Source organism: Agrococcus sp. SGAir0287, assembly GCF_005484985.1.
Classification (GTDB): domain Bacteria; phylum Actinomycetota; class Actinomycetes; order Actinomycetales; family Microbacteriaceae; genus Agrococcus.
This window is the reverse complement of sequence record NZ_CP027942.1, coordinates 1908857-2021162: the sequence shown is the minus strand read 5'-3', so window position 1 is coordinate 2021162 and position 112306 is coordinate 1908857. Positions and strand designations below refer to the sequence as shown.

At 72.0% G+C, this 112306-nt stretch carries 113 protein-coding genes and 3 rRNA genes (2 of these 116 cut by a window edge); 93 read left to right on the top strand and 23 right to left on the bottom strand.

The window, feature by feature from the left end; genetic code table 11:
• Positions 1-561, bottom strand: the 5' portion of a protein-coding gene (locus tag C1N71_RS09630; RefSeq protein ID WP_137756194.1) for an A/G-specific adenine glycosylase. 312 nt of this gene lie to the left of the window's left edge; 561 of the gene's 873 nt are visible here — the first part of the coding sequence; the start codon lies at positions 559-561; its stop codon lies off the left edge, out of view.
• An 87-nt stretch (positions 562-648) separates the two neighbouring features.
• On the opposite strand from C1N71_RS09630, the gene C1N71_RS09625 reads away from it, so the two are divergent.
• Genes C1N71_RS09625 through C1N71_RS09615 form a run of 3 tightly spaced genes read left to right on the top strand, consistent with a single transcriptional unit; the run spans position 649 to position 3486 of the window.
• Entirely contained in the window at positions 649-1959 is a 1311-nt protein-coding gene (locus C1N71_RS09625) for a DUF418 domain-containing protein (protein WP_254677970.1), read from the top strand.
• Between the two features lie 9 nt (positions 1960-1968).
• The gene (locus tag C1N71_RS09620) at positions 1969-2670 is read left to right on the top strand and encodes a uridine kinase (protein WP_137756192.1); all 702 of its coding nucleotides are present in this window, start codon (positions 1969-1971) and stop codon (positions 2668-2670) included.
• Between the two features lie 3 nt (positions 2671-2673).
• The gene (locus tag C1N71_RS09615) at positions 2674-3486 is read left to right on the top strand and encodes an alpha/beta hydrolase (RefSeq protein WP_137756191.1); all 813 of its coding nucleotides are present in this window, start codon (positions 2674-2676) and stop codon (positions 3484-3486) included.
• A gap of 9 nt (positions 3487-3495) precedes the next feature.
• Here C1N71_RS09615 and C1N71_RS09610 read toward each other — a convergent pair whose 3' ends face one another.
• Entirely contained in the window at positions 3496-4473 is a 978-nt protein-coding gene (locus C1N71_RS09610; protein WP_137756190.1) for a ketopantoate reductase family protein, read from the bottom strand.
• A gap of 31 nt (positions 4474-4504) precedes the next feature.
• Between C1N71_RS09610 and truB the strand changes: the two genes are divergently transcribed.
• The 5 genes from truB to deoC are packed head-to-tail and all read left to right on the top strand — an operon-like array spanning position 4505 to position 7856.
• The gene (truB, locus tag C1N71_RS09605; protein WP_137756189.1) at positions 4505-5419 is read left to right on the top strand and encodes a tRNA pseudouridine(55) synthase TruB; all 915 of its coding nucleotides are present in this window, start codon (positions 4505-4507) and stop codon (positions 5417-5419) included.
• Positions 5416-5784 (top strand): hypothetical protein, encoded by a 369-nt coding sequence (locus C1N71_RS09600; protein ID WP_137756188.1) that lies wholly within the window; start codon positions 5416-5418, stop codon positions 5782-5784. Before truB ends, C1N71_RS09600 begins: the two co-directional genes overlap by 4 nt.
• 52 nt (positions 5785-5836) lie before the next feature.
• On the top strand, positions 5837-6253 hold the full coding sequence (locus C1N71_RS09595; RefSeq protein ID WP_137756187.1) for a hypothetical protein: 417 nt from the start codon (positions 5837-5839) through the stop codon (positions 6251-6253).
• Positions 6250-7200: a bifunctional riboflavin kinase/FAD synthetase gene (locus C1N71_RS09590; RefSeq protein ID WP_137756186.1), complete on the top strand. Its 951-nt coding sequence runs from the start codon at positions 6250-6252 to the stop codon at positions 7198-7200. Before C1N71_RS09595 ends, C1N71_RS09590 begins: the two co-directional genes overlap by 4 nt.
• On the top strand, positions 7197-7856 hold the full coding sequence (deoC, locus tag C1N71_RS09585) for a deoxyribose-phosphate aldolase (RefSeq protein ID WP_137756185.1): 660 nt from the start codon (positions 7197-7199) through the stop codon (positions 7854-7856). The genes C1N71_RS09590 and deoC overlap by 4 nt, the downstream gene beginning before the upstream one ends.
• A gap of 9 nt (positions 7857-7865) precedes the next feature.
• Here the strand turns inward: deoC and C1N71_RS09580 are convergent, their stop codons facing one another.
• Complete coding sequence (locus C1N71_RS09580) at positions 7866-9173, bottom strand: M20/M25/M40 family metallo-hydrolase (protein WP_175414175.1); 1308 nt, start codon at positions 9171-9173, stop codon at positions 7866-7868.
• An 84-nt stretch (positions 9174-9257) separates the two neighbouring features.
• Here C1N71_RS09580 and C1N71_RS15000 point away from each other — a divergent pair, with 84 nt between their 5' ends.
• Both C1N71_RS15000 and C1N71_RS09575 read left to right on the top strand, forming a co-directional pair.
• The gene (locus C1N71_RS15000; protein ID WP_175414174.1) at positions 9258-9764 is read left to right on the top strand and encodes a hypothetical protein; all 507 of its coding nucleotides are present in this window, start codon (positions 9258-9260) and stop codon (positions 9762-9764) included.
• Complete coding sequence (locus C1N71_RS09575; RefSeq protein ID WP_175414173.1) at positions 9761-10315, top strand: hypothetical protein; 555 nt, start codon at positions 9761-9763, stop codon at positions 10313-10315. The genes C1N71_RS15000 and C1N71_RS09575 overlap by 4 nt, the downstream gene beginning before the upstream one ends.
• 370 nt (positions 10316-10685) lie before the next feature.
• Here C1N71_RS09575 and C1N71_RS09570 read toward each other — a convergent pair whose 3' ends face one another.
• A complete protein-coding gene (locus C1N71_RS09570) occupies positions 10686-12113 on the bottom strand; it encodes a hypothetical protein (protein ID WP_137756182.1) in 1428 nt (475 codons plus the stop codon).
• A 104-nt stretch (positions 12114-12217) separates the two neighbouring features.
• Between C1N71_RS09570 and C1N71_RS09565 the strand changes: the two genes are divergently transcribed.
• From C1N71_RS09565 to rpsO, 3 genes are all read left to right on the top strand, one after another.
• Positions 12218-13729, top strand: a complete 1512-nt coding sequence (locus C1N71_RS09565; RefSeq protein ID WP_441297047.1) for an aspartate ammonia-lyase — start codon at positions 12218-12220, stop codon at positions 13727-13729.
• 85 nt (positions 13730-13814) lie between these two features.
• Positions 13815-15356, top strand: coding sequence for a PrsW family intramembrane metalloprotease (locus tag C1N71_RS09560; RefSeq protein ID WP_137756181.1), 1542 nt, complete (start codon positions 13815-13817; stop codon positions 15354-15356).
• A gap of 137 nt (positions 15357-15493) precedes the next feature.
• Positions 15494-15763 (top strand): 30S ribosomal protein S15, encoded by a 270-nt coding sequence (rpsO, locus tag C1N71_RS09555; RefSeq protein WP_137756180.1) that lies wholly within the window; start codon positions 15494-15496, stop codon positions 15761-15763.
• 76 nt (positions 15764-15839) lie between these two features.
• Here the strand turns inward: rpsO and C1N71_RS09550 are convergent, their stop codons facing one another.
• Positions 15840-16865: a hypothetical protein gene (locus C1N71_RS09550; protein WP_137756179.1), complete on the bottom strand. Its 1026-nt coding sequence runs from the start codon at positions 16863-16865 to the stop codon at positions 15840-15842.
• 239 nt (positions 16866-17104) lie between these two features.
• On the opposite strand from C1N71_RS09550, the gene C1N71_RS09545 reads away from it, so the two are divergent.
• The 4 genes from C1N71_RS09545 (at position 17105) to C1N71_RS09530 (ending at position 22713) form a co-directional block, all read left to right on the top strand.
• Positions 17105-19351, top strand: a complete 2247-nt coding sequence (locus C1N71_RS09545; RefSeq protein WP_137756178.1) for a polyribonucleotide nucleotidyltransferase — start codon at positions 17105-17107, stop codon at positions 19349-19351.
• Between the two features lie 361 nt (positions 19352-19712).
• Positions 19713-20618: a ribokinase gene (locus tag C1N71_RS09540; RefSeq protein WP_137756177.1), complete on the top strand. Its 906-nt coding sequence runs from the start codon at positions 19713-19715 to the stop codon at positions 20616-20618.
• A 57-nt stretch (positions 20619-20675) separates the two neighbouring features.
• Positions 20676-22007 carry a M16 family metallopeptidase gene (locus C1N71_RS09535; protein ID WP_137756176.1) on the top strand — a complete coding sequence of 444 codons (1332 nt, stop codon included), beginning with the start codon at positions 20676-20678 and terminating at the stop codon, positions 22005-22007.
• Positions 22008-22110: 103 nt separating this feature from the next.
• A complete protein-coding gene (locus C1N71_RS09530; protein ID WP_137756175.1) occupies positions 22111-22713 on the top strand; it encodes a histidine phosphatase family protein in 603 nt (200 codons plus the stop codon).
• 13 nt (positions 22714-22726) lie between these two features.
• Here the strand turns inward: C1N71_RS09530 and C1N71_RS09525 are convergent, their stop codons facing one another.
• The gene (locus C1N71_RS09525) at positions 22727-23200 is read right to left on the bottom strand and encodes a GNAT family N-acetyltransferase (protein WP_254677969.1); all 474 of its coding nucleotides are present in this window, start codon (positions 23198-23200) and stop codon (positions 22727-22729) included.
• 55 nt (positions 23201-23255) lie between these two features.
• Between C1N71_RS09525 and dapB the strand changes: the two genes are divergently transcribed.
• The 21 genes from dapB to dapF all read left to right on the top strand — a co-directional run bounded on the left by dapB (position 23256) and on the right by dapF (position 42677).
• Positions 23256-23951 (top strand): 4-hydroxy-tetrahydrodipicolinate reductase, encoded by a 696-nt coding sequence (gene dapB, locus C1N71_RS09520; RefSeq protein WP_137756174.1) that lies wholly within the window; start codon positions 23256-23258, stop codon positions 23949-23951.
• Positions 23948-24379 carry a hypothetical protein gene (locus C1N71_RS09515; protein WP_137756173.1) on the top strand — a complete coding sequence of 144 codons (432 nt, stop codon included), beginning with the start codon at positions 23948-23950 and terminating at the stop codon, positions 24377-24379. The genes dapB and C1N71_RS09515 overlap by 4 nt, the downstream gene beginning before the upstream one ends.
• A gap of 64 nt (positions 24380-24443) precedes the next feature.
• A complete protein-coding gene (locus tag C1N71_RS09510) occupies positions 24444-25241 on the top strand; it encodes a thymidylate synthase (protein ID WP_137756172.1) in 798 nt (265 codons plus the stop codon).
• A gap of 11 nt (positions 25242-25252) precedes the next feature.
• A complete protein-coding gene (locus tag C1N71_RS09505) occupies positions 25253-25810 on the top strand; it encodes a dihydrofolate reductase (RefSeq protein WP_137756171.1) in 558 nt (185 codons plus the stop codon).
• Between the two features lie 10 nt (positions 25811-25820).
• Positions 25821-26792, top strand: coding sequence for a 4-hydroxy-tetrahydrodipicolinate synthase (dapA, locus tag C1N71_RS09500; protein ID WP_137756170.1), 972 nt, complete (start codon positions 25821-25823; stop codon positions 26790-26792).
• Positions 26793-26807: 15 nt separating this feature from the next.
• Positions 26808-28481, top strand: coding sequence for a ribonuclease J (locus C1N71_RS09495; protein ID WP_137756169.1), 1674 nt, complete (start codon positions 26808-26810; stop codon positions 28479-28481).
• Between the two features lie 123 nt (positions 28482-28604).
• Positions 28605-29792 carry a hypothetical protein gene (locus C1N71_RS09490; RefSeq protein WP_175414172.1) on the top strand — a complete coding sequence of 396 codons (1188 nt, stop codon included), beginning with the start codon at positions 28605-28607 and terminating at the stop codon, positions 29790-29792.
• Positions 29789-30520, top strand: coding sequence for an ABC transporter ATP-binding protein (locus tag C1N71_RS09485; RefSeq protein ID WP_137756168.1), 732 nt, complete (start codon positions 29789-29791; stop codon positions 30518-30520). Before C1N71_RS09490 ends, C1N71_RS09485 begins: the two co-directional genes overlap by 4 nt.
• Positions 30517-31722: an ABC transporter permease gene (locus C1N71_RS09480; RefSeq protein ID WP_137756167.1), complete on the top strand. Its 1206-nt coding sequence runs from the start codon at positions 30517-30519 to the stop codon at positions 31720-31722. The genes C1N71_RS09485 and C1N71_RS09480 overlap by 4 nt, the downstream gene beginning before the upstream one ends.
• A gap of 96 nt (positions 31723-31818) precedes the next feature.
• On the top strand, positions 31819-34524 hold the full coding sequence (locus tag C1N71_RS09475) for a DNA translocase FtsK (protein ID WP_137756166.1): 2706 nt from the start codon (positions 31819-31821) through the stop codon (positions 34522-34524).
• A gap of 50 nt (positions 34525-34574) precedes the next feature.
• A complete protein-coding gene (pgsA, locus tag C1N71_RS09470) occupies positions 34575-35183 on the top strand; it encodes a CDP-diacylglycerol--glycerol-3-phosphate 3-phosphatidyltransferase (RefSeq protein WP_137756165.1) in 609 nt (202 codons plus the stop codon).
• Entirely contained in the window at positions 35180-35683 is a 504-nt protein-coding gene (locus tag C1N71_RS09465) for a CinA family protein (protein ID WP_137756164.1), read from the top strand. The genes pgsA and C1N71_RS09465 overlap by 4 nt, the downstream gene beginning before the upstream one ends.
• Before the next feature lie 105 nt (positions 35684-35788).
• The gene (locus tag C1N71_RS09460) at positions 35789-36118 is read left to right on the top strand and encodes a helix-turn-helix domain-containing protein (RefSeq protein WP_137756163.1); all 330 of its coding nucleotides are present in this window, start codon (positions 35789-35791) and stop codon (positions 36116-36118) included.
• Between the two features lie 72 nt (positions 36119-36190).
• A complete protein-coding gene (locus C1N71_RS09455) occupies positions 36191-36412 on the top strand; it encodes a DUF3046 domain-containing protein (protein ID WP_137756162.1) in 222 nt (73 codons plus the stop codon).
• Positions 36413-36681: 269 nt separating this feature from the next.
• A complete protein-coding gene (recA, locus tag C1N71_RS09450; RefSeq protein WP_137756161.1) occupies positions 36682-37737 on the top strand; it encodes a recombinase RecA in 1056 nt (351 codons plus the stop codon).
• Positions 37738-37747: 10 nt separating this feature from the next.
• Positions 37748-38251: a regulatory protein RecX gene (locus tag C1N71_RS09445; RefSeq protein WP_137756160.1), complete on the top strand. Its 504-nt coding sequence runs from the start codon at positions 37748-37750 to the stop codon at positions 38249-38251.
• A gap of 57 nt (positions 38252-38308) precedes the next feature.
• A complete protein-coding gene (locus C1N71_RS09440; protein ID WP_137756159.1) occupies positions 38309-38773 on the top strand; it encodes a hypothetical protein in 465 nt (154 codons plus the stop codon).
• A gap of 137 nt (positions 38774-38910) precedes the next feature.
• Positions 38911-39393, top strand: coding sequence for a hypothetical protein (locus C1N71_RS09435; RefSeq protein WP_137756158.1), 483 nt, complete (start codon positions 38911-38913; stop codon positions 39391-39393).
• Positions 39394-39461: 68 nt separating this feature from the next.
• Positions 39462-40922, top strand: a complete 1461-nt coding sequence (gene miaB / locus C1N71_RS09430; RefSeq protein WP_137756157.1) for a tRNA (N6-isopentenyl adenosine(37)-C2)-methylthiotransferase MiaB — start codon at positions 39462-39464, stop codon at positions 40920-40922.
• A complete protein-coding gene (miaA, locus tag C1N71_RS09425; protein ID WP_137756156.1) occupies positions 40922-41815 on the top strand; it encodes a tRNA (adenosine(37)-N6)-dimethylallyltransferase MiaA in 894 nt (297 codons plus the stop codon). Before miaB ends, miaA begins: the two co-directional genes overlap by 1 nt.
• A gap of 13 nt (positions 41816-41828) precedes the next feature.
• The gene (dapF, locus tag C1N71_RS09420) at positions 41829-42677 is read left to right on the top strand and encodes a diaminopimelate epimerase (RefSeq protein WP_137756155.1); all 849 of its coding nucleotides are present in this window, start codon (positions 41829-41831) and stop codon (positions 42675-42677) included.
• A 13-nt stretch (positions 42678-42690) separates the two neighbouring features.
• On the opposite strand, the gene C1N71_RS09415 is transcribed toward dapF, so the two are convergent.
• On the bottom strand, positions 42691-43332 hold the full coding sequence (locus C1N71_RS09415) for a class I SAM-dependent methyltransferase (RefSeq protein ID WP_137756154.1): 642 nt from the start codon (positions 43330-43332) through the stop codon (positions 42691-42693).
• Here C1N71_RS09415 and hflX point away from each other — a divergent pair.
• Positions 43317-44807 carry a GTPase HflX gene (gene hflX / locus C1N71_RS09410; RefSeq protein ID WP_137756153.1) on the top strand — a complete coding sequence of 497 codons (1491 nt, stop codon included), beginning with the start codon at positions 43317-43319 and terminating at the stop codon, positions 44805-44807. The genes C1N71_RS09415 and hflX overlap by 16 nt on opposite strands.
• 57 nt (positions 44808-44864) lie before the next feature.
• Here hflX and lexA read toward each other — a convergent pair whose 3' ends face one another.
• Positions 44865-45494 (bottom strand): transcriptional repressor LexA, encoded by a 630-nt coding sequence (lexA, locus tag C1N71_RS09405; RefSeq protein WP_137756152.1) that lies wholly within the window; start codon positions 45492-45494, stop codon positions 44865-44867.
• A 242-nt stretch (positions 45495-45736) separates the two neighbouring features.
• On the opposite strand from lexA, the gene C1N71_RS09400 reads away from it, so the two are divergent.
• The 6 genes from C1N71_RS09400 to C1N71_RS09375 all read left to right on the top strand — a co-directional run bounded on the left by C1N71_RS09400 (position 45737) and on the right by C1N71_RS09375 (position 50085).
• Positions 45737-46066, top strand: a complete 330-nt coding sequence (locus C1N71_RS09400; RefSeq protein WP_137756151.1) for a LysM peptidoglycan-binding domain-containing protein — start codon at positions 45737-45739, stop codon at positions 46064-46066.
• Positions 46067-46161: 95 nt separating this feature from the next.
• Entirely contained in the window at positions 46162-47250 is a 1089-nt protein-coding gene (locus tag C1N71_RS09395; protein ID WP_137756150.1) for a histidinol-phosphate transaminase, read from the top strand.
• 10 nt (positions 47251-47260) lie between these two features.
• A complete protein-coding gene (gene hisB / locus C1N71_RS09390) occupies positions 47261-47857 on the top strand; it encodes an imidazoleglycerol-phosphate dehydratase HisB (RefSeq protein WP_137756149.1) in 597 nt (198 codons plus the stop codon).
• Between the two features lie 29 nt (positions 47858-47886).
• On the top strand, positions 47887-48492 hold the full coding sequence (gene hisH / locus C1N71_RS09385) for an imidazole glycerol phosphate synthase subunit HisH (protein ID WP_137757290.1): 606 nt from the start codon (positions 47887-47889) through the stop codon (positions 48490-48492).
• Positions 48493-48526: 34 nt separating this feature from the next.
• Positions 48527-49276 (top strand): bifunctional 1-(5-phosphoribosyl)-5-((5-phosphoribosylamino)methylideneamino)imidazole-4-carboxamide isomerase/phosphoribosylanthranilate isomerase PriA, encoded by a 750-nt coding sequence (gene priA, locus C1N71_RS09380; protein ID WP_137756148.1) that lies wholly within the window; start codon positions 48527-48529, stop codon positions 49274-49276.
• Complete coding sequence (locus C1N71_RS09375; protein WP_137756147.1) at positions 49273-50085, top strand: SseB family protein; 813 nt, start codon at positions 49273-49275, stop codon at positions 50083-50085. Before priA ends, C1N71_RS09375 begins: the two co-directional genes overlap by 4 nt.
• A gap of 13 nt (positions 50086-50098) precedes the next feature.
• Here C1N71_RS09375 and C1N71_RS09370 read toward each other — a convergent pair whose 3' ends face one another.
• Positions 50099-50434, bottom strand: a complete 336-nt coding sequence (locus tag C1N71_RS09370) for a DUF1844 domain-containing protein (RefSeq protein WP_137756146.1) — start codon at positions 50432-50434, stop codon at positions 50099-50101.
• A gap of 157 nt (positions 50435-50591) precedes the next feature.
• Here C1N71_RS09370 and infC point away from each other — a divergent pair, with 157 nt between their 5' ends.
• The 17 genes from infC to argH all read left to right on the top strand — a co-directional run bounded on the left by infC (position 50592) and on the right by argH (position 67651).
• Positions 50592-51761, top strand: a complete 1170-nt coding sequence (gene infC / locus C1N71_RS09365) for a translation initiation factor IF-3 (protein WP_254677967.1) — start codon at positions 50592-50594, stop codon at positions 51759-51761.
• Positions 51762-51769: 8 nt separating this feature from the next.
• The gene (rpmI, locus tag C1N71_RS09360) at positions 51770-51964 is read left to right on the top strand and encodes a 50S ribosomal protein L35 (protein ID WP_137756145.1); all 195 of its coding nucleotides are present in this window, start codon (positions 51770-51772) and stop codon (positions 51962-51964) included.
• Positions 51965-51990: 26 nt separating this feature from the next.
• The gene (rplT, locus tag C1N71_RS09355; protein ID WP_137756144.1) at positions 51991-52377 is read left to right on the top strand and encodes a 50S ribosomal protein L20; all 387 of its coding nucleotides are present in this window, start codon (positions 51991-51993) and stop codon (positions 52375-52377) included.
• Between the two features lie 8 nt (positions 52378-52385).
• Positions 52386-53171, top strand: a complete 786-nt coding sequence (locus C1N71_RS09350) for a TrmH family RNA methyltransferase (RefSeq protein WP_137756143.1) — start codon at positions 52386-52388, stop codon at positions 53169-53171.
• A 115-nt stretch (positions 53172-53286) separates the two neighbouring features.
• Entirely contained in the window at positions 53287-54024 is a 738-nt protein-coding gene (locus tag C1N71_RS09345) for an amino acid ABC transporter ATP-binding protein (protein ID WP_137756142.1), read from the top strand.
• Positions 54025-54053: 29 nt separating this feature from the next.
• Positions 54054-54950 carry a glutamate ABC transporter substrate-binding protein gene (locus C1N71_RS09340; RefSeq protein ID WP_137756141.1) on the top strand — a complete coding sequence of 299 codons (897 nt, stop codon included), beginning with the start codon at positions 54054-54056 and terminating at the stop codon, positions 54948-54950.
• Between the two features lie 67 nt (positions 54951-55017).
• Positions 55018-55671, top strand: coding sequence for an amino acid ABC transporter permease (locus tag C1N71_RS09335; protein WP_137756140.1), 654 nt, complete (start codon positions 55018-55020; stop codon positions 55669-55671).
• Entirely contained in the window at positions 55668-56579 is a 912-nt protein-coding gene (locus C1N71_RS09330) for an amino acid ABC transporter permease (RefSeq protein WP_175414171.1), read from the top strand. The genes C1N71_RS09335 and C1N71_RS09330 overlap by 4 nt, the downstream gene beginning before the upstream one ends.
• 21 nt (positions 56580-56600) lie before the next feature.
• Positions 56601-57635: a phenylalanine--tRNA ligase subunit alpha gene (gene pheS, locus C1N71_RS09325; protein ID WP_137756139.1), complete on the top strand. Its 1035-nt coding sequence runs from the start codon at positions 56601-56603 to the stop codon at positions 57633-57635.
• Positions 57635-60103, top strand: a complete 2469-nt coding sequence (pheT, locus tag C1N71_RS09320; RefSeq protein ID WP_137756138.1) for a phenylalanine--tRNA ligase subunit beta — start codon at positions 57635-57637, stop codon at positions 60101-60103. Before pheS ends, pheT begins: the two co-directional genes overlap by 1 nt.
• Positions 60104-60338: 235 nt before the next feature.
• Complete coding sequence (locus C1N71_RS09315; protein WP_137756137.1) at positions 60339-60983, top strand: SIMPL domain-containing protein; 645 nt, start codon at positions 60339-60341, stop codon at positions 60981-60983.
• A gap of 36 nt (positions 60984-61019) precedes the next feature.
• The gene (argC, locus tag C1N71_RS09310) at positions 61020-62063 is read left to right on the top strand and encodes an N-acetyl-gamma-glutamyl-phosphate reductase (RefSeq protein WP_137756136.1); all 1044 of its coding nucleotides are present in this window, start codon (positions 61020-61022) and stop codon (positions 62061-62063) included.
• On the top strand, positions 62060-63217 hold the full coding sequence (gene argJ / locus C1N71_RS09305) for a bifunctional glutamate N-acetyltransferase/amino-acid acetyltransferase ArgJ (RefSeq protein WP_137756135.1): 1158 nt from the start codon (positions 62060-62062) through the stop codon (positions 63215-63217). Before argC ends, argJ begins: the two co-directional genes overlap by 4 nt.
• Positions 63218-63224: 7 nt before the next feature.
• A complete protein-coding gene (gene argB / locus C1N71_RS09300; RefSeq protein WP_137756134.1) occupies positions 63225-64139 on the top strand; it encodes an acetylglutamate kinase in 915 nt (304 codons plus the stop codon).
• Positions 64136-65059, top strand: a complete 924-nt coding sequence (argF, locus tag C1N71_RS09295) for an ornithine carbamoyltransferase (RefSeq protein ID WP_137756133.1) — start codon at positions 64136-64138, stop codon at positions 65057-65059. The genes argB and argF overlap by 4 nt, the downstream gene beginning before the upstream one ends.
• Positions 65060-65121: 62 nt before the next feature.
• Positions 65122-66240: a heparan-alpha-glucosaminide N-acetyltransferase domain-containing protein gene (locus C1N71_RS09290; RefSeq protein ID WP_137756132.1), complete on the top strand. Its 1119-nt coding sequence runs from the start codon at positions 65122-65124 to the stop codon at positions 66238-66240.
• A gap of 10 nt (positions 66241-66250) precedes the next feature.
• Positions 66251-67651 carry an argininosuccinate lyase gene (gene argH, locus C1N71_RS09285; RefSeq protein ID WP_137756131.1) on the top strand — a complete coding sequence of 467 codons (1401 nt, stop codon included), beginning with the start codon at positions 66251-66253 and terminating at the stop codon, positions 67649-67651.
• 43 nt (positions 67652-67694) lie between these two features.
• Here the strand turns inward: argH and C1N71_RS09280 are convergent, their stop codons facing one another.
• Complete coding sequence (locus C1N71_RS09280; RefSeq protein WP_137756130.1) at positions 67695-68210, bottom strand: hypothetical protein; 516 nt, start codon at positions 68208-68210, stop codon at positions 67695-67697.
• The gene (locus C1N71_RS09275; protein ID WP_137756129.1) at positions 68203-68814 is read right to left on the bottom strand and encodes a hypothetical protein; all 612 of its coding nucleotides are present in this window, start codon (positions 68812-68814) and stop codon (positions 68203-68205) included. Before C1N71_RS09275 ends, C1N71_RS09280 begins: the two co-directional genes overlap by 8 nt.
• Positions 68815-68939: 125 nt before the next feature.
• Here C1N71_RS09275 and tyrS point away from each other — a divergent pair, with 125 nt between their 5' ends.
• From tyrS to C1N71_RS09240, 7 genes are all read left to right on the top strand, one after another.
• Entirely contained in the window at positions 68940-70229 is a 1290-nt protein-coding gene (gene tyrS, locus C1N71_RS09270; RefSeq protein WP_254677966.1) for a tyrosine--tRNA ligase, read from the top strand.
• An 870-nt stretch (positions 70230-71099) separates the two neighbouring features.
• Positions 71100-72623 (top strand): 16S ribosomal RNA (locus C1N71_RS09265).
• A 398-nt stretch (positions 72624-73021) separates the two neighbouring features.
• A 23S ribosomal RNA gene (locus C1N71_RS09260) occupies positions 73022-76141 on the top strand.
• A 100-nt stretch (positions 76142-76241) separates the two neighbouring features.
• Positions 76242-76358 (top strand): 5S ribosomal RNA (gene rrf, locus C1N71_RS09255).
• The 16S, 23S and 5S rRNA genes sit together here, the layout of an rRNA operon.
• 219 nt (positions 76359-76577) lie before the next feature.
• Complete coding sequence (locus C1N71_RS09250) at positions 76578-77591, top strand: hypothetical protein (protein WP_137756128.1); 1014 nt, start codon at positions 76578-76580, stop codon at positions 77589-77591.
• Complete coding sequence (locus tag C1N71_RS09245) at positions 77510-78673, top strand: hypothetical protein (protein ID WP_137756127.1); 1164 nt, start codon at positions 77510-77512, stop codon at positions 78671-78673. The genes C1N71_RS09250 and C1N71_RS09245 overlap by 82 nt, the downstream gene beginning before the upstream one ends.
• Positions 78670-79656 (top strand): HAD-IIA family hydrolase, encoded by a 987-nt coding sequence (locus tag C1N71_RS09240; protein WP_137756126.1) that lies wholly within the window; start codon positions 78670-78672, stop codon positions 79654-79656. Before C1N71_RS09245 ends, C1N71_RS09240 begins: the two co-directional genes overlap by 4 nt.
• A 7-nt stretch (positions 79657-79663) precedes the next feature.
• Here C1N71_RS09240 and C1N71_RS09235 read toward each other — a convergent pair whose 3' ends face one another.
• Positions 79664-80401 (bottom strand): phosphotransferase, encoded by a 738-nt coding sequence (locus tag C1N71_RS09235; RefSeq protein WP_137756125.1) that lies wholly within the window; start codon positions 80399-80401, stop codon positions 79664-79666.
• Between the two features lie 95 nt (positions 80402-80496).
• Here C1N71_RS09235 and C1N71_RS09230 point away from each other — a divergent pair, with 95 nt between their 5' ends.
• The 9 genes from C1N71_RS09230 to xerD all read left to right on the top strand — a co-directional run bounded on the left by C1N71_RS09230 (position 80497) and on the right by xerD (position 89198).
• Complete coding sequence (locus C1N71_RS09230; protein WP_368074094.1) at positions 80497-81486, top strand: NAD-dependent epimerase/dehydratase family protein; 990 nt, start codon at positions 80497-80499, stop codon at positions 81484-81486.
• A gap of 65 nt (positions 81487-81551) precedes the next feature.
• Complete coding sequence (locus C1N71_RS09225) at positions 81552-82328, top strand: isocitrate lyase/PEP mutase family protein (RefSeq protein WP_137756123.1); 777 nt, start codon at positions 81552-81554, stop codon at positions 82326-82328.
• Between the two features lie 48 nt (positions 82329-82376).
• Complete coding sequence (locus C1N71_RS15455; RefSeq protein ID WP_302630599.1) at positions 82377-82505, top strand: hypothetical protein; 129 nt, start codon at positions 82377-82379, stop codon at positions 82503-82505.
• Positions 82502-83311, top strand: coding sequence for a TlyA family RNA methyltransferase (locus C1N71_RS09220; RefSeq protein ID WP_137756122.1), 810 nt, complete (start codon positions 82502-82504; stop codon positions 83309-83311). Before C1N71_RS15455 ends, C1N71_RS09220 begins: the two co-directional genes overlap by 4 nt.
• A gap of 29 nt (positions 83312-83340) precedes the next feature.
• Positions 83341-84252, top strand: coding sequence for an NAD kinase (locus C1N71_RS09215; RefSeq protein ID WP_137756121.1), 912 nt, complete (start codon positions 83341-83343; stop codon positions 84250-84252).
• Positions 84249-85943, top strand: a complete 1695-nt coding sequence (recN, locus tag C1N71_RS09210) for a DNA repair protein RecN (RefSeq protein WP_137756120.1) — start codon at positions 84249-84251, stop codon at positions 85941-85943. The genes C1N71_RS09215 and recN overlap by 4 nt, the downstream gene beginning before the upstream one ends.
• Positions 85944-85955: 12 nt before the next feature.
• The gene (locus tag C1N71_RS09205) at positions 85956-87674 is read left to right on the top strand and encodes a CTP synthase (protein ID WP_137756119.1); all 1719 of its coding nucleotides are present in this window, start codon (positions 85956-85958) and stop codon (positions 87672-87674) included.
• Positions 87671-88294, top strand: coding sequence for an NUDIX domain-containing protein (locus C1N71_RS09200; RefSeq protein ID WP_137756118.1), 624 nt, complete (start codon positions 87671-87673; stop codon positions 88292-88294). Before C1N71_RS09205 ends, C1N71_RS09200 begins: the two co-directional genes overlap by 4 nt.
• Before the next feature lie 10 nt (positions 88295-88304).
• Entirely contained in the window at positions 88305-89198 is an 894-nt protein-coding gene (xerD, locus tag C1N71_RS09195) for a site-specific tyrosine recombinase XerD (protein WP_137756117.1), read from the top strand.
• Positions 89199-89277: 79 nt separating this feature from the next.
• On the opposite strand, the gene C1N71_RS09190 is transcribed toward xerD, so the two are convergent.
• On the bottom strand, positions 89278-89886 hold the full coding sequence (locus C1N71_RS09190; RefSeq protein ID WP_137756116.1) for a DedA family protein: 609 nt from the start codon (positions 89884-89886) through the stop codon (positions 89278-89280).
• 18 nt (positions 89887-89904) lie between these two features.
• Positions 89905-90225, bottom strand: a complete 321-nt coding sequence (locus C1N71_RS09185) for a GNAT family N-acetyltransferase (protein ID WP_254677965.1) — start codon at positions 90223-90225, stop codon at positions 89905-89907.
• Positions 90226-90477: 252 nt separating this feature from the next.
• Between C1N71_RS09185 and C1N71_RS09180 the strand changes: the two genes are divergently transcribed.
• On the top strand, positions 90478-93945 hold the full coding sequence (locus tag C1N71_RS09180) for a TM0106 family RecB-like putative nuclease (RefSeq protein WP_137756114.1): 3468 nt from the start codon (positions 90478-90480) through the stop codon (positions 93943-93945).
• Positions 93946-94210: 265 nt separating this feature from the next.
• Here the strand turns inward: C1N71_RS09180 and C1N71_RS09175 are convergent, their stop codons facing one another.
• Entirely contained in the window at positions 94211-94462 is a 252-nt protein-coding gene (locus tag C1N71_RS09175; RefSeq protein ID WP_137756113.1) for a DUF3253 domain-containing protein, read from the bottom strand.
• 134 nt (positions 94463-94596) lie between these two features.
• Between C1N71_RS09175 and C1N71_RS09170 the strand changes: the two genes are divergently transcribed.
• The 7 genes from C1N71_RS09170 (at position 94597) to der (ending at position 101243) form a co-directional block, all read left to right on the top strand.
• Positions 94597-95484, top strand: coding sequence for a ParA family protein (locus tag C1N71_RS09170; protein WP_137756112.1), 888 nt, complete (start codon positions 94597-94599; stop codon positions 95482-95484).
• Positions 95485-95560: 76 nt separating this feature from the next.
• Complete coding sequence (locus C1N71_RS09165) at positions 95561-96409, top strand: segregation and condensation protein A (protein WP_441297178.1); 849 nt, start codon at positions 95561-95563, stop codon at positions 96407-96409.
• On the top strand, positions 96399-97031 hold the full coding sequence (gene scpB / locus C1N71_RS09160) for an SMC-Scp complex subunit ScpB (protein WP_137756111.1): 633 nt from the start codon (positions 96399-96401) through the stop codon (positions 97029-97031). Before C1N71_RS09165 ends, scpB begins: the two co-directional genes overlap by 11 nt.
• A complete protein-coding gene (locus C1N71_RS09155; protein ID WP_137756110.1) occupies positions 97028-97771 on the top strand; it encodes a pseudouridine synthase in 744 nt (247 codons plus the stop codon). The genes scpB and C1N71_RS09155 overlap by 4 nt, the downstream gene beginning before the upstream one ends.
• Positions 97772-97921: 150 nt before the next feature.
• Positions 97922-99046 carry a prephenate dehydrogenase gene (locus C1N71_RS09150; protein WP_137756109.1) on the top strand — a complete coding sequence of 375 codons (1125 nt, stop codon included), beginning with the start codon at positions 97922-97924 and terminating at the stop codon, positions 99044-99046.
• The gene (gene cmk, locus C1N71_RS09145) at positions 99043-99696 is read left to right on the top strand and encodes a (d)CMP kinase (RefSeq protein WP_368074093.1); all 654 of its coding nucleotides are present in this window, start codon (positions 99043-99045) and stop codon (positions 99694-99696) included. The genes C1N71_RS09150 and cmk overlap by 4 nt, the downstream gene beginning before the upstream one ends.
• A 77-nt stretch (positions 99697-99773) precedes the next feature.
• Positions 99774-101243 (top strand): ribosome biogenesis GTPase Der, encoded by a 1470-nt coding sequence (gene der / locus C1N71_RS09140; RefSeq protein ID WP_137757285.1) that lies wholly within the window; start codon positions 99774-99776, stop codon positions 101241-101243.
• 3 nt (positions 101244-101246) lie between these two features.
• Here der and C1N71_RS09135 read toward each other — a convergent pair whose 3' ends face one another.
• From C1N71_RS09135 to C1N71_RS09120, 4 genes are all read right to left on the bottom strand, one after another.
• Entirely contained in the window at positions 101247-102050 is an 804-nt protein-coding gene (locus C1N71_RS09135) for a DNA/RNA non-specific endonuclease (protein WP_137756107.1), read from the bottom strand.
• A gap of 276 nt (positions 102051-102326) precedes the next feature.
• Positions 102327-103256, bottom strand: coding sequence for a GTP pyrophosphokinase (locus C1N71_RS09130; protein WP_137756106.1), 930 nt, complete (start codon positions 103254-103256; stop codon positions 102327-102329).
• A 10-nt stretch (positions 103257-103266) separates the two neighbouring features.
• Positions 103267-104118, bottom strand: a complete 852-nt coding sequence (pdxY, locus tag C1N71_RS09125; protein ID WP_137756105.1) for a pyridoxal kinase PdxY — start codon at positions 104116-104118, stop codon at positions 103267-103269.
• Between the two features lie 63 nt (positions 104119-104181).
• Entirely contained in the window at positions 104182-105501 is a 1320-nt protein-coding gene (locus C1N71_RS09120) for a hypothetical protein (protein WP_137756104.1), read from the bottom strand.
• A gap of 67 nt (positions 105502-105568) precedes the next feature.
• On the opposite strand from C1N71_RS09120, the gene C1N71_RS09115 reads away from it, so the two are divergent.
• The 7 genes from C1N71_RS09115 to C1N71_RS15450 all read left to right on the top strand — a co-directional run bounded on the left by C1N71_RS09115 (position 105569) and on the right by C1N71_RS15450 (position 110067).
• Positions 105569-106027, top strand: a complete 459-nt coding sequence (locus C1N71_RS09115; protein ID WP_137756103.1) for a VOC family protein — start codon at positions 105569-105571, stop codon at positions 106025-106027.
• 91 nt (positions 106028-106118) lie between these two features.
• Complete coding sequence (locus tag C1N71_RS09110; RefSeq protein ID WP_137756102.1) at positions 106119-107093, top strand: bile acid:sodium symporter; 975 nt, start codon at positions 106119-106121, stop codon at positions 107091-107093.
• A gap of 218 nt (positions 107094-107311) precedes the next feature.
• Complete coding sequence (locus tag C1N71_RS09105) at positions 107312-108061, top strand: nucleotidyltransferase domain-containing protein (protein ID WP_137756101.1); 750 nt, start codon at positions 107312-107314, stop codon at positions 108059-108061.
• A 9-nt stretch (positions 108062-108070) separates the two neighbouring features.
• The gene (locus C1N71_RS15505) at positions 108071-108283 is read left to right on the top strand and encodes a metallophosphoesterase (RefSeq protein ID WP_137756100.1); all 213 of its coding nucleotides are present in this window, start codon (positions 108071-108073) and stop codon (positions 108281-108283) included.
• A 4-nt stretch (positions 108284-108287) separates the two neighbouring features.
• Positions 108288-108728, top strand: coding sequence for a hypothetical protein (locus tag C1N71_RS09095; protein ID WP_137756099.1), 441 nt, complete (start codon positions 108288-108290; stop codon positions 108726-108728).
• 9 nt (positions 108729-108737) lie between these two features.
• Positions 108738-109865, top strand: coding sequence for a hypothetical protein (locus C1N71_RS09090; RefSeq protein WP_137756098.1), 1128 nt, complete (start codon positions 108738-108740; stop codon positions 109863-109865).
• A 70-nt stretch (positions 109866-109935) separates the two neighbouring features.
• Positions 109936-110067 (top strand): hypothetical protein, encoded by a 132-nt coding sequence (locus C1N71_RS15450; RefSeq protein ID WP_302630598.1) that lies wholly within the window; start codon positions 109936-109938, stop codon positions 110065-110067.
• Here the strand turns inward: C1N71_RS15450 and C1N71_RS09085 are convergent.
• The 4 genes from C1N71_RS09085 to C1N71_RS09070 form a co-directional block, all read right to left on the bottom strand.
• On the bottom strand, positions 110064-110447 hold the full coding sequence (locus C1N71_RS09085; RefSeq protein WP_137756097.1) for a nuclear transport factor 2 family protein: 384 nt from the start codon (positions 110445-110447) through the stop codon (positions 110064-110066). The genes C1N71_RS15450 and C1N71_RS09085 overlap by 4 nt on opposite strands.
• Positions 110448-110451: 4 nt before the next feature.
• Positions 110452-110952, bottom strand: a complete 501-nt coding sequence (locus C1N71_RS09080) for a DUF2017 family protein (protein WP_137756096.1) — start codon at positions 110950-110952, stop codon at positions 110452-110454.
• On the bottom strand, positions 110949-111242 hold the full coding sequence (gene clpS / locus C1N71_RS09075) for an ATP-dependent Clp protease adapter ClpS (protein ID WP_137756095.1): 294 nt from the start codon (positions 111240-111242) through the stop codon (positions 110949-110951). Before clpS ends, C1N71_RS09080 begins: the two co-directional genes overlap by 4 nt.
• A 90-nt stretch (positions 111243-111332) precedes the next feature.
• Positions 111333-112306 carry the 3' portion of an MFS transporter gene (locus tag C1N71_RS09070; RefSeq protein ID WP_137756094.1) on the bottom strand. The gene runs 271 nt beyond the window's last position, so only the last 974 of its 1245 coding nucleotides appear in the window; its start codon lies off the right edge, out of view; its stop codon occupies positions 111333-111335.

Sequence of the window (112306 nt, the reverse complement as noted above, 5' to 3'; positions counted from 1 at the left end):
GAGCTCCATGAGCGCGATCGACACGACGCCCGCCTCGGCGTCGTCGGCGGGCAGCAGCGCCTCGACGCGAGCGAGATCGGCGCGCGCGGCGGGACCCGCGTCGCCCTGCCCGAGCACGGCGCGCGCGACGACGCGGCGCACGTTCGTGTCGACGACGGGATGCCGCTGCCCGAAGTGGAAGACAGCGACGGCGCGCGCCGTGTAGTCGCCGATGCCGGGCAGCGCGAGCAGCGCGGCCACGTCGTCCGGCACGACGCCGCCGTGGCGCTCGACGATCGCGCGCGCGGCGTCCTGCAGGCGCAGCGCGCGGCGCGGGTAGCCGAGCGATCCCCACGCGCGCAGCACCTCGTGCGTCGGCGCGTCGGCGAGATCCGCCGGCGTCGGCCAGCGCGCGAGCCACTCGACGATCGCGGTGCGCACGCGCGCGACCTGCGTCTGCTGCAGCATGATCTCGCTGACGAGCGTGCCCCACGCGCTGAAGCCGGGCTCGCGCCACGGCAGGTCGCGGCGGTGGCGGGCGTACCAAGGCGCGAGGCGCGCGTGCAGGAGGTCCGCGTCCATCCGATCAGGCTACGGCGACGGATGCGCACTCGGATCTCCGACGAAGGGTGGATGCGGGCGCGGACGAGCATCCCTAGCGTCGATGCCGTGACGACCTCACCAGCCGCCACCGGCCCCGACGACCGCCCGACCGCCACCGCGCAGGGACGGGCGCGGGTGCGCGCCATCGCGCCCGACCTCGCACGCGGCCTCATGCTGCTGCTCATCGCCCTCGCGAACATGCCGTGGCACCTCTTCGGGCGCGAGACGGCGCTCACGTCGATGCACCACGTCGACGGCTCGCTCGGGGACCATGCGTGGCAGGCGATCGCGATCGTCGCGGTCGACGGCCGCTCGTACCCGCTCTTCGCGTTCCTCTTCGGCTACGGCATCTGGCAGCTGTACCGCCGGCAGCTCGCCGCCGGCGCGACGTCGCGCGAGGCACGCCGCCTGCTGCGGCGCCGGCACTGGTGGATGCTCGCGTTCGGCGCCGTGCACGCCGCGCTGCTGTGGGTGGGCGACATCATCGGCGCGTACGGCCTCGTCGGCCTGCTCGTCGGCTGGATCTTCCTCGAGCGCCGCGACCGCACGATCGTGGTCTGGGCGTGGATCCTCGGTGCGCTCCTCGTCCTCGGCGCGGCCGCGACCGCCGTCATGGGCGTCCTCGCGGGGGCGCTCGGCATCGACGTCGAGGGCGACGACGCGGCGATCCCGTCGATCGCGGGCATCGACTCCTACACCGCCTCGATCCTCGCGCGGCTGGGGATGTGGGCGATCGTCGCGCCGACGCAGGGCGTCCTCGGCCTCGTCGTGCCGATCGCGATCCTGCTCGCGATCCTCGCCGCCCGCCACGGCATCCTCGAGGAGCCCGAGCGGCACCGCACGCTCCTGACGCGCGTCGCCGTCGCCGGCGTCGCGATCGGCTGGGCCGGCGGACTGCTCGCGCTCGCAGAGCACCTCGGATCCTTCGACGCGCTGCCGTCGTGGACGTTCTCGCTCATGCACGTCGCGACGGGCCTGCCCGCCGGCGTCGGCTACGCCGCGGTCTTCGCGCTCGTCGCGGCGCGCATGGCTCGGCGGCCGCTCGGCGTCGTCGGTCGCTCGCTCACCGCGGTCGGCAAGCGCTCGATGACGAGCTACCTCGTGCAGTCGGTGCTCTTCGCCCCCGTGCTGTCCGCGTGGGGCCTCGGCATCGGCGGCGTGCTCACCGAGTGGCAGGGGGCGCTGTACGCCGTCGGCGTGTGGCTCGTGACGGTCGCGGTCGCCGTCGCCCTCGAGCGGGCGGGTCGGCCGGGGCCCGCCGAGACGCTGCTGCGGCGCCTCGCCTATCCCGCGGACGCGAGAGCGCGGCCCACCCCGGTGGCGGCGGGCGCTGCGCCCGCGGCGAGCGCCGGTGCCGCCGCGGACGCGCGCGGCTAGCCTGGCTGCATGGCAGACCAGCAGCTCCTCATGCAGGCGGCGTCGTGGACGCCCGAGCAGAAGGCGCTGTACACGGAGGTCGCACGCGTCGTCGTGGCCCGCAGCCCGCGCGGTCGCCGCATCGTCGCGGTCGACGGCCGCGACGGCGTCGGCAAGACGCACTTCGCCGACGCACTGCACGTGGCGTTCGCCCGCGCGGGCGTGCAGTCGTTCCGAGCGAGCCTCGACGACTTCCACCAGCCGCGCGAGCGCCGATACCGGCAGGGCCGCGACTCGTGGAAGGGCTACTACGAGGACGCCTTCGACCTCGAGCTCGTCGACCGGGTGCTGCTGCAGCCCTTCCGGATGGGCGGCTCGACCGGATTCATGACGCGCGCCTTCGACCTCGAGACGGATCAGAGCGTCGAGATGGACTGGAAGACCGCTGGGCCCGACGCCGTGCTGGTCGTCGACGGCGTCTTCCTGCTCCGTCCCGCGTTCAAGGGGCGGTGGCACGTCGTCGTGCGCCTCGAGGCGTCGGATGCCGAGCGCGGCGCGCGCCTGCAGCGCCGCGACGGGGCGCATCCGCTCGTCACCGATCCCTCGCACGACCGCTACCGACTCGCCCACGAGCACTACGAGCGGCTCGCGGATCCCGTGCGCGCCGCCGACATGGTGATCGACACCACCGACTGGCGCGCGCCGCGGCAGGTCTTCCAGGATCGCTGCTGACCGATGCCGGCCGACGACCGCGCCGACGCCTCGCCGTCCGCCGATGGGCGGCCCCGGCGCAGGCGGCGCCGAGCCGTCCGCATCCTCCGCATCGCGGCGCTCGTGCTCGTCGGCGTGGTCGTGCTGGGCGTCGGCGGCGGGCTCTGGTGGGCGCTCACGCCCTACCAGGCAGACCCCGACGGGCTCGCGGCCGTCGCGGACGATCCGCGGCTGACGGTGGCCGACGTCGACGACCTCGTGGTGCTGCGGCCCACCGACGAGGCGGCGACGAGCCTCGCGGGGCAGGGCATCGTCGTGCTCGCGGGCGCCCGCGTGGACCCGCACGCCTACGTGGCGACGTTCGCCGACGTCGCGGCAGCCGGTGCGACGGTCGTGCTCGTGCGGTCGCCGCTCAACCTCGCGATCCTCGAGCAGCGACCGCTGTCCGAGCTCACGAGCGTCGCACCCCAGGTCGAGTCGTGGTCGGTCGCGGGGCACAGCATGGGCGGCGTGCGCGCGTGCTCGTACGCCGAGGATGAGGAGGTCGTCGGGCTCGTGCTGCTCGCGTCGTACTGCTCGGGCACGGACCTGTCGGTTCGCGACGACCTCGTGGCGCTGTCGGTCACCGGCTCCCGCGACGGCGTGCTGAACCGGGATGCGTGGCTCGAGGCGCGCGACCTGCTGCCGGACGACGCCCTGCTCGTCGAGCTGCCCGGCGTGAACCACGCGGAGTTCGGCGACTACGGCGCGCAGCCGGGCGACGACGAGGCCACCGTGCCCGCAGGCGAGGCCCACGCCGAGATCGCCGCCGCGATCGTCGACGCGCTCGCTGGCTGACGCGCGCCGTCAGGGCAGCGGCGCGAGGGCGGCGATCCGCTCGGGCGCGACGAAGGCGCCCGTGCGCTCGACCTCGTGCACGAGCGTCACGAGGGCCGCGTTGACCGGCGCCGCGAGGCCGAGGCGCGTCGCCTCGCGCGCGATGGCCCCGGCGAGGTCGTCGACCTCCGTCGGCTGCCCCTTGCGGATGCTCTGCTGCGTCGAGCCGAGGTTCGGCACGTCGCCGAAGCCCGCGATCATCGCAGCCGCCACCGCGCCGGCGTCGTCGATCGACGCTGCGAGCGTGCCGATCGTCTCAGGCCCGACGGCGCCGACGCGCTCGATCTCGACGCCCGTCGCGAGCGCGACCGCGGCCGCCTCGTGCATCGCCGCCGCGGTGACGCGCAGCAACGCCGGCGATGCGCCGACCTCCTGCATCGACAGCCCCGCCGCGGCCGGCACGGCGTTCGCGGCGTTGACGCAGAGCTTCGCCCACTGCGCGCCCTCGATGCTCGCCGCGCGACGCACGTGCGGCAGCGCTCCGTCGAGCAGCGCCGCGAACCGCTCGGCCTCCGGGCCGCCCACGACCGTCTCGCCGCTCGCCGTCACGCGCACGACGCCGGGCTCGAGCGCGTTCGCCGCCCAGGTCCCGAGTCCCGCGGCGACGCGCGCGTGCCCGAGGATGCGCGCGACGCGCCCGTGCGCGTCGAGCCCGTTCTGCACGGCGATCGTCGGCACGTCTCTCAGCGCCGCCGTCGAGGGCGAGAGCGCGGCCGCGGCGTCGATCGTCTTCGTCGCGAGGATCGCGGCATCGGGCGCCGTCGAGAGCGCATCCACGACCTGCGGATGCGCCAGATGGTCGCCGAAGGCGCCCTCCAACCGGACGCCGCGCTCCCGCAGCACGGGCGCCGACGAGCGGGCGACGACCGTCACCTCGTGGCCGACCGAGTCGAGCCGCGCGGCGAGGCATCCGCCGATCGCCCCAGCCCCGAGCACCGCGATCCGCACCCCCTCAGGCTACGGCTACGCTCGATGGACGATGACTGCTCCGAACGGCGTGCTGCTCGTCGACAAGCCCGCTGGCGTCACGAGCCACACCATCGTCGCCATGGCCAGGCGTCAGCTCGGCACGCGCAAGGTCGGCCACGCCGGCACGCTCGACCCCATGGCGACGGGCCTGCTGGTGCTGGGCGTCGGCCCCGCGACACGGCTGCTGACGTTCCTCGTGGGCCTCGACAAGACGTACGAGGCGACGATCGCGCTCGGCGCGACGACGATCACCGACGACGCCGAGGGCGACGTGGTCGAGACGACGGATGCGTCTGGCCTGACGCAGGAGGCGGTCGCGGCCGCCGTCGGGCCGCTCACGGGCGACATCGAGCAGGTGCCGAGCGCCGTCTCGGCCATCAAGGTCGACGGCAAGCGCTCGTACGCCCGCGTGCGAGCAGGGGAGGACGTGGCCCTCAAGGCTCGTCCCGTCACGGTCTCGCGCTTCGACCTCGGTGCGCTGCGACCCGGCGCGCTCGCCGCGGTCGACGCCGTCGTCGACTGCTCGTCGGGCACGTACGTCCGCGCCCTCGCCCGAGACCTCGGCGCCGCGCTCGGCGTCGGGGGTCACCTCACGGCCCTGCGGCGCACGAGGGTCGGACCGTTCGGGCTCGAGGATGCCGTCGCCGCCGACGCGATCGTGCCCGCAGGCCTGCTGCGCCCCGTCGACGTCGCCTCGCGGGTCCTGCCCGTCGTGACGCTCGACGACGACGACGCGCGGCTGCTCGCGAACGGCCGACGCCCCCGCACGGATGCCGAGGGCATCGTCGCCGCCGTGCACGACGGCGAGCTCGTCGGCGTCGCGCGCGGCGAGGGCGGTCGGCTGCACGCCGTCGCGAACCTGGGCGTCGCCGCCGCCGAGCAGGCGCCGGCCGCGCGACCCGGCGAGGGGGAGGAGCGGGCGTGATCGACTGGCTCATGATCGTGCAGGCGGCGGTCATCGCGGTGCTCGGCGCGGCCGTCGCGGTCGCGGGCATCGTCAGGGTGCGCATGAACGACCTCGTGCTGGCAGCCGCGGCGCTCACGATGCTGAGCCTCGTCGTGCAGGTCGTCGCGTCGATCGTCGCGCCCATCGTCGGAGCCGGCCCGACCGGTGACCTCCTCGAGTACTGGGTGTACCTCGTCTCGGCCCTGCTCATCCCTCCCGCCGCGACCCTATGGGCGTTCGCCGAGAAGGGCCGCTGGGGCGTGCTCGTCGTCGGCGTAGGGCTCCTCGCCGTCGCCGTCATGGTCTACCGGATGCATCAGATCTGGTTCGTGCAGGTCGTCTAGGAGCGACCCTCGTCCGTCCGCCAGGGCGCGGGCTCGGGCGTAGGATCGTCCGGTGCCCTCCTCGCGTCGATCCGGCTTCGGCCGCGTGCTCATCGCGGTCTACGCGGTGCTCGCGCTCGCCGCGACGGGGCGCTCCGCGTACCAGATCCTCAGCCGCTTCGACGAGGCGCCGCTCGCGTACTCGTTGAGCGCCGTCGCCGCCGTCGTCTACGTGGTCGCGACGATCGCGCTCGCGATGCGGGGCGAGGCGTGGACGCGCGTCGCCGTCGCCACGATCGGCTTCGAGCTGCTCGGCGTCCTCGTCGTCGGCACGCTCTCGCTCACGCACCCGGAGCTCTTCGGCCACGCGAGCGTGTGGAGCTGGTACGGCATGGGCTACCTCTTCATCCCGGCGGTCCTGCCCATCGTCGGCCTGTGGTGGATCCGTCGCACGGCGCGGGCCGACGCCGCTCGGAGCGTCGCGGCGTGAGCTGGATCGACGATCTCGTCGCGCGCCCGTCGGCCGTCACGATCGGCAAGTTCGACGGCGTGCACCGCGGCCATCGCGAGCTGCTCGAGGGGGCGCTGCGCATGGCCGAGCGGCGCGGGCTCGCGCCCGTCGTCGTCACCTTCGACCGCCATCCGCTCGCCACGCTGCGGCCCGAGCGCGCGCCGCGCCTCATCTTGTCGCCCGCGCAGCAGCGCGAGGCGCTCGAGGCGCTCGGCTGCGAGGTCGTCACGATCCCCTTCGACGCCGAGACCGCGGCGATGGATCCGTCGGAGTTCGTCGAGCGCGTGCTGCTCGACGGGCTCGGCGCCCGCTTCGTCGTCGTCGGCAGCGACTTCCGCTACGGCCGCGGCGGCGCCGGCGATCCGGCGCTGCTGACGCGGCTCGCGGCGGCGCGCGGCGTCGAGGTGCTCGTCGTCGACGACGTCGTCGACGACGGCGGCACGCGCGTGTCGTCGACGGAGATCCGTCGTGCCCTCGAGGCGGGCGACATCCCGCACGCCGCGTCGCTGCTCGGACGGAACCCGCGGCTGCGCGGCACGGTCGTGCGCGGCTTCCAGCGCGGTCGCGAGCTCGGCTTCCCGACCGCCAACCTCGGCCCCGACTTGGAGGGGTTCGTGCCGGCGCACGGCGTGTACGCCGCGTGGGCGACCGTCGACGCCGGGCGCTTCCCCGCGGCGGTGTCGATCGGCGACAACCCCACGTTCGACGGCGTGCGCACGACGGTCGAGGCGTACCTGCTCGACGTCGACCTCGACCTGTACCACCGACCCATCGAGCTCGAGCTCGTCGACCACGTGCGCGACATGTGGCGCTTCGACGGGATCGAGCCGCTCATCGCCCAGATGCACGCCGACGTCGAGCGCGTGCGCGAGATCCTGGGCACACCCGAGGGGCGCGCGGATGCGCCCGAGGAGGACACGCCATGACCGACTCGCTCGCGAGCATCGTCGACCACACGCTGCTGAAGCCCGAGGCCACCGCCGCCGACGTCGCCGCCACGATCGCCGAGGCGGCGGAGCTCGGCGCCTACAGCGTCTGCCTGTCGCCGAACGTGCTGCCCGTCGAGGTGCCCGAGGGCCTGAGGACCGCGGTCGTCGTCGGCTTCCCCAGCGGACGGCACCACTCGGACGTCAAGGCCGCCGAGGCGCGCCTCGCCGCCTCGCAGGGCGCCGACGAGCTGGACATGGTCATCGACGTCGGCGCCGCGATCGACGGCCGCTTCGACGCCGTGGAGGCCGACGTGCGCGCCGTGCGCGAGGCTGCTGAGGGCGTCGTGCTCAAGGTGATCATCGAGTCGGCGGCGCTCGACGACGACCAGATCGTCGCCGTCTGCCGGGCGGCCGAGGCTGCGGGGGCCGACTTCGTGAAGACGTCGACGGGCTTCCACCCCGCCGGCGGCGCGAGCGAGCACGCCGTCGCGCTCATGCGCAGGACCGTCGGCGACCGACTGGGCGTGAAGGCGTCCGGCGGCATCCGCACGCGCGAGGCCGCCGAGGCCATGGTCCGCGCCGGCGCCTCGCGCCTCGGGCTCTCGTCGACGCGCGCGATCGTCGAGGGCGCGCCGACGACCTCCGGCTACTGACGTCGGTCGTCAGCACGCCTCGAGCAGCCGCCGGTACCACCGGACGCCCCGCTCGAACGCCTCGACCGGGATGCGCTCGTCGCGCGCGTGCAGGCACGCGCGCAGCTCGCTCGTGAGCACGAACGGCGTGAACCGGTACACCCGGTCGGTGACGCGATGCGCATGGCGCCCGTCCGACGCGCCGAGCATGACGTAGGGCGAGAGCACCGCACCAGGGTGCTCGCGGGCGGTGGCGGCGACGATCGCATCCCAGCCGCGTCCGTCGGTGGGCGACGTCGGCGACGCCTCGTGGCCGTGCACGACGTCGATGGCGACGCGCTCGTCGCGGATGGCGCGGCGCAGGATGCGCACGACGTCGGCGATGCTCGTGCCCTGCGCGAGCCGCACGTTGACGGTCGCCTCCGCGCGCTCCGCGATCGCGTTCGCCGCGGTGCCGGCCCGCAGCCGGGTGACGCTGGCGGTCGTCGTGATCGTCGCGCGCGTCTCGGGGTTCGCCGCCATGATGCGTCGCAGCACGGGGGAGAGGACGTCCGCGCGCGTCAGCAGCGCACGGTACGGCTCGCGCGCGTGGGCGCCGAGCGTGCGCAGCATCCGCACCGTCGTGGGGGTGAGGCGCTCGGGGAATCGGGCACGGGATGCGCGCACGACGGCGCGTGCGAGGATCGCCGTCGCCGGCATGCGCGGCGGCGTCGACGCGTGCCCGCCGTGCTCGTCGACGGCGAGGCGCAGCATCGCGACGCCGCGCTCGCTCGTGCCGACCATCGCCGCGGGCACGGCGACGCCGGGCACCGGCGGGTCGACGACCGCTCCGCCCTCGTCGAGCGCGAAGGCGAACGCCACGCCGCGGGTCGCGAGCGCCTCGACCGCGGCGCGCGCACCGCCTCCGAGCGTCTCCTCGTCGTGGCCGAGCACGAGCCACACGTCACGCGCGGGCGCGAAGCCCTCGCCGACGAGCGCCTCGATCGCCTCGAGGATGCCGACGAGCGATCCCTTGTCGTCGATGGCGCCGCGTCCCCACACGACGCCGTCGACGATCGCGCCGTCGAACGGGCCGTGCGTCCAGCCGTCGCCGGGCGGCACGACGTCCTGGTGCGCCATGAGCAGCGCCGGCTCGTCGCGCGAGGCGCCCGGCCAGCGCGCGAGGATCGTGTGCTCGGCCACGAGCTCGACCTCGAGCGCCGCGAACGCGCCGGGGTAGAGCTCGACGAGCAGGTCGCGCAGCGTGCGCAGGCCGGCGGCGTCGGGCACGCCGTCCGTCGCGGCGGTCGGCACGCGCAGCACGCGCGCGAGGCGGTCGGCGGGGGATTCGGTGGCCATCGCTCGCGATGCTAGCGATGGGACCCGAGCGCGACGCGAGTCGACCGCAGCCATCGCGCGAGCGCGCGGGATACCCTGCTGGGCGTGCAGCATCCTCGCCTCGTCCGCGCGCTCGTCGCGGTGGCGGCAGCCGGCGTCGTCGCGATCGCGCTCGTCGCGACGGGGGCGCTGGGCGCGCGCGACGACGCGCCGGTGCCCGAGATCGGGCTCGGCGAGCCGCTCTCGACGTCCCGGGCGGACGTCGTCGTGCTGGGCATCGAGCCCGGCGAGGAGGGCGGCATCGCGGTGACGCTGGCCGTCGAGAGCCATCTGCCCGTCTCGCTGCAGATCGACGACCTCCTGACGCTCGTCGACGACCAGGGCGAGCTCGCGCGCTTCGGGCACACGACGGTCGGGGACGTCGCGGCGTCGGCCGCGCAGCCCGGCGTCGAGGACGTCTTCACGATCCTGTACGAGCCCGAGCGCGCCGCCGACGGCCGGGTGCGCGTGGAGCTCGTCGACGCCACGTGGACGCCGCGCGACGAGACGGCGTTCGGGCTCGGCTCCAACATGTACGACGAGCGCGTCGTCGCGACCGTGGCGATGCCGTGAGCCGCGTGGTCGCGCGACGCGCATGGACCGCGATCGTGGTCGTCGCGCTGGCCGCGCTCGCGGTCGGCGTCGACGCGATCACGCCCGGCGCCACGCTGCGCTCCTCGCCGTTCCCCGGGCTCGGGAGCGGCAGCGCGAGCTCAGGACCCCTGACCGTCGAGGTCCACGGCGCCGAGCTCGCCTCCTCGATCGAGGTCGACGGCGAGCGCCGCGAGACGACGGGCGCGTTCGTCGTGCTCGACGTGACGATCGCGTCCAGGGAGGACGTCGACCTGCTCGATCGCGACCTCGTGCTCGACGGGCGCGTGTACGACGCGTCGACCAAGGGGCCGACGGCCTGGCAGGAGAGCCATCCGGCGCCCGGCATCCCCGTGCGGGGCGATCTCGTCTTCGAGGTGGACCGCGACCTCGTCGTCGGGGGTGCGCCGGTCGACCTGCTCGTCGCGCCCGGCTTCGACGCTGCGGGCGACCTCCAGCCCCAGGTCGTGGTGCGCTGGGACGTCGACGGCGCGATCGTCGACGTCGTCGCGGTGGAGGCGCTGGCACGATGAGGCGCTCGAGGCTCGTCGCGGCCGTCGCCATCGGCCCGCTCGCCATCGCGCTCGCCTGGCTCGTCGCGCACGAGCGGGTCGAGACGTGGATGGAGACCGAGCCGGTCCTGGTGCAGACGGGGCAGCAGGGTGCGCCGCACGACGTCGGCGGGCTCGTCGTCTCGGTCGGCGAGGCGCGCCTCGTCGCTCCCGACTCCGACGCGGCGGGCTACGCCGACGCGCCCGAGGGAGGGCAGGTCGTGGTCGTCGACGTGACGCTCGACGACGCGGACGACGTGGCGCGATGGTGCACGTTCCGCCTCGAGGCGACGGTCGACGGGCAGCGGGCGACGTGGGCGCAGGACGCCGGTGCCAGCGAGGTGACGACGTGCTACGCCGAGGAGGGCTCGCTCGCCGGGCCCGTCGGCTTCGTGGTGCCTGCGGGCGCGGTCGAGGACGCGCGGCTGCTCGTCGGCGGCGAGATGGTCTGGCTCGGCGTGCCGCTGTCCCTCTGAGCAGCAGGAGGCCGCGGCGGGACGGATGCGCGCTCGCGGGGCCGTCGCTGCGCGCCGAGCCGCAGGGCGTCGAGCGCAGCGACGGCGACGAGCAGGCCGAGGATCGTCGTGATCGCGTCGCCCAGCGCGATGCCGACGTTCGCGACCGCCTCGGCGAGCGGTACGGCCTGCGTGCCGAGCGCGTGCGCGAGCGCGACGGTCAGCCATCCGGACGCCGCCTGCACGACGTACCAGGCGAGCGCCGCTGCCGCGAGCGGCACGAGGCCGGCGCCCCAGACCTGGCGCAGCGTGGCGACGACGGGCACCCATCGGTCGTGGAGGTCGTCGGTGAGCTCCTCGAGCGCGTCGTCGAGCGGCGACGGCAGCGCGTCCACGAGCCGCGTCCACCAGCGGGCGGGCCGCGGCGGGTCCGCGGGCTCGGGCGCGAGCTCCGGGCGAGCGCCCAGCAGGACGATGCCGACGAGCGTGAGCCAGACGAGCGGCAGCGAGACGACGTGCCACAGCTCGCCGGCGGCCTCCCACGCGGCGAGCAGCCACCCGCCGACGACGCCGTCGATCGCGGCCCGCGCCGCGTCGACGGCGCTCGCGAGCCGCGTCGTCGCGAACCACTCGCCGGCCATGCCGAGCAGGCGTCCGAGGATCGACACCGCGAGGAAGGTCCACAGGCCCTCGAGCACGACGGCGGCGGCCGAGACGCCGCGGCCGAGGCCGCGCCGCTCGAACCGGCGCAGCACACCGCGCAGCACGAGGCATCCGACGAGCAGCGAGATGGTCAGCACGTCCACCGGCACGTCGAGCACGGCGCCGACGCCCGCGCCCTCCTCGAACCAGTCGATGGCGCCGAGCGCCGTGAGCGAGTACTCGCGCAGATCGTCGGCGAAGAGGCCCCACGCGGTCAGCAGCACGAACGCGGGGAGGACGGATGCGGACAGGCCCGACAGCGCCGAGCGCACGCGCGCCGACCCCTCGGGCGGTGGCGGCGTCGACCGCATGGCCCGCACGAGGACGAGCACCTGCAGCAGCATCGCCACCATGCGCACGAGCGCCGTCACGGCCGTGAGCGCGAGGCCGCCGACGGCGCTCGTCGCACCGACGGCGCCCGCGACGGCGACGAGCAGCGTGCCGACGATGCGCGCGGCGAGCTCGATCGCGAGCACCTCGGGGAGGCCGCGTGCGGCGACGCGGCGCATGGACGCTCCGAGGTCGCCGGCGAACCGGCCGAGGCCGCCGAGCACCTCGCGCGCCGCACCGCCGTCGGTCGCGCGTCGAGCGCGCTGCGAGCGCGGTGCGGGAGGGCGCGGCATGCAGCGAGCATACGAGGCGGGGCACGGCGCGACGGTAGGCTCGGCTGCGTCCAGCGGGCGCGACGGAGCGCTCGCGGAGCCGACCTCGAGGAACGCTGGAGCCGATGACCGACACGCCCGCATACAAGCTCGACCCCGCTCCGATGGGGGAGCACGTCGTCGACGGACCCGTGCGCATGGAGCGCGACTCGCTGGGCGAGAAGGCCGTGCCGATCGACGCCTACTGGGGCATCCACACCGAGCGGGCGCTCGAGAACTTCCCGATCACCGGTCGCTCGATCTCGGTCTACTCCGACCTCGTCGACGCGCTCGCCGTCGTGAAGCAGGCCGCCGCGCGCGCGAACCGCGAGATCGGCGCGCTCGACCCCGAGAAGGCCGACCTCATCGAGCACGTCTGCCGCCGCATCCGCGCGGGCGAGCTGCACGACCAGTTCAAGGTCGGCGTCATCCAGGGCGGCGCGGGCACGTCGACGAACATGAACACGAACGAGGTCATCGCCAACGCGTGCCTCGTCGAGATGGGCCACGCGAAGGGCGACTACCAGCACCTGCACCCCATCGACGACGTCAACCGCTCGCAGTCGACGAACGACACGTACCCGACGTCGATCAAGGTCGCGATGGCATTCACGCTGCGCCGCATGCTCGCCGAGCTGCGGCTGCTCATCGCGGCCTTCGACGCGAAGGGCGTCGAGTTCCAGGACGTCCTGAAGGTCGGTCGCACGCAGCTGCAGGATGCGGTGCCCATGACGCTCGGCCAGGAGTTCCGGGGCTTCGCCGTCACGCTGCAGGAGGATCACGACCGCCTCGAGGAGACCATCCGCCTCCTCTCCGAGGTCAACCTCGGCGCGACGGCTATCGGCACGGGCATCACGGCCGACCCGCGGTACGCGGAGGCAGCCGGCCGCCACCTCGCGGAGCTCACGGGCCTGCCGATCGTGACGGCCGCCGACCTCATCGAGGCCACGAGCGACACGGGCGTCTTCATGAGCGTCTCGGGCGCCCTCAAGCGCTGCGCCGTGAAGCTCTCGAAGATCTGCAACGACCTGCGCCTGCTCTCGTCGGGGCCGCAGGCCGGCTTCGGCGAGATCCTGCTGCCGCCCAAGCAGGCGGGATCGTCGATCATGCCCGGCAAGGTGAACCCCGTCATCCCCGAGGTCGTGAACCAGGTCGCCTTCGCCGTCATCGGATCCGACGCCACCGTCACGGCCGCCTCCGAGGGCGGGCAGCTGCAGCTCAACGCCTTCGAGCCCGTCATCGCCCACTCGATCCTGCAGAGCCTCCACTGGATGACGCAGGCGTGCCTCACGCTGCGCGTCAACTGCATCGACGGCATCCAGCCGAACCGCGAGCGGCTCGACGCCATGGTCGGCTCGTCGGTCGGCGTCGTCACCGCGCTCACGCCGTACATCGGCTACACGGCGTCGGCGTCGCTCGCGCACGAGGCGCTCACGTCGCACAAGTCGATCGCGGACCTCGTCGTGGAGGCGGGCCTCATGGAGCGCGAGCGCGTCACGAAGCTCCTCGAGCCTGCGCGGCTGTCGGGACTGCATCCGGCCACGCAGGCGATGCCGATCATCACGCCGGAGATGCTCGCCGAGCACGACCGCTCGTGACGCCGTCCGGCACGCGTCGACGCACGAGCGCGACGCGCGCCGGACTCCCGGCCAACCAGCGGGGAGTTCGCCCTAGCATGGCCGCATGACGCTCGCGCAGCCGCCGCAGACCCCGCAGCAGCCGGGGTACCAGCCCCCCGTGCAGCAGGGTGCGCCCCAGCAGCAGATCCCGCCGATGCCGGCGCTGTCGAAGCCGCCGGCGACGGGGCTCGTGCTCGGCATCGTCGGCGTCGCGGCGCTCGCGATCATGAGCGTCGTCACGCTGCTCATGCTCGCCGTCGTCTTCGGGCTCGGCGCCGCCGTGCCGATCGCGGGCTTCCTCGGCCTCTTCCCGCTCGGCTTCGTCGTCTGGGCGCTCCTCGGCCTCGACCGCTGGGAACCCGAGCCGCGCATCGCGCTGTGGCTGTCGGTCCTGTGGGGCGGCACGATGGCGGTGCTGCTCACGCTCGCGCTCAACGAGCTCGTGCTGCAGCCGCTGTTCGCCTTCCCCATCCTCTCGACCCCCGTGCTCGCGGACGCGATCTACGGCATCCTGGCGCCGGCGTTCCCCGCGCTCCGCGACCTCGTCGAGCTCGGCGGCTACTCCACGGCCGACGCGGTCTACCAGTTCTACGGCCCCGTCATCCAGGCGCCCTTCACCGAGGAGCTGTGGAAGGCGATCCCGGTCGTCGTCATGTTCCTCTTCGTGCGCCGCCACTTCGACGGCCCCATCGACGGCTTCGTCATCGCCGGCTTCTCGGCGGCGGGCTTCGCCTTCACCGAGAACATCCTCTACTTCGGCCGCGAGCTGTCCGAGGCGGGCGACGCGTCGTTCATCTTCTTCCTCCGCGGCATCATGAGCCCGCTCGCGCACGTGATCTTCACGGCGGTGGGCGTCGGGCTCGCACTCGGGTTCGCGGCGCGACGATCCTCGCGCCTGTGGATCCTCGTGGCGCTGCCCGTGGGCCTCGGCGTGTCGATGTTCCTGCACGCGCTGTGGAACAGCGCCTCCTTCTGGGTGCCCGCCGGCATGCTCGGCTTCTTCATCTACTACGGCCTCGTGCAGGTGCCGATCTGCATCGGCGCGCTGCTGCTCGTCGTCATGCTGCGCCGCTTCGAGGCGCGACTCACGCGCCTGCGCCTCGACGAGTACGCCCAGGCGGGATGGTTCAGCCACGAGGAGGCGCGACTGCTCTCGTCCTCGGACGGCCGACTGAGCCTCACCCAGTGGGCGAGGCGGAAGGGCATCGGCAAGGCCATGCAGGCGTACATCCGCATCGCGACGCGGCTCGCGGCGAACCGGCAGCGCGCGATCATCGGCCGCGAGAAGCTGCGGCCCGTCGCCGACGAGGCGCGCCTGCTCGGCGACGTCTCGGCGCTGCGCTCGTACATGGCGACCGTCGGCAGCGGCGCCGCCGTGCAGGTCGGGGCCGGACAGCGGCTGCCGGAGCCCATGCAGGGCTCGACGCCGCAGACGCAGCGCTTCGCGCCGGCGCCGGGCGCGCAGGCGCAGCCGTGGCAGCAGGGCTGGCAGTACGCCATGGCGGTCGGGGGGTCGTCGCCCGCGCAGCCGGGCGCTGCTGCGCCGGGGGCGCAGCGTCCGCCAGCCCAGCCGCCGCAGCAGCCGGGCGGCCAGCAGGGCTGGTGATCGCCCGGCTCGCCTCGCGCCGCCTGCGCATCCGCATCGCTGCTACACTCGACAGGTTGCCGTCGATCGGCCGCGGAACCAGAGAGCTCGCGCATCCCGCGCAGGGCGCCGCGCTGCGACAGGAGAGAGGAGACCGCATGAGCCTGAACTCTGAGGTCAAGCAGGCGATCATCGCCGAGTACGCCACCCACGAGGGTGACACGGGCAGCCCCGAGGTGCAGGTCGCGATCCTCTCGCGCCGCATCAAGGACCTGACCGAGCACCTCAAGGAGCACAAGCACGACCACCACTCGCGTCGTGGCCTGCTGCTCCTCGTCGGCCAGCGCCGTCGTCTCCTGGGATACCTCCAGGACATCGACATCGCGCGCTACCGCTCGCTGATCGAGCGTCTCGGCCTGCGTCGCTAGCGACCAGAGCAGGACGTATCTGCGCGAGGCCCCGCATCCGTCGAGGATGCGGGGCCTCGTCGCGTCCGGGGCGGGGTCACGAGCCCGCGGTCCCGACGACCTCGACGACCGCGTCGCGCCAGGCCGCGGTCCGTGCACGAGCCGCCAGCCGCACGACGAGGGACCGCGCGAGCGGATCGTGCGCCTGCGGCGCCCATCCCTCACGCCGACGCGCTCGCGCGGCGGCTGCCCGCAGCACGGGCGCGAGTCCGATGCGGATCCCATCGACGAGCGCGTGCCAGGCGGCACCGTCGGGCCGCCAGCGCACGTCGACCACTCGCGTGAGGAACGCGGTGCCGTCGACGAGCTCGACGTCGAGGCCGGGTGCCCATCGCTCGAGCGCCGCGAGCAGCTCGGCGTCGACGATCGTGGCGGCCGAGGCGGCGTCCGGCTCGGTCGTCCACACGCGCCACGGCTGCAGCGTCGCGGGGACGAGCTCGAGCGCGCCGATCGCGTCCGGCGCGATGGACGGTGCGGCGCCGGCTCGGCGATCGGCGAGGAGCATGTGCGGCACGTCGCCGCCGAGCGGCACCGCGACGAAGGCGACGGCGACCGTGGTCCGCGAACGCAGGGCGGAGCCGTCGCCGGCGACGATCGTCGTCCGTCCCCACCGCACGCCGTCGGCGTCGCGCAGCACGTCGTCGTCGTGCTGCCGCACCGGCGCGACCCAGGTGCCCGAGTCGGCGACGTCGCGCAGCCGGACGGGCTCGAGCGTCAGGTCGTTCGCCTCGGCGAGGGCCACGAGCGCAGGCCCGGCAGGCGCGCGGAGACGCGCCGCCGCGACCACGACGATCGCGAGCAGGACGACGCCGACGACGACGGCGACCGTCGTCGCGCTCGTGCGGCGCTCGGCATCGTCGGTCGTGAGGGCCAGCGCCACGGCGACGACGGGCACGGCCGTGACGGCGAGCGCGATCGCGCCGACGACGACGAGGGCGACGAGCCGCATCGGCGTCCGCGTGCGCCGCGCCGCCTGCCGCAGCAGTCGTCGGTGCTCCGTCGCGTGCGCGCGCGTGGGGCGCCGGGCGAGCGGGGAGAGGTCGAGCGGTCGTGGCGCAGCCATGCGACGATCCTCGGCCACGACGCCTGGGATCACGGCGTGGGGAGAGGCCTGGCTGCTAGGCTCGGGATGGCCGCAGGACTGCGGCCGCCGTGCGTCGTCGCGACCCGAAGGCTGGTCGTTGGTGGCGGATGCCGAGGCCGCATCGTCTCGACCTCCACCACTGATGACCACTCCGACGGACGCCGTCGCGCACGGACTGTCTGTCGTGCCCGCGGATCGGGCACAGGAGGAGAGAGACCTTGGAAGGTCCTGAGATCACGTTCGCCGAGACGGTCATCGACAATGGCCGCTTCGGCACCCGCACCATCCGCTTCGAGACCGGCCGCCTCGCCCAGCAGGCGCAGGGCTCGGCCGCCGCGTACATCGACGGCGAGACGATGCTGCTGAGCGCGACGAGCGTCAGCAAGCACCCGAAGGACAACTTCGACTTCTTCCCGCTCACGATCGACGTCGAGGAGCGGATGTACGCCGCGGGCCGCATCCCCGGCTCGTTCTTCCGTCGCGAGGGCCGCCCCTCGACCGACGCGATCCTCACGTGCCGTCTCATCGACCGCCCGCTGCGCCCGACCTTCGTCGAGGGCCTCCGCAACGAGGTGCAGGTCGTCATCACGGTGCTCGCGATCGAGCCCGACGAGCTCTACGACGTGCTGGCGATCAACGCGGCCTCCATGTCGACGCAGCTCTCGGGCCTGCCGTTCTCCGGCCCGATCGGCGGCGTGCGCGTCGCGCTCATCGACGGCCAGTGGGTCGCGTTCCCGAAGCACTCGCAGCTCGAGCAGGCCGTGTTCAACATGGTCGTCGCCGGCCGCGTGACCGACGACGGCGACGTCGCGATCATGATGGTCGAGGCCGAGGCGACCGACGAGTCGTGGCACCTCATCCAGGGCGGCCAGCAGGCGCCCACCGAGGAGGTCGTGGCCGAGGGTCTCGAGGCGTCGAAGCCCTTCATCAAGCAGCTCGTCGAGGCGCAGCAGGAGGTCGCGAAGACCGCCGCCAAGCCGACGCGCGAGTACCCGCTGTTCCCGCCCTACTCGCCCGAGGCGCTCGAGGCCGTCGCCGCGATCGCCGAGGCGGACGTCGCCGCGGTCTACCAGATCGCCGACAAGATCGAGCGGCAGGACGCCGACGACGCCCTCAAGGAGCGCGTCAAGGAGCAGGTCAACGCGAAGATCGAGGCGGGCGAGCTCGACCCGTCGATCGCCCCGCAGGTCTCGGCCGCCTACAAGGCCGTGTCGAAGAAGGCCATGCGCGGTCGCGTCCTCACCGAGGGCGTCCGCATCGACGGCCGTGGGCTCGCGGACATCCGCGCGCTCGACGCCGAGGTCGCGGTCATCCCGCGCGTGCACGGCTCCGCCATCTTCCAGCGCGGCGAGACCCAGATCATGGGCGTCACGACGCTGAACATGCTGAAGCTCGAGCAGCAGATCGACTCGCTGAGCCCGGTGACGTCGAAGCGCTACATGCACAACTACAACTTCCCGCCGTACTCGACGGGCGAGACGGGCCGCGTCGGCAGCCCGAAGCGTCGCGAGATCGGTCACGGAGCGCTCGCCGAGCGGGCGCTCGTGCCCGTGCTGCCGAGCCGCGAGGAGTTCCCGTACGCCATCCGCCAGGTCTCCGAGGCCCTCGGGTCGAACGGCTCGACCTCGATGGGCTCGGTGTGCGCCTCGACGCTCTCGCTGCTCAACGCGGGCGTGCCGCTGCGCGCACCCGTCGCGGGCATCGCGATGGGCCTCATCTCCGACGTCGTCGACGGCGAGACCCGCTACGCGGCGCTCACCGACATCCTCGGCGCCGAGGACGCCCTGGGCGACATGGACTTCAAGGTCGCGGGCACGCCCGAGTTCGTCACGGCGATCCAGCTCGACACGAAGCTCGACGGCATCCCCGCCTCGGTCCTCGCCGGCGCGCTGACGCAGGCGAAGGAGGCGCGCACGAAGATCCTCGACGTCCTGAACCAGGCGATCGACGAGCCCGACGAGATGGCGCCGACGGCGCCGCGCGTCATCAGCGTGAACATCCCGGTCGACAAGATCGGCGAGGTCATCGGCCCCAAGGGCAAGGTCATCAACCAGATCCAGGACGACACGGGCGCCCAGATCTCGATCGAGGACAACGGCACCGTCTACATCGGCGCCGTCGATGGACCCTCGGCCGAGGCTGCTCGGGCCGCGATCAACGCGATCGCGAACCCGACGAACCCCGAGGTCGGCGAGCGCTACCTCGGCACGGTCGTGAAGATCGCGTCGTTCGGCGCGTTCGTCTCGCTGCTGCCGGGACGCGACGGCCTGCTGCACGTCACCGCGATGCGCCCGCTGAACGACGGCAAGCGCATCGAGGCCGTGGAGGACGTCCTCTCGGTCGGCCAGAAGCTGCAGGTCACGATCACGAAGGTCGACGACCGGGGCAAGCTCTCGCTCGAGCTCGTCGGCGACGACTCGGACGCCGCCGAGGCGCCGGCCGAGGCCGCTCCCGCCGCGGAGTAGCCCGAGCCTGACCACGATGGGGGCGCACCTGCGGGTGCGTCCCCATCGTCGTGCCCGGGCGGCGGGTCCGTCATCGACGCGGGAGGCGTCCACCACCAGCTGGTCGAGGAGGCCCCGAGCGCAGCGAGGAGCCGTCACGAGACCCTCGGTCCCTGTGGGGCGGTGGGATGCGGTCCCCGCGCGCGCGAGCATGCGAAGAGACGCAGGGATGATGCTGCGGCCCGGCGACCTCGCGACCGTGCACGACGTGACGCTGAGAGCGGGCAAGCGTGCGACATGCACTCGAAGGTGCTCCGAGCATCGCTTCGTGCCCCGCCGTGCGCGTGCCGCTCCTCGCGACGTGCGCCGTAGGCTCGAGCGCATGAGCGTCATCGTGGTCGGCAGCATCAACGTGGACGTGACGGTCGTCGCGGATCGCATGGCGCAGGCGGGGGAGACGATCACCGGCACGGCGCTGGAGACCGGCCTCGGCGGCAAGGGTGCGAACCAGGCCGTCGCCGCAGCCCGCGCCGGCGCGCCGACCGCGATGGTCGGATGCGTGGGATCGGATGCGTTCGCGGACGTCGCCCTCGGCGGCCTGCGGGACTCGGACGTCGACACGGACGCCGTGCGGGTCGTGGACGGCGGCACGGGCATCGCCCACATCCGCGTCGCCGGCGGCGACAACTCCATCGTGGTCGTGCCGCTCGCCAACGCCCGCCTCGCGGTCGCGCAGGCTCGCGAGGCGCTCGCCGCGACCGAGGCGTCCGTGCTGCTGCTGCAGCTCGAGGTCGAGCAGGAGGTCGTCGTCGCCGCCGCCGAGGCGGCGCACGCCCGCGGCATCCGCGTCGTCCTCGATCCCGCGCCGGCTGCGCCGCTGCCCGAGTCGATCTGGCGGCACGTGAGCCTCGTGAAGCCCAACGAGCACGAGGCGGCGCTGCTCACGGGCGTCGAGGTGACGGATGCGGCGAGCGCCGAGCGCGCGGCGCAGTGGTTCCTCGAGCGCGGCGTCGAGGCCGCGATCGTCACCCTCGGCAAGGCGGGCGCCGTGCTCGTGGACGGCGCGGGCGCGCGCACCCTCGCAGGGCACGTCGTCGACGCCGTCGACTCGACCGCCGCGGGCGACACGTTCTCGGGCTTCCTGGCGGCCGCGCTCGCGGACGGCGCGAGCCTCGACGACGCCGCGCGCCGTGCGATGGCGGCGGCGGCGATCTCGGTCACGCGCGTCGGCGCCACGGCGTCCATCCCGTCCGGCGCGGAGGTCGACGCGTTCCTGGCCGGCGCCTGATCCGCGGAGGGCGGACGACGTCCGGTGGGCGCCCGTCGCCGACGTAGGCTGGCAGGCATGTCTGCCCCCGTGCCGCTGCCGCTCGAGTCCCCGGACACCACGATCGCCGCGTCGGGCGGCGCGCTCGTCCGGCGCACGGTGCTGCCCACGGGCCTGCGGGTGCTCAGCGAGCACGTCCCCGGCGCCTCGAGCGTCACGGTCGGCTTCTGGGTGCCGGTCGGCTCCCGCGACGAGCAGCCCATCACGTACGGCTCGACGCACTTCCTCGAGCACCTGCTGTTCAAGGGCACGCAGCGCCGATCCGCGTTCGACATCGCCGTCGCGTTCGACGCCGTCGGCGGCGAGCACAACGCGCTCACGGCGAAGGAGCACACCTGCTACTACGCCAAGGTGCGCGACCGCGACCTGCCGATGGCCGTCGAGGTGCTCACCGACATGGTCACGTCCTCGCTGCTCGACGCGGACGAGTTCGAGAGCGAGCGCGGCGTCATCCTCGAGGAGCTCGCGATGGCGGACGACGACCCGGGCGACGTCGCCGGCGAGCTGCTCGCGCGCCTCGTCTACGGCGAGCATCCGCTGGGCCGTCCCATCGGCGGCACGAAGGAGACCATCCGCGCCGTCTCCCGCGACGACGTCGCCGCGCACTACCGCGAGCACTACCGTGCTCGCGACCTCGTCGTGACCGTCGCCGGCGCCGTCGACCACGACGCGCTCGTCGGGCTCGTGGAGCGCGCCCTGGCCGACAGCGGCTGGGACGACGCGCCCTCGGCGCCGCACGCGCGCCGCGCGACGGATCCCGCCGCGATCGCAGGCGGCGCGATCGAGGCGATCGAGCGACCCCTCGAGCAGGTGAACCTCATGATCGGCATGCCGGGCCTGCTCGCCGCCGACCGTCGCCGCGCCCACCTGTCGGTCATGAACACCCTGCTCGGCGCCGGCATGTCGTCGCGCCTCTTCCAGGAGGTGCGCGAGCGTCGCGGCCTCGCATACTCGGTCTACTCGTACTCGTCGCTCTACTCCGACGCCGGCTCGTTCGGCATGTACGCCGGCTGCACGCCCGCGAAGGCGGGCGAGGTCGCGCGCATCATGCTCGGCGAGCTCGACCGCCTCGCGAGCGACGGCGTGAGCGAGGAGGAGCTCGTGCGTGCGAAGGGGCAGATCGCGGGCGCGAGCGCCCTGGCGCTCGAGGACTCCGACTCGCGCATGTCGCGCCTCGGCCGCGCCGAGCTCACGATGGGGGAGTTCTCGGACCTCGACGCCGTGCTCGCCGCCGTCGACCGGGTCACGGGCGACGACGTGCGCGCGATCGCCGCCGAGGTCGCGGGCGGTCGTCGCTCGATCGCCGCCGTCGGCCCCGTGCGCGCCGACGTCTTCGCAGGGCTCGCCTGACCGCATCCGACGTCACCGTGGGCGAGTCGCTCGGGCGGCGCGGGTAGGGTGTGTCGGGCCCATCGCGCGACGCCGCGCGACCTCGACGGAAGGACTGCACGCCGTGGCGCATCACCTGTACCTCGTCCGTCACGGCGAGCAGCAGGATGCCGAGCACGGCGTCGAGGACGGCCCGCTGTCGGCGCGCGGCGTGCGCCAGTCGCACCTCATCGCCGATCGGCTGAGCGGCGTCGCCTTCACCGAGGCCTACCACTCGCCGCTCGTCCGGGCGGAGCACACGGCGCGCGTGATGCACGAGCGACTGCCGGCGACCGAGTTCCAGCCGCATGCGCTGCTCATGGACTGCATCCCGTCCGGCCCCGAGCCCGAGATGCCGCACGCGTACCAGGCCTTCTTCACCGGCGTCACGGATGCGGAGGTCGACGCGGGTCGCGCGCAGATGGCGGACGCGGTCGAGCAGTGGCTCATGCCCCGCGGCGAGCGCAGCGACGTGCTGCTCGTGACGCACAACTTCGTCATCGGCTGGTTCGTGCGGCACGTGCTCGACGCGCCGGACTGGAAGTGGATGACGCTCAACCAGGCCAACGGCGGCCTCACGGTCATCCACATGCGCCCGGGTCGCCCGCCGCAGCTGCTGTGCCACAACGACCTCGGCCACCTGCCCGTCGAGCTGCGCACGGGCATGCCGACGGCGCTGCCGGTCTGAGCCCCCGTTCGCGTCAGCGCGCGACGCGCTTGCGGAACCAGGCGTTCGCGTTGGGGTTGTCGTTGAACGGGTCGACCCGCTCGAAGCCCGCTGCGAGGTAGAGGCCGCCAGCCGCGGCGAGCGAGTCGTTCGTGTCGAGCACGACGTCGGTCGCGCCGAGCGCGGTCGCCCGCTCCTCGAGGGCGGCGAGCAGCGCCTTGCCGACGCCGTGGCCCCGTGCCGCGGGCGAGGCGAAGAGGTGCTTGACCTCGAACCAGACGCCCTCGTCGGAGGGGATGCGGCGCACGCCGCCGACGCCGACGGGCGTGCCGTCGAGCCGCGCGACGAGCAGGGCGCCGTTCGGGGGCGTCAGCTGCTCGGCCGGCGCCGTCTTCGGCTGGTACGGCCGCGTGTCGTCGGCCCAGGTCGCGACCCGGTCGGCGACGTAGGCGTCGAGCAGCGTGCGGGCGTCGGGGTCGTCGGGGGAGGCGTCGTGGAGCGTGAGCACGTGGCCACGCTAGCGCCGCGCCGACGGGCCACCGTGCGCCGGTAGGCTCGGGACCATGCTGCGCGTGGGCGTCCTCGGTGCGAGCGGACGGCTCGGCGCCGCCGCCGTCGCCGCGATCGACTCGGCCGACGACCTCGAGGCCGTCGTGCTCGACCCGCGCGGCGAGCTCGACCTCGCAGGCGTCGACGTCGCGTTCGACGCCACGATCCTCGCCGCCTCCCAGCGGATCGTCGACGCGGCCGTCGCGCAGGGCGTGGCGATCGTCGTGGGGACGAGCGGCTGGGGCGCCGCGCGCGTCGACGCGCTCCGCGAGCGGGGTGCCACCGGCGTCCGCATCGTGCCGAACTTCTCGATCGGCTCCGTCGTCGGCACGCATCTCGCGACGATCGCAGCGAGGCACCTCGGCGCCGTCGAGATCGTCGAGACGCATCACGCGCGCAAGGTCGATGCGCCCAGCGGCACCGCCGTGCGCACCGCCGAGGCCATCGCCGCCGTCCGCGCCGTCGAGGCGCCGACGCCGCACGAGCCCGGCCGCGGCACGCTCGTCGCGGGCATCCCCGTGCATGCGCTGCGGCTGCCGGGCGTGAGCGCGCGGCAGGAGGTCGTGCTGGGCGGCACGGGGGAGACGCTCACGATCCGTCACGACACGCTCGGGCACGACGCCTACGCCGCCGGCATCCTGCTCGCGCTGCGCGCGACGCCGCCGGCCGGCGTCGTCGTGGGGCTCGACGACCTGCTCGGGCTCGCATGAGCAAGGCGGGCGCGTGGCTCATGGCGGCCGTGCTCGCGCTGTACGTCGTGCTCGCGGGGTCGTGGGCGGTCCGGCTGATGGCGAGCGGCGAGGTCGCGGGCATCGTGCTCGGCGCCGCGCTCGTGCTCTTCGCCGGGGTCGGCGCCTGGGCGCTCGTCGCCGAGCTCGTCTTCGGCGTGCGGCTCGACCGGCTCGTGCGCCGACTCGACGCCGCGGGCGGCATGCCGACGCCGCTGCCGAAGGCGCCGAGCGGCCGCGCCGACAAGGCGGCCGCCGACCGCGCCTTCCCGGTCGCGAAGGCCGACGTCGAGGCGCACCCCGAGTCGTGGGAGGCGTGGCTGCGGCTGTCGATGGCCTACGACGCCGCGCGCGACCGGAGGCGGGCACGGCGCGCCGCGCGCGAGGCCATCCGTCTCAGTCGCGCCTGACGCCATCCGTCCGCCGCGTCGATCCGCGCCGCGACGCCACCGCGGTGCCAGACTGGGAGCCACCATGAGCCAGCCCTACGAGACCCTCCTCGCCGATGTCCTCGCCCACGGCGTCGCGAAGGGCGACCGCACCGGCACCGGCACGCGCAGCGTGTTCGGCAGGCAGCTCCGCTACGACCTGTCCGAGGGCTTCCCGCTCGTGACGACCAAGCGCGTGCACTTCAAGTCGGTGGCGCTCGAGCTGCTGTGGTTCCTGCGCGGCGACTCGAACGTGCGCTGGCTGCAGGAGCGCGGCGTGACGATCTGGGACGAGTGGGCCGACGCCGAGGGCGACCTCGGACCCGTCTACGGCGTGCAGTGGCGCTCGTGGCCGACGCCGTCGGGGGAGTCGATCGACCAGCTCTCGCAGCTCGTCGAGCAGATCCGCTCGAACCCGGACTCGCGCAGGCTCATCGTGTCGGCGTGGAACCCCGCCGACATCCCCGACATGGCGCTCGCGCCATGCCACGCGTTCTTCCAGGTGTTCGTCGCGGACGGCCGGCTCTCGCTGCAGATCTACCAGCGCTCGGCCGACATGTTCCTCGGCGTGCCGTTCAACATCGCCTCCTACGCCCTGCTGACGCACATGCTCGCGCAGCAGACGGACCTCGAGGTCGGCGACCTCGTGTGGACGGGCGGCGACTGCCACATCTACGACAACCACGTCGAGCAGGTCGAGCGGCAGCTGTCGCGCGAGCCGTTCGCGCTGCCGACCCTGCGGCTCACGAGGAAGCCGGCGAGCATCCTCGACTACGAGTACGACGACTTCGAGGTCGTCGGCTACGAGCACCACCCGGGCATCAAGGCGCCCGTCGCCGTCTGAGCGATGCACGCATGACGCAGCGGATCGGGCTCATCTGGGCCGAGGCCCACGGCCACGTCATCGGCGCGGGTGGCGACATGCCGTGGCGGCTGCCTGAGGACATGCGGCGCTTCCGACGCATCACGCTCGGCTCGCCCGTCGTCATGGGGCGTCGCACGTGGGAGTCGTTCGGCACGCCGCCGAGGCCGCTGCCGGGCCGCACGAACGTCGTGATCTCGCGTGACCCCTCGTACGAGGCGCCGGGCGCGACGGTCGTGTCGACCCTCGAGACCGCCCTCGACGTCGCGCGCATCGTGGCGGAGGAGGACGAGGCCGAGACCATCTGGGTCATCGGTGGCGGCCAGGTCTACCGGCAGGCGCTCGCGATCGCCGACACGATCGAGGTCACCGAGATCGACGCCGAGCTCGACGGCGACACGACGGCGCCGGAGCTCAGCCCGGAGTGGGCGACGCTCGTGCTCGACCCCGCCGAGGGGTGGCACGAGTCGAAGGGCGGCCTGCGCTACCGCTTCCGCACGCTCACGCGCGTGGGCATCCAGCCGCATCCGGCGCCCTCCGACCCGCGATAGCCTGGGGGACGTGACCCACAACCCCTTCGGCCAGGTCCTGGTCGCCCTCGTGACGCCGCTGCAGGCGGACGGAGAGGTCGACTGGCCCGGCGTCGAGCGGCTCATCGACGACGTCGTGACGCACGGTGCCGATGGCATCGTCGTCTCCGGCACGACGGGCGAGACCTCGACGCTCACCGACCCGGAGAAGATCCGGCTCGTCGAGGTCGCGAAGGACGTCGCGGGCAGCCGGGCGAAGGTCATCCAGGGCGGCGGCTCGAACGAGACCGCGCATGCCATCGACCTGTACCGGCAGGCCGAGAAGGCCGGAGCCGACGGCGTCATGATCGTGACGCCGTACTACAACAAGCCGACGCAGGCGGGGCTGCTCACGCACTTCCGCATGATCGCCGATGCGACCGACCTGCCCGTCATCCTGTACGACATCCCCGGCCGCACGGGCGTGCCCATCCGGTACGAGACGATCGTGCGCGCCGCGAAGCACCCGAACATCCTCGCGGTGAAGGACGCCAAGGGCGACCTCGCCGAGGTGAGCCGCGTGCTGAACCAGACCGACCTGCTCTACTTCTCCGGCGACGACGCCATGGTGCTGCCGCACCTGGCGGTGGGTGCCGTGGGACTCATCGGCGTGACGGCGAACATCGCCCCGCGCCCCTACCGCACGATCGTCGACGCCGTGAACGCCGGGGACCTGCACGCAGCGCAGGCCCAGCACAAGGCGCTCGAGCCGCTCGTGCGAGCGACCATGACGCACGTGCCGGGCACGGTCGCGACCAAGTACATCCTGCACGCGCTGGGCCGCATCTCCAGCCCGCGCGTGCGCCTGCCGCTCGTCGGTCCCGAGGACTCCGAGGCAGCGCTCATCGAGGACGAGATCGCGCTCGTGCGCGACATCGACGGCCTTGACCTCTCCCGCTTCCGGCCCGACCGGAACGCAGCGGCCGGTGGAGCGCTCCCGAAGGTCCACGGCACGACGCGCTGACTCACGAGGAGGCCCATGACGGCCATCGCACAGCCGGCTCCGCTCGAGCCCGGCACCCTTCGCATCATCCCGCTCGGCGGCCTCGGCGAGGTCGGCCGCAACATGACGGTCTTCGAGATCGACGGCCGACTGCTCATCGTCGACTGCGGCGTGCTCTTCCCCGAGGAGCACCAGCCGGGCGTCGACCTGATCCTGCCCGACTTCGGTCCCATCCGCGATCGGCTCGACGACGTCGAGGCCGTCGTGCTCACGCACGGCCACGAGGACCACATCGGTGCCGTGCCGTACCTGCTGAAGCTCCGTCAGGACATCCCGCTCATCGGCTCGCAGCTCACGCTCGCGCTCGTCGAGGCGAAGCTCAAGGAGCACCGCATCAAGCCCTACACGCACACGGTGCGCGAGGGCGGCACCGAGCAGCTCGGTCCCTTCGGCCTCGAGTTCGTCGCGGTGAACCACTCGATCCCGGATGCGCTGGCCGTCGCGATCCGCACGAAGGCCGGCATGGCGCTCGTGACCGGCGACTTCAAGATGGACCAGCTGCCGCTCGACGACCGCATCACCGACCTGCGCGCCTTCGCGCGGCTCGGCGAGGAGGGCGTCGACGCGTTCCTCGTGGACTCGACGAACGCCGACGTCCCCGGCTTCACGGCACCCGAGCGCGGCATCGGCCCCGTGCTCGAGCAGGTCATCGCCGCCACGCAGGGCAAGGTCGTCGTCGCGTCGTTCTCGAGCCACGTGCACCGCGTGCAGCAGGTGCTCGACGCCGCCCACGCGCACGGTCGCCGCGTCGCCTTCATGGGCCGCTCGATGGTGCGGAACATGGGCATCGCCGCCGACCTCGGGTACCTCACGGTGCCGGAGGGCGTGCTCATCGACGCGAAGAAGGCGCACGACCTGCCCGAGTCGAAGATCGTGTTCATGTCGACCGGCTCGCAGGGCGAGCCGATGGCGGTGCTCTCGCGCATCGCGAACGGCGAGCACCAGATCTCGGTCGGGGAGCGCGACACCGTCATCCTCGCCTCGAGCCTCATCCCCGGCAACGAGAACGCCGTCTACCGCGTCATCAACGGCCTCATGAAGCTCGGCGCCAACGTCGTGCACAAGGGCAACGCCAAGGTGCACGTCTCGGGGCACGCCTCCGCCGGCGAGCTCCTGTACTGCTACAACATCCTCGGCCCGCGCAACGTCATCCCCGTGCACGGCGAGTTCCGCCACCTGCACGCCGCCGCGTCGCTCGCGCGCCAGACGGGCGTCGAGCACGACCGTGCGTTCGTGGGCGAGAACGGCACCGTGTGGGACCTCACGGACGGCGACGTGCGCGTCGCCGGCCAGATCGAGATCGGCTTCGTCTACGTCGACGGCTCGTCGGTCGGGCGCATCGACGACGCCGACCTCAAGGATCGCCGCATCCTCGCCGAGGAGGGCTTCATCTCGATCTTCCTCGCGATCGAGGCGCAGACCGGCAAGTGCGTCGTCGGGCCCGAGATCCACGCGCGAGGCTTCGCGGAGGACGACTCGATCTTCGACGAGATCCGCCCGAAGATCCTCAAGGCGCTCGAGGAGGCGGCAGCCCAGGGCGTGCGCGACACGCACCAGTTCTCGCAGACCGTGCGCCGCACGGTCGGTCGCTGGGTGGGCACGCGCATCCGCCGCCGCCCGATGATCGTGCCCGTCGTCATCGAGGCCTGACCCCTCGCGACATCGTGACCGAAGCGTGACCCCGTCTCATCCGCGCGGATGAGGCGGGGTCGCGTCGTCCGCCCATAGCCTCGCTGCGGGCCGCCGCACGAGCGAGCCCGGGACGAGGCGGGCATGAGCGCGGACGACGGTCGGATCGACGAGGCGGATGCGCCGACGAGCCCCGGAGAGGTGCCGCGGCACGCCGTCGACGACCGCCGCGCGGCCGCCGCCCAGCGCCGGCTCGAGGCGGCGGAGCGGAAGGCGGCGCGCCGCGCCGAGCGGCAGTCGCGCGGGCCGGGCGTGTGGCGCTCGGTCGTGTGGCCCGTCCTGCGGCTCGCGGTCTTCGCCGTCATCGCCGTCGCGCTCGTGAAGGTCGCCTTCTTCCCCGACGCCGCAGCGACGCAGGCGAGCGGCGACCTGCCGCCGACGGCGTCGATGGAGGAGCCGCTCGTCGCGGCCACCGTCGGCACCGTGCGCAACGACCTCGCCCTGACCGGCCAGGTGCTGCCCGACGACGCCGTCGCGGTGCGATCGACGCAGACGGGCACGATCTCCCGCATCCTCGCCACGAACGGGCAGGGCGTCTCCGCGGGCAGCGAGCTCTACGTCGTGCGCGTCGAGACGCCGGCGACGCAGCCGAACGAGGACGGGTCGCTGCCCGCGCCGACCGTCCGGCTCTTCACGATCGCGTCGCCCGCTGCGGGCGTGCTCACCGGCTTCGAGGTGCTGCTGAACCAGGAGGTGCAGGTCGGCACGGAGACCGGCTCCGTGCAGCCCGCGACCTTCCACGTCGACGCACCGCTCACGGCGCAGGAGCAGTACCGGCTCACGACGCAGCCGACCGAGGCGCAGGTGCAGATCCCCGGCGGGCCCGCGCCGTTCACGTGCACGGGCCTGCAGGTGCTGCAGCCGTCGACGGGCGCGTCGAGCGGTGCTCCAGGCGGCGACGGGGCGACGGGCGTCTCGACGGCGACCGCGCGCTGCCAGGTGCCCGCCGAGGTGCGCGTGTTCTCGGGCCTCGCGGCCGACGTGACGATCGGCGGCGGCGTCGCGGAGGGCGTGCTGACGCTCCCGACGACGGCGGTGCTCGGCAGCGCCGACACGGGTCGCGTCGTCCGCATGGGCGCCGACGGCACCCAGGAGGAGGTGCAGGTCGAGCTCGGCCTCACCGACGGTCAGACGATCGAGATCCGCGGCGGCCTCGCGGAGGGCGACCAGGTGCTGCAGTTCGTGCCGGGCGGCGAGCCGCTCGACGACCCCTGCGCCGACCCGACGTCCGCGTCGTACGACCCGTTGCTGTGCGGCGAGGTCGGCCCGTGACCCTGCTGTCGCTCGAGGCGGTGACGCGCCACGTCGCGCTGCCGGACGCGCCGCCGCTGCAGATCCTCCGCGGCATCGACCTCGTCGTCGACGTCGGCGATCGCGTCTCGATCGTCGGCCGCTCCGGCTCTGGCAAGTCGACGCTCCTCAACATCCTCGGCCTGCTCGACCAGCCCACGACCGGCAGGATGCGCTTCGACGACGAGCCCGTGCTGCTCATGTCCGCGAGGCGACGGGATCGGCTGCGGGCGCTCGCCGTCGGATTCGTGTTCCAGCAGTTCCACCTCATCGAGGGCCTCACGGCGCTCGAGAACGTGCAGATGCCCCTGCTGTACGGCTCGGGCGCGCACTTCTGGCGCAGGGACCGCCTCGCGCGCGAGATGCTCGAGCGGGTGTCGCTGGGCCATCGCGCGGACTCGCAGGTGACGACGCTCTCGGGCGGCGAGCAGCAGCGCGTCGCCATCGCGCGCGCCCTCGTGCGTTCGCCGCGGCTCATCCTCGCCGACGAGCCCACCGGCGCGCTCGACCTCGAGACGGGTGCGCAGATCATGGGCCTGCTCGAGGACGTCGCGCGCGACTCGCGGGCGGCGCTCGTGACGATCACGCACGACGTGAACGTGGCCGCGCGCGCCGAGCGCATGCACCGGCTCGAGGCGGGCGTGCTCGCGCCGGCCGAGCGGCTCGTGCACCCCGAGGGGGTCGCGCGCCCCGCGCAGGTGCCCGCATGAGGGTCGTCGCGGCGACGTTCGTCGAGGCGGTCGCGCAGCTCCGCATCCATCGCGTCCGCGTCATGCTCAGCCTCGTCGGCGTCGCCGTCGCGGTCGCGGCCCTCACGGCCTCCGTCGCCATGGGCGACATCGTGCGGCAGACGTCGATCGAGTCGATGGAGCAGTCCTCCGGCCGGCCCGCGACCTTCGGCTTCTCCGCGTACTCGATGGAGGGCGACGCGATCGACGGCGAGGCGCTCGTCGCCGAGGCCGAGGCGATCGCCGAGCGCTACGACATCCGCTACATGAGCCCCGTCATGTGGCTCGGCGGCTCCGTGCAGCTCGGCGACGTGCGCACCGACGCGCAGGTCATGGGCGTCGGCGTCGACTACCGGGCGATGCACCGCGTCGACGTCGTCGACGGTCGGTGGTTCGTCGACGAGGACGCCGAGCGGCTCGCACCGCCGGTCGTCGTGAACCGGTATGTCATGGACATGCTCGGCGCCGCCTCCGTCGCGCAGCATCCCACGCTCCCGATGCCCGACGGGTCGACGGCCGTCGTCGTCGGCGTCGTCGACGGGGGCATGTACGCCGGCTACCCGTACGTGTTCGCGCTGCCGGGGACGGCGGCGATGCTCTCGGGCGCCGACCCCGCCTTCATCCAGCCGACGATCGAGATGTGGGTGCCGGAGGAGTCGGCGGATGCCGTGCAGGCGATGGTGACGCGCGATCTGCGCGGCGCGTTCCCCGACGCGCAGATCGACGCGTACCGGCAGGACTACGCCGCGTACTTCGACGCGTCGACGGATCCGACCGCGCTCGTGCAGCAGGTGCTGCTGGGCATCTCGGGCGTCGTGCTGCTGCTCGGTGCGCTGAGCCTCGTGAACATCGCCGTCATCACCGTGCGGCATCGCGTCCGCGAGCTCGGCATCCGGCGCGCGTTCGGCGCGAGCCTGTCGCGCGTGTTCGTCGGCGTCATGCTCGAGTCCGTCGTCGGCACCGTCGTCGCCGGCGTCGTCGGCATCATGGTCGTCGTCCTCGCGTACCGGCTCCTGCTCGTCGAGCAGGTGCTCCCGCTCGGGCTGCCCGGCGACCTGCCCGCGTTCCCGGTCTGGGCGGCCATCGTGGGGCTCGTGGTCGCGACCGCGGTGGGTGCGCTCGCCGGCATCATCCCCGCGCTCGTCGCCGTGCGGTCGAAGGTGATCGACGCCATCCGGTTCTGACCGCGGCGCGACCGGTGCGCGTCCGTGACCGGCGCGTCGTGGCGCGGCGCGGTGCGCCTCCCGGGTGCGCGCGCCGGTGGCGGCTACCGTGACGGCATGGCCACCACGAAGCCGACGCGCACGCCTGCCTCCAAGCGCGCGACCTCGACGCGGTCGCGGTCGTCGACGCGCGCGCAGACGAAGGTCCTGCCCGCGAGCGAGGAGCGCCAGCATCCGCTCGTGCGCGCGTGGATGGGCCTCGCGCACCTCGCGGGTGGCGCGGCGCGAGTCTTCGGTCGCGAGTCGCTCGCGAAGGACGAGCGCCGTGACGGCGTGCCCTTCCTGCTCACGCTGCTCGCGATCGCGGGCGCGGTGGTCGAGTGGATCCTGCCGTCGAGCCCCGTGAGCCGCGTGCTGAGCGACGTGACGTTCGGCGGCCTCATGGGGCAGGTCGCGCTCGCGCTGCCCGTCGTGCTGGCGCTGCTCGCGCTGTGGATGTTCCGCCACCCGGCGTCGGTCGCCGACAACGGCCGCGTCGGCGTCGGGCTCGCGATGCTCGTCGTCTCCGTCGCCGCGCTGTGCCACGTGATGCTCGGCCGACCGGCCGCCTCCGACGGCCTGCCGGCGGTCGCGCAGGCGGGCGGCATCCTCGGCTGGGTGCTCGGCGCGCCGCTGTCAGCCCTCATCACGCCCGTCGGCGCCGGCATCGTGGCGGCGCTGCTCGTCGTCGTCGGCATCCTCGTCCTCACCGCGACGCCGCCGAACCGCATCGGCCGCCGCGTCGGCGACCTCTACCGCTACCTCTTCGGCATGGATCCGGAGACGGAGGAGGAGCGCGAGCGTCGCCGCGTCGAGCGGCAGGCCGCACGCGCCGAGCGCGACGGCGACCAGGAGGACGGCGGCGACGAGTCGCTGCCGTTCTGGCGCCGCAACGCCACGGGCCGCGAGGTCGATCCCGCCTACGACTCGCCGGTCATGATCGACCACGGCACGAGCGAGCTCGGCATCGACGACGGCACGGGCCCCGCGCCGATCGCCGCGTCCGACGACGCGACGAGCGTGCTCGAGCAGTGGGCCGACCAGGACGCGTACGAGACGGAGGTGCTCGGCCACCTCGAGCACGCCGAGGAGATCGTGCGCCGCATCACGGGGGAGGCGCCCGCGCTCGACCCCGAGCCGGTCGAGCCCGAGGGGCTGCAGCCGCTCGCGGGCCCGCCGGCCGACCGCCCGTACCGCCTGCCGAGCATCCAGTCGCTCTCGCAGGGCGAGCCTGGGAAGGCGCGCTCGCAGGCGAACGACGACATGGTGGCCGCCATCACGGGCGTGCTCGACAACTTCAAGGTCGACGCTCGGGTGACGGGCTTCTCGCGCGGCCCGACCGTCACGCGCTACGAGATCGAGGTCGGCCAGGGCGTCAAGGTCGAGCGGGTCACGGCGCTGTCGAACAACCTCGCGTACGCCGTCGCGTCGAACGAGGTGCGCATCCTGGCGCCCATCCCGGGCAAGTCGGCGATCGGCGTCGAGATCCCGAACCCCGACCGCGAGACCGTGAAGCTCGGCGACGTCCTGCGCTCCAAGCGCGCGCTGGCGTCGACGCATCCGATGACGATCGGCATCGGCAAGGACGTCGAGGGCGGCTTCGTCGTCGCGAACCTGGCGAAGATGCCCCACCTGCTCGTCGCGGGCTCCACGGGCTCGGGCAAGTCGTCCTTCGTGAACTCGATGATCACGTCGATCCTCATGCGCGCGAAGCCCTCCGAGGTGCGCATGGTGCTCGTCGACCCGAAGCGCGTCGAGCTCACCGCGTACCAGGGCGTGCCGCACCTCATCACGCCCATCATCACGAACCCGAAGAAGGCGGCCGAGGCGCTGCAGTGGGTCGTGAAGGAGATGGACATGCGGTACGACGACCTCGCGTCGTTCGGGTTCCGCCACATCGACGACTTCAACTCCGCCGTGCGCGAGGGATCGCTCGCGCTGCCGCCGGGCAGCGAGCGCGTGCTGAAGCCGTACCCGTACCTCCTCGTCGTCGTCGACGAGCTCGCCGACCTCATGATGGTCGCGCCGCGCGACGTCGAGGACTCGATCGTGCGCATCACGCAGCTCGCCCGCGCCGCGGGCATCCACCTCGTGCTCGCGACGCAGCGGCCCTCGGTCGACGTCGTCACGGGCCTCATCAAGGCCAACGTGCCCTCGCGGTTCGCGTTCGCGGTGTCGAGCGTCACCGACTCCCGCGTCATCCTCGACCAGCCGGGCGCCGACAAGCTCATCGGCCAGGGCGACGGCCTCTTCCTTCCCATGGGCGCCTCGAAGGCGATGCGCGTGCAGGGCGCGTGGGTCGACGAGGCCGAGATCGCGCGCGTCGTGCAGCACGTCACGGGCCAGGCGCAGCCGGAGTACCGCAAGGACGTCGAGGAGGTGGCGGCGAAGAAGGAGATCGACGCCGACATCGGCGACGACCTCGAGGACCTGTGCGCCGCCGCGGAGCTCGTCATCACGACCCAGTTCGGGTCGACGTCGATGCTGCAGCGCAAGCTGCGCGTCGGCTTCGCGAAGGCGGGCCGCCTCATGGACCTCATGGAGAGCCGCGACATCGTGGGGCCCTCGGAGGGGTCGAAGGCGCGCGACGTGCTCGTGCCGCCGGACGGCCTCGCTGCCGTGCTCGCATCCCTGCGCGGCGACGCGCCGCCCGCGGGAGCCGCTGCGCCCGCGCCGCAGCGCGACCTCGTCGCGGAGGCGGAGGAGGAGGCGAACCGCGGCCTCGAGGTCGTGGACGGCGACGCGGGCTCCGAGGACGCCTGGGGGCTCACGGGGCGCGACTGACGCGCCGCGCTCCGGCGCGGACGACGCGAGCGCGCGAGTAGCCTGAGGGCATGAGCATCCTGAGCCCGTGGCGCGGCCGCGTCTGGGCTCGCGGCGAGAGCCCGGCGTCGGTCGCGAGCGTGCCGAACCTCATCTCGGTCGTGCGCGTCGTGCTCACGCCCGTCTTCGTGTGGCTCGCGCTCCACGACGCCGGCGCGATGGGTGCCGAGCGCCTGGGCGCCGCCGTGCTCTTCGTCGTCCTCATCGCCACCGACTTCGTCGACGGCTGGATCGCGCGCAGCCGCAACCTCGTCACCGACCTCGGCAAGCTCTTCGACCCCATCGCCGACAAGGCGATCACGGGCGCGGCGTTCGTCGTAATCTCGATCCTGGGCGAGCTGCCGTGGTGGATCACGATCCTCGTGCTCGTGCGCGAGATCGGCATCACGGTGCACCGGCTCGCGATCGCGAAGGACGTCGTGATCCCCGCGACGTGGCCGGGGAAGGCGAAGACGTGGGCGCAGGCCGTCGCGCTCGCCGCGGCGCTGCTGCCGCTGTCGGCCTGGATCGGCGACGGCGCGGCCGTCGTCGTGCACGTCGTGACGATGACGGTCGCGGTGCTCCTCACGATCGTCTCGGGCCTCGAGTACGTCTGGCACGTGCGGCGCGCGCGCCGATGACCGCAGCGGACGTCGTGCGTGCGGCGCGCGCCGCCGGCGCGACGGTCGCCGTCGCGGAGTCGCTGACGGGCGGCGCGGTGGCGAGCGCCATCGTCGACGTGCCCGGCGCCTCCGCCGTGCTGCGCCTGGGCGTCGTCGCCTACGACACGGCGATGAAGGCCTCGGTGCTCGGCGTCGACGCCGCGCTGCTCGCCGAGCGCGGCGCGGTCGACGGCGACGTCGCGGCCCAGATGGCCAGCGGCGCGCGGCTGCTTGCCGACGTCGACGGCCCGGCCACGATCGGCGTCGCGACGACGGGCGTCGCAGGGCCCGAGCCGCAGGACGGGCATCCCGTGGGCGAGGTGCACGTCGGCCTCGCGACGGCCGCGGGCGCCCGCTCGATCCGGCTCCGGCTCGCAGGGGACAGGGCCGCGATCCGAGCGGCCGCCGTGGCCGCGGCCCTCGACGCGCTGCTCGAGGCGCTCGGCACGATCGGGGCGCCACCCACAGCGCATCCATAGGCGCGCGGGGGTCCGCGGCGGAATAGCACCTGCCAGGCTGACGTTGTCAAGTCTCGGTGGGCGCAGCGCTAGGCTGGGGGCCCGCCGAGGGTGAAGGGGGATCCCATGGTGTTGCTGAGACAGGAGCTGGGCGACGTCCTGCGCGACGTCCGTCTGCAGCAGGGGCGCACGCTGCGCCAGGTCGCGTCGCGCGCGTCCGTCGCGCTCGGCTACCTCTCGGAGGTGGAGCGCGGCCAGAAGGAGGCGTCGAGCGAGATCCTCGCCGCCGTCGCCGACGCGCTCGAGGTACCGCTGTCGAGCATCCTGCGAGAGGTGGGGGACCGTCTCGCCGTGCTCGAGGGCATCGACGTGCCCGCGCTCGACCCCGCGCTGCAGCGCATCCCGGACGCGGTGCCCGACGAGCTCGTGCGCGAGCTGTCGTCGTACGCCGGCTGACGGGGACGATCAGGATCAGACCATCGAGGAGGGGCCGCGGATGCGGCCCCTCCTCGCATATCGTGGAGGACCATGCGCGGAAGCGAGCTCCAGCGGGCCGTCGACGAGGAGTTCGGCCGGCTCGGCGCCGTGCTGCTCGCGGACCAGGTGCTGCCCGGCCTCGACGGCCGCACGGGCGAGCAGGCGCTCGCCGACGGCGTCGCGCCGCGCACGGTGTGGCTCGCGCTCTGCGAGGCGCAGGACGTGCCCGAGGCACGTCGGCACGGCGCCGGTCGCCGCGCGCCGCAGCGCTGAGCGCGCCCTCGCCGCCGCGTCGACGACGCATCCTGCGTCGCGCGCGACACGCCGCGGCGACGTTCGAAGATTCGTTCGAACGCGGCGTACGCTGATCCCGCAGCGCTCCACAGCCCGGCGCACTGCACAGGAGGGGTCCGCCGCCGACGCGTGTCGGCGGTCCCGCCTAGCGTGAGCCGGGTCAAGGAACGCCGCCGGTCACACGGTGGCTGCGCCCGGCCGAGCATCGGCTGCCTGTGGGCGAGCGGACACGACAGAGAGGGCGAAGGATGCCTACGCAAGCAGATCGCGAGAAGTCGCTGGAGGCGGCGCTCGCGCAGATCGACAAGCAGTTCGGCAAGGGCACGGTCATGCGCCTCGGCAGCGACGAGCGCGCACCCGTCGAGGTCATCCAGACGGGATCCATCGCGCTCGACGTCGCGCTCGGCATCGGCGGCCTCCCGCGCGGCCGCATCATCGAGATCTACGGCCCGGAGTCGTCGGGCAAGACCACGCTCACGCTCCACGCGATCGCCAACGCGCAGCGCAACGGTGGCATCGCGGCCTTCATCGACGCCGAGCACGCGCTCGACCCCGAGTACGCCAAGAAGCTCGGCGTCGACATCGACGCGCTGCTCGTGTCGCAGCCCGACACGGGCGAGCAGGCGCTCGAGATCGCCGACATGCTCGTGCGCTCGGGATCGATCGACCTCGTGGTCGTCGACTCCGTCGCGGCGCTCGTGCCGCGCGCCGAGATCGAGGGCGAGATGGGCGACAGCCACGTCGGCCTCCAGGCGCGCCTCATGTCGCAGGCGCTGCGCAAGCTCACCGGTGGGCTCAACCAGACGCAGACGACGATGATCTTCATCAACCAGCTGCGCGAGAAGATCGGCGTCTTCTTCGGCAGCCCCGAGACGACGGCCGGTGGCAAGGCGCTGAAGTTCTACGCCTCGGTGCGCCTCGACATCCGTCGCATCGAGACCCTGAAGGACGGCACGGACGCCGTCGGCAACCGCACGCGCGTCAAGGTCGTGAAGAACAAGATGGCGCCGCCCTTCAAGCAGGCGGAGTTCGACATCCTCTACGGCGTCGGCATCTCGCGCGAGGGCAGCCTCATCGACTTCGGCGTCGAGCACGGCATCGTCAAGAAGTCGGGCGCCTGGTACACCTACGACGGCGACCAGCTCGGCCAGGGCAAGGAGAAGGCGCGCGAGTTCCTGCGCACGAACGCCGACGTCGCCGCCGAGATCGAGTCGAAGATCCTGACGAAGCTGGGCGTCGGCAAGGCCGCCGCGGCACCCGTCGAGTCGCTCGACGAGCGCCGCGCGGAGCGCCTGGGCGCGTAGGGGCCCCGGCATGAGGGTCGTCGACCTCGCCGAGGTGCGCGCCGAGAAGGCGCGCGCCTCGGCGGAGGCGCTCGACGTCGCCCGGCGCGCCCTCGGTCGTCGAGCCCTGAGCCGTGCCGAGGTGGCGGCTCGCCTCGACGAGCACGGCGTCGAGCCGGAGGATCGTGACGCCGCGCTCGACCGGCTCGAGCACGAGGGGGCCATCGACGACGCGGGGCTCGCGGAGTCGATCGCCGAGCGCGTGCGGAGCCGCCGCAAGGCCGGTGCACGCGTCGTCGAGCAGGAGCTGGCGCGGCGCGGCATCGCCCAGGAGCATCGCGTCGCACCCCCATCCGACGACGACGAGCTCGAGCGCGCCGTCGCCCTCGCGCAGCAGCGCCTGCGTCGCGGTCCTGTCGACGAGCAGGCCGAACGGCGCGTCGCCGGCATGCTCGTGAGACGCGGCTTCTCGTCCGGCGTCAGCCGTCGTGCGATCGAGGCTGCCCGTGTGCATCTCGCTGACGATGAGCGCTGAGGCGACGTCCAGCGAACGTTCATGATCGTCGCCCGTCACGAGGTCTATGGTGGCGGCATGAAGACCACGCGCATCCTTGCGCTGCCTGCGATCGCCGCGGCAGCAGTGCTCACGATGACCGGCTGCTTCCAGCTGCCCGGTGCACCCACCACCCCCAACCCCACGACGCCCGCCGAGACCGGCGGCACGAGCGGTGGCGGCGGCGGCACGGAGTCGGCGGGCGACCTCGCCGGCACGAGCTGGACCGGCAGCACCGAGGTGCAGCCCGACGTCGCGTTCACGCTGAACGCCGACGGCACGGTCGACTTCTCGTCGTGGGGCGGCGACTCCTTCGACTCGCCCGCCGACGTCTGGTCCGGCGACGCGGCCTCCGTCACGATCACGGTCACGCAGATCGTCGACCAGTCGAGCGGCGAGTCCATCGACATCACCTACTCGGGTCCCGCCGAGAACGGGTCGATGAACCTCCAGGGCGAGGGCACCGACGGCAACTCGTACACCCTCACGGCGACGCAGAGCTGACGCCGACGAACGCCACGACGCCGCCGATCCTCAGGGTCGGCGGCGTCGTGGCGTTCGGGGGACGCATGCTGCCACGGTCCAGGCGACGTTCACAAGGCATTCAGGAGAGCGGGTGGGGTCGGGCGTACGCTCGAGGCATGAACCTCTCCCGCATCGCAGGTGCCGCAGCACTCGGCGCGGCCGCGATCCTCACGCTCGCCGGCTGCATCCAGCTCCCGTCGCCCCAGGCTCCCACCACCACGACCCCGACGACGACGGAGCCCGGCACGACGACGCCGACGACCTCCGAGCCGGTCGAGACGCCGTCGAACGCGCTGGTCGACACGCAGTGGTCCGGCACGGCAACGGGTCCCGAGAGCTCCATCGACGTCACGTTCACCTTCCAGGAGGACGGCACGCTCTACATCACCGCGTGGAGCGGCCAGGACGACACCCCCTACGACGACCCGACCGACACGTGGTCGCTGGACGGCGACACGCTCGAGCTCACGCTGTCGAACATCCAGGAGATCCAGCGCATCGATCTCACGGGCACGTACACCGGCTCCTCGCCCATCCAGATGACGGGTACGGACGGCGTCGGCGGCACGGGCTACACGATGACGCTCACGCAGGGCTGACGCGAGCGCACGCGGACGACGAGGGGGACGGCAGCGATGCCGTCCCCCTCGCACGTACCCTGGAGGACATGACCAGGACGTTCGAGGTTCGCACCTTCGGCTGCCAGATGAACGTGCACGACTCGGAGCGCCTGCGCGGCTCGCTGCTCGAGGCCGGCTACGCCGAGGCGACGGACGACGAGCCCGACCTCATCGTCATCAACACGTGCGCGGTGCGCGAGAACGCCGACTCACGGCTCTACGGCACGCTGGGGCAGCTCGCGAGGACGAAGCGCGAGCGCGACGGCTTCCAGATCGCCGTCGGCGGCTGCCTCGCGCAGAAGGACCGCGGCGTCATCGTCGAGCGCGCCCCGTGGGTGGACGTCGTGTTCGGCACCCACAACCTCGGCGCGCTGCCGACGCTCCTCGAGCGCGCGCGGCACAACGACGCCGCGCAGGTCGAGATCCTCGAGTCGCTCGAGACGTTCCCCTCGACGCTGCCGACGAAGCGCGAGTCGACCTACTCGGGCTGGGTGTCGATCTCGGTCGGCTGCAACAACACCTGCACGTTCTGCATCGTGCCGGCGCTGCGCGGCAAGGAGCGCGACCGCAGGCCCGGCGAGATCCTCGCCGAGCTCGAGGCGCTCGCCGCCGAGGGCGTCGTCGAGGTGACGCTGCTGGGGCAGAACGTGAACTCCTACGGCGTCGAGTTCGGCGACCGGCTCGCATTCGGCAGGCTCCTGCGCGCGGCGGGCGAGATCGACGGCATCGAGCGCATCCGCTTCACGAGCCCGCACCCGGCCGCGTTCACCGACGACGTCATCGACGCGATGGCCGAGACCGAGGCAGTCATGCCCCAGCTGCACATGCCGCTGCAGTCCGGCTCCGACCGCATCCTCAAGGCCATGCGCCGGTCGTACCGCTCCGCGCGCTTCCTCGGCATCCTCGACCGCGTGCGGGCGCGCATCCCGGACGCGGCGATCACGACCGACATCATCGTCGGCTTCCCGGGCGAGACCGACGAGGACTTCGAGGACACGCTGCGCGTCGTCGAGCAGTCGCGCTTCGCCTCCGCCTTCACGTTCCAGTACTCGATCCGGCCGGGCACGCCTGCCGCGACGATGCCGGACCAGGTGCCGAAGGCCGTCGTGCAGGAGCGCTTCGAGCGCCTCGTCGCGCTGCAGGACCGCATCTCCTACGAGGAGAACCAGCGGCAGGTCGGGCGCACGGTCGACGTGCTCGTGTCGGCGGGCGAGGGCAAGAAGGACGCCGAGACCCATCGCATCTCCGGTCGCGCCCCCGACCACCGGCTCGTGCACCTCGCGCCCGGGGCGCACGACCTGCGGCCCGGTGACGTCGCCACCGTCGAGATCACGCGCGCCGCACCCTTCCACCTCGAGGCCGACGCCGGCCCGATCGCCGTGCGCCGGACGCGCGCCGGCGACGCCTGGGATCTCGCGCAGGCCGACTCGTGCGGCGTCCCCGTGCGCCCCGGCACGCCGCGCGAGGCGGTGCCGGTGCGCCTCGGCATGCCGTCGCTGCGCGTCTGATGCTCGCGATCGTCGGCGCGACGGGCACCGGCAAGTCGCAGCTCGCCCTCGACGTCGCCGACGCGCTCGCGCAGCGCGGCCGTACGGCGGAGGTCGTGAACGCCGACGCCATGCAGCTCTACCGGGGCATGGACGTCGGGACGGCGAAGCTCCCCTTCGGCGAGCGCCGCGGAGTGCCGCATCACCTCATGGACGAGCTCCGCGTCACCGACGAGGCGAGCGTCGCGTGGTACCAGCCGCGCGCTCGAGCGGCGGTCTCCGCGATCGAGGCGCGCGGCGCCGTCCCGATCCTCGTCGGCGGCAGCGGGCTCTACGCCTCGAGCGTGCTCGGTCCGCTCGACTTCCCCGGGACGGACGAGGTGCTGCGGCAGGCGCTCGAGGCGGACCTCGAGCGCGACGGCACGGCCGCGATGCATGCGCGCCTCGCCGCGGTGGACGCTCGGGCGGCCGCGGCGATCGGGCCGCACAACGGGCGTCGGCTCGTGCGTGCGCTCGAGGTCGTGACGTCGACGGGGGAGCCGTTCCCCGTCGGCCTGCCCGACGTGACGCCCGGCACGACCATCGTGCACGTGCGACGCGAGCGCGCGGCGCTCGTCGCCGCCCTCGACGCGCGCGTCGAGCGGATGTGGGCGCAGGGCATGCTCGACGAGGTGCGCGCGCTCGTCGACGAGGGTCTCGAGCGCGGCACGACGGCGCAGGCGGCCATCGGCTACCGGCAGGCTCTCGACCAGCTGCACGGCCGCATCGACGAGGCCGAGGCGATCGCACGGACGCAGCACCTCACCCGGCGCTACGCGCGCAGGCAGGTGTCGTGGTTCCAGCGGTATCCCGCGCTCGACGTCGAGGGCCCCGTCGGAGCCGACCGCATCGCCGAGTCGCTGGCGACGACGTAGGTAGGCTCGAGCGATGGTCGCATTCGCGAAGGGTCAGGGCACGGGCAACGACTTCGTGCTGATCGTCGACCCCGACGGCGAGCTCGCGCCCACCGCCGAGCAGGTGGCCGCGCTGTGCGATCGCCGCTTCGGCGTCGGCGCCGACGGGCTCATCCTCGCGACGCGCACGGCGGCGATGCCCGAGGCCGAGCGCGCCCTCGGCGGCGGCGCCGAGTGGTTCATGGACTACCGCAACGCCGATGGCAGCGTCGCGGAGATGTGCGGCAACGGCATCCGCGTCTTCGCTCGGCTGCTCGAGCAGGAGGGTCTCGCCGACGTGCGCGAGCTCGTCGTGGGCACGCGCGCGGGCATCAAGCACGTGCGCGCCGTCGACGACGGCTTCTCCGCCGACCTCGGCGTCGTGCGCCTGGAGGACGGCGAGCCGCTCGTGCGCGTGGACGGCCTCCCGGTCGCGCGGCCGGGGCAGCGCGTCGACGTCGGCAACCCGCACGTCGTCGTCGCCATCGCCGACGACGCGGAGCTCGCAGCGCTCGACCTCCACGCCGCTCCCGAGGTCGAGCCGGCGACGCCCGGCGGCGTCAACGTCGAGCTCGTCGTGCCGCAGGGCATCGCCGACGACGAGGGGCGCATCCGCATGCGGGTCCACGAGCGCGGCTCCGGCGAGACGCTCTCGTGCGGCACCGGCGCCGTGGCGGCGGCGTTCGCGACGCGGCATTGGGCGGGCGGCGCGCCGGATCGCTGGCGCGTCGAGGTGCCCGGCGGCGTCGTGCGCGTCGACGTCGAGCAGCGGCCCGACGGCGAGCACGCCTGGCTCACCGGCCCTGCGGCGATCGTCTTCCGCGGCGCGACCGACCTGGTCTGACGCAGCGCGCCGATCAGCCCTCGGTGCGCTCGATGCGCAGGATGCGGAAGGTCTTCTTCGACGTCCAGCGCTCGGCGGCGAGGCCCTCCTGCTCGTCGAGCCAGCGCAGCAACGAGTCGGATCCCAGGTGCTTCTGCACCACGAGCCACGCCTCGGCGCCGACCTCGAGCCGGGGCAGCCACGTCAGCAGCAGCTCGTGGAGCTGCTGCTTGCCAATGCGGATCGGGGGATTCGACCAGATCCCCTGGAAGCGAACATCGGGCACGTCGGCAGGCAGCGCGGGAGCGACGTTTGCTACGCTGACACGCTCGGCATTGCGCCGGACGAGGTCGACCGCCCTCGGATTCACATCCACCGCCCACACCCGCGCCTCAGGGGCGCGAAGCGCGAGCGAGAGGGCGATCGGCCCCCAGCCGGCGCCGAGGTCGAGCAGGTCGCCCGACTGCGGCGGCTGCGGGGTCTCGTCGAGCAGCACGGCCGTGCCGACGTCGAGGCCGTCGCCCGAGAACACCCCGGGCGCCGTGAGCAGGGAGTGCTCGCGCCCCGCGAGGGTCGCGCGCACCTCGCGCGTGGGGGCGTCGCCGGAGGCGGCGGAGAAGTAGTGGTCGGTCACCCAGCCGACCGTAGTGGAGGAAGAGCATGGCGGAGGGCACATCGCGCGTCGACCGGATCCTCGAGTGGGCGGATCCCGGCGATGAGCGCCTGCTCGACCGCGCTGCGCAGGCGCTCGGCGCGGACGCGGCCGACGGCGACTTCGACGGCGACCAGCTCGAGCGCGCGGACCGCGCCGCGCTGCGCCGCGTCTCGGGCCTGCGCACGGAGCTCGAGGACGTCACCGAGGTCGAGTACCGGCAGCTGCGCCTCGAGAACGTGGTGCTCGTGGGCGTGCACGCCGGCGGCGTCGACGATGCCGAGAACTCGATGCGGGAGCTCGCAGCGCTCGCCGAGACCGCCGGCGCGGTCGTGCTCGACGGCGTGCTGCAGCGTCGTCCGACGCCGGACCCCGCGACCTACGTGGGGCGCGGCAAGGCGCAGGAGCTCGCCGAGCTCGTCCGCGAGACCGGCGCCGACACCGTCATCGCCGACACGGAGCTCGCGCCGAGCCAGCGCCGCGCGCTCGAGGACGTCGTGAAGGTGAAGGTCATCGACCGCACCGCCGTCATCCTCGACATCTTCAGCCAACACGCGAAGAGCCGCGAGGGCAAGGCGCAGGTCGAGCTCGCGCAGCTCGAGTACCTCCTGCCGCGCCTGCGCGGCTGGGGCGAGTCGATGTCGCGCCAGGCCGGTGGTCAGGTCGGCGGGCAGGGCGCCGGCATGGGCTCGCGCGGACCCGGCGAGACGAAGATCGAGCTCGATCGCCGTCGCATCCGCAACCGCATGGCGCGGCTGCGCACCCAGATCAAGGGCTTCGCTCCCGCTCGTCAGGCGAAGCGCGCGAACCGCGACCGCTTCGAGGTGCCGTCGGTCGCGATCGCCGGCTACACGAACGCGGGCAAGTCGAGCCTCCTCAACCGGCTCACGAACGCGGGCGTCCTCGTCGAGAACGCGCTGTTCGCGACGCTCGACGCGACGGTGCGCCGCACCGAGACGCCCGACGGACGCCTCTACACGCTCGCCGACACCGTCGGCTTCGTGCGCAACCTGCCGCACCAGCTGGTCGAGGCGTTCCGCTCGACGCTCGAGGAGGTCGCCGACGCCGACGTCATCGTGCACGTCGTGGACGCGAGCCATCCGGACCCTGCCGCGCAGCTCGCCACGGTGCGCGACGTCATCGGCGAGACGGGCGCGCGCGACATCCCGGAGGTCGTCGCCTTCAACAAGGCCGACCTCGTGGGCGACGACGAGCTCCTGGTGCTGCGCGGGCTCGTGCCGTCGGCGATCTTCGTGTCCGCTCGCACGGGCAGGGGCATCGACGAGCTGCGCGAGCGGATCGCCGAGCTGCTGCCGCGGCCCACGATCGCGATGTCGCTCCTCGTGCCGTTCGACCGCGGCGAGGTCGTCTCGCGCCTTCACGAGCGCGCCACGATCGAGCGCGAGACCTACGAGGAGACGGGCACGCGGCTCGACGTCCTCGTGACCGAGGACGCCGTCGACGGCCTCGAGGAGTTCCGCGTCCTGCCGGCGCGCTGACGAGACGCGAGGAGGCCGGTCGGGATCGATCCCGACCGGCCTCCTCGCACGTGGGCGTCAGACGGAGCGCAGCACCGCGACGACGCGACCGAGCACGACGGCCTCGTCGCCGAGGATGGGCTCGAACGCCGAGTTGCGCGGCAGCAGCCACGTGTGGCCGTCGCGCTGACGGAACACCTTGACCGTCGCCTCCTCGTCGAGCATCGCCGCGACGATGTCGCCGTTCTCGGCGGTCGACTGCTGCGCAACGACGACCCAGTCGCCGTCGCAGATCGCGGCGTCGATCATCGAGTCGCCGACGACCTTGAGCATGAAGAGGTCCTGGCTCGAGCCGACGAGGGAGCGCGGCAGGGGGAAGATCTCCTCGACCTGCTGCTCGGCGGTGATCGGCACGCCGGCGGCGATGCGGCCGACGAGCGGCACGTAGGCCGTCGGATCCGTGCCCGCCGCGTCCGCCGGGTCGTCGGCCTCGACGAGCACCTCGATGGCGCGCGGCCGCGCCGGGTCGCGGCGGATGGCGCCGGCGAGCTCGAGCTGCCCGAGCTGGTGCGTGACGCTCGAGAGCGAGGAGAGGCCCACGGCGTCGCCGATCTCGCGATAGCTCGGCGGGTAGCCCCGCTGTCGCACGGATTCCTGGATGCAGCGCAGGATCGCCGTCTGCTTCTCGGTCAGCTGCCGCTGTGCCATGGCCCGTCGTCCTCTCGCCGACGACCGTGTCGGTGGTCGCCGATTGACTCTGTCTCGTTCGAAAGCGTATCCGACGGCATGGTCCGAAGGGTACGGGTGTTCGAGCGTGTCGTCCGGGAATCCAGGGCAATCGGGCTCTTGACGAACGGATGATCCGAATGTACGTTCGAATCATGGAACGCGGGTGCGACGCTCCCGGCCGAGCGCCGCACCCGCGATCCGACGCAGACGAGGAGCAGACCATGACCGCGATCGCCACCCAGGCCCCGGCACTGCGCATCACGGCGCGCGGACGACGTGCGCTCGCCATCGTCGTCGCCGCGCCCGTGCTCGCCCTCGGCGGGCTCGGCGTCCTGCAGGCGACGACCGCCATCGCCGGCCAGACGGCCGTCGAGGTGTCGCACGAGACGGTCGTCGTGCAGCCGGGTGAGACGCTCTGGTCGATCGCCGAGGTCGTCGCCCCCGACGTCGACCCGCGCGAGGTCATCGCCGACATCCAGCGCATCAACGGCATCGGCGGCGCGATCCAGCCCGGTCAGGAGCTCGCGATCCCCGCCGAGTACACCCGCTGAGCAGGCCATCGCACGCGCCCCGTCCCGATCCGGGACGGGGCGCGGTCGCGTCAGGGCCGCGCGGTGGCGCATCCTGGCGCGCCTAGGCTGGAGCGGTGACCTCGCTCGACGATCTGCCGCTCCGCGCGGACCTCGTCGGCCGCGTGCCCTACGGGGCGCCGCAGCTCGACGTGCCCGTGCGGCTCAACGTGAACGAGAACGCCTTCCCGATCGCGGATGTCGTCGTCGACGACGTCGTCGCGTCGGTGCGCGACGCGATCGCCGGCGTGCATAGATACCCGGATCGCGAGTTCACCGAGCTGCGCGAGGCCTTCGCCGACTACCTCGGCCACGGGCTCGGGGCCGCGTCGATCTGGGCGGCGAACGGATCCAACGAGGTGCTGCAGCACGTGCTGCAGGCCTTCGGCGGGCCCGGGCGCACCCTGCTGTCGTTCGCGCCGACCTACTCGATGTACCCGCTGCTCGCGCAGGGCGTGGGTGCGGCGTACGTCGCGGAGCCGCGCGCCGCCGACTTCACCCTCGACGCCGCCACCGTCGTCGAGGCCATCGAGCGGCACGATCCCGACCTCGTGTTCCTGTGCGCGCCGAACAACCCCACGGGCACGCCGCTCGGCCTCGACGTCGTCGAGGCGGCATGCGCGGCTGCACGCGGCATCGTGCTCGTCGACGAGGCGTACGCCGAGTTCGCGCACGATCGGTCGCGGACGGCCCTCGCACTGCTGCCGCGCTTCGAGCGCCTCGTCGTCTCGCGCACCATGAGCAAGGCCTTCGCGTTCGCGGGCGTCCGCGTCGGCTACCTCGCCGCCGATCCCGCGGTCGTCGACGCGCTGCGGCTCGTGCGGCTCCCGTATCACCTGTCGGCGCTCACCCAGGCGGCCGCCCTCGCGGCGCTGCGGCACGCGCCGACGATGCTCGCCCGCGTCGACGAGCTGCGCGAGCAGCGCGACCGCATCGTCGGCGAGCTCGCGGGCCTCGGCTTCGAGCCGTACCCGTCGGATGCGAACTTCGTGCTCTTCGGCGGCGTCTCGGATCCGCGCGCGGCGTTCGAGGCGCTGCTCGCCGACGGCGTGCTCGTGCGCGACGTCGGCATCCCGCGCACGCTGCGCGTGACCGCGGGGACGCCGGAGGAGACCGACGCGTTCCTCGCATCCGTGGCGCGTCTGGCGCCCGCCGCACGACCGTAGGATCGAATCCATGCGCACCGCACGCATCGCCCGCACGACGAGCGAGTCCACCATCGAGCTCGAGCTCGACCTCGACGGCACCGGCTCGAGCGAGATCTCGACGACCGTGCCGTTCTACGACCACCTCCTGACGGCGCTGTCGAAGCACTCGCTCATCGACCTGCGCGTGACGGCCTCCGGCGACACGGACATCGACGCGCACCACACGGTCGAGGACACGGCCATCTGCCTGGGGCTCGCGCTGGGCGAGGCGCTCGGCGACAAGTCGGGCATCCGCCGCTACGGCGACGCGACCGTGCCTCTCGACGAGGCGCTCGCGCGCGCCGTCGTCGACCTCTCCGGCCGCCCCTTCCTCGTGCACGCGGGCGAGCCCGCGGGCTTCGAGCTGCACCGGATCGGCGGGCACTTCACGGGATCGCTCGTGCGCCACGTCTTCGAGGCGATCGCGTACAACGCCCGCATGACGCTGCACGTCGACGTGCTCGGCGGCCGCGATCCGCATCACGTCGCCGAGGCGGAGATGAAGGCCTTCGCGCGCGCCCTGCGCGTCGCCGTCGAGCCCGACCCGCGCGTGACCGGCATCCCGTCGACGAAGGGCGCGCTCTGAGCGCCACCGTCGCGTTGCTCGACTACGGCATGGGCAACGTGCACTCGGCCGCGAAGGCCCTCGAGGCCGCCGGGGCGTCGGTGACGCTCACCGCCGATCGCGCCACGATCATGGAGGCCGACGGCCTCGTCGTGCCCGGCGTCGGCTCGATCGCGTCGTGCATGGCGGGCATCGACGCCGTGCGCGGCGGCGAGCTCATCGGCAGGAGGCTCTCGGGGGGTCGCCCCGTGCTGGGCATCTGCGTCGGCATGCAGGTGCTCTTCGAGCGCGGGCTCGAGGGGCGCGACGAGACGGAGGCGCTGGGCGAGTGGCCGGGCACCGTGCGCAGGCTCGAGGCCGACGTGCTGCCCCACATGGGCTGGAACACGGTCGCGACGGGCGAGGGATCGAGGCTCTTCGCGGGCATCGAGGACGAGCGGTTCTACTTCGTCCACTCGTACGCGGCGACCGAGTGGCTCATCGACCCGCATCCGCGCATCGCCAGGCCCATCACGACGTGGGCCGAGCACGGCGAGCGCTTCCTCGCGGCCGTGGAGAACGGCCCGCTGAGCGCGACGCAGTTCCACCCCGAGAAGTCGGGGGAGGCGGGCGTGCGCCTGCTGACCAACTGGGTCGACTCCCTGCGCGACGCGTAGCATCCCCTCGTCGCACGATCGAAGAAAGCGAACCATGACCGACTTCTCGCAGGCTCCTCACCTGACGCTGCTGCCCGCCGTCGACGTCGCCGGCGGCAAGGCCGTGCGCCTGACGCAGGGCAAGGCCGGCACGGAGCAGTCGTTCGGCAGCCCCGTCGACGCGGCGCTCGATTGGGTGCGCCAGGGCGCGGAGTGGATCCACCTCGTCGACCTCGACGCCGCCTTCGGGCGCGGCGAGAACCGCGGCGCCATCAAGAAGGTCATCAAGGCCGTGCGCGGCGACGCGCAGATCGAGCTCTCGGGCGGCATCCGCGACGACCGCTCGCTCGAGGCGGCGCTCGAGACGGGCGCGAAGCGCATCAACCTCGGTACCGCCGCGCTCGAGAACCCGGAGTGGACGGCGCACGTCATCGCCGAGTACGGCGACCAGATCGCCGTCGGCCTCGACGTGCGCGGCACGACGCTCGCCGCCCGCGGCTGGACGCAGGACTCCGGCGACCTCTGGGAGGTGCTGGAGCGCCTCGAGGAGGCCGAGTGCAGCCGCTACGTCGTGACCGACGTGACGAAGGACGGCATGCTGAACGGCCCGAACGTCGACCTGCTGCGGCAGATCGCCGAGCGCACCGACCGGCCGATCGTCGCCTCGGGTGGCGTGTCGAGCCTCGACGACATCGCGGCGCTGCGCCAGCTCGTGCCGATCGGCATCGAGGGCGCGATCGTCGGCAAGGCGCTCTACGCCGGCAACTTCACCCTCAAGGCGGCGCTCGACGTCGCGGGGAAGTGAGCGGCCGGGGCGACTCCGCCGGCAGGCCGTGGGCCGGCCGCTCGTTCCAGCACCACGACACGGCCTACGCCGACGACGACGGCAGCGCGCCGCCGGCGTTCGTGTCCGCCGCGACGGCCCTGGCTGCGGGCGAGGCGACCGTGGACGCCGTCGTCGAGGCGCTGCGCGGCTCGCGGCTGCTCGTGCCGCTCGTCGCGGAGGCCGGCGACACGGCGACGGTCGAGGGGCGCACGATCGACAAGAGCCAGGAGCTGTCGATCGTGGCGGTCGCGGGTCCCGACGGCGCCCCGATCCTGCCGATGACGTCGAGCGCTGAGGCGATGCGCGCGTGGCGCCCGGACGCGAGGCCCGTGCCCGCGTCGATCGAGCGCTGCGCGGCGGCGGCGCTCGAGGACGCCGGACGCATCGTCGTCGACCCGGGATCGTCCACCGAGGTCGTGCTGCGCCGCAGCGCGCTCGTCGCCCTGCTCACGGGCGAGCCGTGGCTGCCGCCGCACGAGCATCCCGTCGTGCAGGCCGAGATCGTCGCGCCGCTCGCGGCCCTCGACGGCATCGAGGCGGTGGCGCTCGCCGACGCGGATCCCACCTCTCGGCTGCGCGGACGGGAGCTCGAGGTGCGGGCCGTCGCGTCGCCCGGCGTCGACCGCGGCGCGGTCCAAGCGGCCTTCGAGCACGCCGTCGCCGGCATCGGCGCGCGGCGCGCCGCGTGGCAGGACGCCGTGACGGACGTCGCGATCGAGGTGGTGTGGCTCGCGCAGCCGACGCGCATCGCGTCCGGCCCGCACGTCGCGGTCTACCGCACGCGCTGAGCGCGGTCGAGCCTCAGACGACGGAGCCGGTGAACCGCTCGCCCGGACCCTTGCCGGGCGCGTCGGGGATCGCGGAGGCCTCGCGGAAGGCGAGCTGCACCGAGCGCAGGCCGTCGCGCAGGGGAGCGGCGTGGATGCTGCCGACCTCGGGCGCTGCGGCCGTGACGAGGCCGGCGAGCGCGTTGATGAGCTTCCGCGCCTCGTCGAGGTCGACCTCGGTCTGCGCGTCGGGCCCGTCGCCGAGGCCCAGCTTCACCGCGGCGGCGCTCAGCAGGTGGATCGCCACCGTGTTGATGAGCTCGACCGCGGGCACCTCTGCGATGTCGCGCGTCAGGTCGTCGTCCTGCACCGATGGGTCCCCTCGTGACGCTGGCCCGTCGTCGCGGGCCTCTGCTATGCTGGCCGTTGGTCTGGGCTCGCCCAGGCTCATGGAAGTGGAGTCTCTCCCACCCGCAGCCGCTCATCCAGGCTACCGGGTCCAGGCGCCCCGCCGGTGACGGCAGCGGGTGCCGAGCCGGGTCGCGTTCGCGACCCGAAGGCTCCTCGTCCGTGCCATCGATTCGAAGCACCAGGAGCATCACATCAGCGATCCCCGCATCAACGAGCGCATCCGCGTCCCCGAAGTCCGCCTCGTCGGCCCCAGTGGCGAGCAGGTCGGCATCGTGAGCGTCGAGGCTGCGCTGCGTCTCGCACGCGAGGCGGATCTCGATCTCGTCGAGGTCGCGCCCGGCTCTCGTCCGCCCGTCGCCAAGATCATGGACTTCGGCAAGTTCAAGTACGAGCAGGCGCAGAAGGCCAAGGAGGCTCGTCGCAACCAGGCGAACACGGTCCTCAAGGAGGTCCGCTTCCGCCTGAAGATCGACGAGCACGACTACGAGACCAAGCGCAAGCGTGCCGAGGGCTTCCTGCAGGATGGCGACAAGGTCAAGGCGATGATCCTGTTCCGCGGTCGCGAGCAGTCGCGTCCCGAGATGGGCGTGCGGCTCCTGCAGCGCTTCGCGGAGGACATCGCCGAGTGGGGCGTCGTCGAGAACCGTCCGACGCAGGACGGCCGCAACATGACGATGATCGTGGGTCCGGTGCGCTCCAAGAGCGACGCGAAGGCTGAGCAGAACGCCGCGCGTCAGGCGCAGCGCGAGGCTGAGCAGGAGAAGCGCCGCCTCGCCGCCGAGGAGCAGGCCGCACGGCAGGCCGCCATCGAGGCGCAGCGTCCCGCTCGCGCCGTCGAGCCGGTGCGCGAGACGCGGGCGGCGCGCCTGGCCAACCAGCAGGCCTCCTCGCGTCCGTCGCGCGGTGGGCGCGACCGCGACCGTGACGACCGTCCGCCGCGTCGCGATCGCGAGGACCGCGCCGAGCGCAGCGAGTCGCGGGAGCCCCGCGAGCCGCGCACGCCGCGTCAGGGCTCCGGCTCCGGCGCGCCGCAGGCGCCGGCGGCGCGTCCGGGAGCCGCGGCCTCGGCCGCCGCGCGCATGCTCGGTGCCAAGCCCGCCTCCGCCCCGTCCGCAGCAGCTGCCAAGCCCGCTGCCGACGCCCCCGCGCCCGAGAAGGCGAGCCCCAAGAAGCCAGCCGCGTCCGCTGCGAAGCCCGCAGCCTCCGCGGCGAAGCCGGCAGCACCCGCTGCCGCCAAGCCCGCGGCCAAGCCGGCAGCCCCTGCCGCCAAGCCCGCATCGAAGTAGGAGCATCCATGCCCAAGCAGAAGACGCACTCCGGTGCGAAGAAGCGCTTCAAGGTCACCGGCAGCGGCAAGATCCGCAAGCAGCAGGCCGGCATGCGCCACAACCTCGAGGTGAAGTCGTCGGTCCAGACGCGCCGCCTCAACAAGGACAAGGTCCTGGCGCCCGCCGACGCCAAGGTCGTCAAGAAGCTGCTCGGTCGCTGAGCGCGTAGGAACGTAGGAGAACAGCAATGGCACGTGTCAAGCGGGCAGTCAACGCCCACAAGAAGCGTCGAGTCATCCTCGAGCGCGCAGAGGGCTACCGCGGTCAGCGGTCGCGCCTCTACCGCAAGGCGAAGGAGCAGGTCACCCACTCCCTCGTCTACGCGTACCGCGACCGTCGCGCGAAGAAGGGCGAGTTCCGTCGCCTGTGGATCCAGCGCATCAACGCCGCGTCGCGCCAGAACGGCCTGACCTACAACCGCCTCATCCAGGGTCTGAACCTGGCGGGCGTCGAGGTCGACCGCCGCATCCTCGCGGACCTCGCGGTCAACGAGCCCGCGACGTTCGCCTCGCTCGTCGAGACGGCGAAGGCGGCGCTGCCCGCCGACACGTCGGCCCCGAAGAGCGCCGCGTAGCGCACCCCATGATCGAGAGCCCACGCCACGAGCGCGTGCGTGCGGCGTCGAGACTCCAGCAGCGAGCAGCCCGGTCGGAGACCGGGCTGTTCCTGTTGGAGGGCCCGAACGCCCTGCGCGAGGCGATCGCCGCCGACGCGATCGTCGAGGCGTTCGCGACGACGGCCTTCGTCGACCGCCACGGCGACCTCGCCGCATCCCTCGGCGACGCCCTCGAGCTCGTAGGGGAGCGCGCCCTCGCCGCGATGAGCGACACCGTGCGCCCGCAGGGGGTCGTCGCAGTGTGCAGGCAGCAGCCCACGACGCTCGAGCGGGCGCTCGAGCGCGCGACGCTCGTCGCGATCCTCCACGAGGTGCAGGATCCGGGGAACCTCGGCACCATCCTCCGCGTGGCGGACGCGGCGGGTGCCGACGCCGTCGTCGTGACGCGCTCGAGCGTCGACCCGTACAACCCGAAGGTCGTGCGCGCGACGACGGGCTCGATCCTCCACATCCCGCACGCGGTGGGCGTCTCGACTGAGGACGCCGTGCTCGCGGCGCACCAGCGCGGCCTGCAGGTGCTCGCGGCCGACGTCTCCGGCGACGAGCTCACCGCGCCCCATGTGCGCGAGCGGCTCGCACGCCCGACCGCGTGGCTGTTCGGCAACGAGGCGCGCGGGCTCGACGTCGCATCCCTCGCCCTCGCCGACCTGCCCGTCCGCGTGCCGATCTACGGGCGCGCCGAGTCGCTGAACCTCGCCACCGCGGCCTCCGTGTGCCTCTACCAGTCGGCGATCGCCCACGCCGACGGCTGATCCCGCACGAGGGGCCATGCGGACGATCGAGGTACCTGGGCCGTCGCCATAACCATTCGGTGACGATCGCTCGTGCGAAACATCGGCGACACACGGGGTTTGCTTGACTGATCCCATGCAGCCTCTGGTCGAGATCGAGCGCGTCGAGAAGCACTACGGCGAGTTCCACGCGCTCAAGGACATCAACCTCACGGTCGACAAGGGCCAGGTCGTCGTCGTCATCGGCCCGTCCGGCTCCGGCAAGTCGACGCTGTGCCGCACGATCAACCGCCTCGAGACGATCACGTCCGGCGACATCCGCATCGACGGCAAGACGCTGCCCAAGGAGGGCAAGGGCCTCGCGACGCTCCGCGCCGACGTCGGCATGGTCTTCCAGTCCTTCAACCTCTTCGCGCACATGACGATCCTCGAGAACGTCACTCTCGGCCCCATCAAGGTGCGCAAGGTCGCGCGCAAGCAGGCCGAGGAGGAGGCGATGGCGCTGCTCGACCGCGTCGGCGTCGCCCACCAGGCGTCGAAGTACCCCGCCCAGCTCTCCGGCGGCCAGCAGCAGCGCGTCGCGATCGCGCGCGCCCTGGCCATGAAGCCCAAGGTCATGCTCTTCGACGAGCCGACCTCGGCGCTCGACCCCGAGATGATCAACGAGGTCCTCGACGTCATGATCGGCCTCGCGAAGGACGGCATGACGATGATCGTCGTCACGCACGAGATGGGCTTCGCCCGCAAGGCCGCCGACCGCGTCGTCTTCATGGCCGACGGCGAGGTGCTCGAGGACCGCACGCCGGAGGAGTTCTTCACGAACCCGCAGACGGATCGTGCGAAGGACTTCCTTTCGAAGCTCATCACCCACTGACCTGCACCACGAAACGCTAAGGAGACGTCATGCGCATGACTCGCACCACGTCCGTGCTCGCCCTCGCGGCGGCCGCGGCCATGCTCGTCGGCTGTGCCTCGGGCACGCCCGACAACCCCGGAGGCTCGGGCGAGGAGGGCGACGCGCCCCTGTTCGAGGTCGCTGAGAACGTCGACCTCGAGGGCTCGCCCACCTACGACGCCATGGTCGAGGCCGGCGGCGTCACGATCGGCGTCAAGGAGGACCAGCCCGGTCTCGGCTACCTCGACCCCGCCACCGGCGAGCGCACGGGCTTCGACGTCGACATCGCGCGCTGGATCGCCGCGTCGCTCGGCTTCTCCGAGGACCAGATCACCTTCGAGTCGATCGCCTCGGCGAACCGCGAGCAGGCGATCGTGAACGGCGACATCGACTACTACGTCGGCACGTACTCGATCACCGACGCCCGCAAGGAGCAGATCGACTTCGCCGGCCCGTACTTCGTGACCGGCCAGGGCCTGCTCGTCGCCGCGGACTCCGACGTGACGAGCATCGACGACCTGCCCGACGGCTCGACGATCTGCTCGGCCACGGGGTCGACGCCGATCCAGAACATCCGCGACAACTACCCGCAGTTCGAGACGACCGAGTTCGACACGTACTCGCAGTGCGTCGAGGCGCTCATCAACGGCCAGGTCGACGCCGTGACCACCGACGAGGCCATCCTCATCGGCTACGCGGCGCAGGACCCCGACAACCTCCAGGTCGTCGGCGAGCCGTTCAGCGAGGAGCGCTACGGCATCGGCCTGCCGCTCGGCGACGACGCGCTGCGCACCTTCATCAACGACCTCCTGGAGGACAACCCCGACACCTGGCAGGCGATCTACGACGCCAACCTCGGTGACTCGGGCGTCGAGGGCACGCAGCCCGAGGTCGACCGCTACTGATCACCCTCGTGCGGCGGCGGGGTGACCCGCCGCCGCACGTCCATCTCGCGAACGAAGGGAGCTCGGCATGCTCGACGCCCTCACCGGCAACCTCGACCTCTGGGGCGAGGCGCTGCTGGGCACCCTCATCCTCTTCTTCGGCGGCGGTGCGATCGCCCTCGTGCTCGGCTTCGTCGTCGGCGCGATGCGCGTCTCGCCCGTGCCGATCGCGCGGGCCGTCGGCACCGTGTACGTCAACACGGTGCGCAACACCCCGCTGACGCTCGTCTTCTTCGTCTTCGCCTTCGCGGTGCCGCCGCTCTTCGGCATCCGCGGCGCCGACTACCTCGTGCTCGCCGTGCTCGCGCTCGGCCTCTACACCGCGACGTACGTCGCCGAGACGCTGCGGTCGGGCATCAACACGGTGCCCGTGGGCCAGGCGGAGGCGGCACGCGCCATCGGCCTGCCGTTCGGCCAGGTCATGACGCTCGTGATCCTGCCGCAGGCGGCGCGCGCGGTCGTGCCGCCGATGATGAGCGTGCTCATCGCGCTGCTCAAGAACACCACGGTCGCCGCCGGCTTCTCCGTGCTCAACCTCGGCTCCATCCGCAGCTACCTCTCCGAGCGCGGCGAGAACGCCCTCGACGTGCTGCTGTGGGTCGCCCTCTTCTTCGTCGCGCTCGTGCTGCTGCTGTCGTGGCTGCAGCAGGCGCTCGAGCGTCGCTGGAAGGTCGCACGATGACCCAGACCTCCGTCCTCTTCGACGTCCCCGGCCCGCGCGCCCGTGCGCGCAACGCCGCGCTCGGCGTCGCGACGATCGTCGTCGTGCTCGGCCTCGTCGGCTTCCTCGTCTACCGCCTCTTCGCGACCGGCCAGTTCGACGCCTCCAAGTGGGAGATCTTCGGCTACCAGGGCATCTGGCAGCGCATCCTCTCCGGCCTCGTGAGCACGCTCGCCGCCTTCGCGCTCGCCGCGATCGGAGCGCTCGCGCTCGGCTTCGTGCTGGCGATCGCGCGCATGTCCGACCACCGAGCGATCCGGGTGCCCGCGGCCGTGATCACCGAGGTGCTGCGCGCGGTGCCCGTGCTCGTGTTCATGCTGCTGCTCTACTACGCGCTGCCCGTCATCGACATCCGCTTCACGCCGTTCCAGGCGGTCGTCATCGCCCTCGTCGCGTACAACGGGTCGGTGCTCGCCGAGGTCATCCGCGCGGGCGTCGAGTCGCTGCCGAACGGCCAGAAGGAGGCCGGCTATGCCATCGGCCTGCGCAAGTCCGGCGTCATGCAGCTCATCCTCCTGCCGCAGGCGATCCGGGCGATGCTGCCCGTCATCATCGCCCAGCTCGTCGTCGCCCTGAAGGACACGGCGCTCGGCTTCATCATCACCTACCAGGAGCTGCTCTACGTGGCTCGGCAGCTCGGCACCGCGGCGACGTACGACCGCCCGATCATCCCCGCGACCATCGTGATCGGCGCCATCTACATCGCGCTCTGCCTCCTGCTGTCGTACATCGCAATCGTCGTGGAGCGCCGCGTGAGCAAGGGCCCGAGGGCGACGCCCCGGCAGAAGGGCGCGGCCGGCGGCGACACGTCGACGACGAAGCTCATCGCCATCCAGGGCCAGCAGCAGGGCGGCGCGCCGACCACATAGCCGCGGATACGATGGACGACTGTGTCCATCCCCGATCTGACGACGAGGCTCGACGCCGCCGTGACGGCCGCGCTCGACGCCATCGCCTCCGCGACGACGGTCGCCGAGCTGCAAGCCGCCAAGACCGCGCACAACGGGCAGGGGAGCGAGCTCGCTGCCCTGAACGGCTCGCTGCGCGACCTCGCCCCCGAGCTGCGGAAGGATGCCGGCGCCGCCATCGGCCAGGCGCGCGGACGCGTCGCGCAGGCGATCGAGGCCCGTCAGGGCGAGCTCGCCGTCGCCGAGGAGCAGGCGCGGCTCGCCGCCGAGACCGTCGACGTCACGGCGCTGCCGACGCACCAGCGTCCCGGCTCGCGGCATCCCCTCACCATGCTCATGGACGAGATGGGCGACATCTTCACCGGCATGGGCTGGGAGGTCGCGGAGGGCCCCGAGCTCGAGCACGAGTGGTACAACTTCGACGCGCTGAACGTCGACCCCGACCACCCGGCGCGCGGCGAGTCCGACACCTTCTACGTCGAGCCGACGTCGAGGCACCTCGTGCTGCGCACGCAGACGAGCCCCGTGCAGGTCCGCTCGCTGCTCACGCGCGACCTGCCCGTCTACGTCGTCGCGCCCGGACGCACGTACCGCACCGACGAGATCGACGCGACGCACCTGCCCGTCTTCACCCAGATCGAGGGCCTCGCCGTCGACGAGGGCATCACGATGGCGCACCTGCGCGGCACGCTCGAGCACCTCGCACGGCAGATGTTCGGCGAGGAGGCGCGCATCCGCCTGCGCCCCAACCACTTCCCGTTCACCGAGCCGAGCGCCGAGATGGACGTCTGGCACCCGGGCATGCGCGGCGGGCCGCGCTGGGTCGAGTGGGGCGGCTGCGGCATGGTGCACCCCAACGTGCTGCGCTCGGCGGGCGTCGACCCCGACCGCTACTCGGGCTTCGCGTTCGGCATGGGCATCGAGCGCACGCTCCAGTTCCGCTACCAGCTCGACGACATGCGCGACATGATCGAGGGCGACGTCCGCTTCTCCGAGCAGTTCGGGATGGTCATCTGATGCGCGCCCCCATGTCCTGGCTCGCCGAGCTCGTCGACGTGCCCGCCGGCACGACGGGCGACGACGTCCACGCGGCGCTCGTGCGCGTCGGCCTCGAGGAGGAGGCGCTGCACGGCGGCGACGTCACGGGTCCGCTCGTCGTCGGTCGCGTGCTGTCGTTCGACGAGGAGCCGCAGAAGAACGGCAAGACGATCCGCTGGGTGCAGGTCGACGTGGGCGAGGAGGAGCCGCGCGGCATCGTCTGCGGCGCCGCGAACTTCCACCCCGACGACCTCGTCGTCGTCTCGCTGCCCGGTGCGGTGCTGCCAGGCGGCTTCGCCATCTCGGCGCGGAAGACCTACGGGCACGTGTCCGACGGCATGATCGCCTCCGAGCGCGAGCTCGGGCTCGGCGACGACCACGACGGCATCCTGCGGCTGAACGCGAAGGGCTACGATGCCGAGCCCGGCGACGACGCGCTCGCGCTGCTCGGCCTCGACGACGTCGCGGTCGAGGTCAACGTCACGCCCGACCGCGGCTACGTGCTCTCGATGCGCGGCATGGCGCGCGAGCTCGCGCTCTCGACGGGCTGGGCGTACCGCGACCCCGCCGCGATCGAGGCGGGCGAGGGCAGCGGCTTCCCCGTGACGGTCGCCGACGACGCGCCCATCCGCGGGATCGTCGGCTGCGGCCGCTTCGTCGCGCGCGCCGTGCGCGGCATCGATGCCACGCGCGCGACGCCGCGATGGATGCAGCAGCGGCTGACGCTCGCGGGCATGCGGCCGATCTCGATCGCCGTGGACGTCACGAACTACGTCATGCTCGAGCTCGGCCAGCCCATCCACGGCTACGACCTCGACCTGCTGCAGGGCGGCATCACCGTGCGGCGCGCGCAGGCGGGAGAGACGCTCGTGACGCTCGACGGCGCGACCCGCACGCTCGACCCCGAGGACCTGCTCATCTGCGACGACATGGGGCCTGTCGGCCTCGCGGGCGTCATGGGCGGCGACCGCACCGAGATGTCGGAGCGCACGACCGACGTGCTCGTCGAGTCCGCGTGGTTCCACGGCGTCTCGGTCGCGCGCACCGCGCGCAGGCACCGCCTGTGGAGCGAGGCGTCGAAGCGCTTCGAGCGCGGCGTCGACCCTGCGCTGCAGGCCGTCGCGGCGCAGCGCGTCGTCGACCTGCTCGTCGAGCTCGCCGGTGGCACCGCGGACCCGCTCGGCGCATCCGTCGGCGACGTGCCCGCGCCGCCGACGATCGCCTTCGCGCCGCAGGACGCCGCGCGCATCACGGGCGCCGACTACACGGATGCGGAGACGCGCGACGCGCTCGTGCGCATCGGCGCGACGGTGCAGGACGCCGACGGCGCGGCCCACGTGTGGCGCGTGACGCCGCCGACCTGGCGGCCCGACCTCACCGAGCGCGTCGACCTCGTCGAGGAGGCCGCCCGCGTCGTCGGCTACGACCGCATCCCGTCGGTGCTGCCCTCGCCGCCCTCGGGCCGCGGGCTCACGCGGCCGCAGCGCCTTCGGCGCAACGTGGCGAACGCGCTCGCGGCGAGCGGGCTCACCGAGGTGCTCGTCGCACCGTTCCAGGCGGAGGCCGACGCGCGTCGGGTCGGCGTCGAGCCCGTGCGACTCGCGAACCCGCTCGACGAGCGGCGCCCCTTCCTGCGCACGTCGCTCGTGCCCGGCCTCGTCGAGACGGCGCAGCGCAACGTGGGCCGCGGGCTCACCGACCTCGCGCTGTTCGAGCTCGGCACCGTCTTCCGCGTCGAGGGCGAGCACGGCACGGATGCGGTGCCGGCCGGCGCCGTGCGCCCGGACGATGCGGTGCTCGCCTCGCTCGACGCGCTGCCCGTGCAGCCGCGCCACGTCGGCGCGCTGCTGCTCGGCGCGCGCATCGCGAAGCAGCCGGGCCAGCAGCGCGAGGCCTTCGGCGTCGCCGACGCGATCGACGTCGCCCGTCGCGTCGCCCGCACGCTCGGCCTCGCGGTCGACGTGCGTCAGGCGCAGCGCGACTGGCTGCACCCGGGCCGCACCGCCGAGGTGCTGCTCGACGGCGCCGTCGTCGGCGTCGCCGGCGAGCTGCTGCCGTCCCTCGCGACCGAGGCCGACCTGCCGCGCCAGGTCGCGATCGTCGAGCTCGACCTCGACGCGCTCGTCGCGTCGGCGCGCACGAGCCTCGACACCGCGGTCATCGGCGCGACGCCCGCGGCGACGCAGGACCTCTCGGTCGTCGTCGACGCCGACGTGCCCGCGGGTGAGGTGCTCGCGGCGGTGCGCGAGGGCGCGGGAGCGCTCCTCGAGCACGTCGCGCTCGTCGACGACTACCGCGGCGCCGACCTCGCCGGCCGGAAGTCGCTGACGTTCGCGCTGCGATTCCGCGACGCGGAGCGCACGCTCACGGCGGCCCAGGCGACGGAGGCGAAGCTCGCGGGCCTCGCCCTCGCGACCGAGCGGACGGGCGCGACGCTGCGCGAGTGACGGCCCGGTCCACCTTCGGTCGCCGCTCGACGGGCGGCCACCGACCGCTCGCGCCGCACTCGTCACGCGCGCCAGGCTGGTCGCAGTCGCACGTCGATCGGTCGGAGGTGCCCTCCGACTGCTCGCGGCTTCCGTCCGACTGGTCGCAGCCCGCGGGCATCTGCGACCAGTCGGGTGCAGCTGCGACCAGTCGCGTCCGGGTGCCCGCACGGATCCCGCGAGTAGCATCCGGGCCATGACCCAGATCACCGTGTCCGGCCTCGGCGTCGAGCGCGCCCCCGCCGAGCGCGCGACCGTCGTCGTGCAGACGCAGCATCGCGCGTCGCATCCCGAGGAGGCGATCCGCGTCGCGTCGCACGCGCACGCCGCGATCGCCGAGCAGGCGCGGGCCTTCGTCGACGGCGGGCAGGCGGAGCGCTGGCACGCCGACCGCGTCTGGGTGAGCCATCACGAGCAGTGGGTCGGCGACGGCAAGCGCCGCGACCTCGTGTTCGACGCCGCAGCGAGCGTGCACGTGACGTTCGTCGACTTCGCCGCCCTGGGCACGTGGATCGGGTCCGTCGCGACGCAGCCCGTGCATCAGGTGGGCGGGATCGAGTGGTCGCTGTCGGACGAGACGCGGCATGCGCTCGGTGCGAGGGCGCGGGCGGAGGCGATCGCGGACGCGCAGCGCAAGGCCGCCGACTTCGCCGCCGCGGCGGGCCTGTCGACGCCCCGCGTCGCGGCCATCCGCGAGGGCGGCGTCGACGAGCCGGCGATGTTCAAGGCGCAGCCGATGGCCGCGACGATGCGCGCCGGTGCCGGCGCCGACACGGCGATCGCCCTCGAGGGCAGCGACATCGAGGTCACGAGCGAGGTCCGCGTCGACTTCCAGGCGTGACGATCGGACACGTCCCGCGCGAGTAGCCTGGAGGGCATGTCTGTCTCCGTCGCCGTGGCGGGTGCGAGCGGCTACGCCGGCGGCGAGCTGCTCCGCCTGCTCGCCCAGCACCCGACGCTCGAGGTCGCGACCGTCACGGCGCACTCGAACGTCGGCCAGCCGCTCCTCGCCGTCCATCCGCACCTGCGATCCCTCGCGGGCCTCTCGTTCGTCGAGACGACGGCGGCGCAGCTGCAGGGCCACGACGTCGTCTTCCTCGCGCTGCCGCACGGGCAGTCGGCCGAGCTCGCCGCGCAGCTCGGCGACGACGTCCTCGTCGTCGACTGCGGTGCGGACCATCGACTCGCGAGCGAGGCGGACTGGCAGGCGTTCTACGGCGACGGCTGGGGCGGCTCCTGGCCGTACGGCATGCCCGAGCTGCCCGTCGGCGACGGGCTGCAGCGCCGCAACCTCCGGGGCGTCCGACGCATCGCCGTGCCCGGCTGCAACGTCACGGCCGTGACCCTCGCGCTCGCGCCCGGCGTGCAGGCGGGACTCGTGGATGCGCGCGACGTCGTCGCGGTGCTCGCGGTGGGTCCGAGCGGCGCCGGCCGCGCCCTCAAGCCGCACCTGCTCGCCTCCGAGCTGCTCGGCAACGCCCAGGCGTACGGCGTCGGCGGCACGCACCGCCACGTCCCCGAGATCGAGCAGAACCTGCGCTCCGCGGGCGCCGACGAGGTGCGCATCTCGTTCACGCCCGTCCTCGTGCCGATGGCGCGCGGCATCCTCGCGACCGTCACCGCGTCGCTCACCGAGGGCACGAGCGTCGACGACGTGCTCTCGGCGTGGCACTCCTCCTACGCCGACGAGCGCTACGTCCACGTGCTGCCGCACGGCGAGACGCCGCGCGTGAGCGACGTCGTCGGGTCCAACGCCGCGGTGATGGGCGTGACGGTCGACGAGCGCGCCGGCCGCGTCGTCGTGGTCTGCGCCATCGACAACCTCGGCAAGGGCACGGCCGGCGCCGCCATCCAGTCGGCGAACATCGCCCTCGGCCTCGACGAGCACCTCGGCCTCACGACCGACGGGCTCGCCCCGTGAGCGTCACGGCCCCGCAGGGCTTCCGCGCGGCCGGCGTCGCCGCCGGCCTGAAGTCCTCCGGCGCGCTCGACGTCGCGCTCGTCGTCAACGACGGCCCGCTCGACGCAGCCGCCGCCGTCTTCACCACGAATCGCGCGAAGGCGAATCCCGTGCTCTGGAGCGAGCAGGCGATCGCGGACGGCCGTGCTCGCGCGGTCGCCCTCAACTCGGGCGGCGCGAACTGCTTCACGGGATCCTTCGGCTTCCAGACGACGCACCGCACGGCCGAGCGGGTCGCCGACCTGCTCGCCATCGACGCGCAGGACGTCGTCGTCTGCTCGACGGGCCTCATCGGCGTCGGCGACGAGACGTTCCGCGCCGGCGTGCTGCAGGGCATGACGGATGCGGCGGCGGCGCTCGCGGCCGACGGCGGCGACGCGGCGGCGCACGCGATCATGACGACCGACTCCGTCGCGAAGCAGGTGCACGTCGAGCGCGACGGCTGGAGCGTCGGCGGCATGGCGAAGGGCGCCGGGATGCTCGCGCCCGGCCTCGCGACGATGCTCGTCGTCCTCACGACCGACGCCGTCGCCGACGCCGCGATGCTCGACGCCGCCCTGCGCGCCGCGACGCGCGTCACGTTCGACCGGCTCGACTCCGACGGCTGCATGTCGACGAACGACACCGTCGTGCTGCTCGCGTCCGGCGCATCCGGCGTCGCCCCGACGGCCGAGGACCTCGCCGCGGCGGTCACCGCCGCGAGCGACGACCTCGCCGCGCGACTGCAGGCGGATGCCGAGGGCGCGAGCCACGACATCGCCATCGAGGTCGTCGGTGCGGCGAGCGAGGACGACGCGGTCGTCGTGGGTCGCTCCATCGCGCGCAACAACCTCTTCAAGGCTGCGATCTTCGGCAACGATCCGAATTGGGGGCGCGTGCTCGCGGCGATCGGCACGACCGACGCCGCCTTCGATCCCTACGACGTCGACGTCTCCTTCAACGGCGTGCGCGTGTGCCACGCCGGCGGCCCGGATCGACCGCGCGAGGAGGTCGACCTGGCTCCGCGTGCGACGCGCATCCTCGTGGACCTGCGCGTCGGCGACGCGTCCGCGACGATCCGAACGAACGACCTCACGCACGACTACGTGCACGAGAACTCCGCCTACGCGAGCTGAGCCGAGCATGACGACGCACGACGCCGCGATCGCGGCGACCCCGGCCGCGAAGGCGGCGACCCTCATCGAGTCGCTGCCGTGGCTGCAGCGCTTCCGCGGCGCGACGATGGTCATCAAGTACGGCGGCAACGCCATGGTGAACGAGGATCTGCAGCGCTCGTTCGCGCAGGACGTCGTCTACCTGCACCACGTGGGCATCAAGCCCGTCGTCGTGCACGGCGGCGGGCCGCAGATCTCCGCCGAGCTCGAGCGGCACGGCATCGCGAGCGAGTTCGTCGGCGGCTACCGCGTGACGAGCGCTGAGGCGATGAAGGTCGTGCGCATGGTGCTCACGGGCGAGGTGTCGCGCACGCTCGTGTCGCTCGTCAACGAGCACGGGCCGCACGCCGCGAGCCTGTCCGGCGAGGACGCGGGCCTCTTCCAGGCCGTGCGCCGCGGCGTGGTCGTCGACGGGCGCGAGGTGGACCTCGGTCACGTCGGCGACGTCGTCGCCGTCGACCCGCGCGCGGTGCAGCGCCTGCTCGACGACGACGTCATCCCCGTCGTGTCCTCCGTCGCCCCCGATCGCGATCGGCCCGGCGAGTCGCTCAACGTCAACGCCGACGCCGCGGCCGCAGCGCTCGCCATCGCGCTCGGCGCCGAGAAGCTCGTCGTGCTCACCGACGTCGCAGGGCTCTACCGAGACTGGCCCGACACCGCATCCCTCGTCTCGTCGATCGGCGTGGCCGAGCTGCGCGAGCTGCTGCCCGGCCTCGCCAGCGGGATGATCCCCAAGATGCAGGCGTGCCTCGACGCCGTCGAGGGCGGCGTCGCGAAGGCCGCGATCGTCGACGGGCGCGAGCCGCACGCCGTGCTGCTCGAGATCTTCACAGACTCCGGCTCCGGCACGGAGGTCCACCCCGACACCGAAGGACCCGCATGACCCGCCACCTGCTGCGCGACGACGACCTGAGCCCTGCCGAGCAGGCCGCGATCCTCGACCGCGCGGAGCGCATGAAGGTCGACCGGTTCGCCGAGCGGCCGCTCGAGGGCCCGCAGACGGTCGCCGTCATCTTCGACAAGTCGTCGACGCGCACGCGGGTGTCCTTCGCCGTCGGCATCGCCGACCTCGGTGGCGTGCCGCTCGTGATCTCGACCGCGTCGAGCCAGCTCGGCGGCAAGGAGACCGCGAGCGACACCGCGCGCGTGCTCGAGCGCCAGGTCGCCGCGATCGCCTGGCGCACGTACGCGCAGTCCGGGCTCGAGGAGATGGCGGCCGGGACGACCGTGCCCGTCATCAATGCGCTCAGCGACGACTTCCACCCCTGCCAGCTGCTCGCCGACCTGCTCACGATCCGCGAGCACAAGGGTGCGCTCGCCGGCCTGACCGTGGCATTCGTCGGCGACGGCGGCGACAACATGGTGCACTCGTATCTGCTGGCGTGCGCGACGGCCGGCATCCATCTGCGCGTCGCGCACCCCGTCGCGTACGGGCCGCGTCGCGAGATCGTCGACGACGCCATGCGCATCGCGGCGACCACAGGCGGCTCCATCACGCTGCTGTCGGACCCGGCCGAGGCGGTCGCCGACGCCGACGTCGTCGTCACCGACACGTGGGTGTCGATGGGACGCGAGGAGCAGAAGGCCGCGCGCATCGCGGCGTTCGGCGGCTACCAGGTCACGCGCGGACTGATGGCGAAGGCCAAGGGCGACGCGATCTTCCTGCACTGCCTGCCCGCCGACCGCGGGTTCGAGGTCGAGGCCGAGGTCATCGACGGACCGCAGTCGGTCATCTGGGACGAGGCGGAGAACCGCCTGCACGCACAGAAGGCCCTCCTCGCCTGGCTGCTCGAGCAGGACTGATCGGGCAGGCGCGGGTGACGACGCCGACCCCCGCGCCCGTGCACGCGCCGACGCGCGAACCGATGGGACCGCCTGCGCGCTCGTGGATCCGCCGCCGTCTGGCCGAGCTCGTCGGCGCCTCCGGGCGCGTCATCGGGCTCGACGTCGCCCGTGGCATCGCGGTGCTCGGCATGTTCGCCGTGCACACCCATGTCATCGCGTTCGAGCTCCGCTGGCTCGAGCCGGACACGTGGAGCGAGGTCGCGTGGGGCAACGCGTCCGCGACCTTCGCGGTCCTCGCAGGAGTCGCGGTCGCGATCGTCTCCGGCCGCACGCGCATCCCGGATGGCGTGCCGCTGCTGCAGGCGCGCATCCGCATCCTCGTGCGCGCCGCGCTGATCTTCGTGATCGGCGGCATCCTCGTCGCGTTCGGCACGGAGCTCGTCGTGATCGTCGAGTGCTACGCCGTGCTGTTCGCGATGAGCCTGCCGTTCCTGCGGATGCCGTGGTGGGGGCTCGCGGCGTTCGCGGTCGGCTGGATGCTCGTCACGCCTGTCGTGCGCGTGCTGCTCGTCGACCAGCTGCGCGATGCGCACTGGTTCGACTCCGCGATCGTCGACCTCGCGCTCACGGGCTTCTACCCGGCGCTGACGTGGTTCGGCTACACGCTCGTCGGCATGACGATCGGCCGCGTGCACCTCGAGCGGTGGCGCGTGCAGCTCGTCATCCTCGCCTCCGGCGTCGTCGCGATCGCGGCGGGCAACTTCGTGCCGCTCGCCCTCGGACCGCTCGAGCGCTTCCTCGTGGCGATCCGCACCGCCGTGCGCGGCACCGACGTCACGTCGCTCGTCGATCCCGAGGGTCACACGGGCTCGACCTTCGACCTCGTGTCCTCCGCCGGCGTCGCGTGCGTCGTCATCGCGCTGTGCCTGCTGACGCAGCGATGGCTGCGGTGGGTGCTGTTCCCGATCGCGGCCGTCGGGTCGATGAGCCTGACCGCCTACACGGCCCACGCGCTCGTCTTCCTCCTCGTCGACGGCTTCGCGGACGACCCGTGGGCGTGGGCGCGCCTCTCCGTCGGCGTCGTGGTCGGCTGCACGATCTGGCGCGCGATGCTGCCGAAGGGACCGCTCGAGTGGATGCTCTCGGGGCTGTCGCGCGCGGCGAGCGACGTGTCCGTCCGCGCCCTGCCGGGCCGATAGCCTCGAGGGCATGGGAACGCGTGAGGGATCGCTGTGGGGCGGGCGGTTCGCCGACGGACCGAGCCCGGAGCTGACGGCGCTGTCGCGCTCGACGCACTTCGACTGGCGGCTCGCGCAGCACGACATCCGCGGCTCGAAGGCCCACGCGACTGCGCTGCACGCCGCCGGCCATCTGACCGACGACGAGCTCGAGCGCATGCACGCGGCGCTCGACGAGCTCTCGGCGCGCGTCGCCGACGGCTCCTTCGCCGCGGCGCCGAGCGACGAGGACGTGCACGGCGCGCTCGAGCGCGGTCTCATCGCCATCGCGGGCCCCGACCTGGGCGGACGGATCCGCGCCGGCCGCAGCCGCAACGACCAGATCGCGACGCTCGTGCGCATGTGGATGCTCGAGGCGTCCGAGCGCGTCGAGCGCGGCGTGCGCGCCGTGATCGCGGCGCTCGTCGAGCAGGCGCAGGCGCATCCGGATGCCGTGATGCCCGGCCGCACCCACCTGCAGCACGCGCAGCCCGTGCTGCTCTCGCACCACCTCCTCGCGCATGCCTGGCCGCTCGTGCGCGACCTCGAGCGGCTCGCGCAGTGGCGCGTGCGCGCGAGCGCCTCGCCCTACGGCGCCGGCGCGCTCGCCGGCTCGTCGCTCGGGCTCGACCCCGCGCTCGTCGCGCGGGAGCTCGGCCTGTTGGGACCGACCGAGAACTCGCTCGACGCCACGAGCGCGCGCGACGTCGTCGCCGAGCTCGCGTTCATCGGCACGCTCATCGCGACGAACGTGTCGCGGCTGTCGGAGGAGGTCATCCTCTGGTCGACGCGCGAGTTCGGGTTCGTGCGGCTGCACGACGCCTTCTCGACGGGGTCGTCGATCATGCCGCAGAAGAAGAACCCCGACGTCGCCGAGCTCGCGCGCGGCAAGGCCGGGCGCATCCTCGGCGACCTCACGGGCCTCCTGGCGACCCTCAAGGCGCTGCCGCTCGCGTACAACCGCGACCTGCAGGAGGACAAGGAGCCGATCTTCGACATCATCGACCAGCTCGACCTCGTGCTGCCGGCCTTCGCAGGGCTCGTCGCGACGCTGACGTTCGACGAGGCGCGGATGCGCTCGCTCGCGCCGGAGGGCTTCGCGCTCGCGACCGACGTCGCCGAGTGGCTCGTGCGCGAGCGCGTGCCCTTCCGCGAGGCGCACGAGATCGCGGGCGCGCTCGTGCAGCACTGCGAGGAGCGCGGCATCGAGCTGCACGAGCCGAGCGACGCCGACTACGCCGCCATCGATCCGCGGCTCACGCCCGGCGTGCGCAGCGTGCTCGACGTGGACGGCGCCATCGCCAGCAGGTCGGGCGTCGGCGGCACGGCGCCATCGGCCGTCGCGGCGCAGCTCGCGGCGCTGCGCGCGCGGCTCGAGGCGCTCGACGCCTGAGGCGAGGCGCCGGCAGGCGTCCGCTCGCCCGGGCGGCGCGGGCTCAGCGCACGAGCGACCAGGCGGCGACGCCCCACAGGCCCGCGATCGCGAGGCTCGCGAGCGAGCCGACGAGGAACCGCTCGCGCATGCGCGCCGCCGCCTGCGCGTCGTCGCCGGCGAGCTCCGCGAATCGGCCGACGGCCTTGATGGCGACGACGGCGGCGATGATGGTCGGCTCGCCCGCCGCGATCGCCAGGATCGTGGCGGCGCGCTCGAGCACGCCGATCATCGTGCCCCCGCGCATCGAGTTCCGCGGCGGCACGAGGTCCGAGGTCGGGCGCGGCTCGGAGCCGGGTGCGTCGAGCCGCGACCGGGGCGGATCCGCGATCCGGAAGACCATCGGCACAACGGCGGCGCCGTGCGCGGTGCCGGCGGCGGTCAGGAGCGCGACGGCGACGACCTGCATCCACGGGACGCCCACCGTCGTCGAGAGGCCGAGGACCGTGAGCGCGCCCACGACCAGCAGGCCGAGCACCGACGCGGCGGTGAGCAGCGCGAGCCGCGTCCTGTCACGCATCGCGTCCTCCCACGAGCCTCGCCAGCATGCCCTCGACGGTAGCGACACCCGCCGACTCGATCCGCAGGCCGGCGGCGATCGCGCGTGCCGAGACGGCGCTGGCCGAGATGCCCAGCTCGTCCGCCACCTCCCGCTGCGTCGCGTGCCGCTCCAGCAGGTCGGCGACCTCCCAACCCTCCTTCGAACGCCGATCGCGCAGCGCGACTGTGAGCCACAGCACGGCCTCGATGTCCTCGGCTGCCGAGGCGAGCGCATCGTCCTCGACCTCGACCGCGAGGCGCGCCGGAGCGGACTTGGCGCGCTCCACGGCACGCCGGGCGGCGAAGAACGCGTCGCCCGTGGATGCGGCGGGGTCGTCGGCGATCGCGGCGCCGCCGATGCCGATGCCGATGCTCCAGGCGCGCGAGCGCGCGAGGTCGAGCGTGATCCCCACGGCGGCGGAGGAGTCGTCCGTGACGAGCTGGAGCTCGTCGCCCGCGAAGCGCGCGATGGGGGAGCGCAGCGTGCGGCCCCACCGCGAGGCGAGGGCCGTGCGGATCTCGTCGACGTCATCGGCGTGCGTGCGCGATCCGCGTCGATCGATCGTGAGCACGATCGTGTGCATGGCCACCTCCAGCCCTCAGGCTTGCGCGTCGAGACTCAAGGCTACAGGCTTGATTCGATCACGACAAGCCTCCAGGCTTGATTCCTGTCCTCTCCGGATGCGCGCCGGCGACTACGCTGGAGCACGTGCAGACCGCGCCCATCCAGCTCGACCCGTCCTTCGAGACCGTGTGGGACGAGCTGGTCTATCGCGGCTCGGTGCACGTCTCGACGGATCCGGAGGCCCTGCGCGCCGCGCTCGGCGGCGAGCCGATCACGTTCTACTGCGGCTTCGACCCGACTGCGCCGAGCCTGCACCTGGGCAACCTCGCCCAGCTCGTCGTCATGCGGCGCCTGCAGCTCGCCGGCCACCACCCCCTCGGGCTCGTGGGTGGCTCCACCGGGCTGATCGGCGACCCCAAGCCCACGAGCGAGCGGCAGCTCAACGCGCGCGAGACCGTGGCCGAGTGGGTCTCCTACCTCCAGGCGCAGGTGTCGCGCTTCCTCGCGACCGACGGCGAGAACCCGGCGCGGCTCGTGAACAACCTCGACTGGACGGCGCCCATGTCGACCGTGGACTTCCTCCGGGAGGTCGGCAAGCACTTCCGCGTGGGCACGATGCTCAAGAAGGACGCCGTCGCCGCGAGGCTCGAGTCCGAGGACGGCATCTCGTACGCGGAGTTCAGCTACCAGGTCCTGCAGGGCATGGACTTCCTCGAGCTCTACCGCACGTACGGATGCACGCTGCAGACCGGCGGCTCCGACCAGTGGGGCAACCTGACCGCGGGCACCGAGCTCATCCGCAAGGCCGAGGGCGCGCACGTGCACGCCATCGGCACGCCGCTCATCACCGAGCCCGACGGGCGGAAGTTCGGCAAGAGCGAGGGCAACGCGGTCTGGCTCGACGCCAACCTGACGACGCCGTACGCGATGTACCAGTTCTGGCTCAACCAGGACGACGCCATCGTCGTGCAGCTGCTCAAGTCGTTCACGTTCCTCACGCGGGAGCGCATCGACGAGCTCGAGCAGGCGGTCGCGGATGCGCCGTTCCGGCGCGAGGCGCAGCGCGCGCTCGCGACCGAGGTGACGGCGTACGTCCACGGGGAGGACGCGATGCGCCAGGCGATCGAGGCATCCGCGGCGCTCTTCGGATCCGGAGACCTCACGGCGCTCGAGGTCGACACGCTCGAGGCGGCGATCGCGTCGCTCGAGACCGTCGCCGCCACCGAGGACGCCCCGATCCTCCTGCTCCTGCAGGAGGCGGGCCTCGTCGACTCGCTCTCCGAGGGCAGGCGAGCGATCGCGCAGGGCGGCGTCTCGGTGAACAACGAGCGGATCGACGACGAGGCCGCGACCCTGCGCGGTCGCCTGCTGCACGGCAGGTTCGCCGTGCTGCGCCGCGGCAAGAAGACCCTCGCCGGCGTCGACGCCGGCTGACCGCACCACCACCCGACGGGGCCCCGCGAGATGCGGGGCCCCGTCGTCGTCCCATCGCCGATCGGGTGCGTGCCTCCGCGGCGCCGATCCCCCCAGGGCGCCGCCGAGACCCGCGCTGCCCATCGACCGCGCAGCAGGACGAACCTGGGAGGGCGCCGCGACACGCCCGGGATGACGACGATTTGGGGGAGGGGCGCTCGAGCAACGTATTGTTCTAACTCGTCACCCCAAAGGTGCCGGGCCCGGAAGGGGCCAGGGCCTCAAGAGGGACCACCTCCACTCAGAGCCGGCCGGCTGGTCTTGCACTTCGCTGCTGCCGCTCGTATGGTGGAGAGCCACTCGACGCTGGTCGCTCCTGGCACGGTTCACACCGGGACAGGGCGCGACACGCCGGACTTGATCCGATCGAGACGCGCTGATAGCTTCTTGCAAGCTGCTAGCCCGACTCGGAAGCGAGGCGCGCTCACAGGGAATCATCCCGCCGAGCGCGACACGCCGGATTTGGTCCGACGGAGTCGAGATGGTAGCTTCGAGAAGTTGCCACCTCGGCCACAGCAGTTCGCAGTCTCCACGGAGACCGCGACACGCCGGATTTGAACCGGCCGAGCCGAGGTGCTAACCTTCACAGGTTGCCATCTCGCGGAGAGTCGCGTGGCAACTGCAGGGCCTCGATGCAAACCCGGAAGGGTGCGGTCGAGAGCGCCCGATCCTTGAGAACTCAACAGCGTGCACAATGTCAAATGCCAAATAACCTCGACGTGCCTTCGGGCACGAGAGATTCCTTTTGGACAAATACAAGATTGTCAGTAGACAGTCTTTTGTCAGCATCAAACTCGCTGCCGCCGGCTCGCCGGTGGTACGCAAAGTTTCTTTACGGAGAGTTTGATCCTGGCTCAGGACGAACGCTGGCGGCGTGCTTAACACATGCAAGTCGAACGATGAACGAGGAGCTTGCTCCTCGGGATTAGTGGCGAACGGGTGAGTAACACGTGAGCAATCTGCCCCTGACTCTGGGATAAGCGCTGGAAACGGCGTCTAATACCGGATACGAGCCGAGCAGGCATCTGCATCGGCTGGAAAGAACTTCGGTCAGGGATGAGCTCGCGGCCTATCAGCTAGTTGGTGAGGTAACGGCTCACCAAGGCGACGACGGGTAGCCGGCCTGAGAGGGTGACCGGCCACACTGGGACTGAGACACGGCCCAGACTCCTACGGGAGGCAGCAGTGGGGAATATTGCACAATGGGCGCAAGCCTGATGCAGCAACGCCGCGTGAGGGACGACGGCCTTCGGGTTGTAAACCTCTTTTAGCAGGGAAGAAGCGAAAGTGACGGTACCTGCAGAAAAAGCACCGGCTAACTACGTGCCAGCAGCCGCGGTAATACGTAGGGTGCGAGCGTTGTCCGGAATTATTGGGCGTAAAGAGCTCGTAGGCGGTCTGTCGCGTCTGCTGTGAAAACCCGAGGCTCAACCTCGGGCCTGCAGTGGGTACGGGCAGACTAGAGTGCGGTAGGGGAGATTGGAATTCCTGGTGTAGCGGTGGAATGCGCAGATATCAGGAGGAACACCGATGGCGAAGGCAGATCTCTGGGCCGTTACTGACGCTGAGGAGCGAAAGCGTGGGGAGCAAACAGGCTTAGATACCCTGGTAGTCCACGCCGTAAACGTTGGGAACTAGATGTGGGGACCATTCCACGGTCTCCGTGTCGTAGCTAACGCATTAAGTTCCCCGCCTGGGGAGTACGGCCGCAAGGCTAAAACTCAAAGGAATTGACGGGGGCCCGCACAAGCGGCGGAGCATGCGGATTAATTCGATGCAACGCGAAGAACCTTACCAAGGCTTGACATGTACGAGAACGCACTGGAGACAGTGAACTCTTTGGACACTCGTATACAGGTGGTGCATGGTTGTCGTCAGCTCGTGTCGTGAGATGTTGGGTTAAGTCCCGCAACGAGCGCAACCCTCGTCCTATGTTGCCAGCACGTCATGGTGGGAACTCATGGGATACTGCCGGGGTCAACTCGGAGGAAGGTGGGGATGAGGTCAAATCATCATGCCCCTTATGTCTTGGGCTTCACGCATGCTACAATGGCCGGTACAATGGGCTGCGATACCGCAAGGTGGAGCGAATCCCAAAAAGCCGGTCTCAGTTCGGATTGAGGTCTGCAACTCGACCTCATGAAGTCGGAGTCGCTAGTAATCGCAGATCAGCAACGCTGCGGTGAATACGTTCCCGGGCCTTGTACACACCGCCCGTCAAGTCATGAAAGTCGGTAACACCCGAAGCCGGTGGCCTAACCCTTGTGGAGGGAGCCGTCGAAGGTGGGATCGGTAATTAGGACTAAGTCGTAACAAGGTAGCCGTACCGGAAGGTGCGGCTGGATCACCTCCTTTCTAAGGAGCATCGAGATCGGGAGACCGATCGAGAGCCACTTCGGTCGCGAACGACGACCGGTGGTCGCTCATGGGTGGAACATTGACATTGGCGCTCCTCGAGCGCTGCTCCTTCTCAGTACGGCCGGCTTGCCGGCAAGGAACGGAAGAGCAGCTCGGAGGGAGCGCATGCACGCTGTTGGGTCCTGAGGGACCGGACGCAGTCGCCTCGGCGACTACGGACAGCCCTCGGACCGGCGCGAACCGATCGATGATCGGCGAGCGACGGTACCGACCGTATGTTGAGAACTACACAGTGGACGCGAGCATCTTAGAGCTCTGGAATTGTTCCAGGGTTCGATCAATTATTTGGTGCACCTGCCTCGTGCAGGTGCTTCCGATAACCAACACTCATGTGTGATCAAGTCTCTAAGAGCAAACGGTGGATGCCTTGGCATCTGGAGCCGATGAAGGACGTAGTAATCTGCGATAAGCCTCGGGGAGCTGATAAACGAGCCTCGATCCGAGGATCTCCGAATGGGGAAACCCCGCTGGGCGGCGTGCCGACCCAGTGACTCCCGCCTGAATATATAGGGCGGGTAGAGGGAACGTGGGGAAGTGAAACATCTCAGTACCCACAGGAAGAGAAAACAACCGTGATTCCGTTAGTAGTGGCGAGCGAAAGCGGAAGAGGCCAAACCGATCATGTGTGATAGCCGGCAGGCGTTGCATGGTCGGGGTTGCGGGACCCTTCAGTCGATCTGCCGATCGACAAGCGTTACAGCGCGACATAGACGAAGAGCTTGGAAAGGCTCACCATAGACGGTGACAGTCCGGTAGTCGAAATGTCGTTATGGCGCGAGGGGGATCCCAAGTAGCACGGGGCCCGAGAAATCCCGTGTGAATCTGCCAGGACCACCTGGTAAGCCTAAATACTCCCAGATGACCGATAGCGGACAAGTACCGTGAGGGAAAGGTGAAAAGTACCCCGGGAGGGGAGTGAAATAGTACCTGAAACCGTTTGCTTACAAACCGTCGGAGCAGCCCTGGTAGCTGTGACGGCGTGCCTTTTGAAGAATGAGCCTGCGAGTTAGCGATATGTGGCGAGGTTAACCCGAGTGGGGTAGCCGTAGCGAAAGCGAGTCTGAATAGGGCGATCCAGTCGCATGTCCTAGACCCGAAGCGAAGTGATCTATCCATGGCCAGGTTGAAGCGAGGGTAAGACCTCGTGGAGGACCGAACCCACTTAGGTTGAAAACTGAGGGGATGAGCTGTGGATAGGGGTGAAAGGCCAATCAAACTTCGTGATAGCTGGTTCTCTCCGAAATGCATTTAGGTGCAGCGTTGCGTGTTTCTTGCCGGAGGTAGAGCTACTGGATGGCCGATGGGCCCCAAAAGGTTACTGACGTCAGCCAAACTCCGAATGCCGGTAAGTGAGAGCGCAGCAGTGAGACTGTGGGGGATAAGCTTCATAGTCGAGAGGGAAACAACCCAGACCATCAACTAAGGTCCCTAAGCGTGTGCTAAGTGGAAAAGGATGTGGAGTTGCTTAGACAACCAGGAGGTTGGCTTAGAAGCAGCCACCCTTGAAAGAGTGCGTAATAGCTCACTGGTCAAGTGATTCCGCGCCGACAATGTAACGGGGCTCAAGCACACCACCGAAGTTATGGGATTCGCGCAACAGCTCGGCAGCCACTCGTGGCTGTCCAGGCGTGCGGATCGGTAGGAGAGCGTCGTGCAGCGAGCGAAGCGGCGGTGGAAACCAGCCGTGGACGCTGCACGAGTGAGAATGCAGGCATGAGTAGCGAAAGACATGTGAGAAACATGTCCTCCGAAAGACCAAGGGTTCCAGGGTCAAGCTAATCTTCCCTGGGTAAGCCGGGACCTAAGGCGAGGCCGACAGGCGTAGTCGATGGACAGCAGGTTGATATTCCTGCGCTGGCGAAGAACCGCCCAAGTCAATCCAGTGGTGCTAAGAGTCCGAATCCTTGGATCCGATCCCTTCGGGGTGACGTTCCTTGGGCTAGCACTCGACCCCATGCTGGTGCGGCTAGCGTAGTAACAGGTGTGACGCAGGAAGGTAGTCGAACCGGGCCGATGGTTGAGTCCGGGCAAGGTCGTAGGGGTGAAGATAGGCAAATCCGTCTTCTCCATTCCCCGAGAGCTGATGCCGAACCCTAGAGGGAAGTCGACGATCCTATGCTGCCTAGAAAAGCATCGACGCGAGGTTCAAGTCACCCGTACCCCAAACCGACTCAGGTGGTCAGGTAGAGAATACCAAGGAGATCGAGAGAATCGTGGTTAAGGAACTCGGCAAAATGCCCCCGTAACTTCGGGAGAAGGGGGGCCTGAGGCGTGATGGGACTTGCTCCCTGAGCGTTTGACGGCCGCAGAGACCAGTGGGAAGCGACTGTTTACTAAAAACACAGGTCCGTGCCAAGTCGCAAGACGATGTATACGGACTGACGCCTGCCCGGTGCTGGAAGGTTACGAGGAAGGGTTAGCGCAAGCGAAGCTCTGAATTTAAGCCCCAGTAAACGGCGGTGGTAACTATAACCATCCTAAGGTAGCGAAATTCCTTGTCGGGTAAGTTCCGACCTGCACGAATGGCGTAACGACTTCCCAGCTGTCTCAACCGCGAACTCGGCGAAATTGCACTACGAGTAAAGATGCTCGTTACGCGCAGAAGGACGGAAAGACCCCGTGACCTTTACTACAGCTTGGTATTGGTGTTCGGCGTGGCTTGTGTAGGATAGGTGGGAGACTGTGAAGCTTGGACGCTAGTTCAGGTGGAGTCGCCGTTGAAATACCACTCTGGTCACTCTGGATATCTAACTTCGAACCGTGATCCGGTTCAGGGACAGTGCCTGGTGGGTAGTTTAACTGGGGCGGTTGCCTCCCAAAGAGTAACGGAGGCGCCCAAAGGTTCCCTCAACCTGGTTGGCAATCAGGTGTCGAGTGTAAGTGCACAAGGGAGCTTGACTGTGACAGTGACAACTGGAGCAGGGACGAAAGTCGGGACTAGTGATCCGGCAGTGGCTTGTGGAAGCGCTGTCGCTCAACGGATAAAAGGTACCTCGGGGATAACAGGCTGATCTTGCCCAAGAGTCCATATCGACGGCATGGTTTGGCACCTCGATGTCGGCTCGTCGCATCCTGGGGCTGGAGTAGGTCCCAAGGGTTGGGCTGTTCGCCCATTAAAGCGGCACGCGAGCTGGGTTTAGAACGTCGTGAGACAGTTCGGTCCCTATCCTCTGTGCGCGTAGGAAGTTTGAGAGGATCTGACCCTAGTACGAGAGGACCGGGTTGGACGAACCTCTGGTGTGTCAGTTGTTCCGCCAGGAGCACCGCTGATTAGCTACGTTCGGGATGGATAACCGCTGAAAGCATCTAAGCGGGAAGCCGGCCTCAAGATGAGACTTCCATGCCTTCGGGCGAGAGGCCCCCAGCCAGACGACTGGGTTGATAGGCCGGATGTGGAAGCGGGGACTAACGACCCGTGGAGCTGACCGGTACTAATAGGCCGATGACTTGATAACTCATCACATGAGCGTGATGCTTGCGTCCACTTTGTGGTTCTCGATGGACGGTCGAGAACTGGATCCCATGATGGATCCGCGACAGAAACATCAATAGTGTTTCGGCGGCCATAGCGAGAGGGAAACGCCCGGTCACATTCCGAACCCGGAAGCTAAGCCTCTCAGCGCCGATGGTACTGCAGGGGGGACCCTGTGGGAGAGTAGGACACCGCCGGACTTCTTTTCGAAAGGGGCCCCAGCCATGATGCTGGGGCCCCTTTCGCTTTTCCAGGAGGAATGACCGTGGCTGAGAGCTGGGACCGCGACCGACGGCGTGACGGATCGCCGACCGGAGGTCGACCCTCTGGAGGCCGGCGCGACGACTCGAGTCCTCGCCGCCGCGACGATCGCGAGGGCAGCGGCGAGCGTCGCTTCTCGCGCGAGAGCGGTGGTCCGCGTGGCGGCGCCCCTCGGGGCGGCGAGCGTCGGCCCTTCGAGCGACGCGACGACGATCGTCGCCCGCAGCGCGATGGCGAGCGTCGCCCGTTCCAGCGTGACGACCGCGCTTCGCGCCGGGACGACGACCGTCGCCCGCAGCGCGATGGCGAGCGTCGTCCGTATCAGCGTGACGACCGCGGCCCGCGCCGGGACGACGACCGTCGCTCGTTCCAGCGGGACGGCGAGCGTCGTCCGTATCAGCGCGACGACCGCGGTCCCCGCCGCGATGGCGACAGCCGTCCGCAGCGTGACGGGGAGCGTCGTCCGTATCAGCGTGACGACCGCGGTCCCCGCCGCGATGGCGACAGCCGTCCGCAGCGTGACGGGGAGCGTCGTGCGCATCAGCGCGATGACCGCGGTCCCCGCCGCGACGATGACCGACGGTCCTTCCAGCGCGACGACCGTCGCCCGCAGCGTGACGGGGAGCGTCGTCCGTATCAGCGCGACGACCGCGGTCCCCGCCGCGACGACGGCCGACGCCCGCAGCGTGACGGGGAGCGTCGTCCGTATCAGCGCGACGACCGCGGTCCCCGGCGCGACGATGACCGACGGTCCTTCCAGCGCGACGACCGTCGTCCGCCGCGTGACGGGGAGCGTCGTCCGTACCAGCGCGACGACCGCGGTCCCCGGCGCGACGATGACCGACGGTCCTTCCAGCGCGACGACCGTCGCCCGCAGCGTGACGGGGAGCGTCGTCCGTATCAGCGTGACGACCGTGGTCCCCGCCGCGATGGCGACAGCCGTCCGCCGCGTGACGGGGAGCGTCGTCCGCATCAGCGCGATGACCGCGGTCCCCGCCGCGGCGACGACCGCCCGCGGCGCGAGCCTGCGCGTGCCGGTCGGGAGGAGCACGGCTTCCGCGGCACGGGCACGGGGGAGAGCTTCCACCAGGTGCGCGACGAGTTCGACGCACCGCTGCTGCCGGCCGACGTCGAGGCGAGCGACCTCGCGCCCGAGGCACGCATGCAGCTGAAGACGCTCGACAAGGACAACGCGGACGTGGTCGCACGCCACCTCGCGATGGTCGAGCGCCTCATCGACGACGATCCTGCGCTGGCGCACCAGCACGCGCTGGCCGCGTCGCGCCGTGCTGGGCGCATCGGCGTCGTGCGCGAGACGCTCGCGATCACGGCCTACCAGCTCGAGGACTTCGGGCTCGCGCTGCGCGAGCTGCGCACGTTCCGTCGCATCACCGGCTCGGACGAGCAGCTGCCGCTCATGGTCGACTGCGAGCGCGGCCTCGGCCGACCCGAGAAGGCGCTCGAGCTGTCGCGCAGCGTCGACGCGGCGACGCTGCCGACGCCCGTTCGGGTCGAGCTCGCCATCGCGCGGTCGGGTGCACGCCTCGATCTCGGTCAGACCCAGGCGGCGCTCGACGAGCTGCGCATCCCCGAGCTGCAGCGCGACGTGGCCTACTTGTACAGCCCCGCCCTCTTCGCGGCGTTCGCGACCGTGCTCGAGGAGCTCGGCAGGGACGAGGAGGCTGCGGAGTGGATCGCGCTCGCGGATCGGGCGATCGATGCGCTGCAGGCCGCCGCCGACCCGGGCGAGGCCGAGACCGTGCGCGTGACCGAGGAGTGGGTCGACGTGCCGTACGAGGGCCTCGAGGACGAGGGGCTCGAGGACGAGCAGACCGCGGACGAGCAGGCCGAGGACGACCGGGTCCAGGAGCAGCAGGAGCAGTCCGTCGAGGACGCCGACGAGCAGGACTCCATGGCGGGCGTCGTGGACGGCACGCACGCCGAGTCCGCCGCGGCGCCGATCGACGCCGCCGACGCGCTCGTCGACACCTCGGCCGCGGCGATCGAGGCAGAGGTCGAGGCGCTGCTCGCCGACGTGCAGGACACCACGGTGGCGGACGACGCCGCATCGTCCCACGAGGAGGACGAGGCCGACGTCGCGCTCTTCGCGATCGAGCCGGAGGACGCGGGGGAGTCCGCGACCGAGCTCGCCGAGTCGGACGCCGCGCAGGCGGAGGAGCCGGCGCCCGACGCGCCCGCCCACGAGGCGGACGCATCCGACGACGACGCCGCAGGCGAGGGGCCGCGCGCATGACGAGGCTGCTGGACGGCGTCGACGCCGTGCTGTTCGACCTCGACGGCGTCGTCTACGAGGGGCCGACGGCGGTGCCGCACGCGATCGATGCCATCGGCGCCATCCAGCAGCCTGTGCTGTACCTGACGAACAACGCCTCGCGCACCGACGCGCAGGTCGCCGCCCACCTGAGCGAGCTCGGCATCGCGACCGCCCCGGAGCAGGTCGTCACGAGCCCGCAGGCCGCGATGCCGCTGCTCGCCGAGCACGCGAAGCCCGGCGACGCGATCCTCGTCGTCGGCGGCGACGGCATCACCGTCGAGCTCGAGGCGCGCGGCTACCGCGTCGTTCGCACGGCTGCCGAGGATCCCGTGGCCGTCATCCAGGGCTTCGCGCCGCACGTCGGGTGGAAGGACCTCGCGGAGGCCGCCTTCGCGCTGCACCGCGGCATCCCGTGGATCGCGACGAACATGGACTGGACGATCCCGCAGGCCGGGGGCATCGCACCGGGCAACGGCACGCTCGTCTCCGCCGTGCACACGGCCGTCGGCCGGATGCCGCAGGTCGCGGGCAAGCCCGAGACGCCCATCTTCCACGCCGCGCTCGAGCGCGTGGGCGCGCGCTCGGCGATCATGGTCGGCGACCGTCTCGACACCGACATCCGCGGCGCGAACCGCGCCGGCATCCCGAGCGTCCTCGTGCTCACCGGCATCGATCGGGCGCGCGCGGTGCTCGCGGCGGCGCCGGATGATCGGCCGACCCATGTCGTCGCCGACCTGCGCGAGCTGCACAAGGAGCTGCCCGAGACGCGCGAGACGTTCGAGCGCTCGACGGGCGCGACCTACGCCGAGGTGGGCCGCGCGGCGGTGCGCCGGCTCGGCGGGGACGTCACGCTCGTGCGCGCCGGCGAGGGCGCGGACACCCTGCGAGCCGCCCTGCACCTCGTGGCGACGGCGGATCGCGGACCGGCGGCGATGCGCATCGACCCGGCGCTGCTGGGCTGACGCCGCCTCAGTCCGCGACGTCCCACAGCGCCCGGTAGTAGGCGACGCGCGTCGCGTCTGGCTCGACGCCGTAGCTGCGCCAGAAGAGCGGCTCGAGGCCGGCGCCGTAGTTCCACTCGAGCGACATCGACGCGACCGCGAGGTCCGACCAGCGGTCCGCGAGTCCGAGCCTGCCCACGTCGACCGTCGCGAGGAAGGCGCCGTGCGCGTCGAGCAGCGTGTTCGGCGCGCACGCGTCGCCGTGCCCCACGACCAGGCGATCGATGCTCGGCGCATCCTCCAGCGAGGCGGGGACCGTGCCGCTCGCGGCGCGCGCCGAGCGGATGCGGTCGGCCGGCAGCCACCTCCACGGGCAGTCCTCGGGCGGAAGCGCGTGCAGCCTGCGCAATCCTTCGGCGATCGCGCGGACGGCCGTCTCGGGCTCGCGCAGCCAGCGCGCCGACGCAGCACCGTCGCCGGGGAGGGCCTCCGTGACGAGCAGCTCGCCGTCGTCGACGATGCCGTGGTGCCGCACCAGCGGAGCGGGATGACGCGCCACGAGCCATCGCAGCCGCTGCGCCTCCGCCGCGAGCCGCGGACCGCCGGGCGGGCTCCACTTGGCGACGAGCGGGTCGTCGCCGTCGATGGCGATCGTGAGGCCACCGAGCTCGTTGCGCCACAGCATGCGCGTCGCTCGTCCGCCGGCGAGCGCCCGGACCGACGCCGGCACGGGCGTGTCCGCGGGGGGCGTGCTCGCGAGGACCATGACGACGACGCTAGCCGCACGTCGACGCCCTCCCTCCCGTTCGCCGGGTGCGAATGCACTGGTGCTCGCCCGGCCGCGATGCCATGCTGCGAGGCGTGCGCATCCTCGTCCTCGGCGGCACCGCCTGGCTGGGCCGCGCCATCGCGACCGCGCACCTCGCCGCCGGGCACGACGTCACGTGCGTCGCGCGCGGCAGCGACGTGCCGCATGGTGCGGCGCTCGTGCGCGTCGATCGCGACGAGGGAGCGACGGCGCTCGCACGCGAGGCGGCGCTCGAGGGATCGTGGGACGAGGTCGTCGACGTCACCAGCGTGCCGAGCCACGCGACGGCAGCGGCGACCGTGCTCGCGCCTCGAGCGCGGCACTGGACCCTGGTCTCGACGATCTCGGTCTACCGCGACGCCGATCGACCTGGCGCCGACGAGTCCGCGCGCATCCTCGAGCCCTCCGAGGATCCGCACGACTACGGGCGCGCAAAGGTGCGCATCGAGGAGATCGTGCGTGCGGCACTCGGCGACCGACTGCTCGTCGTGCGACCCGGCCTCATCGTCGGTCCCGGCGATCCCACCGACCGCTACGGCTCCTGGGCCGCCCGCGCGGCGCTCGCCGGCGACGCGCCGCTGCTCGTGCCCGCGCGCGACGTCGCCGCGCAGGTCATCGACGTCCGCGACCTCGCCGCCGCCATCGTCGAGCTCGGCGCTCGCGGCGTCGTCGGCGTGCGCGACGCCGTCGGTCCCGTCTCGACGCTGCGATCGCTCGTCGACGAGATCCGTGCCGCAGCGGGCCACGCGGGCGCCGTGGTCGAGGCGACGGACGCGGAGCTCGAGCGGCTGGACGTGCAGCCGTGGGGCGGGCCGCGCTCGCTCGCGCTCTGGCTGCCGCCCGCGGCCGCCGGGCTCGGCGCGCGCTCCAACGCCGCGCTGCTCGCCGACGGCGTGCGGCTGCGGTCGACCGCCGAGACGGCGCGCGACGTCGTCGTCGACGAGCGCGCCCGAGGGCTCGACCGTGCCCGTGCGAGCGGGCTGACCCGTGCCGACGAGGTCGCCGTGCTCGCCGCGCTCGCGCACGACGCCGTGGACGGCTGATCGAGCCGCGGCCCCCATCGACCACGCACCGTAGAGACCACCGCTGACCCGTCGAGGAGCACCGCATGACCACCACCGCCGAGCGCGCGACCGAGCTGCTGCGCCTGCACCGCGACCCGAGCCTCCTGAAGGTCGTGAACGTGTGGGATCCGATCTCCGCGTCCGCCGTCGCCGGCGCGGCAGGGACGTCCGCGCTCGCCACCGCCAGCCACTCCATCGCCGCGACGCTCGGCTACGAGGACGGCGAGCGCATCCCCGTCGACGAGATGCTCGACATGGTGCGCCGCATCGTCGTCGCCACGGACCTCCCCGTCACGGCCGACCTCGAGGGCGGCTACGGCGACGCACCCGAGACCGTGCGTCGCGCGATCGAGCTCGGCGTCGTCGGCGCGAACGTCGAGGACCAGCTGCAGCCCGTCGACGAGGCCGCGGCCCAGGTCGAGGCGATCATGCGCGTCGCCCGCGACGCGGGCGTGCCCGACTTCGTGCTCAACGCCCGCACGGACGCGTTCGTGCTCGGCGGCGATCGCGACCGCGACGTCATCGTCGCCGACGCGCTCGAGCGCGGCCGCGCCTACCTCGATGCCGGCGCGCCCGTCGTGTTCGTGCCGGGTCCGGTCACGAGCGAGGAGGTGCGCACGCTCGTCGACGCCTTCGGCCCGCAGCGGCTGACGACCATCGCCGTGCCGGGCACGCCCTCCTTCGACGAGCTGCAGGTGCTCGGCGTCGCGCGCGTCTCGTTCGGCCCGATCTCGCAGCGCGTGGCGCTCACGGCGCTGCAGGAGCTCGCCGAGACCGCGCTGGCGCACGGCGAGCTGCCCGGGTTCCGCGTCCTGAACTGACCCGAGCCGCTCCCGCGCATGCACGATCCGCATCGGTAGCCTGGTGCCGTGACCGACGACACCAGCGCCGATCTCCTCGGCGAGCTCGAGCTCATCGAGGAGCAGCCGCTCGAGCGACGCGCCGAGGCGTTCGCCGCGCTGCACGACCGCCTCGAGGCGGCGCTCGCCGGCTCGTGACCGACGCGCCGACGAGGCTCGACCAGGTGCTCGCCGCCCGCGGGCTCGCGCGCAGCCGCACGCACGCCGCACGACTCGTCGCCGCGGGCGCCGTGCGCGTCGACGGCGCCGTCGCCACGAAGGCCTCGGCCGCCGTGCGACCGGATGCGGCGATCGTCGTCTCCGACGACGGATGGGTGTCGCGCGCCGCAGGCAAGCTGCTCGCCGCGCTCGACCTCTTCGACGTGGACCCCCGCGGCCGCGACGCGCTCGACGTCGGCGCCTCGACGGGCGGCTTCACGCAGGTGCTGCTCGCGCGCGGCGCTCGGCACGTCACGGCGCTCGACGTCGGACACGACCAGTTCCGGGTGCCGCTCGACGCGCGCATCACCCTCCTCGAGGGCCGCAACGTGCGCGACCTCGAGCCACCGATGCATCCGCAGCCCTCGCTCGTCGTCGCCGACGTGTCCTTCATCTCGCTCACGCTCGTGCTGCCGCCCGTGCGCGCGGTCGCGACCGACGACGCCGACTGGCTCGTGCTCGTGAAGCCGCAGTTCGAGGTCGGCCGCGGGCGGGTGCGCGGCGGCATCGTCGAGGAGCCGGCGGCGCGCGCCGACGCCATCCGCCAGGTGCTCGCCGCAACATGGGACCTCGGGCTCGGCACCGCGGGCCTCGCGACGAGCCCCGTCGTCGGCCGCCACGGCAACCGCGAGTACCTCGCGCACCTGCGGGCGGGCGCCGCGCATCCCGAACAGCTCGGCGACCTGCCCGACGTCCTCGCCCGCAGCGCAACCGCCGACGACGCCCAGGAGCATCCGACAGAATGAGCATGCAGGTGAGCGCGGACGGAGGGCCCATGAGCGAGCGCCGCTTCCTCGTGGTGTTCCACCCGGGTCGCGACGAGACGCTGCGCACAGCCTCGAGCGTGTGCCGCCGCCTCGTCGAGGCGGGCGTCACGCCCGTGCTCGTGGCCGAGGAGCGCGAGGCGCTCGTCGCCCACGCGGCGGAGGCGGAGGTCGTCGCGACGTACGATCCCGACGCGCCGGAGGGCATCGAGCTCGTCATGACGCTCGGTGGCGACGGCACGATCCTGCGCGCCGCGGAGCTGCAGCGCGCCACGGGTGCTCCGCTGCTCGGCATCAACATGGGCCACGTCGGATTCCTCGCCGAGGCCGAGGTCGCCGACCTGCAGGCCGTCGTCGACCGCGCCGTCGCGCGCGACTACGAGGTCGAGTCGCGTCTCACGCTCGACGTGCGCGTCGTGATCGACGACGTCGAGGTCGCGCGGACGTGGGCCGTCAACGAGGCGGCCATCGAGAAGCACGGGGCCGGCCGCATGATCGAGGCGCTCCTCGAGGTCGACGATCGACCCATCTCCTCCTTCGGTACGGATGCCGTGCTGCTCGCCACGCCCACGGGCTCCACCGCGTACTCGTTCTCGGCCGGCGGCCCGATCGTGTGGCCCACGGCGCAGGTGATGCTCATGGTGCCGCTCGGCGCGCACGCGCTCTTCACGCGTCCGCTCGTCGTGGGGCCGGACGCGACGATGTCGGTGACGATCTCGCATCACTCGACGAGCGAGGCCGTGTTGTGGTGCGACTCGCGCCGCTCGGTCGACCTGCCGCAGGGCGCGCGCGTCGAGGCGCGGCGCTCCGAGACGCCGCTGCGCCTCGCGCGCCTCAGCACCGCGCCGTTCTCCGACCGCCTCGTGGCGAAGCTCGACCTGCCGGTCCAGGGGTGGCGCGACGCGGCCAGGAGCGGCTCGTGACGCGGACGAGGCTCGAGGAGCTCGCGATCCGCAGCCTCGGCGTCATCGACGACGCCGTGCTCGAGCTCGGACCCGGCTTCACCGCCATCACGGGCGAGACGGGCGCAGGCAAGACCATGGTGGTGCAGGCGCTCGCGCTGCTGCGCGGCGCACGCGCCGACGCAGGGCTCATCCGCGCCGGCGACGAGCGCGCCGCCGTGCAGGGCGTGTGGCTGCTCGACGACCGCACCGACCGCGAGCTCGTGGAGGACGCCGGCGGCGTCGTCGAGGACGGCGAGCTGCTCGTCGCGCGCTCGGTGTCGCGCGAGGGGCGCAGCCGCGCGCAGATCGGCGGCGCGACCGTGCCCGCGGCATCCCTGCAGGCGCTCTCGGACTCGCTCGTCGCCGTGCACGGCCAGTCGGACCAGCAGCGGCTGCGCGGCACGCAGGCGCAGCTCGCCGCGCTCGACCGCGCCGCCGGCGACGCCCTCGCGCCGCTGCTCGCCGAGTACCGCGAGCATCTCCACGCGTGGCGCGACGCCGAGCGCGCGCTCGCGACCATCACGACGGAGCGCGACGCCCGACGCCGCGAGGCCGAGGAGCTGCGCACCGAGCTCGAGGCGTTGGAGGCCGTCGACCCGCAGCCGGGGGAGGATGCCGAGCTCGACGCGCTCGCCCACCGCCTCGAGCACGTCGAGTCGCTGCGCGCCCTCGTCGCCGAGGCGCACACGGCGCTCTCCGGCGACGACGGCGTCGATGCGACGACGCTCGTCGGCACCGCCCGCAGGCTCGTGGAGCGCGGCGAGCGCGACGACGCCGCGCTCGCCGCCGCCCTCGCGCTGCTCGCCGACGCCGAGGCCGCGGTGCAGGAGGCCGCGACCGAGCTCTCGCGCTACGCCGACACGCTCGAGGCGCCGGAGCGCCCGATCGACGAGATCCAGGAGCGTCGTGCGGCCATCGCCCCCGTGGTGCGCCGCTACGGCTCGATCGAGGCGGCGATCGAGCAGAGCAGGCTCGGCGCGCTGCGCCTCGTCGAGCTCGACGCCGACGACGAGCGCACCGTCGAGCTCGAGCGCCGCATCGTCGACGAGCGCGAGGCGACCGACGCGCTCGCGACGCGCATCACCGAGGTGCGCCGCGCGGCGGCCGCCGAGCTCGAGGGTCGCGTGCAGGACGAGCTGCGCGCGCTCGCGATGCCCGACGCGCGGCTGCGCATCGCGGTGACGCCCGGCGACGAGCACCACGAGCACGGTCGCGACGACGTCGCCATCCTGCTCGCACCGCATCCCGGCGCCGAGCCCCGACCCGTCGCCAAGGCCGCGTCGGGCGGCGAGCTCTCGCGCGTCATGCTCGCGCTCGAGGTCGCGCTCGCAGCCGACGACGTGCCGACCTTCGTGTTCGACGAGGTCGACGCGGGCGTCGGCGGCGCCTCGGCGATCGAGATCGGTCGACGGCTCGCCGCGCTCGCGCGCCACGCGCAGGTCATCGTCGTCACGCACCTCGCGCAGGTCGCGGCCTTCGCCGACCGCCACATCACGGTCGTGAAGGCGACCGACGGCTCCGTGACGGCGTCGAGCGTGCAGACGGTGCAGGACGACGCGCGCGTCGAGGAGCTCGCACGCATGCTGGCGGGCACGGCATCCGAGACCGCCCTCGCGCACGCCGCCGAGCTGCTCGCCGACGCGCACGCCACGCCGCAGCGCGGCCGCTGAGGGCTGCCGCGGATGCGTCGGATAGGGTGGGAGTCCGTGGCGAGCGATACCCGGGTGACCAAGCAGATCTTCGTGACGGGCGGCGTCGTCTCGTCCCTGGGCAAGGGCCTCACGGCCGCCTCGCTCGGCAACCTCCTCACGGCTCGTGGCCTCCACGTCGTGATGCAGAAGCTCGACCCGTACCTCAACGTGGATCCGGGCACGATGAACCCGTTCCAGCACGGCGAGGTCTTCGTGACCGACGATGGCGCCGAGACCGATCTCGACATCGGCCACTACGAGCGCTTCCTCGACATCGAGCTGTCGCAGGCCGCGAACGTCACGACGGGGCAGATCTACTCGCGCGTCATCGAGCGCGAGCGCCGCGGCGAGTACCTGGGCGACACCGTGCAGGTCATCCCGCACATCTCGGACGAGATCAAGCGCCGCATGCGGCTGCAGTCGCACGACGTGCCGCAGCCCGACGTCATCATCACCGAGATCGGCGGCACGGTCGGCGACATCGAGAGCCAGCCCTTCATCGAGGCCGCGCGCCAGGTGCGCCACGAGCTCGGCCGCAAGAACGTCTTCTTCGTGCACGTCTCGCTCGTGCCCTTCCTCGGCGCCTCGGGCGAGCAGAAAACGAAGCCCACGCAGCACTCGGTCGCGACGCTGCGATCGATCGGCATCCAGCCCGACGCGCTCGTGCTGCGCTCCGACCGGCCGGTCAGCGAGTCGAACCGCACGAAGATCGCGCTCATGTGCGACGTCGACGAGCGCGCCGTCGTCAACGCCGTCGACGTGCCCTCGATCTACGACATCCCGACGATGCTCACCGAGCAGGGCCTCGACGGCTACATCATCGAGCAGCTCGGCCTCGAGGCCGGCGACGTCGACTGGAGCCGCTGGCAGCCGGTGCTCGACGCCGTGCACCACCCGCGCCACCAGGTGACGATCGGCCTCGTCGGCAAGTACGTCGACCTGCCCGACGCCTACCTGTCGGTGACCGAGGCGCTGAAGGCCGGCGGCTTCGCGAACCAGACCGCCGTGACGATCCGCTGGGTGGCGTCCGACCTGTGCCAGACGCCCGAGGGCGCCGCGGCGCAGCTCTCGGACGTCGACGGCATCTGCGTGCCCGGCGGCTTCGGCGTGCGCGGCATCGAGGGCAAGCTCGGCGCGCTGCGCTTCGCCCGCGAGAACGACATCCCGACCCTCGGCCTGTGCCTCGGCCTGCAGTGCATGGTCATCGAGTACGCGCGCAACGTCGCCGGCATCGAGGGCGCGTCGTCGAGCGAGTTCGACGAGGACACGCCGCATCCCGTCATCGCGACGATGGCGGAGCAGGAGGCCCACGTGCACGGCGGGAACCTCGGCGGCACCATGCGGCTCGGCCTCTACGAGGCGACGCTCGCGCCCGGCTCGCTCGCCGAGCGCGTCTACGGCGCGCCCGTGAGCCACGAGCGACACCGTCACCGCTACGAGGTGAACAACGGCTACCGCGACCAGCTCGCCGAGGCGGGCCTGTCGTTCTCCGGCACCTCGCCGGACGGGCACCTCGTGGAGTACGTCGAGCTGCCCGGCCACCCCTACTACATCGCGACGCAGGCCCACCCCGAGCTGCGCAGCCGACCGAATCACGCGCATCCGCTCTTCCGCGGCCTCGTCGAGGCGGCGCTCGAGCGGCAGCGCGCGTCGAAGCTCTTCGACGTCGACGCCGAGACGTCCGAGCCGCAGCCCGAGCCCGCGGCATGATCGAGGACACGCTCGGCAGCCTGCCCGTGCGCGAGCGCGAGACCGTGTTCCACGGGCGCGTGTGGGACGTCGAGCGGCACACGGTCGACCTGCCCTCGGGCGCGACGATCGTGCGCGACCTGCTCGACCATCCCGGCGCGGTCGCCGTGCTCGCGGTGAACGAGCGCGACGAGGTGCTGCTCGTGCACCAGTACCGCCACCCCGTGGGTGCGACGATGTGGGAGCTGCCCGCCGGCCTCCTCGACGTCGAGGGCGAGGATCCGCTCGTCGGCGCCCAGCGCGAGCTCGCGGAGGAGACCGACACGGTCGCTGCGACGTGGGGCGTGCTGTGCGACATCGCCACCTCGGGCGGCGGGTCGAGCGAGATCCTGCGCATCTACCTCGCGACCGACCTGTCGGATGCGTCGGAGGCGTTCGCGCGCACCGACGAGGAGGCCGACATGGAGGTGCGGTGGGTGCCGCGCGCCGAGGTCGTCGAGTCGGTGCTCGCGGGACGGTTGCACAACGCGACGATGCTGACGGCGGTGCTCGCCTACGAGGCGATGGTCGCCCGCGGCGGCTCGCCGCAGCCCGCCGACGCGCCCTTCGACTGGCACCGCCCGCCGCGACCCGAGCGCTGAGGCGCGCGTCGTGCGGCCCGCGGACGCCGTCAGCCGCTACCTGCGGCAGCTGACGATCGAGCGCGGCCTGTCGCGCCACACGCTCGCCGCCTATCGTCGCGACCTCGACGGCTACCTCGAGGTGCTCGAGGCGCGAGGCCGCGGCGACGTCGTCGCGATCGAGCCCGGCGACGTGCAGGCGTTCCACGCATCCCTCGCCGATCGCGGCCTCGCCGCTTCGAGCGTCGCCAGGCAGCTCTCGGCGGTGCGCGGGCTGCATCGCTTCCTGCTCGACGAGCGCCTCGTCGAGCGCGACGTCGCCCACGACCATCGGCCGCCGAGGCAGGCGATGCCGCTGCCCAAGGCCGTGACCATCGCGCAGATGCAGCGCATCCTCGAGCATGCGGGCGGCGACGATCCGGCCGGGCTGCGCGACCGCGCGCTGCTGGAGCTGCTCTACGCGACCGGCGCCCGCATCTCCGAGGTGTGCGACCTCGACGTCGACGACGCGCACGAGGAGCTGCTCAGGCTCACGGGCAAGGGCGGCAAGCAGCGGCTCGTGCCCGTCGGGTCGTACGCGCGCGACGCGCTCGACGCCTACCTCGTGCGGGCGCGGCCGACGCTCGCCGCTCGTGGCCGCGGCGGTCCGGCGCTGCTGCTCGGCGCTCGCGGCGGGCGGCTGTCGCGGCAGACGGCCTGGTCGATCATCCAGCGCGTCGCCGCCGAGGCCGGCGTCGAGCACGTCTCGCCCCACACCTTCCGCCACTCGTTCGCGACCCACCTGCTCGAGGGCGGCGCCGACGTCCGGGTCGTGCAGGAGCTGCTAGGGCACGCGAGCGTCGCGACGACGCAGATCTACACGCGGGTCACGGCCGACACGCTGCGCGACATGTACACGACGGCCCACCCGCGCGCGCGACGGTAGGGACGACGGACATCCCCGTGGCGGCCTCGCCTGCTCGTCTTCGATCGGGATCGTCGCGGCGAGGACGCGCGAGCCGGCGTCACGCGACGCGCGTCATCCCGCGGCGACGCAGCACCGCGTCGATCGCGAGACCGATGCCGAGGCCGGCCGCAGCGCCGACCGCGGCGGCCAGCGCGGGGGAGTCCCCGAGCGCCCACGCCGCGCCGACCCCGACGAGCACCGTGAGCATCGCCCACAGGGTCGCGGCGACCGCCACGAGCGGGACGAAGCGTCGCGCATCCATGCGCACCGCTCCTGCCGTCGCGTTCACCGCTACCCGCAAGCCGGGCACGAACCGCGCGGCGACGACGATGGATGCGCCGCGGATGCGCAGCAGCGCCGATGCCTGCCGCGCGAGCGCGCGCACGCGCCGACGCCGCAGCCAGCGCCGCGACGAGATCGTGCGCCCGAGCACGTACGCGAGGGTGTCGCCGACGGTCGCCGCGAGCGCGATCGTCGCGCCGACGGCGACCGGATGCGGCGCGTCGCCGACGGCGCCGAGGGTCACGACGGCGATGACGACCGCCTCGGTCGGCAGCGGCGGCACGATGGAGTCGACGACGCAGAGGGCGGCGACGACGACGAGCACCCACGGCGACGCAGCCATCGCGACGGCCGCGTCGAGCACCGAGCCTGCGAGCGAGTCCATGCGCCTCCTGGCGCGAGGCTAGGCCCCCGAGGTGACGCGGAGATGGCGGGCGCGTGACGGGCCGGCCCAGCGCTCGGCGACCTCGCCCTCCGCCCACAGCAGGCGCGCGCTCGGGCGGAAGCCGTCGCGCTCGTCCATCGCCGGCGACTCGGCGCTCGTGTGCACCGTGACGTGCTCCGCACCGCGCTCCGTCGCCGTGGCCAGCACCGCTCGGACCAGGCGTCCGCCGATGCCGCGACCCCGCATCTGCGGCACGACGGAGCAGGATTGCAGGTCGCCGCTCACGCGGTCGCGACTGTGCACCGTCGCGACGCGCGACGTGAGCGCGAGCCACGCCACGCCCACCACCTCCGCGCCGACGACGGCGACGTGCGCGATGTGCGTGTCCTCGTGCGCGCGCCCAGGCGGCCGCCTCGGCGACGAACGTCGCCTCGTCGATCGCGACGAACGTCGCCGCGCTCCGCCGTCCACCGCCATCGCAGGGCGACGGTCGCCTCGAGCTCGGCGTCGCGGGCGATGCGGATGTCGACCATCCAGGCAGCCTCGGCGCTTGCGACTCGCGCGTCGGTGGTCGCCGATAGCGTGACGAGCATGTTCGTGCGCGACGGTCTGCTGCTGCACAGCGCGAGCGACCTGAAGGCCGCGAGCGAGTGCGAGTTCGCGATGCTGCGCGCCCTCGACGCGAAGCTCGGGCGCATCGCGAAGGTCGACGACGACGACGATCCGATGCTCGCGCGTGCCGGCAGGCTGGGCGACGCGCACGAGGAACGCATCCTGCAGGGCTACCGCGACCGCGCCGCTCGCGATGCGAGCTTCCGCGTCGTCGAGATCGCGAGGCCCGACCCCATGACGCTGGACGGGCTGCGGGCCGCGCGCGCCGCCTCGCTCGCGGCGCTGCACGACGGCGCCGACGTCGTCTTCCAGGCGACGTTCCTCGACGAGGCCACCGGGTTCATGGGCTTCGCCGACTTCCTCGTGCGCGAGCCGGCAACCGACGGCGCGTGGGCGTACGCCGTCTACGACGCGAAGCTCGCACGAAGCGCCAAGACGACGGCGCTCCTGCAGCTCGCCGCGTATGCGCTCGAGCTCCAGCGCGAGTGCGTGGCGGTGCACGACGAGGTGCACCTCATGCTCGGCACGGGCGAGACGACCACGCATCGGCTCGCCGACGTGCTCCCCGTCTTCGCTGCACGCATCGCGCGCCTTCGCGAGCAGCTCGGGCAGCGCCTCGACGCCGCCGAGCCGATCGCATGGGACACGCCTGGCGTGCGGCAGTGCGGACGGTGCGCGACGTGCACCCTCGAGGTCGAGCGCACGCGCGACGTGCTGCTCGTCGCCGGACTCCGTTCGACGCAGCGCGAGCGACTGCGCACGGCGGGCATCACGACGATCGACGCGCTCGCCTCATCCGAGGGTCGCGTCGCAGGCATCGGCGACGCGCCGCTCGCGTCGCTGCGGCTGCAGGCTCGCATGCAGCTCGCCGCCCCCGTCACGGGAGTCGCCTACTCGGTCTTCGACCCCATCCCGCTCGGCAGGCTGCCCGAGCCGAGCCCGGGCGACGTCTTCTTCGACTTCGAGGGCGATCCGCTCTGGTGGGACGGCGGATCGCAGTGGGGCATCGACTATCTCTTCGGCGCGACGACCTACGACACGGTCGAGGAGGCGTTCACCGCCTTCTGGGCGCACGACCTCGCGCAGGAGCGCGCCGCGCTCGAGGGCTTCCTCGACTGGCTCGCCGAGCGCCGCCGCCGCTGGCCGGACCTGCACGTCTACCACTACGCGCCCTACGAGCGGACGCACCTCCACGCGATCGCCGCACGGCACGGCGTGCGCGAGGAGGAGGTCGACGACATCCTCCGCGCCGACCTGCTCGTCGACCTGTACCCGATCGTGCGCAGCGCCGTGCGCATCTCGGAGTCGTCGTACTCCCTCAAGCGGCTCGAGCCGCTCTTCATGGGCGACCGGCTGCGCGACAGCGCCGTGAAGGACGGCGGGGCGTCGATCGTCGCCTACGAGGAGGTCGGGCGGCTGCGCGGCGACGGCGACGACGGCGCCGCCGATGCGCTCCTCGCCGAGATCGGCGACTACAACCGGTACGACTGCGCCGCGACGAAGGGCCTGCGCGACTGGCTCGCGGCTCGCGCCGACGAGCTGGGCGTGCCGCGTTGGCGCCGGGTCGAGGTGGAGGGCACGGCATCGGCACGGCTCGACGCACGCGAGGATGCCGTCGACGCCCGCCTCCGCGCACGGATCGAGGGCGTGCCGGCCGACGAGCGCGACGACGAGGCGCGCGCGACCGCCCTCGCCGCCGCCGCGGTCGAGTACCACCGCCGCGAGGACGTCGCCTATTGGGTCATGCACTTCGAGCGCTTGCGATCGCACGTCGACGAATGGCGGGATCAGCGCGACGTGCTCGCTCCCACCGACGTCGCCGTCGAGGTCGTGGAGGGGTGGCGCATGCCGACGCGCGGACAGCTGCGGCGTCGGCTCCGTCTCGTCGGTCCGATGCTCGCAGGCAGTCGCATCGGTCCGGGCGACGCGCCGTTCGCGGTGTATCCGGCGCCCGCGCCGTTCGGCGAGGACGACGCCCCCGCCGCGTACCGTGCACACTCCTGGGTCTCGGTCGTGTCGGCCGAGGAGGATGCCGGCACGTGGACGGTCGAGCTCGAGGAGCGGGATCCATCGGGCGCGGGGTGGTCGCAGGTGCCGATCGCGCTCACGCCGCCCCGGCCCATCCCCACGACGAAGCAGCGCGCCGCGATCCTCGAGTGGGGCGAGCGCGTCGCCGGCTCGCCGGATCCTGTCGTCGATCCCATGCTCGACGTGCTGCGGCGCGTGCCGCCGCGCATCGCGGGCGGCATGCCTGCCGACGGCGCGCCCGCCGAGCGCATCGTCGCCGCACTCGCGGCGATGGATCGGTCGTACCTCGCCGTGCAGGGTCCGCCGGGATCCGGCAAGACCCACGTGGGGGCGACGGTGCTGCGCGCGCTCGTCGAGCACGGCTGGCGCATCGGCGTCGTCGCGCAGTCGCACGACGTCGTCGAGCATCTGCTGCGCCGCGCGATCGAGCTCGGCGTGCCGGAGGACCGGGTCGGCAAGCGGCCGCGATCGGGCTCGACGAGCGTGCCGGGCGTCGCGCTGCAGGCCCGCGACATCCCCGGGTTCCTCGCGGGGGAGGGCGGTCGCATCCTCGGCGGCACGTCGTGGACGTTCGCGAATGCCGAGCAGGTGCCGCGCCATGCGCTCGACCTGCTCGTCGTCGACGAGGCGGGTCAGTACTCGCTCGCCGACACGATCGCCTGCTCGGTCGCCGCGAACCGGCTGCTGCTGCTCGGCGACCCGCAGCAGCTGCCGCAGGTGAGCCAGGGGCACCATCCCGAGCCGATCGACGCCTCGGCGCTCGGCTGGCTCTCCGACGGCCACGACGTGCTGCCGCCGGGGCTCGGCGTGTTCCTGGCCGAGTCGTGGCGCATGCATCCCACGCTCTGCGACGCGGTCTCGGCGCTGTCGTACGAGGGCCGGCTGCGTGCCGCCGACGTCGCGGCCCGACGGGTGCTCGCCGGCCCTGCGCCCGGCGTCCACGTCGTGGACGTCGCGCACGAGGGCAACGCCGTCGAGTCGCGCGAGGAGGCGGCGGCGGTCGTCGCGATCGTGCGCGAGCAGCTCGGCAGGGCGTGGCTCGACCCCTCCGTCGCCGACGAGCCCCGCCCGCTCACGGCAGCCGACGTCATCGTCGTGGCGCCGTACAACGCGCAGGTCGACCTCCTCCGGCGCACGCTCGACGCGGCGGGCCTGACCGAGACGCGGGTCGGCACCGTCGACCGCTTCCAGGGTCAGGAGGCGGTGATCGCGATCGTCTCGCTCACGGCGTCGAGCGCGGACGACGCGCCGCGCGGCATCGACTTCGTGCTGCAGCGCAATCGCATCAACGTCGCGATCTCGCGAGCGCAGTGGGCTGCGTACGTCGTGCACTCGCCCCGCATCGCCGACGCGCTGCCGTACAGGGCCGACGGCCTTGCCCAGCTCTCGGGCTTCCTGCGTCTCACGGGCCGCTCCTGACGCCGCGAGCGAGATCTCACGCGGTCCACGTCTCGCAGGCGATCCCGGGTCAGGAGGGACGATCGCCCTCGTGCGGCGGAATCGCCTGCGAACCGTGGACGGACCGACTCGAGCCACGCCCTGGTGCTGCGCTTCGCAGGTGATCCTGGGGTGCGGAGGGAAGATGCCCCTCTGCCACCCCGGATCGCCTGCGAGACGAGAACGGCCCGACGCGAGCCACGCCTGAGTGCTGCGTCTCGCACGACGGAGGGCGCTGGGCGAGGCGTCAGCGCGGGCGGCGGATGCGTACGGGGCCGCGGGCCGTGCGGACGTCGACGACCGCGCCGCGCTGGGTGACCTCGACCTCGCCCGCGTCCGCGAGCCGTGCCGCGACCTGGCGCGTCGCATCCATGAGGGAGCGCCACGAGTCGGCGTCACCGACCGCGCGGGCCACGTCGCTCGGGCAGATGGTGCGATCGGGCGCACGCTCGTCGACGAGGCGCAGCATCGTGCGCTCGAGCTCGTCGTCGCGGTCCATGCCCTCACGATGGCCGATGCGCATCCGTCGCGCGAGGGGCTGGCGCCACGCTCGACAACCTTCCACCAGAGGTTGAGATACACGCGCACCCGGGCTGTCGGGTCGCCGCCCGCCCCGCGCCTAGACTCGAGCACATGAGCGGTGGGACGGAGCAGACGGCGGCGCTGCCTGGCCTCGACGCTCCCGCCATGGGCCCCACGGGTCGACCGCTGCGGGCGTTCCCCGTGCCGGAGCCGCTGACGGGGCACGGCCCCGCGCGCATCATCGCGATGTGCAACCAGAAGGGCGGCGTCGGCAAGACGACGACGACCATCAACCTCGGCGCATCGCTCGCCGAGTACGGCCGCAAGGTGCTCGCGGTCGACTTCGATCCGCAGGGTGCGCTCTCGGCCGGCCTCGGCATCGACAACCACGACGCGACGACGATCTACGACCTGCTGCTGTCCTCGAAGCGCGACACGCACGAGGCCATCCAGCGCTCGAGCGTCGACGGCCTCGATGTCATCCCGGCGAACATCGACCTGTCGGCCGCCGAGGTGCACCTCGTCAGCGAGGTCGCCCGCGAGCAGATCCTCGCCCGCGTGCTGCGGCAGGTGTCCGACGAGTACGACCTCATCCTCGTGGACTGCCAGCCCTCCCTCGGCCTCCTCACCGTCAACGCACTCACGGCGGCGCACGGCGTGCTCGTGCCGCTCGAGTGCGAGTACTTCGCGCTGCGCGGCGTCGCCCTGCTCAAGGAGACGATCGACAAGGTGCAGGACCGCCTCAACCCGGCGCTGCGCCTCGACGGCATCCTCGCCACGATGTACGACTCCCGCACGCTGCACTCGCGCGAGGTGCTCGAGCGCGTCGTGCAGGCGTTCGGCGACACCGTGCTCGAGTCGGTCATCCGCCGCACGGTGAAGTTCCCGGACGCATCGGTCGCGGGCCGGCCGATCACGCAGTACGCGCCCGAGCACTCCGCCTCCGAGGCGTACCGCCAGGTCGCGCGTGAGCTCGTCGCCCGCGGCGCCGTCGCCTGAGCCCGTGGTGACGCAGCCCGAGGCGGACCCGGAGGCGTCGACCGAGCGGGATGCCGCAGTCGCGCTCGACGCGGCGTTGACGGACGCGGTCGCGGACGCGAGCGCCGACGGCGACCACGACGGTCCGGACGCGCAGGACGACGCCGGCGGCTTCCGCATCCACCAGCCCCACTTCGACGGGCCGTTCGACCTGCTGCTCACGCTCATCGGCAATCGCCGGCTCGACGTCACCGAGATCGCGCTCGGCCAGGTCACGAGCGACTTCATCGCGTACCTCTCGACGCTCGACGGCGACGGCATGCTCGACGAGGCCAGCGAGTTCCTCGTCGTCGCCGCGACGCTGCTCGACCTCAAGGTCGCGAGCCTGCTGCCGGCCGGCGAGGTCGTCGACGCGGAGGACGTCGCGTTGCTCGAGGCGCGCGACCTGCTCTTCGCGCGCCTGCTGCAGTACCGCGCGTTCAAGAGCGCTGCGGCGTGGTTCGACGAGCGGCTCTCGGCCGAGTCGACGCGGCATGCGCGCACCGTGCGGCTCGAGGAGCGATTCCGCAACCGCGCGCCCGAGCTGCGGTGGACGCTCTCGCCCGACGACTTCGCCGCGCTCGCGCTGCTCGCGATGACGCCGCGCGAGGTGCCCACCGTCGGCCTCGCGCATCTGCACGCCCCGCTCGTGTCGATCCGCGAGCAGGCCGCGCACGTCGTGTCGGTGCTGCGCGGCAGCGGCACGCGGACGTTCCGCGAGCTCGTCGCCGGCGCCGAGAGCCGCGGCGTCGTCGTCGCACGCTTCCTCGCCGTCCTCGAGCTCTACCGGCGCGGCGCGCTGGGCTTCGAGCAGGTCGAGCCGCTCGGCGAGCTCTCGATCTCGTGGACCGGCCACGACTTCCGCGACGACCAGCTCAGCACCCTGGGAGCCGACTATGACCACTGACGCAGCCACCGCATCCGACCAGGCGCAGCCCGACGCGTCGGCCGCGGCGCCGACCGAGCCCGAGGCGCCGGATCGCTCGCACCTGCCTCTCGTGCGCAGGCTCGAGGCCATCCTGCTCGTCGCCGACGAGCCGCAGGGCGTCGTGCACCTCGCGAGCGCGCTCGGCGCACCCGTCGCCGCCGTGCGCGAGGCCGTGGCGTCGCTGCGCGCCGACTACGACGGCGAGGGCGACGGGCCCGAGCGCGGCTTCGAGCTGCGCGAGGTGGGCGGCGGCTGGCGCCTCTACGTGCGCGAGGCGTACGACCCGGACGTCGAGGGATTCGTGCTCACGCAGACGCCGACGCGGCTGTCGCAGGCGGCGCTCGAGACGCTCGCGGTCATCGCGTACAAGCAGCCGATCACGCGCGGCGCGATCGCCGCCATCCGCGCCGTGAACGTCGACTCCGTCGTGCGCACGCTGCTGAGCCGCGGGCTCGTGACGGAGGCGTTCACCGACCCCGAGACGGGTGCGATCCACTACGAGACGACCGACCTACTGCTGCAGCAGATGGGTCTCGGCTCCATCGAGGAGCTGCCGCCCATCTCGCCGCTGCTGCCCGACTCCGACGAGGACGACGCATGACGGGCGACGTGCAGTCGACCGAGGGCGAGCGCCTGCAGAAGGTGCTCGCGGCCGCGGGCGTCGCCTCGCGACGCGTCGTGGAGGACATGATCGTCGAGGGCCGCATCGAGGTGGACGGCGAGGTCGTCACCGAGCTCGGCAGACGCATCACGCCCGACGCGCGCGTCACCGTCGACGGCACGCCCGTGCAGCTCGACGTGTCGAAGCGCTACGTCATGCTCAACAAGCCCACGGGGGTCGTCTCGTCGATGGCCGACGATCGCGGCCGGCCCGACCTGCGCACCTACGTCGCGGGGTTCGACGAGCGCCTCTACAACGTCGGCAGGCTCGACTTCGACACGTCGGGCCTCCTGCTGCTCACGAACGACGGCGAGCTGGCGAACGTGCTCGCGCATCCCTCGTTCGGCGTCGAGAAGACGTACGTCGCGAAGGTGCGCGGTCGGGTCGACTCGCGCATCGTGCGGACGCTGCGCAACGGCTTCGAGCTCGAGGACGGCTTCATCCGCGCCGACCGCGCCCGCATCGTCGGCACGCCCGGCCGGCAGGCGTCGATGCTCGAGATCACGCTCCACTCCGGCCGCAATCGCATCGTGCGCAGGATGCTCGACCACGTCGGGCACCCGGTCGTCGACCTCGTGCGCCGCCGCTTCGGCCCGCTGACGCTCGGCACCCTGGCCTCGGGCGCGACGCGCGAGCTCACGAAGGAGGAGCGGGGCGCGATCCTGAAGCTCGCGCGCTGACCGGCGGCGAGGTCGCGATGCCCGCCGTGCTCGCGGTGGCTGGGGTCTCGTAACTGCTCCTCGCTTCGCTCGGGGCCTCCTCGTCCAGCCGTCAGGGGAGCGTTCGAGGCCGGTCGTGCAGGAGATCGGGCGCTCCTCGACGAGCGGGTCATGCCGGGTGCCGGGCGGAGCCCGGCCGTCGCGTACCCTTGTCCGGTGACCCAACGACTCCGCGGACCCGTGCGCATCGTCGGCACCGGACTCCTCGGATCGTCCATCGGGATGGGCCTGACGCGGCTGGGCGTGGAGGTGACGCTCGCCGACGTGAGCCCCACGGCCGTCCGGCTCGCCGCCGACTACGGCGCCGGGCGCCCCGCGGGGCTCGGCGACGCTCCCGTGCTGGTCGTCGTCGCGGTGCCGCCCGACGTCACCGCCGACGTCGTCGCGCGCGAGCTCGACGCGCACCGCGACGCCGTCGTCATCGACGTCGCGAGCGTCAAGGCGCCCATCCTCGCCGACCTGCGCGCGGCGGGCGCCGACGTGAGCCGATACCTCGGCACGCATCCCATGGCCGGTCGCGAGCGCTCCGGCGCCCTCGCCGGTCGCGCCGACCTCTTCGTCGGTCGCCCGTGGGTCGTCGCCGACCACGACGCGATCACGTACGCGCGAGGCAGCGTCGTCGACGACCTCATCCTCGACCTCGGCGCGATCCCGATCGAGATGGACCCGGAGGAGCACGACCGCTCCGTCGCGACCGTGAGCCACGTGCCGCAGCTCGTCTCGACCCTCATGGGCGCGCGGCTGCAGGACGCCGCCGACGAGGCGCTGCGCCTCGCCGGCCAGGGGGTGCGCGACGTGACGCGCGTGGCTGGCAGCGATCCCGCGCTCTGGGTGCAGATCCTCTCGGCGAACGCGCCGGCGGTCGCCGAGCAGCTGCGAGCGCTGCGCGCCGACCTCGATCGCCTCGTCGACGCGCTCGACGACGTCGACCGCGAGGGGGCCAGGCGCACGCTCGCGGACGTGCTCGCCGACGGCCGCGCCGGCGTCGAACGACTGCCCGGGAAGCACGGTCAGCGCTCGCGGTTCACGCGCATCGCCGTGCGCGTCGACGACCGCCCGGGCCAGCTCGCCCGCCTCCTCACCGACATCGGAGACGCCAACGTGAACATGGAGGACGTGCGCCTCGAGCACGCGGAGGGCGCGCAGTTCGGCGTCGCCGAGATCCTCATCGCGCCCGAGACCGAGCAGCGCCTGCTCGAGGCCCTCGACGCGCGCGGATGGGCGGTGGTCTCGTGACGACCGTCGCGATCGACGGGCCCGCGGGCTCGGGCAAGTCGTCCGTCGCGCGGGTCGCCGCGGAGCAGCTGGGCTTCCACCTGCTCGACACCGGCGCGGCGTACCGTTCGCTCGCGTGGCTGGTGCTCGAGCGCGGCCTCGACCCGTACGTCGAGGCCGACGTGCTCGGCGTGCTCGACGACTTCGACTACGCCGTCGACACCTCCGGGCCCGTGCAGCGCTTCTCGGTCGGCGGCGTCGACGTCACCGACGCGATCCGCACCGAGCGCATCTCCGCCGCCGTCTCCGGCGTCGCCCGCGTGCCCGCCGTGCGGAAGGCCGTCAACGTGCGCTTCCGCGCCCTCATCGCCGAGGCCCGTCCGGGCATCGTCGTCGAGGGCCGCGACATCACGACGGTCGTGGCGCCCGACGCCGACGTGCGCATCCTGCTCACCGCCGACGAGGACGTGCGCATCCGCCGCCGCATCGGCGACGTGGGGGATGCGGCGGGCGTCGGCGAGCGCCTGAGCGCGCGCGACCGATCCGACAACCAGGTGGTCGACTTCATGACGCCCGCGCCGGGCGTCACGCTCGTCGACTCCACCCATCTCGACTTCGACGAGACCGTGGCCGCGGTCGTCGAGCTCGTCCGAACGCAGGAGCGTGCATGACCACCGATCAGCCCCAGGACGCCGGCCTCGAGCCGGACGACGTCGACGTCGAGGTCGTGCAGGCGTACCCGACGGACATGGACGAGGCGCGCGAGCGCGACGAGGCCCGCGACCTCGAGGAGGCTCGGGTCGCCGCGCTGCGCGCCGGCCTCGCCGAGTACGACCTCGACGAGGACGACGCCGCGCTGCTCGGCGCCGAGCTCGGACCCGACGACGTCGTCACGCTGCCGGCGCTGCCGGTGCTCGCGATCGTCGGCCGCCCGAACGTGGGCAAGTCGGCGCTCGTCAACCGCATCCTCGGCCGCCGCGAGGCCGTCGTCGAGGACACCCCGGGCGTCACGCGCGACCGCGTGACGTACCGAGCCGAGTGGGAGGGCCGCGCGTTCACGGTCGTCGACACCGGTGGCTGGGAGCCGGACGCGCGCGGCATCGACCGCTCGGTCGCGCAGCAGGCGGAGATCGCCGTCGACCTCGCCGACGCCGTGCTGTTCGTCGTCGACGTGACGGTCGGCGCGACGTCGACCGACGAGCACGTCGTGCGGATGCTGCGCTCGTCGTCGAAGCCCGTGCTGCTCGTCGCCAACAAGGCCGACGACGCGCGCCGCGACCTCGAGGCGTCGAGCCTGTGGAGCCTCGGCCTCGGCGAGCCGTACCCGGTGTCGGCGCTGCACAGCCGCGGCGTCGCCGACCTGCTCGACGCCGCCATGAAGGTGCTGCCCGACGAGTCGGCCGTCGCGAAGGTCGAGCTCGGCGGCCCCCGCCGCGTCGCGCTGCTGGGGCGCCCGAACGTGGGCAAGTCGTCGCTGCTCAACAAGGCGGCGGGGGAGGAGCGCGTGGTCGTCGACGAGCTCGCCGGCACGACGCGCGACCCGGTCGACGAGCAGATCGAGCTCGCCGGCCGCGTGTGGCGCTTCGTCGACACCGCCGGCATCCGTCGCCGCGTGCACCTGCAGCAGGGCGCCGACTTCTACGCGACGCTGCGCACGCAGGCGGCGCTCGAGAAGGCCGAGGTCGCGGTCGTGCTGCTCGACGTCACCGAGGTGCTCTCGGAGCAGGACGTGCGCATCGTCGACCTCGTGCTCGAGTCGGGTCGCGCGCTCGTGCTCGCATTCAACAAGTGGGACCAGCTCGACGACGACCGTCGTCGCTACCTCGAGCGCGAGATCGAGCAGGACCTCGCGCACGTGTCGTGGGCGCCGCGCGTGAACATCTCCGCGCGCACGGGCCGGCACCTCGAGAAGCTCGTGCCCGCGCTCGAGACCGCGCTCGAGTCGTGGGACATGCGCATCCCCACCGGCAGGCTCAATGCCTTCCTCTCCGAGCTCGCCGCCGCCAACCCGCACCCGGTGCGCGGCGGCAAGCAGCCGCGCATCCTGTTCGCGACGCAGGCGGGCACCAGGCCGCCGACCTTCGTGCTCTTCACGACCGGCTTCATCGAGGCGCAGTACCGCAGGTTCATCACGCGGCGCCTGCGCGAGGAGTTCGGCTTCGAGGGCAGCCCCATCCAGGTCAACGTGCGCGTGCGGGAGCGACGCGAGCGCCGCTGACGCTCACCAGTCGACGTCGTCGACGCTCGTGATCGCGCGCGGCGTCGCCGGCACGGCGGTGCTGCCGCGCGATCTCGCGCCGACCGGGATGCCGGAGAGGTCGAGCCGCGTGCGCGCGGCGAGGTCGTCGAGCGAGACCTCGTACGTCTGGAACCCGTCGAGGTAGGCGGGCTGCACGTCGGAGAGATCCTGCGCGAGCAGGAACGCCCGGGCGCGGATGGCGTCGCCGAGCCGGTAGACCACGATCTTCCAGTGCTCGCGCGGCAGCCGCACGAGGTCGCGGTACCAGGGGTCGTCGGGCTGCAGCACCGGGCCCGCGAAGACGACGACGCGGCGCTCGTGCAGCCGGTCGAGGTCGAGCACCGCGTGCTCGAGCTCGCCCCATGCGCCGCCGCGGCTCGCCTGGTTGAAGTCGGCCGTCTGCGGCGAGACGTTCGTGAAGCAGAAGGAGTCGCGATTCGCGGCGCGCGCCTCGTCGAGCGTGCCCCACAGCAGGTCGGCGCGGCGTGCGAGATGCCCGCGGTCGAGGTCGTTGTCGGCGTAGACGGCCTCCGTGGTCTGCTCGTCGAGCGGCAGGCGGTCGTCGGGGAAGAAGCGTCGCTCGCGCGGGATGTCGGGGAAGAGTCGCAGCCCGTCGATCGACCAGGCGACCGACCAGGCGAGGCGGCGTTCGCGGCTCATCGTCACCGTGAAGTGGGTCGAGTCGAGCACCGGAGCGCTCGGATCGTCGAGGGGCGTCGGCGCAGGCACGCGGACGCCGAGGAAGCGCTCGTCGTAGCCGGTCGCGCGCGGCTTGGGAGTGGCCATCGCTGCCGATGCTAGGCGGAGCCTCGGACGGCGCGCGTGGGGGAGGGCGCGGCGGGCTTGGTGCTCGAGCGGTGGTCGGGTCGGAGCGGTGGGCTCCTTTCGAGGCTCGCTTCGCTCGCACCTCAAGGAGCGGTTGCAGGGGAGCGGTCGGGTGGGAGCGGCGGAAAGGCTCGGTGGGCTTGCTTCGAGGCTCGCTTCGCTCGCTCCTCGAGGAGCGGGTGAGTGGAGCGGTCGAGTGGCAGCGGAGCGGGAACCGCGAGCGAGCCGCGGGCGCGATCAGTCTCGGGCGACGTGCGGCAGGGCCACCGGGAGGTAGTAGAGGCCGCGCTCGTCCTCGAAGACGCGCGCCTCGAGCGTCGCGCCCTCGGGCACGAACGCATCGACGTCGACGTGCCCCTCGGTCGGGGCCAGCGCGCGGACGGCGAAGGCGGGGATGAGGCCCTGACGGCCCTCGTCGTCGACCGCCAGCGCGTAGCGCGGGCCCGTCGAGCGCACGACGACCGTGCGGATCGGGATGCGGCCGACCGCCGCTCGCGCGCCCTCCGACGCCGGCTCGGCCGTCGCGACGTCGAACTCGCGTGCGAGGTCGTCGGCGAGCCGGTCGACCTCGGCGAGCAGGTTGGCCATCGTGCGGCCCACGGATCGGTGGAAGTCGCTCGGTCGCAGCCCGCCGCCGGGCTTGTAGAGGTCCTCGTGGGTGAGCTCGCCCCACGCATCCTGCACGCGCGTCTTGATCTGCACCTCGACGGCGACGACGGTCGTGCCCTCGGGCGTCGTGACGTCGACGTCGAGCAGCGCGTGCACGGCGCGGTATCCGGAGGGCTTCGGCTCGGCGACGTAGTCGCGCATCTCGACGAGATGGATGCCGGGCTCGAGCGCGCGGGCGACGTCGTCGGCCATGAGCGCCTGGTCGCGCGTCGACTTGCACAGCACCTTCACGCCGACGACGTCGCGCACGAGCTCCTCGACCTGCTCGACCGTGACCTCGGCCAGCGCGATCTCGGTCGCGGCGCGCGTGAGGCGGTCGACGGTGCGCGCCTCCTCCTTGATGCGTCCCGGCATGACGACGAGGCGCATGCGATCGGCGTCGGCGAGCAGCGCGTCGGCGCGCTCATCGAGCCATCCCTCGACCATGCCCATGGCGGCATCCCACGCGTCGGCGCGCGTCTCGTACGCGCGTCGCACCGCCGTCGTGGGATCCGTCATCGTCGCGTGCTCAGCGGACCTGGCGCACCTGGAACTGCCGGCGCGGGTGGGCGTACGCCTCCTGCGCCTCGACGAGCTGCAGCTCGCGCTCGCCCGAGTCGAGCGTCGTCTGCAGCAGGTCGAACACGCTCGACACCGTGGCCTCGAGCGCATCCCATGCCGAGCCCGACGTGCGGTAGTGCGCCGTGAAGAGCGCGGCCGTCACGTCGCCGGAGCCGTTCGCCTTGAAGGGCAGGAAGGGCGTCTGCACGATCCACGCACCCTCGTCGTCGACCGCGAGCATCTCGATCGTGCCCTCGGGGCGGTCGGGACGCTCGACGCTCGTCACGAGCACCGTGCGCGGGCCCATGTCGCGGGCGCGCTCGACCGACTCGAGCGTCTCGTCGAGCGTCGCCGGCTCCGTGTGCGTGAGGAAGCCGAGCTCGAACTGGTTCGGCGCGATGATGTCGGCGTGCGGGATGACGCGCTCGCGGATCAGCGGCGGGATCGCCGGTGCGACGAAGCACCCGGACTTGGCATTGCCCATGACGGGGTCGCACGTGTACGTCGCCTTCGGGTTGAGCGCCTTCGTGCGCTGCACGGCGTCGACGACGACGTCGACGATCGCCTCGCCGCCGAGGTAGCCGGACAGGACGGCGTCGACGCGCGCGAGCGCGCCCCGCTCCTCGATGCCGAGGATGACGTCGGCGACGTCGGATGCGGGCAGCAGCGGGCCGCGCCACGCGCCGTAGCCGGTGTGGTTCGAGAACACGACCGTCGAGACGGGCCAGACCTCGTGCCCCAGTCGCTGCAGCGGGAACACGGCGGCCGAGTTGCCGACGTGGCCGTAGGCGACCGACGACTGGATCGAGAGGATCTTCATCCTGCGATCCTCCCACCGCTCGCGGACGGACGCGGAATCGGCGCGGGCGGGCGGTCGTTTGCCCTACACCCGAGCAGCTCTTGCAATCAATGCGCGCTGGGCGACGAGTCTTACAAGCTCGACGTCCGCCTGTAGTGACTCCGTCTCGCGGCTGGACGGCAACAAGACGTCGGCGTGCCCTCCACCGTCTTGCTTTGCATGGACGATTCGACACCGAAGCGCGTAGATGCGATCTGCGACTTGGTCTCTCAGATCATTGGAGTTGTCGATGTTGATGACTCCGATCCCCTTCACCGACTGCTGCTTAGAGCAGAAGTGATCGGTGTACTCCGGCAGGGACTGAATGAAATCCTTGAGATCTGCTTCTTCCACGCACGCTCGAACCGTTGCTCGGAGCTGCTCCTTCTCGCCGGGACCGCTGCGCCCACCGGGACCAGCCAGATTGATGAGTTTGTACAGGGCAGCGTCATCGCGCGCGTCAAAGCCGGGATGAAGCAATTGGGTACGCACCGCGTTTACCGTCTGCTCTCGCGCGAAAAACGGGAAGAAGTGCTCGATCGCCTGGTAGTACGCGAGGTACTCAAGCAGAGGCAGCCCGCTCGCTGAGCGGCCGTACTGATACAGCTCAAGTGCCTGCGCCGCGTAGTGGTTTCTCGGGAACGCGGGCGGATGTTCGGGAGCTTCCTGGCGCCGTTGCCGACTCGCAAGTGACTTTCGCGCAATCTGCACCGGCACCCCATAGACGACATCGAGATCGAAAACGAACCCGTTGGCGTAGCGTTCCAGGGCTTCCAGTGCGGTGTCGTGGTCGGAGGTAACTACTCCGGTGACCTTGACAGTCGGGCCGGGGTCGAAGAGGGTGCTGAAGGCTTTCGTTGCTGCCGAAAGGGTTACGGATACGCCTTCGTTGCTGACGCTCAGACTCCAGTCGTCTAGCGATGATGCTCGTGAGAGACCGGCGTCGTCCTGATCGAGGGGCAGAGCAACCTCGGGATCGCTCTCGCCATTCTTGACAATGCCGGGGAGCCGGCGTAGCTGATGAGCGACGATGTTCCTGCCCGCCGGGCTGCGGGCCGTCAGAGCTGCTTCGATAGCCCCCGTCGACTTTGAAACGACCGCAACGTAGTCGCCCAGCACTACGAAATCTTCGAAGTGTTCGTCGAGGAGCGACTGGAAAGACGACGGGAAGGCAAGGACTCGTCGCTCATGGCGACCGTTCGGCAGGTAGACCATCGCGAAAGTGTTTCGGCGGCGTTCCTTCGTGCCAGGCAGGTCGCGGACTTCAACCTTGATATCTGCTTGCTTGGCCCGTTCCAGCAACTGCTCAAGCACGCCATTTTCCTGGGTCGGCCTGTCGATGTTGGCAGACTGCTCGTCAGACATTTCTGAAACATACCGTCGCCTCGGTCGGATGGGGAACAGTCATGAAGTAGCGATCGTTGCATCGAGCATGAGCGAGGCAGCCCGTCCGACCGTCCGTCAGCTGCGCATCGTCGTCGAGGCCGACGACCACGACGCCGCCGTCGCGTTCTTCCGAGACGCGCTCGGGCTGCCGGAGCAGGCCGCGTACGTGGGGGAGGGCGACGAGCGCGTCGTCATCCTCGAGGCGGGGCGGGCGACGCTCGAGCTCGCAAACCCGTCGCACGTGCGCGCGATCGATGCCGTCGAGACCGACGGCGTGACGAGCCCGCGCATCCGCCTCGCGTTCGAGGTCGACGACGCCGCCGCGACGACGTCGGTGCTGGAGGATGCGGGTGCCGAGGTGCTCGCGACGCCGCGCGAGACGCCATGGCGCTCGCTCAACGCACGGTTGCAGGCGCCCGCCGACCTGCAGGTCACGCTCTTCGAGGAGCTCGAGTCGCTCGACGAGCGATCGCAGCGGGACGGGTTCGGCACGGGGGAGCGCTGAGCAGCGCTCGACGTGCTCCTGAGCGAGGACGCACGTGCATGGTGCACATGCCTCCTCGGTGAGCGACACTCCGCGCGCTAGCGTCGAGCCCGTGACCGACCGCGAGCCATCGTCGCTCGCCGACCGGCTCGAGCGGCACCAGGCGCCCATCCTGCTCGGCGCCGTCGCGCTCGGGTTCGCGCTCGGCGTCGCCTGGCCGGGCGCACACGCGCTCGAGACGATCGTCGACTCGGCGATCGCGCTCATGCTGCTCGTGACCTTCCTGGGCGTGCCGTTCGGCGCGCTCGTCGAGGGGTTGCGGCACTGGCGGCTGCTCGCGACGCTGCTCGTGACGTCGTTCGTCGTCGCGCCCGTCGTCGCGTTCGCGCTCACGCGGCTCGTGAGCCACGATGCCGGCCTCGTCGCGGGCGCCCTGCTCGTGCTGCTCGCGCCGTGCGTCGACTACGTCGTCGTGTTCACGGCGCTCGCACGCGGCGCGCACGCGGGCCTCCTCGCGGCGACGCCCGTGCTCATGGTCGTGCAGGTCGTGCTGCTGCCGCCGCTGCTCGGCATCACCGCGGGGCAGGAGGTCGTCGCCGCGCTCGACGTCGGTCGACTCGCCGCAGCGTTCGGCCTGCTCGTGCTGCTGCCGCTCGCGATCGCAGCGGCGATCCGGCTCGTGGGTCGCCGCGCGCCGGTCGTCGACCGCGCCGCGTCGCGCGCGGTCGGGACCGTCGTGCCCGTCACGGCCCTCGTGCTCGTCGTCGTCGCGGCGTCGCAGGCGCGGCGCATCCTTGCCTCGGCCGACGACCTCGTCGCGCTCGTGCCCGTCTACGTCGGGTTCGCGGCGCTCATGGTGGCTGCCGGCATCCTCGTCTCCCGCGTCGCTCGGCTCGGCGTCGCCGACGCCCGCGCGGTCGTGCTGAGCGGCGTCGCGCGCAACTCGCTCGTCGTGCTGCCCGTGGCCCTCGCGCTGCCGCCGGCCCTCGCGCTCGCCGCCCCTGCCGTCGTCGCGCAGACCGTCGTCGAGCTCGTGGTGCTCGTCGTGCTCGTGCGGCTGCTGCCGCGACTGGTGTGCGAGCGCTGAGGCTCAGTCCGCGACGACGGCCTCGACGAGGCTGCCCTGCGCGTAGCCGAGCCAGTCGACGACCGCTTGGAGGTGCGCGAGGTCCCCTCGCTCAGGTTGAGGTGATTCGTCGGTCCCTACTGCACCCGCGTGCCGGCAAGTCCTCACGCCCCTTGGTCTGAGGTTCAACGCTTAGTCGGCGGCGCCTGCGACAATACGAAGCAGTCGAAGGCGGGGGAATGGACCTGACGAGGGTGCAAGAGTGTGTCGAGGCGGCACTTGGCCCAAGCGCGTCCTGGCGGCTGGGCCTCTTGCTCTACGGGAGCCAGGCTCGGGGGACAGCGCGGAATGAGTCCGATGTTGACGTTCTGGAACTTGTGCGATCGGCGCCTCGCGCGTCGTCGAATGGGTTCGTCAATGTCACGCAGTACACGCCAGCGGCTCTCGAGTCACTTGCGCTCAACGGCAGCTTGTTTGTGACTCATCTGAAGCAAGACGGAATCGTCTTGCAGGATCCCGATCGGATTCTCTCCGATGTTTTGAACAAGTACAGACCGCCGCGGGACTACCGGTCCGTTCGAGAGCAGTTGAGGATCGTCTCCGGAGTGCTCGACCCAAGCGCGCTCGACTTCGCTCGTCATGCGGCTGCTCTTGGCGGACTAGGTATCTACTTGCTTCGCACGGCCCTTTACGTTGACTCTGTCGAGCGTGGTCTTCCGAACTTCGACCTCGACTCCCTCACTTCAAATCGAGCGGAGCTGCATGCACTGATGCGTGACCGGCGACGTGGTGAGTGGGGGCCCGAGGCTATCTCCCTGATCTATGGAGAGCTTGGACGGCTGACTGCCGTGAAGAGGAATGACGTGGGCTCCGTCATCGGGTACGCGGCGCTGCACTCGAATCGCCCTGACCTCACGGTCATGTTCACTTCCGTACTCTCAGGCGGCAGAGAGCTCGATTACTCGGCGCTGACGCTCCCACCGTTCTAGGGCGTTTAGGTGGGTCTGATCGTTGTCGGCGACGTGCATGGTTGCGTCGAGCCTCTCCGCCTTGCACTCAGTTGGGCCGCCAACTTCAAGGACAGACGTGTGGTGCTCGTGGGCGACTACATCGACCGCGGACCTGCAAGCAAGGAAGTGATCGAGACCCTCATCCGAGAAGTCGTCGCGGGGCGACAGCCTCACGCTCCTCGCCGGCAATCACGAGATTGATCTGATGAATTTCCTTGCAGGCGGCCAACCCCAGCAGTTTCTTGCAAACGGGGGGCTTGCCACCGTTCGTAGTTACCTGGGGGCACGAAGCCTGGGCAATCCGCTCGAAGTTTTCCGCGAGGAGTTCCCTGACGCGCACCTGAAGTTTCTTCGCAGTTTGCACCTGTTCTTCGAAGACGATTCGACGTTCGTGAGTCATGCCGGTTGGGACACCGGCCGACCAGGCGACCGCAATCCTGGAGCCCTTACGGCGTCGGCGCCCGAGATCTTTTGTGTCGGTGTCGAGCCGCCGCGACCTCTCGCGGTGGTGGGGCATTACGTCCAGCCGGACGGAACGCCGCATCTGTCTGACCACCTGATCGCACTCGACACTGGTTGTGGTTCACTGAGCGGCGGGCCCCTGACAGCAGTACTTCTACCCGAGCGGGTCTTCCAACAGTTTTGAGGAGTTGAGGTGAGCACTCAGGACCTCGTCCGCCAGATGCGGGATGCGCTGGCGCGCGGAGACCGCGTCGCTGCCATCCACTACTCGTGTGAGAGCTTCTATGACGTTACGGACCGCCCGGTTGCCATCAGTGCTATCGCGGTCACGGAGGTGCACGACAGCACTGGTGGTCAGTCGGGCCGAGTCTTTTCGATAGCCGGCGCGCTTGCGCATGATGACGCCCTCGAGCGAGAGAAGGACTTGCTGCGTCGGTTCTTCGAGTACGTGCGGGCGCATGCCGACACCTGGTGGGTCCACTGGAACATGGACAACGCGACTTACGGATTCGAGGCGTTGGTCACTCGTTACCGCTACCTGTTCAACGAGGATGCGCCAACTTCGTTTGCGCGGGATCGATTGCTCGATCTGGACTCGGCCATCGAAGCCCGATATGGGAGCGGGTTTGCTAACCATCCCAAGTTGCGCAGCCTCTGCACACTTAACGGGTACTTCATGGCTCACTTCTCGGACGGCAAGGAAGAGGCTCGGGCCTTCGGTGAGGGCGATCACGGATTGTGCGAGCGATCAGCCTCAGCTAAGTCGTCGCTGCTTGCCAAGGCGGCCGTCGACCTCTTTGAAGGCAGACTTCAGACTTTGAACTCCGTTGGAACATTGGAGTATGCCGGGGAGAGGCTGGATGCTGTCAGGGTTGTCCTCGATCTCGGCGAGAAGTTCTTGTACGTCGAGAGGGAACTGAAGCATCGACATGGGAACCGGCCGACGCTCGAGGTGAGCGACGAGCATGACGCCCAAGACCTGTTCCGTTCCCTACTGCGTGTCTTTTTTGAGGACATTCGACCGGAGGATTACACGCCTTCCTATGCCGGCGCATCGAGCCGTATCGATTTTGTGATCCCCGAGATTGAGTTGGCGATCGAGTTGAAATTTGCTCGCGACACCATGTCGGACAAGACGCTTGGCGAGGAGCTCCTGGTGGATCGCGATCGATACTCTGGCCGTCGCGACGTGCGTCACCTGGTCTGCCTAGTGTTTGACCACGATGGGAAGTTGCGGAACCCCCGTGCGCTCGAGGCTGATCTCGCGCGGAAAGCGAGTGAGGAATCGCTAGCAGTTACCGTCCGTATCTTTGATCGCTAGTCGCGCCGCCGCGTACAGCCGGCGGCGGGCTTCGAGAGAGTGTCCGTCCGTGATTCATGCGAGCGTCGGCTTGCGAGAGTACGAGCGCTCCAATGCGCCCGCGGCGCCGGCCGTCGTCACGCAGACCGTCGTCGAGCTCGTGGTGCTCGTCGTGCTCGTGCGGCTGCTGCCGCGACTGGTGCGCGACCGCCCCGGCGCCTAGTCGTCGTCGGGGATGGGCGTCTGCTGGTACAGCACGAGCAGCGGCACGTCGTCGACCAGCCGGTAGACGCTCGTCATGAGCGCGTGGAACGCGGGCGCGTCGCCGCGCGTCGCCGTCGCTCGGTAGACGAGCGCGGCGGCATCCTCGCCGAGGGGCACGTGCCGCACGTTCTCGATGTCGTAGCGATCCCACGGCGCCGCGCCGTCGAGGCTCTCGACGACGGCGTCGCGGTCGAGCGCGACGCCGTGCGCGAGCACCATGAGCGCGTCGGGCGCCATCCGCCCGCCGTAGAACTCGTGACCCACCCCGAGACGCAGCGACTCCCAGCCCGAGTGCTCGAGCTCGAGCAGCCGATCGTGCGAGAGCTGCGGCGACGTCATGCGATCACTCCGAGACGACGGCCTCGACGAGGCTGCCTTGCGCGTAGCCGAGCCAGTCGACGACCGCCTGGAACTGCGCGAGATCCTCGACGCTGAGGTCGAGATGGCTCGTCGGACCCTGCTGCACGCGCGTGTGGAGGACGAGGCGGATGTCGCCGATGCCCGCGAGCCACGCATCCACCGACGCCTCTGGCACTGCGACGCGGACGCGCTCGTCGTCGGTCGTGTCGTGCGCCGCGAGGTCGCGGGCCATCGCCCGCTGCCGGTCGAGCCGCAGCGCGGCCTGGTCGTCGGCGGTGAGCCTGCGGAACTCCTCCGCGAGCTCCTCGTCCTCGTACGCGGCGGGGAAGAGCCGCTCGACGACGGGATCGGCGCGGTCGGCCTCGCCGTCGCGCACGGCGACGAACACCTGCCGCACCTGGGACACGAGCCGCGTCAGCATCGTGGCCTCGTCGTGCGTGAGCTCGAGCACGAGCGCGTCGCCGTCGCGGCGCCAGGGCCTCATTCGACCCGCTCCAGGGTCGCGAGGAGGCCGTAGCCGTGCATCGCCGAGACATGCAGCTCCTGCTGCTCCCGCCCGCCGACCGAGACGACGGCGCGCCCCTTCGTGTGCACCTGCAGCATGAGCCGCTCGGCCTTCGCCTCGTCGAACCCGAAGTACGTGCGGAAGACGTACGTGACGTACGTCATGAGGTTCACCGGGTCGTCCCAGACGACCGTGACCCAGTCGCCGTCGGTCGAGGTCAGCGCGGCGTCGTCGACCTCGAGGTCGACGTCCGTCGCGATGCCCTGCATGCGATCGAGCCTACGCACGGGCTCGCCGCGAGGCCACGGCGGCGCGTCGTGTCGGGGGATGCCGGCTCGGCCGGGCGCCGCCGGGGGCGCTCAGACGGGCTCGACGACGCGCTGCTCGTGCGTCTCGAGACGACGGAGCGAGGCCTGCCGCCGGTCGAGCGACACGCTGACGATCGCGAGGCCGAAGCCGGCCGTCGCGAGCAGCACGCCCACCCAGCCGGGCGCGAGGTAGCCGAGGCCTGCGCCGATGACGGCGCCGCCGACCGCGGCACCGAGGCTGTTGCCGACGTTGAACGCCGCGTGGTTCATCGCGGCGCCCAGCAGCTGGGCGTCGCCCGCGATCTGGATGATGCGCGACTGGATCGACGGCACGAGCGTGGAGGTCGTGAGGCCGATGAGGAACGCGAGCACGAACAGCGCGACGGGGTGGCCGCCGAACGCCGAGTAGGCGCCCATGACGGGGATGACGGTGATGAAGCCGCCGAGCATCGTGGGGATGAGGGCCTTGTCGCCGAGAAGCCCGCCGAGCACGTTGCCGATCGTCATGCCGATGCCGACCGTGGCGAGGACCCACGGCACCGTGGATGCGGGGAGCATGGCGACGCGCGTGACGGTCTCGGCGATGTACGAGTAGATGGCGAAGAAGCCGCCGAACCCGACCGCGCCGACGGCGAGCATGAGCCAGAGCCGACCGCTGCGCAGCGCCGAGAGCTCGCGCAGCGGGTCGCGCTCGGGGTTGCCCGCGACCTGCGGCAGCGTGCGGAAGGCGAGCAGCAGCGTGATGGCGAAGATGCCGGCGATCGCCACGTACGACCAGCGCCATCCCGCCGTCTGGCCGAGGTAGGTGCCCAGCGGCACGCCGATGACGTTCGCGATCGTGAGGCCCGACAGCGCCAGCGCGACGCCTGCGCCCTGCCTGCCCGGACCCATGATGCGGGCGGCGAGCAGCGACGCGACGCCGAAGTAGGCACCGTGCGGCAGGCCCGACACGAAGCGCGAGAGCATCGTGAGCTCGAACGTCGGCATGAGCGCGCTCGAGAGGTTCGCGACCGTGAAGGCGGCGG

Coding starts and splice junctions, on each gene's coding strand:
- C1N71_RS09620 (WP_137756192.1), top strand. CDS start 1,969: ATGGCAGACCAGCAGCTCCTCATGCAGGCGGCGTCGTGGACGCCCGAG.
- C1N71_RS09615 (WP_137756191.1), top strand. CDS start 2,674: ATGCCGGCCGACGACCGCGCCGACGCCTCGCCGTCCGCCGATGGGCGG.
- truB (WP_137756189.1), top strand. CDS start 4,505: ATGACTGCTCCGAACGGCGTGCTGCTCGTCGACAAGCCCGCTGGCGTC.
- deoC (WP_137756185.1), top strand. CDS start 7,197: ATGACCGACTCGCTCGCGAGCATCGTCGACCACACGCTGCTGAAGCCC.
- C1N71_RS09580 (WP_175414175.1), bottom strand. CDS start 9,173: ATGGCCACCGAATCCCCCGCCGACCGCCTCGCGCGCGTGCTGCGCGTG.
- C1N71_RS09570 (WP_137756182.1), bottom strand. CDS start 12,113: ATGCCGCGCCCTCCCGCACCGCGCTCGCAGCGCGCTCGACGCGCGACC.
- C1N71_RS09565 (WP_441297047.1), top strand. CDS start 12,218: ATGACCGACACGCCCGCATACAAGCTCGACCCCGCTCCGATGGGGGAG.
- C1N71_RS09560 (WP_137756181.1), top strand. CDS start 13,815: ATGACGCTCGCGCAGCCGCCGCAGACCCCGCAGCAGCCGGGGTACCAG.
- rpsO (WP_137756180.1), top strand. CDS start 15,494: ATGAGCCTGAACTCTGAGGTCAAGCAGGCGATCATCGCCGAGTACGCC.
- C1N71_RS09550 (WP_137756179.1), bottom strand. CDS start 16,865: ATGGCTGCGCCACGACCGCTCGACCTCTCCCCGCTCGCCCGGCGCCCC.
- C1N71_RS09540 (WP_137756177.1), top strand. CDS start 19,713: ATGAGCGTCATCGTGGTCGGCAGCATCAACGTGGACGTGACGGTCGTC.
- C1N71_RS09535 (WP_137756176.1), top strand. CDS start 20,676: ATGTCTGCCCCCGTGCCGCTGCCGCTCGAGTCCCCGGACACCACGATC.
- dapB (WP_137756174.1), top strand. CDS start 23,256: ATGCTGCGCGTGGGCGTCCTCGGTGCGAGCGGACGGCTCGGCGCCGCC.
- C1N71_RS09515 (WP_137756173.1), top strand. CDS start 23,948: ATGAGCAAGGCGGGCGCGTGGCTCATGGCGGCCGTGCTCGCGCTGTAC.
- C1N71_RS09510 (WP_137756172.1), top strand. CDS start 24,444: ATGAGCCAGCCCTACGAGACCCTCCTCGCCGATGTCCTCGCCCACGGC.
- C1N71_RS09505 (WP_137756171.1), top strand. CDS start 25,253: ATGACGCAGCGGATCGGGCTCATCTGGGCCGAGGCCCACGGCCACGTC.
- C1N71_RS09495 (WP_137756169.1), top strand. CDS start 26,808: ATGACGGCCATCGCACAGCCGGCTCCGCTCGAGCCCGGCACCCTTCGC.
- C1N71_RS09490 (WP_175414172.1), top strand. CDS start 28,605: ATGAGCGCGGACGACGGTCGGATCGACGAGGCGGATGCGCCGACGAGC.
- C1N71_RS09480 (WP_137756167.1), top strand. CDS start 30,517: ATGAGGGTCGTCGCGGCGACGTTCGTCGAGGCGGTCGCGCAGCTCCGC.
- C1N71_RS09475 (WP_137756166.1), top strand. CDS start 31,819: ATGGCCACCACGAAGCCGACGCGCACGCCTGCCTCCAAGCGCGCGACC.
- pgsA (WP_137756165.1), top strand. CDS start 34,575: ATGAGCATCCTGAGCCCGTGGCGCGGCCGCGTCTGGGCTCGCGGCGAG.
- C1N71_RS09465 (WP_137756164.1), top strand. CDS start 35,180: ATGACCGCAGCGGACGTCGTGCGTGCGGCGCGCGCCGCCGGCGCGACG.
- C1N71_RS09460 (WP_137756163.1), top strand. CDS start 35,789: ATGGTGTTGCTGAGACAGGAGCTGGGCGACGTCCTGCGCGACGTCCGT.
- C1N71_RS09455 (WP_137756162.1), top strand. CDS start 36,191: ATGCGCGGAAGCGAGCTCCAGCGGGCCGTCGACGAGGAGTTCGGCCGG.
- recA (WP_137756161.1), top strand. CDS start 36,682: ATGCCTACGCAAGCAGATCGCGAGAAGTCGCTGGAGGCGGCGCTCGCG.
- C1N71_RS09445 (WP_137756160.1), top strand. CDS start 37,748: ATGAGGGTCGTCGACCTCGCCGAGGTGCGCGCCGAGAAGGCGCGCGCC.
- C1N71_RS09440 (WP_137756159.1), top strand. CDS start 38,309: ATGAAGACCACGCGCATCCTTGCGCTGCCTGCGATCGCCGCGGCAGCA.
- C1N71_RS09435 (WP_137756158.1), top strand. CDS start 38,911: ATGAACCTCTCCCGCATCGCAGGTGCCGCAGCACTCGGCGCGGCCGCG.
- miaB (WP_137756157.1), top strand. CDS start 39,462: ATGACCAGGACGTTCGAGGTTCGCACCTTCGGCTGCCAGATGAACGTG.
- miaA (WP_137756156.1), top strand. CDS start 40,922: ATGCTCGCGATCGTCGGCGCGACGGGCACCGGCAAGTCGCAGCTCGCC.
- dapF (WP_137756155.1), top strand. CDS start 41,829: ATGGTCGCATTCGCGAAGGGTCAGGGCACGGGCAACGACTTCGTGCTG.
- hflX (WP_137756153.1), top strand. CDS start 43,317: ATGGCGGAGGGCACATCGCGCGTCGACCGGATCCTCGAGTGGGCGGAT.
- C1N71_RS09415 (WP_137756154.1), bottom strand. CDS start 43,332: ATGTGCCCTCCGCCATGCTCTTCCTCCACTACGGTCGGCTGGGTGACC.
- lexA (WP_137756152.1), bottom strand. CDS start 45,494: ATGGCACAGCGGCAGCTGACCGAGAAGCAGACGGCGATCCTGCGCTGC.
- C1N71_RS09400 (WP_137756151.1), top strand. CDS start 45,737: ATGACCGCGATCGCCACCCAGGCCCCGGCACTGCGCATCACGGCGCGC.
- hisB (WP_137756149.1), top strand. CDS start 47,261: ATGCGCACCGCACGCATCGCCCGCACGACGAGCGAGTCCACCATCGAG.
- hisH (WP_137757290.1), top strand. CDS start 47,887: ATGGGCAACGTGCACTCGGCCGCGAAGGCCCTCGAGGCCGCCGGGGCG.
- priA (WP_137756148.1), top strand. CDS start 48,527: ATGACCGACTTCTCGCAGGCTCCTCACCTGACGCTGCTGCCCGCCGTC.
- rpmI (WP_137756145.1), top strand. CDS start 51,770: ATGCCCAAGCAGAAGACGCACTCCGGTGCGAAGAAGCGCTTCAAGGTC.
- rplT (WP_137756144.1), top strand. CDS start 51,991: ATGGCACGTGTCAAGCGGGCAGTCAACGCCCACAAGAAGCGTCGAGTC.
- C1N71_RS09350 (WP_137756143.1), top strand. CDS start 52,386: ATGATCGAGAGCCCACGCCACGAGCGCGTGCGTGCGGCGTCGAGACTC.
- C1N71_RS09345 (WP_137756142.1), top strand. CDS start 53,287: ATGCAGCCTCTGGTCGAGATCGAGCGCGTCGAGAAGCACTACGGCGAG.
- C1N71_RS09340 (WP_137756141.1), top strand. CDS start 54,054: ATGCGCATGACTCGCACCACGTCCGTGCTCGCCCTCGCGGCGGCCGCG.
- C1N71_RS09335 (WP_137756140.1), top strand. CDS start 55,018: ATGCTCGACGCCCTCACCGGCAACCTCGACCTCTGGGGCGAGGCGCTG.
- C1N71_RS09330 (WP_175414171.1), top strand. CDS start 55,668: ATGACCCAGACCTCCGTCCTCTTCGACGTCCCCGGCCCGCGCGCCCGT.
- pheT (WP_137756138.1), top strand. CDS start 57,635: ATGCGCGCCCCCATGTCCTGGCTCGCCGAGCTCGTCGACGTGCCCGCC.
- C1N71_RS09315 (WP_137756137.1), top strand. CDS start 60,339: ATGACCCAGATCACCGTGTCCGGCCTCGGCGTCGAGCGCGCCCCCGCC.
- argC (WP_137756136.1), top strand. CDS start 61,020: ATGTCTGTCTCCGTCGCCGTGGCGGGTGCGAGCGGCTACGCCGGCGGC.
- argB (WP_137756134.1), top strand. CDS start 63,225: ATGACGACGCACGACGCCGCGATCGCGGCGACCCCGGCCGCGAAGGCG.
- argF (WP_137756133.1), top strand. CDS start 64,136: ATGACCCGCCACCTGCTGCGCGACGACGACCTGAGCCCTGCCGAGCAG.
- C1N71_RS09290 (WP_137756132.1), top strand. CDS start 65,122: ATGGGACCGCCTGCGCGCTCGTGGATCCGCCGCCGTCTGGCCGAGCTC.
- argH (WP_137756131.1), top strand. CDS start 66,251: ATGGGAACGCGTGAGGGATCGCTGTGGGGCGGGCGGTTCGCCGACGGA.
- C1N71_RS09280 (WP_137756130.1), bottom strand. CDS start 68,210: ATGCGTGACAGGACGCGGCTCGCGCTGCTCACCGCCGCGTCGGTGCTC.
- C1N71_RS09275 (WP_137756129.1), bottom strand. CDS start 68,814: ATGCACACGATCGTGCTCACGATCGATCGACGCGGATCGCGCACGCAC.
- C1N71_RS09240 (WP_137756126.1), top strand. CDS start 78,670: ATGACGAGGCTGCTGGACGGCGTCGACGCCGTGCTGTTCGACCTCGAC.
- C1N71_RS09235 (WP_137756125.1), bottom strand. CDS start 80,401: ATGGTCCTCGCGAGCACGCCCCCCGCGGACACGCCCGTGCCGGCGTCG.
- C1N71_RS09225 (WP_137756123.1), top strand. CDS start 81,552: ATGACCACCACCGCCGAGCGCGCGACCGAGCTGCTGCGCCTGCACCGC.
- C1N71_RS09215 (WP_137756121.1), top strand. CDS start 83,341: ATGAGCGAGCGCCGCTTCCTCGTGGTGTTCCACCCGGGTCGCGACGAG.
- C1N71_RS09205 (WP_137756119.1), top strand. CDS start 85,956: ATGCGTCGGATAGGGTGGGAGTCCGTGGCGAGCGATACCCGGGTGACC.
- C1N71_RS09200 (WP_137756118.1), top strand. CDS start 87,671: ATGATCGAGGACACGCTCGGCAGCCTGCCCGTGCGCGAGCGCGAGACC.
- C1N71_RS09190 (WP_137756116.1), bottom strand. CDS start 89,886: ATGGACTCGCTCGCAGGCTCGGTGCTCGACGCGGCCGTCGCGATGGCT.
- C1N71_RS09180 (WP_137756114.1), top strand. CDS start 90,478: ATGTTCGTGCGCGACGGTCTGCTGCTGCACAGCGCGAGCGACCTGAAG.
- C1N71_RS09175 (WP_137756113.1), bottom strand. CDS start 94,462: ATGGACCGCGACGACGAGCTCGAGCGCACGATGCTGCGCCTCGTCGAC.
- C1N71_RS09170 (WP_137756112.1), top strand. CDS start 94,597: ATGAGCGGTGGGACGGAGCAGACGGCGGCGCTGCCTGGCCTCGACGCT.
- scpB (WP_137756111.1), top strand. CDS start 96,399: ATGACCACTGACGCAGCCACCGCATCCGACCAGGCGCAGCCCGACGCG.
- C1N71_RS09155 (WP_137756110.1), top strand. CDS start 97,028: ATGACGGGCGACGTGCAGTCGACCGAGGGCGAGCGCCTGCAGAAGGTG.
- C1N71_RS09150 (WP_137756109.1), top strand. CDS start 97,922: ATGCCGGGTGCCGGGCGGAGCCCGGCCGTCGCGTACCCTTGTCCGGTG.
- der (WP_137757285.1), top strand. CDS start 99,774: ATGGACGAGGCGCGCGAGCGCGACGAGGCCCGCGACCTCGAGGAGGCT.
- C1N71_RS09135 (WP_137756107.1), bottom strand. CDS start 102,050: ATGGCCACTCCCAAGCCGCGCGCGACCGGCTACGACGAGCGCTTCCTC.
- C1N71_RS09130 (WP_137756106.1), bottom strand. CDS start 103,256: ATGACGGATCCCACGACGGCGGTGCGACGCGCGTACGAGACGCGCGCC.
- pdxY (WP_137756105.1), bottom strand. CDS start 104,118: ATGAAGATCCTCTCGATCCAGTCGTCGGTCGCCTACGGCCACGTCGGC.
- C1N71_RS09120 (WP_137756104.1), bottom strand. CDS start 105,501: ATGTCTGACGAGCAGTCTGCCAACATCGACAGGCCGACCCAGGAAAAT.
- C1N71_RS09115 (WP_137756103.1), top strand. CDS start 105,569: ATGAGCGAGGCAGCCCGTCCGACCGTCCGTCAGCTGCGCATCGTCGTC.
- C1N71_RS09105 (WP_137756101.1), top strand. CDS start 107,312: ATGGACCTGACGAGGGTGCAAGAGTGTGTCGAGGCGGCACTTGGCCCA.
- C1N71_RS09095 (WP_137756099.1), top strand. CDS start 108,288: ATGAATTTCCTTGCAGGCGGCCAACCCCAGCAGTTTCTTGCAAACGGG.
- C1N71_RS09085 (WP_137756097.1), bottom strand. CDS start 110,447: ATGACGTCGCCGCAGCTCTCGCACGATCGGCTGCTCGAGCTCGAGCAC.
- C1N71_RS09080 (WP_137756096.1), bottom strand. CDS start 110,952: ATGAGGCCCTGGCGCCGCGACGGCGACGCGCTCGTGCTCGAGCTCACG.
- clpS (WP_137756095.1), bottom strand. CDS start 111,242: ATGCAGGGCATCGCGACGGACGTCGACCTCGAGGTCGACGACGCCGCG.